The sequence below is a fragment of the Streptomyces sp. NPDC001816 genome (genome assembly GCF_042892235.1).
In the GTDB taxonomy this organism is placed as follows: Bacteria; Actinomycetota; Actinomycetes; order Streptomycetales; family Streptomycetaceae; genus Streptomyces.
Genome location: NZ_JBIATY010000007.1, coordinates 114998 through 215958, shown reverse-complemented (window position 1 = coordinate 215958; position 100961 = coordinate 114998). Strand labels below are relative to the sequence as shown.

General features: G+C 68.5%; 88 protein-coding genes and 22 pseudogenes (1 of these 110 cut by a window edge). 60 read left to right on the top strand and 50 right to left on the bottom strand.

Going from position 1 to position 100961, the window contains the following annotated elements; all coding sequences use genetic code 11:
* Positions 1 to 343: 343 nt before the first annotated feature.
* Both ACFYZZ_RS25800 and ACFYZZ_RS25795 read right to left on the bottom strand, forming a co-directional pair.
* The gene (locus ACFYZZ_RS25800; protein ID WP_389180296.1) at positions 344 to 667 is read right to left on the bottom strand and encodes a DUF6262 family protein; all 324 of its coding nucleotides are present in this window, start codon (positions 665 to 667) and stop codon (positions 344 to 346) included.
* On the bottom strand, positions 664 to 1926 hold the full coding sequence (locus ACFYZZ_RS25795) for a tyrosine-type recombinase/integrase (RefSeq protein ID WP_389180960.1): 1263 nt from the start codon (positions 1924 to 1926) through the stop codon (positions 664 to 666). The genes ACFYZZ_RS25800 and ACFYZZ_RS25795 overlap by 4 nt, the downstream gene beginning before the upstream one ends.
* A 224-nt stretch (positions 1927 to 2150) precedes the next feature.
* On the opposite strand from ACFYZZ_RS25795, the pseudogene ACFYZZ_RS25790 reads away from it, so the two are divergent.
* Positions 2151 to 2294 (top strand): annotated as a pseudogene (locus ACFYZZ_RS25790) (IS5/IS1182 family transposase); the annotation flags it as partial.
* Here ACFYZZ_RS25790 and ACFYZZ_RS25785 read toward each other — a convergent pair.
* Positions 2243 to 2722: a hypothetical protein gene (locus ACFYZZ_RS25785; RefSeq protein WP_389180293.1), complete on the bottom strand. Its 480-nt coding sequence runs from the start codon at positions 2720 to 2722 to the stop codon at positions 2243 to 2245. The pseudogene ACFYZZ_RS25790 and the gene ACFYZZ_RS25785 sit on opposite strands and share 52 nt — an antisense overlap.
* Before the next feature lie 192 nt (positions 2723 to 2914).
* Positions 2915 to 4366, bottom strand: coding sequence for an MFS transporter (locus ACFYZZ_RS25780; RefSeq protein WP_389180291.1), 1452 nt, complete (start codon positions 4364 to 4366; stop codon positions 2915 to 2917).
* Between the two features lie 69 nt (positions 4367 to 4435).
* Here ACFYZZ_RS25780 and ACFYZZ_RS25775 point away from each other — a divergent pair, with 69 nt between their 5' ends.
* The 3 genes from ACFYZZ_RS25775 (at position 4436) to ACFYZZ_RS25765 (ending at position 6595) form a co-directional block, all read left to right on the top strand.
* A complete protein-coding gene (locus tag ACFYZZ_RS25775; RefSeq protein WP_389180288.1) occupies positions 4436 to 4915 on the top strand; it encodes a winged helix-turn-helix transcriptional regulator in 480 nt (159 codons plus the stop codon).
* Between the two features lie 52 nt (positions 4916 to 4967).
* Positions 4968 to 5576 (top strand): AraC family transcriptional regulator, encoded by a 609-nt coding sequence (locus ACFYZZ_RS25770; RefSeq protein ID WP_389180285.1) that lies wholly within the window; start codon positions 4968 to 4970, stop codon positions 5574 to 5576.
* Positions 5577 to 5875: 299 nt separating this feature from the next.
* Positions 5876 to 6595, top strand: a complete 720-nt coding sequence (locus tag ACFYZZ_RS25765; RefSeq protein ID WP_389180282.1) for a hypothetical protein — start codon at positions 5876 to 5878, stop codon at positions 6593 to 6595.
* 363 nt (positions 6596 to 6958) lie between these two features.
* Here the strand turns inward: ACFYZZ_RS25765 and ACFYZZ_RS25760 are convergent, their stop codons facing one another.
* A complete protein-coding gene (locus ACFYZZ_RS25760) occupies positions 6959 to 8029 on the bottom strand; it encodes a zinc-dependent alcohol dehydrogenase family protein (RefSeq protein ID WP_389180280.1) in 1071 nt (356 codons plus the stop codon).
* Between the two features lie 417 nt (positions 8030 to 8446).
* Between ACFYZZ_RS25760 and ACFYZZ_RS25755 the strand changes: the two genes are divergently transcribed.
* Positions 8447 to 10537 carry a SpoIIE family protein phosphatase gene (locus ACFYZZ_RS25755; protein WP_389180277.1) on the top strand — a complete coding sequence of 697 codons (2091 nt, stop codon included), beginning with the start codon at positions 8447 to 8449 and terminating at the stop codon, positions 10535 to 10537.
* A gap of 122 nt (positions 10538 to 10659) precedes the next feature.
* Here the strand turns inward: ACFYZZ_RS25755 and ACFYZZ_RS25750 are convergent, their stop codons facing one another.
* Positions 10660 to 11154 (bottom strand): PaaI family thioesterase, encoded by a 495-nt coding sequence (locus ACFYZZ_RS25750; RefSeq protein ID WP_389180957.1) that lies wholly within the window; start codon positions 11152 to 11154, stop codon positions 10660 to 10662.
* A 173-nt stretch (positions 11155 to 11327) separates the two neighbouring features.
* A complete protein-coding gene (locus tag ACFYZZ_RS25745; protein ID WP_389180274.1) occupies positions 11328 to 11819 on the bottom strand; it encodes a winged helix-turn-helix transcriptional regulator in 492 nt (163 codons plus the stop codon).
* 107 nt (positions 11820 to 11926) lie between these two features.
* Here ACFYZZ_RS25745 and ACFYZZ_RS25740 point away from each other — a divergent pair.
* The 5 genes and pseudogenes from ACFYZZ_RS25740 to ACFYZZ_RS25720 all read left to right on the top strand — a co-directional run bounded on the left by ACFYZZ_RS25740 (position 11927) and on the right by ACFYZZ_RS25720 (position 17371).
* A pseudogene (locus ACFYZZ_RS25740) lies at positions 11927 to 12623 on the top strand (SDR family oxidoreductase).
* A gap of 12 nt (positions 12624 to 12635) precedes the next feature.
* On the top strand, positions 12636 to 14135 hold the full coding sequence (locus tag ACFYZZ_RS25735; RefSeq protein ID WP_389180271.1) for an MFS transporter: 1500 nt from the start codon (positions 12636 to 12638) through the stop codon (positions 14133 to 14135).
* Entirely contained in the window at positions 14132 to 14947 is an 816-nt protein-coding gene (locus tag ACFYZZ_RS25730) for a DUF427 domain-containing protein (protein WP_389180268.1), read from the top strand. The genes ACFYZZ_RS25735 and ACFYZZ_RS25730 overlap by 4 nt, the downstream gene beginning before the upstream one ends.
* An 81-nt stretch (positions 14948 to 15028) precedes the next feature.
* Positions 15029 to 15238 carry a hypothetical protein gene (locus tag ACFYZZ_RS25725; protein ID WP_389180265.1) on the top strand — a complete coding sequence of 70 codons (210 nt, stop codon included), beginning with the start codon at positions 15029 to 15031 and terminating at the stop codon, positions 15236 to 15238.
* Positions 15239 to 16210: 972 nt separating this feature from the next.
* Positions 16211 to 17371 (top strand): hypothetical protein, encoded by a 1161-nt coding sequence (locus ACFYZZ_RS25720; RefSeq protein ID WP_389180262.1) that lies wholly within the window; start codon positions 16211 to 16213, stop codon positions 17369 to 17371.
* Positions 17372 to 17386: 15 nt separating this feature from the next.
* Here ACFYZZ_RS25720 and ACFYZZ_RS25715 read toward each other — a convergent pair whose 3' ends face one another.
* The gene (locus ACFYZZ_RS25715) at positions 17387 to 17602 is read right to left on the bottom strand and encodes a hypothetical protein (protein ID WP_389180259.1); all 216 of its coding nucleotides are present in this window, start codon (positions 17600 to 17602) and stop codon (positions 17387 to 17389) included.
* A 126-nt stretch (positions 17603 to 17728) separates the two neighbouring features.
* Between ACFYZZ_RS25715 and ACFYZZ_RS25710 the strand changes: the two are divergent.
* Positions 17729 to 17882: pseudogene (locus ACFYZZ_RS25710) on the top strand (IS481 family transposase); the annotation flags it as partial.
* A 90-nt stretch (positions 17883 to 17972) separates the two neighbouring features.
* Positions 17973 to 18779, top strand: coding sequence for an IS630 family transposase (locus tag ACFYZZ_RS25705; protein ID WP_389180256.1), 807 nt, complete (start codon positions 17973 to 17975; stop codon positions 18777 to 18779).
* 86 nt (positions 18780 to 18865) lie between these two features.
* On the opposite strand, the gene ACFYZZ_RS25700 is transcribed toward ACFYZZ_RS25705, so the two are convergent.
* Positions 18866 to 18961, bottom strand: coding sequence for a DUF6233 domain-containing protein (locus ACFYZZ_RS25700; RefSeq protein WP_389180253.1), 96 nt, complete (start codon positions 18959 to 18961; stop codon positions 18866 to 18868).
* Between the two features lie 85 nt (positions 18962 to 19046).
* Here ACFYZZ_RS25700 and ACFYZZ_RS25695 point away from each other — a divergent pair, with 85 nt between their 5' ends.
* On the top strand, positions 19047 to 20330 hold the full coding sequence (locus ACFYZZ_RS25695) for a PP2C family protein-serine/threonine phosphatase (protein WP_389180250.1): 1284 nt from the start codon (positions 19047 to 19049) through the stop codon (positions 20328 to 20330).
* 129 nt (positions 20331 to 20459) lie between these two features.
* Here the strand turns inward: ACFYZZ_RS25695 and phoU are convergent, their stop codons facing one another.
* From phoU to ACFYZZ_RS25680, 3 genes and pseudogenes are all read right to left on the bottom strand, one after another.
* Positions 20460 to 21134 carry a phosphate signaling complex protein PhoU gene (gene phoU, locus ACFYZZ_RS25690; RefSeq protein WP_389180247.1) on the bottom strand — a complete coding sequence of 225 codons (675 nt, stop codon included), beginning with the start codon at positions 21132 to 21134 and terminating at the stop codon, positions 20460 to 20462.
* Between the two features lie 246 nt (positions 21135 to 21380).
* On the bottom strand, positions 21381 to 23177 hold the full coding sequence (locus tag ACFYZZ_RS25685) for an acyl-CoA dehydrogenase (RefSeq protein WP_389180244.1): 1797 nt from the start codon (positions 23175 to 23177) through the stop codon (positions 21381 to 21383).
* A 55-nt stretch (positions 23178 to 23232) separates the two neighbouring features.
* Positions 23233 to 24002: pseudogene (locus ACFYZZ_RS25680) on the bottom strand (SDR family oxidoreductase).
* Between the two features lie 784 nt (positions 24003 to 24786).
* Here ACFYZZ_RS25680 and ACFYZZ_RS25675 point away from each other — a divergent pair.
* Positions 24787 to 24945, top strand: a complete 159-nt coding sequence (locus tag ACFYZZ_RS25675) for a hypothetical protein (RefSeq protein WP_389180241.1) — start codon at positions 24787 to 24789, stop codon at positions 24943 to 24945.
* Here the strand turns inward: ACFYZZ_RS25675 and ACFYZZ_RS25670 are convergent.
* Positions 24945 to 25286, bottom strand: a pseudogene (locus tag ACFYZZ_RS25670) (GNAT family N-acetyltransferase); the annotation flags it as partial. The gene ACFYZZ_RS25675 and the pseudogene ACFYZZ_RS25670 overlap by 1 nt on opposite strands.
* Positions 25287 to 25303: 17 nt before the next feature.
* Between ACFYZZ_RS25670 and ACFYZZ_RS25665 the strand changes: the two are divergent.
* Entirely contained in the window at positions 25304 to 25783 is a 480-nt protein-coding gene (locus ACFYZZ_RS25665) for a transposase (protein ID WP_389180238.1), read from the top strand.
* Positions 25784 to 25994: 211 nt separating this feature from the next.
* Positions 25995 to 26999 (top strand): hypothetical protein, encoded by a 1005-nt coding sequence (locus ACFYZZ_RS25660; protein WP_389180235.1) that lies wholly within the window; start codon positions 25995 to 25997, stop codon positions 26997 to 26999.
* 452 nt (positions 27000 to 27451) lie between these two features.
* Here the strand turns inward: ACFYZZ_RS25660 and ACFYZZ_RS25655 are convergent, their stop codons facing one another.
* Complete coding sequence (locus ACFYZZ_RS25655) at positions 27452 to 28000, bottom strand: TetR/AcrR family transcriptional regulator (protein WP_389180232.1); 549 nt, start codon at positions 27998 to 28000, stop codon at positions 27452 to 27454.
* A gap of 94 nt (positions 28001 to 28094) precedes the next feature.
* Here ACFYZZ_RS25655 and ACFYZZ_RS25650 point away from each other — a divergent pair, with 94 nt between their 5' ends.
* Positions 28095 to 28616, top strand: a complete 522-nt coding sequence (locus ACFYZZ_RS25650) for a carboxymuconolactone decarboxylase family protein (protein WP_389180229.1) — start codon at positions 28095 to 28097, stop codon at positions 28614 to 28616.
* Complete coding sequence (locus ACFYZZ_RS25645; protein ID WP_389180226.1) at positions 28613 to 28813, top strand: hypothetical protein; 201 nt, start codon at positions 28613 to 28615, stop codon at positions 28811 to 28813. Before ACFYZZ_RS25650 ends, ACFYZZ_RS25645 begins: the two co-directional genes overlap by 4 nt.
* 153 nt (positions 28814 to 28966) lie before the next feature.
* Here ACFYZZ_RS25645 and ACFYZZ_RS25640 read toward each other — a convergent pair.
* A pseudogene (locus tag ACFYZZ_RS25640) lies at positions 28967 to 29209 on the bottom strand (transposase); the annotation flags it as partial.
* Here ACFYZZ_RS25640 and ACFYZZ_RS25635 point away from each other — a divergent pair.
* Positions 29177 to 29461: pseudogene (locus tag ACFYZZ_RS25635) on the top strand (ISAzo13 family transposase); the annotation flags it as partial. The pseudogenes ACFYZZ_RS25640 and ACFYZZ_RS25635 sit on opposite strands and share 33 nt — an antisense overlap.
* Positions 29454 to 30228, top strand: a pseudogene (locus tag ACFYZZ_RS25630) (integrase core domain-containing protein); the annotation flags it as partial. The pseudogenes ACFYZZ_RS25635 and ACFYZZ_RS25630, both read left to right, overlap by 8 nt.
* Here ACFYZZ_RS25630 and ACFYZZ_RS25625 read toward each other — a convergent pair.
* From ACFYZZ_RS25625 to ACFYZZ_RS25610, 4 genes are all read right to left on the bottom strand, one after another.
* Positions 30225 to 32273: a spermidine synthase gene (locus ACFYZZ_RS25625; protein WP_389180223.1), complete on the bottom strand. Its 2049-nt coding sequence runs from the start codon at positions 32271 to 32273 to the stop codon at positions 30225 to 30227. The pseudogene ACFYZZ_RS25630 and the gene ACFYZZ_RS25625 sit on opposite strands and share 4 nt — an antisense overlap.
* Positions 32274 to 32388: 115 nt before the next feature.
* Positions 32389 to 32574: a hypothetical protein gene (locus ACFYZZ_RS25620; protein ID WP_389180220.1), complete on the bottom strand. Its 186-nt coding sequence runs from the start codon at positions 32572 to 32574 to the stop codon at positions 32389 to 32391.
* 208 nt (positions 32575 to 32782) lie between these two features.
* A complete protein-coding gene (locus tag ACFYZZ_RS25615) occupies positions 32783 to 33214 on the bottom strand; it encodes a chromate resistance protein ChrB domain-containing protein (RefSeq protein WP_389180217.1) in 432 nt (143 codons plus the stop codon).
* A complete protein-coding gene (locus ACFYZZ_RS25610) occupies positions 33211 to 33738 on the bottom strand; it encodes a Chromate resistance protein ChrB (RefSeq protein WP_389180214.1) in 528 nt (175 codons plus the stop codon). The genes ACFYZZ_RS25615 and ACFYZZ_RS25610 overlap by 4 nt, the downstream gene beginning before the upstream one ends.
* Positions 33739 to 33882: 144 nt before the next feature.
* On the opposite strand from ACFYZZ_RS25610, the gene ACFYZZ_RS25605 reads away from it, so the two are divergent.
* The 6 genes from ACFYZZ_RS25605 to ACFYZZ_RS25580 all read left to right on the top strand — a co-directional run bounded on the left by ACFYZZ_RS25605 (position 33883) and on the right by ACFYZZ_RS25580 (position 38108).
* Positions 33883 to 34056 (top strand): hypothetical protein, encoded by a 174-nt coding sequence (locus ACFYZZ_RS25605; RefSeq protein WP_389180211.1) that lies wholly within the window; start codon positions 33883 to 33885, stop codon positions 34054 to 34056.
* A gap of 87 nt (positions 34057 to 34143) precedes the next feature.
* Positions 34144 to 35187 carry a YncE family protein gene (locus ACFYZZ_RS25600; RefSeq protein ID WP_389180208.1) on the top strand — a complete coding sequence of 348 codons (1044 nt, stop codon included), beginning with the start codon at positions 34144 to 34146 and terminating at the stop codon, positions 35185 to 35187.
* 63 nt (positions 35188 to 35250) lie between these two features.
* Positions 35251 to 35928 carry an ATP-binding cassette domain-containing protein gene (locus ACFYZZ_RS25595; RefSeq protein WP_389180205.1) on the top strand — a complete coding sequence of 226 codons (678 nt, stop codon included), beginning with the start codon at positions 35251 to 35253 and terminating at the stop codon, positions 35926 to 35928.
* Positions 35925 to 36731, top strand: coding sequence for an ABC transporter permease (locus ACFYZZ_RS25590; RefSeq protein ID WP_389180202.1), 807 nt, complete (start codon positions 35925 to 35927; stop codon positions 36729 to 36731). Before ACFYZZ_RS25595 ends, ACFYZZ_RS25590 begins: the two co-directional genes overlap by 4 nt.
* Positions 36732 to 37065: 334 nt before the next feature.
* A complete protein-coding gene (locus ACFYZZ_RS25585) occupies positions 37066 to 37710 on the top strand; it encodes a hypothetical protein (RefSeq protein WP_389180198.1) in 645 nt (214 codons plus the stop codon).
* 176 nt (positions 37711 to 37886) lie between these two features.
* A complete protein-coding gene (locus tag ACFYZZ_RS25580) occupies positions 37887 to 38108 on the top strand; it encodes a hypothetical protein (RefSeq protein ID WP_389180195.1) in 222 nt (73 codons plus the stop codon).
* A 25-nt stretch (positions 38109 to 38133) separates the two neighbouring features.
* Here ACFYZZ_RS25580 and ACFYZZ_RS25575 read toward each other — a convergent pair.
* From ACFYZZ_RS25575 to ACFYZZ_RS25565, 3 genes and pseudogenes are all read right to left on the bottom strand, one after another.
* Positions 38134 to 38446, bottom strand: a pseudogene (locus ACFYZZ_RS25575) (transposase); the annotation flags it as partial.
* Between the two features lie 66 nt (positions 38447 to 38512).
* Positions 38513 to 38821, bottom strand: coding sequence for a hypothetical protein (locus tag ACFYZZ_RS25570; protein WP_389180192.1), 309 nt, complete (start codon positions 38819 to 38821; stop codon positions 38513 to 38515).
* A 451-nt stretch (positions 38822 to 39272) separates the two neighbouring features.
* Positions 39273 to 40025 carry a hypothetical protein gene (locus ACFYZZ_RS25565; RefSeq protein WP_389180189.1) on the bottom strand — a complete coding sequence of 251 codons (753 nt, stop codon included), beginning with the start codon at positions 40023 to 40025 and terminating at the stop codon, positions 39273 to 39275.
* A gap of 427 nt (positions 40026 to 40452) precedes the next feature.
* Between ACFYZZ_RS25565 and ACFYZZ_RS25560 the strand changes: the two genes are divergently transcribed.
* The 3 genes from ACFYZZ_RS25560 (at position 40453) to ACFYZZ_RS25550 (ending at position 46479) form a co-directional block, all read left to right on the top strand.
* Positions 40453 to 42123 (top strand): ABC transporter ATP-binding protein, encoded by a 1671-nt coding sequence (locus ACFYZZ_RS25560; RefSeq protein ID WP_389180186.1) that lies wholly within the window; start codon positions 40453 to 40455, stop codon positions 42121 to 42123.
* Entirely contained in the window at positions 42123 to 43238 is a 1116-nt protein-coding gene (locus ACFYZZ_RS25555; protein ID WP_389180183.1) for a hypothetical protein, read from the top strand. The genes ACFYZZ_RS25560 and ACFYZZ_RS25555 overlap by 1 nt, the downstream gene beginning before the upstream one ends.
* A gap of 376 nt (positions 43239 to 43614) precedes the next feature.
* Positions 43615 to 46479, top strand: coding sequence for an AAA family ATPase (locus ACFYZZ_RS25550; protein WP_389180954.1), 2865 nt, complete (start codon positions 43615 to 43617; stop codon positions 46477 to 46479).
* Positions 46480 to 46538: 59 nt separating this feature from the next.
* Here ACFYZZ_RS25550 and pknB read toward each other — a convergent pair whose 3' ends face one another.
* Entirely contained in the window at positions 46539 to 48485 is a 1947-nt protein-coding gene (gene pknB / locus ACFYZZ_RS25545) for a Stk1 family PASTA domain-containing Ser/Thr kinase (protein WP_389180180.1), read from the bottom strand.
* An 857-nt stretch (positions 48486 to 49342) separates the two neighbouring features.
* On the opposite strand from pknB, the gene ACFYZZ_RS25540 reads away from it, so the two are divergent.
* On the top strand, positions 49343 to 49528 hold the full coding sequence (locus ACFYZZ_RS25540) for a hypothetical protein (protein WP_389180177.1): 186 nt from the start codon (positions 49343 to 49345) through the stop codon (positions 49526 to 49528).
* 287 nt (positions 49529 to 49815) lie between these two features.
* Entirely contained in the window at positions 49816 to 50886 is a 1071-nt protein-coding gene (locus ACFYZZ_RS25535) for an IS110 family transposase (protein ID WP_389180951.1), read from the top strand.
* A gap of 830 nt (positions 50887 to 51716) precedes the next feature.
* Here ACFYZZ_RS25535 and ACFYZZ_RS25530 read toward each other — a convergent pair.
* Together ACFYZZ_RS25530 and ACFYZZ_RS25525 are read right to left on the bottom strand one after the other, a co-directional pair.
* Complete coding sequence (locus ACFYZZ_RS25530) at positions 51717 to 52766, bottom strand: S8 family peptidase (RefSeq protein ID WP_389180174.1); 1050 nt, start codon at positions 52764 to 52766, stop codon at positions 51717 to 51719.
* Between the two features lie 94 nt (positions 52767 to 52860).
* Positions 52861 to 53319, bottom strand: a complete 459-nt coding sequence (locus ACFYZZ_RS25525; protein WP_389180948.1) for an ATP-binding cassette domain-containing protein — start codon at positions 53317 to 53319, stop codon at positions 52861 to 52863.
* Positions 53320 to 53409: 90 nt separating this feature from the next.
* Between ACFYZZ_RS25525 and ACFYZZ_RS25520 the strand changes: the two are divergent.
* Positions 53410 to 54147: pseudogene (locus ACFYZZ_RS25520) on the top strand (IS701 family transposase); the annotation flags it as partial.
* A gap of 378 nt (positions 54148 to 54525) precedes the next feature.
* On the opposite strand, the gene ACFYZZ_RS25515 reads toward ACFYZZ_RS25520, so the two are convergent.
* Complete coding sequence (locus tag ACFYZZ_RS25515) at positions 54526 to 55002, bottom strand: hypothetical protein (protein WP_389180171.1); 477 nt, start codon at positions 55000 to 55002, stop codon at positions 54526 to 54528.
* Positions 55003 to 55343: 341 nt separating this feature from the next.
* Here ACFYZZ_RS25515 and ACFYZZ_RS25510 point away from each other — a divergent pair, with 341 nt between their 5' ends.
* On the top strand, positions 55344 to 56216 hold the full coding sequence (locus ACFYZZ_RS25510) for a PhzF family phenazine biosynthesis protein (RefSeq protein WP_389180168.1): 873 nt from the start codon (positions 55344 to 55346) through the stop codon (positions 56214 to 56216).
* Between the two features lie 129 nt (positions 56217 to 56345).
* Here ACFYZZ_RS25510 and ACFYZZ_RS25505 read toward each other — a convergent pair whose 3' ends face one another.
* A complete protein-coding gene (locus ACFYZZ_RS25505) occupies positions 56346 to 56963 on the bottom strand; it encodes a sensor domain-containing protein (protein WP_389180165.1) in 618 nt (205 codons plus the stop codon).
* A 671-nt stretch (positions 56964 to 57634) separates the two neighbouring features.
* Here ACFYZZ_RS25505 and ACFYZZ_RS25500 point away from each other — a divergent pair.
* Positions 57635 to 58336 carry a methyltransferase domain-containing protein gene (locus ACFYZZ_RS25500; RefSeq protein WP_389180161.1) on the top strand — a complete coding sequence of 234 codons (702 nt, stop codon included), beginning with the start codon at positions 57635 to 57637 and terminating at the stop codon, positions 58334 to 58336.
* A gap of 270 nt (positions 58337 to 58606) precedes the next feature.
* Here ACFYZZ_RS25500 and ACFYZZ_RS25495 read toward each other — a convergent pair whose 3' ends face one another.
* The 4 genes and pseudogenes from ACFYZZ_RS25495 to ACFYZZ_RS25480 form a co-directional block, all read right to left on the bottom strand.
* Entirely contained in the window at positions 58607 to 59524 is a 918-nt protein-coding gene (locus tag ACFYZZ_RS25495) for an NADP-dependent oxidoreductase (RefSeq protein ID WP_359556751.1), read from the bottom strand.
* Between the two features lie 547 nt (positions 59525 to 60071).
* The gene (locus tag ACFYZZ_RS25490) at positions 60072 to 60203 is read right to left on the bottom strand and encodes a hypothetical protein (protein WP_389180158.1); all 132 of its coding nucleotides are present in this window, start codon (positions 60201 to 60203) and stop codon (positions 60072 to 60074) included.
* Positions 60204 to 60498: 295 nt separating this feature from the next.
* Positions 60499 to 60834: pseudogene (locus ACFYZZ_RS25485) on the bottom strand (transposase family protein); the annotation flags it as partial.
* Positions 60835 to 61021: 187 nt separating this feature from the next.
* The gene (locus ACFYZZ_RS25480; RefSeq protein WP_389180155.1) at positions 61022 to 61759 is read right to left on the bottom strand and encodes a hypothetical protein; all 738 of its coding nucleotides are present in this window, start codon (positions 61757 to 61759) and stop codon (positions 61022 to 61024) included.
* Between the two features lie 696 nt (positions 61760 to 62455).
* On the opposite strand from ACFYZZ_RS25480, the pseudogene ACFYZZ_RS25475 reads away from it, so the two are divergent.
* Positions 62456 to 62659 (top strand): annotated as a pseudogene (locus tag ACFYZZ_RS25475) (hypothetical protein); the annotation flags it as partial.
* A gap of 79 nt (positions 62660 to 62738) precedes the next feature.
* On the opposite strand, the gene ACFYZZ_RS25470 reads toward ACFYZZ_RS25475, so the two are convergent.
* From ACFYZZ_RS25470 to ACFYZZ_RS25460, 3 genes and pseudogenes are all read right to left on the bottom strand, one after another.
* The gene (locus ACFYZZ_RS25470) at positions 62739 to 63785 is read right to left on the bottom strand and encodes an SDR family oxidoreductase (RefSeq protein ID WP_389180152.1); all 1047 of its coding nucleotides are present in this window, start codon (positions 63783 to 63785) and stop codon (positions 62739 to 62741) included.
* Between the two features lie 15 nt (positions 63786 to 63800).
* Positions 63801 to 64732: pseudogene (gene ligD, locus ACFYZZ_RS25465) on the bottom strand (non-homologous end-joining DNA ligase).
* Complete coding sequence (locus ACFYZZ_RS25460) at positions 64729 to 65040, bottom strand: hypothetical protein (RefSeq protein ID WP_389180149.1); 312 nt, start codon at positions 65038 to 65040, stop codon at positions 64729 to 64731. The pseudogene ligD and the gene ACFYZZ_RS25460 overlap by 4 nt, the downstream one beginning before the upstream one ends.
* 368 nt (positions 65041 to 65408) lie before the next feature.
* Between ACFYZZ_RS25460 and ACFYZZ_RS25455 the strand changes: the two genes are divergently transcribed.
* On the top strand, positions 65409 to 66086 hold the full coding sequence (locus ACFYZZ_RS25455; protein WP_389180146.1) for an endonuclease: 678 nt from the start codon (positions 65409 to 65411) through the stop codon (positions 66084 to 66086).
* 596 nt (positions 66087 to 66682) lie between these two features.
* Here ACFYZZ_RS25455 and ACFYZZ_RS25450 read toward each other — a convergent pair.
* Positions 66683 to 66994: a hypothetical protein gene (locus ACFYZZ_RS25450; RefSeq protein WP_389180143.1), complete on the bottom strand. Its 312-nt coding sequence runs from the start codon at positions 66992 to 66994 to the stop codon at positions 66683 to 66685.
* A 555-nt stretch (positions 66995 to 67549) separates the two neighbouring features.
* Between ACFYZZ_RS25450 and ACFYZZ_RS25445 the strand changes: the two genes are divergently transcribed.
* Positions 67550 to 71122, top strand: a complete 3573-nt coding sequence (locus ACFYZZ_RS25445) for an HAD-IC family P-type ATPase (protein WP_389180946.1) — start codon at positions 67550 to 67552, stop codon at positions 71120 to 71122.
* Here ACFYZZ_RS25445 and ACFYZZ_RS25440 read toward each other — a convergent pair.
* Positions 71115 to 71990, bottom strand: a pseudogene (locus ACFYZZ_RS25440) (aminotransferase class I/II-fold pyridoxal phosphate-dependent enzyme); the annotation flags it as partial. The gene ACFYZZ_RS25445 and the pseudogene ACFYZZ_RS25440 sit on opposite strands and share 8 nt — an antisense overlap.
* A 312-nt stretch (positions 71991 to 72302) precedes the next feature.
* Here ACFYZZ_RS25440 and ACFYZZ_RS25435 point away from each other — a divergent pair.
* From ACFYZZ_RS25435 to ACFYZZ_RS25425, 3 genes are all read left to right on the top strand, one after another.
* Positions 72303 to 72659 (top strand): PRC-barrel domain-containing protein, encoded by a 357-nt coding sequence (locus ACFYZZ_RS25435; protein WP_389180141.1) that lies wholly within the window; start codon positions 72303 to 72305, stop codon positions 72657 to 72659.
* Between the two features lie 28 nt (positions 72660 to 72687).
* Positions 72688 to 72858, top strand: coding sequence for a hypothetical protein (locus tag ACFYZZ_RS25430; RefSeq protein ID WP_389180139.1), 171 nt, complete (start codon positions 72688 to 72690; stop codon positions 72856 to 72858).
* An 84-nt stretch (positions 72859 to 72942) separates the two neighbouring features.
* Positions 72943 to 73275 carry a plasmid stabilization protein gene (locus ACFYZZ_RS25425; protein ID WP_389180136.1) on the top strand — a complete coding sequence of 111 codons (333 nt, stop codon included), beginning with the start codon at positions 72943 to 72945 and terminating at the stop codon, positions 73273 to 73275.
* 148 nt (positions 73276 to 73423) lie between these two features.
* On the opposite strand, the pseudogene ACFYZZ_RS25420 reads toward ACFYZZ_RS25425, so the two are convergent.
* Positions 73424 to 74481 (bottom strand): annotated as a pseudogene (locus ACFYZZ_RS25420) (DNA topoisomerase IB).
* A gap of 300 nt (positions 74482 to 74781) precedes the next feature.
* Here ACFYZZ_RS25420 and ACFYZZ_RS25415 point away from each other — a divergent pair.
* The 3 genes from ACFYZZ_RS25415 to ACFYZZ_RS25405 all read left to right on the top strand — a co-directional run bounded on the left by ACFYZZ_RS25415 (position 74782) and on the right by ACFYZZ_RS25405 (position 76704).
* Positions 74782 to 75258 carry an SRPBCC family protein gene (locus ACFYZZ_RS25415; RefSeq protein WP_389180133.1) on the top strand — a complete coding sequence of 159 codons (477 nt, stop codon included), beginning with the start codon at positions 74782 to 74784 and terminating at the stop codon, positions 75256 to 75258.
* Positions 75259 to 75408: 150 nt separating this feature from the next.
* Positions 75409 to 75969: a hemerythrin domain-containing protein gene (locus tag ACFYZZ_RS25410; RefSeq protein WP_389180130.1), complete on the top strand. Its 561-nt coding sequence runs from the start codon at positions 75409 to 75411 to the stop codon at positions 75967 to 75969.
* Positions 75970 to 76191: 222 nt separating this feature from the next.
* A complete protein-coding gene (locus ACFYZZ_RS25405) occupies positions 76192 to 76704 on the top strand; it encodes a hypothetical protein (RefSeq protein ID WP_389180127.1) in 513 nt (170 codons plus the stop codon).
* Positions 76705 to 76925: 221 nt separating this feature from the next.
* On the opposite strand, the pseudogene ACFYZZ_RS25400 reads toward ACFYZZ_RS25405, so the two are convergent.
* From ACFYZZ_RS25400 to ACFYZZ_RS25390, 3 genes and pseudogenes are all read right to left on the bottom strand, one after another.
* Positions 76926 to 77100: pseudogene (locus ACFYZZ_RS25400) on the bottom strand (CsbD family protein).
* A 209-nt stretch (positions 77101 to 77309) separates the two neighbouring features.
* Entirely contained in the window at positions 77310 to 77552 is a 243-nt protein-coding gene (locus tag ACFYZZ_RS25395) for a hypothetical protein (RefSeq protein ID WP_389180124.1), read from the bottom strand.
* A 1172-nt stretch (positions 77553 to 78724) separates the two neighbouring features.
* The gene (locus tag ACFYZZ_RS25390; RefSeq protein ID WP_389180121.1) at positions 78725 to 79261 is read right to left on the bottom strand and encodes a hypothetical protein; all 537 of its coding nucleotides are present in this window, start codon (positions 79259 to 79261) and stop codon (positions 78725 to 78727) included.
* 384 nt (positions 79262 to 79645) lie between these two features.
* Here ACFYZZ_RS25390 and ACFYZZ_RS25385 point away from each other — a divergent pair.
* Positions 79646 to 80181: pseudogene (locus tag ACFYZZ_RS25385) on the top strand (L-threonylcarbamoyladenylate synthase); the annotation flags it as partial.
* A gap of 115 nt (positions 80182 to 80296) precedes the next feature.
* Here ACFYZZ_RS25385 and ACFYZZ_RS25380 read toward each other — a convergent pair.
* A pseudogene (locus ACFYZZ_RS25380) lies at positions 80297 to 80885 on the bottom strand (carbonic anhydrase).
* A 341-nt stretch (positions 80886 to 81226) separates the two neighbouring features.
* Positions 81227 to 81349: a DUF6192 family protein gene (locus tag ACFYZZ_RS25375; RefSeq protein WP_389180118.1), complete on the bottom strand. Its 123-nt coding sequence runs from the start codon at positions 81347 to 81349 to the stop codon at positions 81227 to 81229.
* Between the two features lie 381 nt (positions 81350 to 81730).
* Between ACFYZZ_RS25375 and ACFYZZ_RS25370 the strand changes: the two genes are divergently transcribed.
* Both ACFYZZ_RS25370 and ACFYZZ_RS25365 read left to right on the top strand, forming a co-directional pair.
* Positions 81731 to 82687, top strand: a complete 957-nt coding sequence (locus ACFYZZ_RS25370; protein ID WP_389180115.1) for an LLM class F420-dependent oxidoreductase — start codon at positions 81731 to 81733, stop codon at positions 82685 to 82687.
* A 50-nt stretch (positions 82688 to 82737) separates the two neighbouring features.
* Positions 82738 to 83280, top strand: coding sequence for a cysteine hydrolase family protein (locus ACFYZZ_RS25365; RefSeq protein WP_389180112.1), 543 nt, complete (start codon positions 82738 to 82740; stop codon positions 83278 to 83280).
* 108 nt (positions 83281 to 83388) lie between these two features.
* Here ACFYZZ_RS25365 and ACFYZZ_RS25360 read toward each other — a convergent pair whose 3' ends face one another.
* The 3 genes from ACFYZZ_RS25360 to ACFYZZ_RS25350 form a co-directional block, all read right to left on the bottom strand.
* Positions 83389 to 83640: an iron-containing redox enzyme family protein gene (locus ACFYZZ_RS25360; protein WP_389180109.1), complete on the bottom strand. Its 252-nt coding sequence runs from the start codon at positions 83638 to 83640 to the stop codon at positions 83389 to 83391.
* A 93-nt stretch (positions 83641 to 83733) separates the two neighbouring features.
* A complete protein-coding gene (locus ACFYZZ_RS25355) occupies positions 83734 to 83874 on the bottom strand; it encodes a hypothetical protein (protein WP_389181004.1) in 141 nt (46 codons plus the stop codon).
* Positions 83875 to 84029: 155 nt separating this feature from the next.
* Positions 84030 to 84209: a hypothetical protein gene (locus ACFYZZ_RS25350; RefSeq protein WP_389180106.1), complete on the bottom strand. Its 180-nt coding sequence runs from the start codon at positions 84207 to 84209 to the stop codon at positions 84030 to 84032.
* A 159-nt stretch (positions 84210 to 84368) separates the two neighbouring features.
* On the opposite strand from ACFYZZ_RS25350, the gene ACFYZZ_RS25345 reads away from it, so the two are divergent.
* Both ACFYZZ_RS25345 and ACFYZZ_RS25340 read left to right on the top strand, forming a co-directional pair.
* Complete coding sequence (locus tag ACFYZZ_RS25345) at positions 84369 to 84776, top strand: hypothetical protein (RefSeq protein ID WP_389180103.1); 408 nt, start codon at positions 84369 to 84371, stop codon at positions 84774 to 84776.
* An 87-nt stretch (positions 84777 to 84863) separates the two neighbouring features.
* Complete coding sequence (locus ACFYZZ_RS25340) at positions 84864 to 85547, top strand: DUF6766 family protein (protein WP_389180100.1); 684 nt, start codon at positions 84864 to 84866, stop codon at positions 85545 to 85547.
* 988 nt (positions 85548 to 86535) lie between these two features.
* Here the strand turns inward: ACFYZZ_RS25340 and ACFYZZ_RS25335 are convergent.
* Positions 86536 to 87327: pseudogene (locus ACFYZZ_RS25335) on the bottom strand (ornithine decarboxylase); the annotation flags it as partial.
* Positions 87328 to 87501: 174 nt separating this feature from the next.
* Here ACFYZZ_RS25335 and ACFYZZ_RS25330 point away from each other — a divergent pair.
* The 7 genes and pseudogenes from ACFYZZ_RS25330 to ACFYZZ_RS25300 all read left to right on the top strand — a co-directional run bounded on the left by ACFYZZ_RS25330 (position 87502) and on the right by ACFYZZ_RS25300 (position 92139).
* Positions 87502 to 87768, top strand: a complete 267-nt coding sequence (locus tag ACFYZZ_RS25330; protein WP_389180097.1) for an STAS domain-containing protein — start codon at positions 87502 to 87504, stop codon at positions 87766 to 87768.
* 223 nt (positions 87769 to 87991) lie between these two features.
* The gene (locus tag ACFYZZ_RS25325) at positions 87992 to 88180 is read left to right on the top strand and encodes a hypothetical protein (RefSeq protein WP_389180094.1); all 189 of its coding nucleotides are present in this window, start codon (positions 87992 to 87994) and stop codon (positions 88178 to 88180) included.
* Positions 88181 to 88235: 55 nt separating this feature from the next.
* A pseudogene (locus ACFYZZ_RS25320) lies at positions 88236 to 88561 on the top strand (plasmid stabilization protein).
* Positions 88562 to 88781: 220 nt separating this feature from the next.
* A complete protein-coding gene (locus ACFYZZ_RS25315) occupies positions 88782 to 89339 on the top strand; it encodes a hemerythrin domain-containing protein (protein WP_389180091.1) in 558 nt (185 codons plus the stop codon).
* A 301-nt stretch (positions 89340 to 89640) separates the two neighbouring features.
* Positions 89641 to 90042, top strand: a pseudogene (locus ACFYZZ_RS25310) (transposase); the annotation flags it as partial.
* A 65-nt stretch (positions 90043 to 90107) separates the two neighbouring features.
* Positions 90108 to 91292, top strand: a complete 1185-nt coding sequence (locus tag ACFYZZ_RS25305) for an IS701 family transposase (protein ID WP_389180088.1) — start codon at positions 90108 to 90110, stop codon at positions 91290 to 91292.
* Positions 91293 to 91494: 202 nt separating this feature from the next.
* Positions 91495 to 92139 carry a hypothetical protein gene (locus ACFYZZ_RS25300; protein ID WP_389180085.1) on the top strand — a complete coding sequence of 215 codons (645 nt, stop codon included), beginning with the start codon at positions 91495 to 91497 and terminating at the stop codon, positions 92137 to 92139.
* 284 nt (positions 92140 to 92423) lie between these two features.
* Here the strand turns inward: ACFYZZ_RS25300 and ACFYZZ_RS25295 are convergent, their stop codons facing one another.
* Complete coding sequence (locus ACFYZZ_RS25295) at positions 92424 to 93182, bottom strand: TetR/AcrR family transcriptional regulator (protein ID WP_389180083.1); 759 nt, start codon at positions 93180 to 93182, stop codon at positions 92424 to 92426.
* A 105-nt stretch (positions 93183 to 93287) separates the two neighbouring features.
* Between ACFYZZ_RS25295 and ACFYZZ_RS25290 the strand changes: the two genes are divergently transcribed.
* The 3 genes from ACFYZZ_RS25290 to ACFYZZ_RS25280 all read left to right on the top strand — a co-directional run bounded on the left by ACFYZZ_RS25290 (position 93288) and on the right by ACFYZZ_RS25280 (position 97139).
* Positions 93288 to 94187: an NmrA/HSCARG family protein gene (locus ACFYZZ_RS25290; RefSeq protein ID WP_389180080.1), complete on the top strand. Its 900-nt coding sequence runs from the start codon at positions 93288 to 93290 to the stop codon at positions 94185 to 94187.
* Between the two features lie 184 nt (positions 94188 to 94371).
* On the top strand, positions 94372 to 94638 hold the full coding sequence (locus tag ACFYZZ_RS25285) for a DUF6959 family protein (protein ID WP_389180077.1): 267 nt from the start codon (positions 94372 to 94374) through the stop codon (positions 94636 to 94638).
* 740 nt (positions 94639 to 95378) lie between these two features.
* The gene (locus tag ACFYZZ_RS25280) at positions 95379 to 97139 is read left to right on the top strand and encodes a S8 family serine peptidase (protein WP_389180943.1); all 1761 of its coding nucleotides are present in this window, start codon (positions 95379 to 95381) and stop codon (positions 97137 to 97139) included.
* A 589-nt stretch (positions 97140 to 97728) separates the two neighbouring features.
* On the opposite strand, the gene ACFYZZ_RS25275 is transcribed toward ACFYZZ_RS25280, so the two are convergent.
* Entirely contained in the window at positions 97729 to 98070 is a 342-nt protein-coding gene (locus ACFYZZ_RS25275) for a hypothetical protein (RefSeq protein WP_389180074.1), read from the bottom strand.
* Between the two features lie 414 nt (positions 98071 to 98484).
* On the opposite strand from ACFYZZ_RS25275, the gene ACFYZZ_RS25270 reads away from it, so the two are divergent.
* Both ACFYZZ_RS25270 and ACFYZZ_RS25265 read left to right on the top strand, forming a co-directional pair.
* A complete protein-coding gene (locus ACFYZZ_RS25270) occupies positions 98485 to 99087 on the top strand; it encodes a DUF4328 domain-containing protein (protein ID WP_389180071.1) in 603 nt (200 codons plus the stop codon).
* Positions 99088 to 99450: 363 nt separating this feature from the next.
* Positions 99451 to 99831 (top strand): annotated as a pseudogene (locus ACFYZZ_RS25265) (GNAT family N-acetyltransferase); the annotation flags it as partial.
* A gap of 186 nt (positions 99832 to 100017) precedes the next feature.
* On the opposite strand, the gene ACFYZZ_RS25260 reads toward ACFYZZ_RS25265, so the two are convergent.
* Both ACFYZZ_RS25260 and ACFYZZ_RS25255 read right to left on the bottom strand, forming a co-directional pair.
* Complete coding sequence (locus ACFYZZ_RS25260; protein WP_389180068.1) at positions 100018 to 100341, bottom strand: peptidoglycan-binding protein; 324 nt, start codon at positions 100339 to 100341, stop codon at positions 100018 to 100020.
* 524 nt (positions 100342 to 100865) lie between these two features.
* On the bottom strand, positions 100866 to 100961 hold the 3' portion of the coding sequence (locus ACFYZZ_RS25255; protein ID WP_389180066.1) for a hypothetical protein. It continues 618 nt past the right edge of the window; only the last 96 of its 714 coding nucleotides appear in the window; its start codon lies beyond the right edge, outside the window; its stop codon occupies positions 100866 to 100868.

Below are 100961 nucleotides of genomic sequence, written 5' to 3'. Positions count from 1 at the left end.
CGTCGGGCTGCGGGGCGCGGCCCGCGCCCCCCCCCCCCCCGGCCCGCCCCCCCCCCGCCCCGCCCGCCCCCGCCGCGCCCCCCCCCCCCCCCCCCCCCCGGGGGGGGGGGCCCCCCGCCCCCCCCGGGCCCCCCCACCCCGGTGGCCATCGGTGCGCGGCGCGACGGCCCTGCCCTGCCAGCAGCAGGGTGGCTCAGCCCATTGGATGATCACTTTCAAGGGCAGGCCACCGCTGGTGCTGCATCGACGTGCCCACTAGATTCCTCGCGCATCCAGCTTGCGTCTCAGGACCAGCAGCTCACCGTGGGCAGCCTCGAGAGCGGCCCGCAACTGAGTAACCTCCTCACGGTGTTTTCGACGGTCGGTTGCCAGTTGCTGGGTGAGCCGACGGACCAGGACGCTGGCAGCAGCTTGGGAGTCTAGGATCGTGAGCTGCATCAGTGGGAGTGGCGTTGCGGCGCGATCGACGAAGGTCTTCAACTTGGGGACGCAGGGTGGGGTGTCGGTAGATGAAGTCGGTGGATACACCTGCCGCCCGGGCGATGGAGGCGACGCTCACGGGTTGCTGCGACGCGCGGGCCTGTCGCAGCGCTTTCTCGACGGCACTCTCGGCTTGCTTCCGACGCTGCTCGGTGGCCTTCGCAAGAGCCTCAAGGCTGCGGCTCATGGCGCCTCCAGGGTGTCGTGGTCAGGGTCCTGTGGGAGCAGTCGTTGCGGAGCGCCGGCACCGCGCACGGCTGTGGTCGTGCCATCGCAGTGGCGTATGCAGTCGAGGGCGAGCAGGATGCCGTCCAGGGCCGCGATCTCCTCGGAGCGGCCACGGAGCCAGATGTTGTCGTGGGCCATTGGGTGGCCGAAGCGCTGTGTGTGGGCCTGCTGGCGACGGTCGATGAGGCTGGCGGTCTCCTCACGTTGCTGTTGGAGTACGCCGGCGAAGGTGGCGTCAGTGACGAACTTCGTGCAGGACAGGCAGGCGTTGCCCTTGTCGCAGGACTGGCGGGGCGGCAGTGTGCAGTAGCCGTTGGGGAGGATCCGGTCGGTGCGCTGGTACAGGGCGAGCGCTTCGAACATCTCTCGCAGGTCGCGATCGTATGTCCTGCCGCCGGCAGTGACCTTCTGGTAGCGCAGGAATTCCCGCTCCGCGGTCGTGGACAGAGTCCGGGCGTAGTGCAGGAACATCGCCGGAGTCTTGTGGCCCATGTAGCGCATGGCCACGTGAAGGGGGATCCCGGCGTTGAGTAGGCTCGTGGCCTTGGTGTGGCGGAAGGTATGGGTCTTGGAGATCTTGATCAGGTGACCCTGGTCATCGCGCAGGTCGATGGCGGCGGCGAAGGCCGTCAGCCGTGAGCGGGCTGTAGCCGGGGGATAGGAGTGGTCCCCGTTGCGGTTGTTCCGCTTGCCCAGGAACAGGTACTTCGGGGCGATGCCGGCCCGGTTCTGATCGACCATGAAGGACCGCGCGTCCCGCTGCTGCTCACGAACCAGGTCCAGGGTTTCCTGGTCGATCAGGATGGTGCTGTCATCGGTGATGATCTTCGTCTGCTGGTAGCGCAGCCGCGCGACGTGGCCGTCCGGGTCTGGGAAGGGAATGGCCACGATCGGATCGAAGTCAAGCAGGGTGATCTCGCTGATCCTCCTGCCGGTCTTGATCAGCAGGCCGACAATGCGGACCAGCTGTTCGTCGGCGAATCCGCCCTCGTCCTTGGGCTGAGCGAGAAGGCCGCTGTGCTCGGCGATCCGGCTGATCACAGCATCGCTGAGGACGCCATCGGGCGGCGGTGCTTTCGGGCCGGTGGGCCTGTCGCCGTAGCGGAACAGCACGGCGTGCTGCGGGCCCAGCCAGAGCCAGCGCGGTTCGCCGAGGGCGTCGGCCGCTTCCTGGCGTTCTTCGAACAGGAATCGGTAGAGCTGCTCCAGCCCTGTCATCGCCGCGCGGCGCTGGATCTGCCCGAGCTGAGCGCCTTTGTTCGCTCCGCCCGTGCAGCGCTGCTGGTTCAGCCACTGCCGGAAGCCCTGGACCCACCGCCCGAGCTGGCGCTGGTCGTCGACCAGGTGCGGGCCGTCGCAGCCCACTGCATCGAGGTAGCGCTGGAACCACGAGAGGTTCACCTGGCGAGTGAAGGCGCTGCTCCAGGTGTAGACACCACGCTCCGCCCTGCCGGGGCACCGACGACTGCAAGGCATGGGAAGAATCCGGTGCCAAGGCCGCCGTCGGCAACGCCACGACGATCGCCGACGGCGGCTATCCAGGCACGGGCCGTTCCCTGGTTCGAGCACGACAAGGACGACAGAGCTGCGGCGTCCCGGCAGCGATCTCGAACCCGGAGGACTCGTCCCAAGGAACCGCCCCCCACAGGCTCACCACGGCGGCCCAAATGCGGTGCAGCAGAGCCCAGTCGGGGTTGTCCCCACTGAGGGTGACGGTGGCTAGCAGGTCGCATCCCCAGATGCCCCGCTCGTCATTAGGCGATGCAGCGATCACAGACTCTGCGATCTCTGCTACGCCCACATGTACTTCCAGTGTCAGCAAGTCCGCGACTGGCCTGTCGCTGTCGCTGGAACCAGTACCGAGCCTGAACGCGGCCACCGAATCCTCGAACGGCCCCAACCACTCGCCCAGCAGACGGTCGCCGCCCTCCAGCAGGTGGTCCAGCAGGCGATCAAGCGCCTCGTCGCCTCTGTCTTCCCCAGAGCGGCAGAAGAAGCTGAGTTGGTAGGCCACGATTCCCCCGTCGTCCGCGCTTGACCAGAAGTGTTTGCACTGCGTCATCATGCACGCCGCACTTGTGATCGCGGTCGGCGGAGTCTTTACGACTGGGTCAAGCTGCCCGCGGCGGTGCGCGTCCTTGCTGGTGGGCTTTAGGGGTTTTCCCTGGGCGGGGCCGTGACCTGCGGAAACAGGGAAAGGGGTCGGTCAGGACGCGTCCGCCAGAGCCTGCGCATTCGCCTCGGGCTCCTTCGGCGCGGCGGAGGTTGTCTGCTTCGGGCTGCCGCCACGGCTGAGGTGCACACCGATCGCTGACGTTGCCAGGCTCAGTACGGCGGCTGCGCCCCAGGCGATCCGGAAGTCGTGACGTGAGGTGGCACCAACGTGGGAGCCACCGAGCACCGTAACCAGGACCGCGACGCCGACCGTGGCCGAGATCTGGCGGACAGAGTTGACCAGCGCCGACCCGGTCGCCACACGGTGCCCCGGCAGGGCGTGCACACCGGCCGCCACCAGAGTGCCCAGGGCCAGACCGATGCCCGTGCCGGTCAACAGCTGGCTGGGCAGCAGGTCACGCACATAGTCCGGCGTGACGGACGCGAAGCAGGCGCGCCAGACCATGCCGCCGGTGAACAGCAACCCGCCCACGGCGACCAGTGGACCGTGCCCGAAGCGCTGCGCGGCGCGGACGGTCAGAAGGGTGACGACCGGCACGAGGGCGGGACCCGGGACCAGGGCGACACCGGTGCGCAGAGCGCTCCAGTGCCAGACTTCCTGGCACCACAGCACGTTCGACAGCAGCATGATCGCGAAGGCGACGCCGAACACGAGGCTGCCCGCGTTCGCCGCTCCGAAGCGCGGCAGCCGCAGCAGGTCCAGCTCGAACAGCGGGCGGGGGTGCCGCAGGGACCTGGCGACGAACGCGGTGCCGCTGATCACGGCAACGGCCAGGAGCAGCACGGTCCTGCCGCTCGTCCAGCCCCAGTCGGGCGCCTGCACCAGCGCCCCGGAGAGTGCCGCGACCGACGAGATGAGCAGCGGGGCGCCGAGGAGGTCGGGCAGCGGCCCGGCCTCCCGGGCGGCCGGCTTCGGCAGCACCGCTCGGCCGGCGAGGATCGCCGCGATGCCGATGGGCACATTGACGGCGAAGACCCACCTCCAGTCGACCTCGACCAGGAGGCCGCCGGCGACGGGCCCGGCGGCCGCGGCAAGTCCGCCGACCGCAGCCCAGCTCCGGGTGGCGTGGGTACGGCGCTCGGCCGGCACCGTCGCCAGCAGCAGGGCCAGGGACGTCGGGATCTGGGCGGCCGCCCCGGCGGCCTGCGCCACCCGGGCCGCGACGAGGGTCCCCAGGTTCGGGGCCAGGGCACAGCCCAGCGACGCGAGGGCGAAGACGGCGATTCCGGTGAGGAACACCGGCCGCTGACCCATGCGGTCAGCCGCACGCCCGGCCACCACCAGCAGCGCGGCGAAGGTGATCGCGTAGGCGTTGAGGACCCAGGACAGCGAACCGAGCGTCGCGCCCCTGCCGTCCCCGGAGAAGCTCGCTCCCATGGCCGGAAGTGCGACGTTGACGATCCACAGATCCAGGTTGGTCATGAAGACGGCCACCAGGACGACAGCCGTGACCGTCCGGGGCTGCTTTGACAATCCAAGCATTGTGGGCATGGCGGCAGTCAAACACGGGGTGATTTGAAAATCAAACCTTGTTGGGGTGATAGTGGACCCGTGACCACGCGCATCGATCCCCAGGACATGGCCGGGCGCCCCTGCTCGCTGGCCGCCGCCCTGCAGGTCGTCGGCGACCGATGGGCCCTGCCGGCGATTCGCGAGGTGATGCTCGGCAACCACCGGTTCCGGCAGATCGCCAGGAACACCGGTGCCCCCACGGACCGCCTGGCGGCGCGCCTGAAGGCGCTGGTGGAGAGCGGTGTTCTCGAACGGCGCCCGCTGCCGGACGACACACGCCACAGCGGCTACTACCTGACCGAGGCGGGGCGCGACCTGGCGGGCATCACCCGCGAGCTCATCGGCTGGGGCGACCGTTGGGCCGTCACCACGCCGCCTGTTCGGCTCCTTCATCGGGACCACGAACTCGTGACCCGCGCGGTCTGTGAGATCTGCGGCGAGCAGGTCCACGCTGCAGACGTCCACCGGGAGGAGATGATCCCCGGCTGGGACCGCTCCGGTCCGGTGCAAGCCCCGTAGACCGTGCCGTGGTCGTCGATCCAGATCTGATGCCGTGTTTGAAGGAGATGTGATGCAGGTAGCCGTGGTCACCTTCGACGGGTTCAACGAACTCGACAGCTTCATCGCATCCGCGCTGATCAACCGATGCCGTAAGGACGGCTTGGAAGCCTTCATCACGACGCCGACACCGGTGGTCACGTCGATGAACGGTGTGGAGGTGACGGGGCAGCGCCCGATGGAGTTCGTGACCGAAGCCGAGGTCGTGCTGATCGGTAGTGGCGTGAAGACACGAGACGTGGTCGCCGACGACCGGCTGATCTCCCGGCTGCCGCTCGATCCTTCGCGACAGCTCGTCGGTGCGCAATGCTCCGGCGCGCTGGTGCTCGCCCGGCTGGGGTTGCTGGACGGCATGCCGGCTTGCACCGACATGAAGAGTCGGCCCTTTGTCGAAGCCTGCGACGTGACCGTGCTGGACGCGCCGTTCCACGCCGAGGGGAACATCGCCACGGCAGGGGGCTGCCTGGCGTCCCAGTACCTCGCCACCTGGGTGATCACCCGCATGCTCGGGGAGCACGCCGCGCGCGACGTCCTCGGCTACGTGGCTCCGGTCGGCGAAAACCAGGAGACCGTCGAGCGCGCCATGCGCGCCGTCCACACGGGCGAGGTCGCCCTGCGCTGACGCCCGGCGATGATCAGTCTCGGCACAATGAAGATCCACCATCTTTAAGCCGTCTGGGCACGGCCTGATGTGAGGTGGCGGTCGGTGCTGGTCACGGCGGTTGTCGGAGCTCAAGCTCTCGTCTGCCGCTTCGGTGATCACGGGTTCACGGATTCCCCTGGCATGAGGCGCCTGTCCGTAGATTTGGGCGGGAGAGCGTTTCGCCTCCGGGCCCATCGACGAACCGTCTGTGTCGACCGCATCATCCTCAGCCTTGAGTCCGCGGGCGTTGCGCGGGTGCCGCACCTCAGGAGACCTACATGAACGAACTACTCACCGAGGCGATCGAAGCCCACGGCGGGAACACACGCTGGCGCCAGCTGACTCAGGCGCGAGCCACCCTTGTCAGCGGCGGTCATCTGTTCGCCGTGAAAGGCTTGCCGCAGGATCCCGTGCCGCGCGAGATGACCGTTCTCCTCCACGAGGAGCACGCCTCGGTCAGACCCTTCGGCGCCCCTGACCAGAAGACCGACTTCACGCCCGGACGTGTGAGCATCGACAAGCTCGACGGGCGAGTGGTGGCCGAACGTGAGGACCCACGGTCATCCTTCAGCGGCCACACTTTGGAGACCCCCTGGGACCCGCTGGACCGCGCCTACTTCAACGGCTACGCCCTGTGGACCTACCTCACCACACCGTTCCTGCTGGCCATGCCCGGCTTCACGGTCACGGAGATCGAGCCGTGGCGGGAAGGGGACGAACTGTGGCGAGGACTGCGCGCCACCTTCCCACCCGAGATCGGCAGCCACAGCACCCACCAGGACTTCTACTTCGGCCCCGACCGGCTGCTGCGCCGACACGACTATCACGTCGACGTGGCAGGCGGATTCGCCGCCGCGCAGTACGTCTACGACTGCGTGGAAGCGGACGGCATCGTGCTGCCCACCAAGCGCCGGGCCTACCGCCGCGACGCCGATGGCTACCCCACCCTCGATCAGGTCATGGTCTCGATCGACCTCAGCGACATCCACTTCAGCTGACAGCAAGGAGAACGTCTGGCCGATGCGCTCGATGGCGGTGAAGATTTCGGCAACGATGCCTTCGGCCTCATTGCGTTCGGCAGGCAGAGCGAACGCCCGAGCTGGTTCGGTGAGGATGTCGGCGCCTATTGGACGAGGCCGAGGTCTCGCGTGTGCTGGCTGTGATGGCGCTCTTGGAAAGCGTGGCGCCGCCGGTGGCGGTACAGCAGCGAACAGCAACCACAGCAATCGACCATGACCGACAGCCCCCTGTACGACCGCACAGCGACCTCTATGACGGCCGCTGACCGATCTCTGTAGAGCCACGGATCAGATGCTCCTCTGCACCCCCGCTGCAGGCTGCCGCTATCCAAATACCGCGTCCTACCCGTCGTCTTTGGCCCGCTCATCTTCGAAGACGAGGAGCGGTTTGGCACCATGAGCGGGTGTTTCGGCGAGCGAGATGGCTTCGGTGAAGCGTTCGAGCGGGAACGGCTGGCCTTGGGGGATGCTCAGCACTTCATCGGCGACGAGGCTGCGAACCTCGGACAGTGCGCGCAGCGCATCCTCGGGTGAGGCAGCACCGAACCAGCGGTTCAGCCAGAAGCCACGGACCACCTTGGTCTCGTAGATGATCGAGCGTGCCTGCAGCGGGATCGTCAGTGCCGCAGGGTCGGTCTGCCGATGAGTGGAGAGTGCGCCGTAGACCACGACCTCTCCTGCTGGAGCCAATGCCTGGGACACCTGGGCACCTACGTGTCCCGCGACACAGTCGATGGCCTTGCGCACGCCGGCCGGTCCTGCAATCTCAGCCACACGCTGCGCCAGGTCCTCGTCCTCGGTGCAAATGACCTCGTCGCCACCGAGCGCTTTGATCTCCTCGACGGCAGCGCGCCGCCGCACGACATTGATCGTGCGCATACCCAGATGCCTGGCCAGCTGAATGACGAGCCGGCCGACGGTGGAGCCCGCGGCCGTCTGCAACAGCCATTCGCCCGGCTGTACGTCGAGTTCGCGCGTCACGAGGAGCAGCGCGGTCAACGGGTTGACGGCGAGTTGACAGGCGCTGGAGTCGCTCAGACGGTCGGGGACCGGCAGAAGCCTATGCGTATCGGCAACAAGGTATTCCTGCCAGGTGCCGGCCACTCGCGGCCCTGGTACCGCCGGGACAGCAGCGACCACCACGCGCTCGCCGATCTTCAGTCCCTCGGTATCCGGTCCCAGGGCCTCAATACGGCCCACGCATTCCATGTGGCCCCCGACAGTGGGAAACTCGGGGGAGAAACCGTAGCGGCCACGCAGCACGTGCAGATCGCTGGCGTGAATTGGAGTCGCCTTCACACGGATCAACGCCTGGCCGGCTTCTGGCGTGGGAACAGGCCGGGATTCCAGCCGCAGGACATCGTTCGGCTCGCCGACCTCTCGGGCTACGAGCGCGCGCATGGATTGCGGCATGAGTGACCTTTCGTCTCTCAGCACCCGACGAACTCGGCGGACGTTCTGGGCTGGAACGACGCAACCTCCGGCGGGCCGCGACGCCATATGTTCAGCTCGCCTCGCCTGATCGATCGCCAGGTGTCACCCCTCCACTCCTCCCAGCCTGCGCTCCTTCGCGAGCGCTGTCATGTCGTAAGCAGCCTTGCCCCCTGACGCGAGGCTCGCGACGTCATAAGAGCTGCACCAACGCGCCGGGCCTTCATGAAGGGGGCAGCTACTCCGATCACCCGTTGATGACGCCGAGTACGTGGACAACGCGGACAGCACCTGCGGAAACAGCTGAGGCCGCAACGGCGGCAGGTCCAACACGTCTTGGCATGCGAGGGAGCGACGCGTAGGAGCCAGGAGCAAGCTGGATACGGGAGGTGGGTTGCCGTGGCGCACAACCAAGCCATTTCGCCCGTCGAGGGTGCGGCAGTACTGGAAGCTCTGTTCCACCAGTCCCCGACTGGCCTGATGGTCCTGGACACGGAGTTGCGAATCCTGCGGATCAACGTCCATACGCCGTTCCTGTACGAAGCGCCCCCTGAGCAGATCACGGGCCGACGCGTCACCGACGTGTTTGACTTTTCCGCGCCCGGTGAGGTCGAGGCGATGCTGCACGGCGTGCTGGAGAGAGGCGCGCCCGCACAGGGGCGACTGGTGGGAGTGCGTCCGAAGGGCGCGCCGGGGCCGGAGTATCTGTTCTCCGTCTCGGCGTCCCGTCTTGAGGAGGCGCAGGGGAGGATCTTGGGGGTGCTGACGGAGATACTCGATGTCACCGAACGCGAAAAGGTACGTGCCCGTCTGCGCGTCCTCGGCGCGGTGCGCGAGCGTGTGGGACAGACCCTCGACGTGGTGGCCACCTGCGAGGAACTGGTGCAGGCGGTGGTGCCGGATCTTGCCGACATCGCCGTGGTGGAAGTGGTGGACGCAGTGGTACGTGGCGAGGAACCTCCGCCAAGTCCTTTTGGACGGGAGGTGCCGCTGCGCCGTGCCGCCTTCGGCCGCAGTGGCGGCGAGGAGCAGGTTCAGGCGCATCCGGTGGGTGACGTGCGCGCTCTGCCGTTTCCGACGCCTTACGCGCAGACGCTGACCGACCTCAAGCCCCGCCTGGTCGCCCTGGGCCCCGAAACGCCCTGGTTGGCGGCCGTCCCGCAGCGCGCCGAGGCGATCCGCGCCTCCGGTGCCCACAGCCTTATCACCGCACCCCTGACTCTGCGGGGAACCGTGCTGGGACTGATGAGCTTGTATCGCACCGACCAGGGCGACGTCTACGACCAGGGCGATGTCATCCTCGCCGTCGCAGTGGCTGCTCACGCCGCGCTGTGCATCGACAACGCCCGCCGTTACACCCGCGAGCACACCATCGCCTTGACAATTCAGCGCCACCTGCTGCTTCGCGAGGCTATGACGCAAACGACTGTTGAAACCGCGCACGTACTGGTGCCCTCTGAGGTGGGCGGAGGCGGTGGGTTCGACACCTTCGCCCTGTCCGGCGCCCGTACCGCACTGGTCGTCGGTGAAGTGGCCGGCCAAGGCATCCACGCGGCCACAACCTTGGGACAGATAGGGACCGCCACGCACTCCCTGGCCGCGCTCGACCTGGAGCCCGACGAGCTCCTTGCTCGCCTCAACGACACCGCAATACGCCTGGCCCAGGAACGCGCAGCTCTGCCGCCCGGCGATCCCATGCCGCTCAGGGGAAGCTGCGTGTACGCGGTCTACGACCCGCTCGCCCGTACGTGCACCATCGCCCTGGCCGGCCACCCCCCACCCGTGATCGCCCATCCCGACGGGAGTACCGAGATCCCTCACCTGCCGAGCGGACCTCCCCTGGGCAGTACCGAAGGGCCCCCCTTCGCTGCCACCACGGTCTCTGTCACCGACGGCAGCGTCCTCGCCTTCTACACCCCATCCCTCCTGCACACCCCGCAATCCCCGGAGACCGTCCAACGGGTGCTGGCCCACACTGACCGGCCACTGCAGGATCTGTGCGACGACGTGCTCTACCGGCTGCGGAACGACACCCGCCGCGGCGACGTCATCCTCCTCCTCGCCCGCACCCACACATTTCCCGCGGACCAGGTCGCCGCATGGCATCTCGACCACCACCCCAGAGCCGTTGCCGCGGCGCGCACCCACACCCAACGCCAGCTCACCCATTGGGGAGTGGATGAGGAAACCGCCTACACCACCGAAATGGTCGTCAGCGAACTGGTCACCAACGCCATCCGCTACGGCACACCGCCTGTGCGGTTGCGGCTCATCAAGGACCGCACGCTCACCTGCGAAGTCCGCGACGGCAATTCCCTCGCGCCGCGGCTGCGCCACGCGAAGACGGTCGACGAAGGCGGGCGCGGATTGTTCATCGTCGCCCAACTCGCAGGAAACTGGGGTGTCCGTTACTCCCTCGACGGCAAGATCGTCTGGGCCGAGCAGACTCTCCCGCCCGCAACCTCACCCCGCCCCCAACAGCGGTCATAGCGACACCGAGGGCGCGCGGATCGTCGTCGGCCAGCTGTATGCGTCCCTAGAACACCTGGCCGATGCAGCCCGGACGGGTCAGCCAGTTCCGTGGGTCCCCTCCATCGCGCCGCGCATGGTGGTCAGCGGGCCACGACCGGGAAGAGCATGCAGCTGCTGGTGGCGTGGGCCAGGAGCCGGTCGTCGGAGTCGCGGAGCTCTGCCTGGGCGAGGGCGGTGCGGCGGCCGCTGTTGAGGACGGTGCCTATGGCGCGGACCTTGCCGGTGTCGACGGTGATCGGGCGCAGGAACTTCAAGGTCAGGTCGATCGAGGTGTATCCCATGCCCTGAGGCAGCACGGACTGCACCGCGCAGCCGGCCGCCGAGTCGAGCAGCGTGGCGTAGACGCCGCCGTGGACGCTGCCGATCGGGTTGTAGTGCTCCTCGCCCGGCACCAGGACGAAGACCGCCCGGCCGTGCTCGGCCTCCTCCAGAGTGAAGCCCAGAGTGGCGGCGATCGGCGGGGCGGGCAGGCGCCCGGCCAGGATCTCGCGGAGGAAGTCGAGGCCGCTGTGGTGAGGGACGGCGTCGGCGGAAATGGCAGGGTCTTCCCAGCCGAACACGCGTGATCTGTGTATTGCCGCTCCTGCCCGGTCGGTCGCGTCGGCACTCAGGGACTTCTTCGATGCTTCGGACATGCGGGAGCTCCTCAGGGGCGTGTGTTGTCGGTGTGGCGTGCCGGTCGGCGATGGCGGGGGCGGGCCACTTCTGCGGTGGAATCGTCCTGTCCGGTGTTCAGCCGCCGCTGGGTTCAGGGGCTGTCCGGGCTGACGCGGATGAGACCCGGGCCGGCGTCGACGAACGAGTCCCCGATCGGCACGTCGTGGCCGTCGTCGCAGCGGAGCACCGCGTGCACCGGGGCGTCGCAATTCTCGTGGCGTACGACCACGGGGGGCCCTTGTTCGTCGGTGGCCCAGGTGTCGCCCCACTGCCGCAGCGCCACGATGACGGTCCGGAAGTCCCGCCCCTTCTGGGTCAGTTGATAGGCGTACCGGGTCCGCTGGCCGGGCTCCTGGTAGGGGACGCGTTCCAGGAGACCGGCGGCGGTCAGTTCTTTCAGGCGCGCCGCGGCGGCGGGTTCGCCGATGCCCACACGCTTGGCGAAGTCGTCGAACCGGCGTGTGCCGAAGAACGCCTCGCGCATGATCAGCAGCGCTGTCCTGTTGCCGACGATCTCCAGAGTCCTGGCGATGGAGCAGTTGGCCATGGACCAGGCGTCCCGTTCCTCCAGCAGATCCTTCATCTCTCCGCCCTTCAGCTGGCTTGCCTCAAGCAAAGTCAGCTTAGGTCGTCGTAGCTAACTTATGCAATCGTAAGTCAGCTGGGTGTGCGCATTACGAGGGAGGAATCATGGACATCAGCACAGCAACCGTCCTGGTCACCGGGGCCAACCGCGGGCTCGGCAGGGCGCTCGCCCAGGAGCTGCTCGCGCGTGGCGCCACCGTGTACGGGGCGGCCCGCCGACCGGACCAGATCGATCTGCCCGGCGTGAAAGCGATACGGCTCGACGTCACCGACCCCGCCTCCGTTGCCGCGGCCGCCGAGGAGGCCCGTGACATCTCCGTCCTGATCAACAACGCGGGCAGTTCCACGGGCGCCGATCTGCTGACCGGCAGCTGGGACGCCGTCCGCCTGGAGATGGAGACCCACTATCTGGGCACCCTCGGCATGATCCGGGCTTTCGCTCCCGTGATCGAGTCCCAGGGCGGAGGCGCCGTCCTCAACATCCTGTCCGCTGTCGTGGATCAGCTTTCCCGCCGTCGGTGCCTACGCCGCCGCCAAGTCCGCGGAGTGGAGCCTGACCAACGCGGTTCGCCAGCAGCTCGCGCCCCGGGGCATCACCGTGTCCGGACTCCACGTCGGCTACATGGACACCGACATGGCCCGCCATGTCAACGGGCCCAAGACCGACCCGGCGGGCGTCGCCCGCGCGGCCGTCGACGGCATTGCCTCCGGGGCTGCCGAGATCGTCGTCGACGACCGCAGCCGCCAGGTACAGGCCGACCTCTCCGGCGGCGTCGCCGCCCTTTACCCGCACCTCGGCTGAGACGAGGACACCGTGACTTCCACTCCTTCCCCCGCCTCGGGCCGGCTCAAGCCGACCGACCGGCACACCGGTGTCCGGCCCTCCCCGAACCACCCCTCCCGGCTCGCCGCCGGCGTCACACTCATCGCGATGTGCCTGGGCGCCATGACGACCTTTCTGCTGGTCACCGCATCGGTATCGGCACTGTCGGCCATCCAGGACGACCTGCACGTCTCTCCGACCGGCCTCGTCTGGATCCCCTCCGCGTACACCCTGGTGGTGGCCAGTCTGGTGATGTCCGCGGGCACCATCGGCAACCTCCACGGCCGCAAGCGCGCCTTCGTCACCGGCGCCGCGATCATGATCATCGGATCGCTCATCGTCTACGCGGCGGGTTCGGCGGGAGGCGTCATCGCCGGCCAGCTCGTCTCCAGCCTCGGCGGCGCACTCATCCTGCCCAACAGCCTGGCCATCCTGGGGGCCACGTTCCCCGACCCCCACCGGCGCACCGAAGTCGTCACCATCTGGGCGGCCTCCTCGGGCATCGGACTCGCCGCAGGCCCCCTGATCGCGGGCACACTGCTGGACCACTTCCACTGGAACACGGTCTTCCTGTCGACCGCCGTCCTCGCCGTGGTCACCCTGGTCGCAGCAGCCTTCGTAGCGGAATCGCGCGGCCCCGCCGGCAAGCTCGACATCCCCGGCCAGGTCCTGGCCGTCCTGGGCATCGCCGCCCTCGTCTACGCCCTCATCGAAGGCGGACACGACGGCTACACCAGCCCCCGCATCCTCATCGCCTGGATCACCGCGGCCGCGGCCCTGACCGGTTTCGTCCTCGTCGAGCGCGCCGACCGCACACCCATACTGGACACTACCCTGTTCCGGTCGGCATCCTTCAGCGCCGTCATGTTCGTCGCGGCCGTCTCCCTGTTCGGCTTCACCGGCCTGGCCATCCTGTCGGTGCTCTTCTGCGAGCGTGTCCAGCACCTGTCCGCCCTGGACGTGGGATGGCGGCTGCTGGCCTTCTTCGGCGTCTACGTCATCGTCAGCTACACGACCGGACGCGTGATCCGCCGCACCGGCTTCAAGCTCCCACTGACCCTGGGCTTCCTCATCGGAGCCGCCGCCACAGCCGGACTAACCACGCTGGAGCCGAGTCAACCACCGCAACGGTTAGCGCCCGCGCGAGTGGGACACGAGGGCCGGCACCGGGACCGAGGCCCGCCGCTACATGGGACTCGACCTGCTGGCCAAGGCCTGCCTCCGCCCGATCGAGTCAGAAACCCACGACACCGTCCTGCCCACCGAACTCATCGCATAGCCTCAAAAGCGAGATCACCGAGTGGCCGTCGATACACCACTCCAGCGGACGTGACCGAATCGCCACACGAGCGAGACGCCGTGGGACCCAGGTCAGCGAGATCCGTCGGTAGCCCTGTTCGGCGGTCCCGAGCAGCTGGCGGCCTGGCGGGAGCACCGCCCCTACGTCGCCGACTTCACCGCGTGAGCAAGCCGAAGGAGAGCCGCTCATGATCACACTCCCCACCCTGCAAGCCGTGCGGACCACCCGCGAGGGCCTCCTGTGGGAGCCCAGCGAACGCTGGGTGCGCGGCCGCAAGGGCGACGTCACGGTTGTCGACAGCCGCCATCCGGTCCTGGTCTGGGAGCCGGGTGTCTCTGCTCCCCTGTACGTGTTGCCCCGCACGGAGGTGCGCGAGGACCTGCTGCGCCCCGCGAAGAACCCGCCGACCGGCACTCACACCGGCTCGCAGATCTTCTACGACCTCGACATCGACGGCGAGCTGCTGGAGAACGCAGCCTGGACCTTCCCGGCCACAGACCTGGCCGACCACATCGCCTTCGAGTGGTTCCGGCGAGTGGGCAGAGGGCTGGACCACTGGTTCGAGGAGGAGGAAGAGATCTTCATCCACCCCCGCGACCCGCACAAGCGGGTGGATGCCATCCCGAGCAGCCGCCACGTTCAGGTCTCGGTCGGTGGCACGCTCGTCGCCGACACCCGCCGCCCGGTCCTGCTGTTCGAGACCGGCCTGCCCACGCGCTACTACGTTCCGCGCGAGGACGTCCGCCTCGACCTGTTCGAACCCACCGACCATCGCACCGGCTGCCCCTACAAGGGCACCGCCGAGTACTGGTCGTGGCGCGGCGAGGCCGACGTGCCGCCGAACCTGGTCTGGAGCTACCCGGACCCGCTGCCCGCGGTAGGACCGATCAAGGGGCTGCTCGCCTTCTACAACGAGGCGGTCGACATCACCGTGGACGGCGAGCGCGTGGAGCGCCCCGTCACCCACTTCACCAAGACGCTCTCGGTGCAATCACACACATGACGAGAAACGACCGCCGCATCGGCCGCAACGGACCGGTCCACGGTCGGGCCGCAGACCTGGACGGAACCGTCGGTGGTGACGGTGCACGACACACCGTGCTACGGCAAAGCCGAGGCCCGCGCGCGGGGCAGGCTCCACCCCGAACTTCAGCAGCGTGCCGCGTGGATCGACCACGACGGCGAACTCCCCATCATCGAGGGAACGTTGACCGGGCTGGAGGTGGACCACCTGCCCCGTGACCGCGAGGCACCACCGTTCGGCCCGCAGACTTGGGGTGTGCTGACCCACTAGATCGTCTCGCGCTACTGGTGTGGAGCGCAGTTCAGGTTCAGGCTTGCCGCTCGGCCACGTCTCGGCGCGGGCCGCCAAGGACGAAGCCGGTGTCCCGGCGGCTGATAGACGGGCCGGGGCCATACCGCGCTCGGGCTCATGGCCGGGGATGACGGTGACCGAGCGGCTGGCCGAACTGCTCCTGGGAGAAGGGCCGGCACCCGGACGCCGACCGGATCGAACGCGGGCTCCTGGAATCGTCGGGTGTGGGCGTTGGGCGATGACGATATCCGGCGGGTGCTGGAGCTCTGCCAGGTCATCGCCCGGTAGAACTCCCTCGCCTGGGTGAAGGAGCCGGTCGAAATGGCACATCCGGTGGGGGAGCGGCGACCGCCACCGTGCCTCAGTGAAGGACAGGCTGATCGTCGCCATGTTCTGTGCTCGCGCGACCGATGACCTGTACCGGGGCCGACGCTGTCACCGTCACTCGTTTGGCCGCCATCTGTCGCTGGGTCTGCTGGTGCATGCGAACCGGCCAAGGGCCAAGAATGACCGCCCGCGCCGCTGCGGCGACCGGCCGCCGAAGACGGCCCCACCTGTTTCTGTTCGGATTGACAGTGGGCTACCGGGCCCTCGTACTGAACACGAGGGACCCTTGATCAAAAGTTTCCCTGTGGTGGATTCCACCATCCGCAATCTCCCCCCACTCAGCGAGGCGCCATGACGGTGCAGCAACAGCACGCCACGATTCCGACGGTTCTGGTGTACGAAGACGACCCCGGATTCCCTCCGCAGGTCAACATGCCAGTACCGCATCCCGTTCCGCATCTCGACACACAACCCTTCCCGACGGCCATCGCGGAAGCCGCGCCGCAGCCGGATGGTGCCGGGCCTGGCACTGAGGCCTTCCGCTACTGGGTGGCGGCCGATGCGCTCAGCAGGGCCAGCCAGACCTGGGGTCCGCTGGTTCCAACCGGAACGCACTGGCACCCGATGGCCGGCCGGGCCCTCACCGCGCACCTCGATGCAGGCAACGACCTCAACGCCTTCTACGACCGTAAAGGCCTGTGGTTCTTCCGCAGTACGGTGGCAGGTGTCACTGTCGCCGCGTGCGAGAGCCCCGAGGTCGTCGCGCACGAGACGGGCCACGCGATCCTCGACGCCCTGCGCCCTCGGCTGTTCAACGCCGCGAGCGCAGAGACGGCCGCCCTGCACGAAGCCTTCGGGGACATCAGCGCGCTGCTGACCTCGATCCAGCTGGAACCTCTGCGGATCGCGGTACTGGCCGAGACACAGAGCGACCTCGAACTGTCCTCGCGGGTGTCGAGGATGGCCGAGCAACTGGGCGCTGCGATCCGGCAGGGTCACCCGAACGCGGTAGACCCGGACTGCCTGCGCAACCTGTCGAACAGCTTCTTCTACCGCGACCCGGTCGAGCTGCCGCCGAACGGACCGGCGAACATGCTCTCCAGCGAGCCGCACTCGTTCTCCCGGGTATTCAGCGGTGCGTTCCTGAAGGTGGTCGCCGGGATCTTCCGGCAGCAGGACCTGCAGGACCAGGCCGGTCTGGCCTTCGCGGCCGAGACCGCAGGACAGCTGCTGGTCGATGCCGTCGTGGCCGCGCCCGTGGTGTCCGCCTACTACGCACAGGTCGCGGGTCACATGATCGCCGCGGACCAGCGCCGCAACGGCGGCAAGTACGGCCCCTCCCTGCGCTCGGCGTTCATTCGCCACGGCATCCTCTCCCTGGAGGCCGCCGCGTCCATCACCGAGCCGGAGGTGGCACGCAAAGCCGCCGGAATCGCCGAGGCCACGCCGGGCGGTGCTGACGACGAAGGACTCACGGCCGTAACGATCCACGGGGCGGCGTATGGACTCACCCAGCCCTTCACCCTCTCCGCCCCCGCACAGGAACGGCGGTTCGGTATCGCGGGCTCCGACCCCGCCGGCGGCTCGGTGCGACCCGCCGACCCCGAGCGGGTCGCCACGTCGTACCTCGAGGACCTGTTCCGCCGCGGTCGCGTCGCCGTACCCGAGGAGTACCGCTCCGCTACTGCGTTCGTCGACGACAGCCCCTCCCGGCTCAAGACGCACGAGATCACGCGAAGCACAACCGGCGAGGGCCTCGCTCTGGTGAGGAGGTGTTTCGACTGAGCAGTCGCGGCGCAATCAGTGGAAAAAGCGCAGACGACGGATGGTGAGCCGTCCGTCGTCCCCGCGCTTGACGACGTGAGTCGTACGCGGCGTAGGCTCCTCTCCCTCGAACACCGCCTCGCCCCGCGCCAGCAGGTCGCTGATGAACTTCTCGGTTGCCCGGCGCTCGGCGTCATCGTTCTGCCCGCCTTCGCCGGCGCCCTTCCGGTCCTCATCACCATTTGCACTCACGTAACGCACTCTATGTCGCGGATATCCGGATGCCTGCCGAGAGCAGATCACGCGGCCGTCGGGTCCGGCGTAGGCCCAGCCGCTAGGTGTATGGATCACGATCGTTGTTCACCATGATCAAGCCCCGCGGCCGAGATGGGCATCTCACGCGTCACGGCCCACAAATGGATCCGCCGCTGGCGAGCAGGGGCTTCACGACCGTTCCAGCCGCTCTTTGACGACACCACACCGCACGGCGACATCGGTCGAGGCCCGGGTGCGCCGGCTGCGCCAGGGCCGCTAGTGGCTCGTCTCGCAGCGTTGGCCGGGTAATCGACGTGTTGTCCGGCGGTCGGCAGACTGTCTCCAGGTCCTGGTCTTGGAGGTGGGCGTGGGGCGTCGGCCGAGTGTGTTCGTCCGGGCGGTCAGCATGGAGGAGGGCCGCAGGCTGCAGCGGATCAGCCGGTCGTCGAAGGATCCGGTACGGCTGCGGCGGGCGATCGTGGCGCTGGTGTCCGCCCAGGGCCAGACGATCAAGGACATCACTTCGCTGATGCAGGTCGGCGAGGACTACGTCCGCGACGTGATCCACGCCTTCAACGAGCGCGGGTTCGATGCTCTGGACCCAAAATGGAGTGGGGGACGCCGACCGGCGATCAGTGAGCGGGTGCGTGAGCACATCCGCCTGATCGCCCGGACGTCCCCCGCCGACTGGGGCATCACCGGCTTCGCCACCTGGAGCCTGACCAAGCTCGCCGACCACCTCGTCGGCCGGCACATCGTGCCGAGGATCAGCCGGGAGACCCTGCGGCGCATCCTGCGCGAGGGCAAGGTCTCCTGGCAGACCACGACCACCTGGAAGGCCTCCACCGACCCGGACTTCATCACCAAGATGCACCGGATCCTGGCGTCATACGACACCCCGCCGGCCGACGGGCGGGTGATCTGCGTCGACGAGTTCGGCCCACTCAACCTGATGCCACGCAAGGGCAAGGCCTGGCGTCCGGCCGGCAGACCCCGTCGGCTGCGGGCCACCTACAACCGCTACGGCGGCGTGATGCACATGCTCGCCGCCCTCGACCTGGCCACCGGCAAGATCTCGTGCCAGCGGGGTGGGCACGGCTATGAGCCGTGGCCGCGGCGCGCGGCTTCGAAGAAACGCCGGAACCGGCACGGCCTGCGCGGGTCGTCGACTTGATGGCGGCGTTGCGGGAGTCCGTCGACAAGGCGAAGGACTCCTGCGGACAGACCTGAGCGGGCGCACCGGCCCGCCGAGGACCGAGGTCATCCGTCCAGGAAGCCGATGTCCCTGTCTGGCCGGCAGTGTGAACAGGCCTCCACGCCGTCCGCGAGTGCGCGCCGGGCTGTATCGCTGTGCATACCTCGGGAGCGCTTGCCGGCCATGAGGCAGCCGCCGACGTGCGCCCAGGTGCCGAGGGCGCCGACGCACGGTAGAACGTTAGGGGTGAGGGACGGGAACATCCCTGATGAGGATGCGCGGCCGCAGCGCGTGGCGAGGTCGGGGATCGACTACCAGGCGTTATTCGCGGTCACCCCCAGCCCCTATATGGTGCTCAGCCCGGACCTGGTGATCGCCGACGTCAACGAGGCAGCTTGCCGGGTGACCGGCCGAACTCGGGAGGATCTGCTCCGGCGGTACCTCTTCGACGCCTTCCCTGAAAATCCGGCGGACCCGGATGCTGAAGGGGTGCGGAATCTGCACGCCTCCCTGCAGCGGGTCCTGCGTTCGAAGGAACCGGACACGATGGCGCCGCAGAAGTACGACATTCCCGTGGCCGACCAGCCCGGCGTGTTCGAGGAGCGATGGTGGTCCGCGATCAATACCCCGGTGCTCGGGCCAGACGGGCAGGTGGCGTGGATCATCCACCGAGGGGAGGATGTGACCGCGTTCATCCTGTCCCACCGCCGCCCGCGAGAAGGCACGGCGCCCAGCGACGCAGAGGCGATGGAGGTCGAACTGTATGCGCGTGCGCGCGAGCTCCGGCAACTGAACGAGGAACTGCGCCAAGCTCACGCCCGGGAGCGCCAGGTCGCCGTCACTCTGCAGGAGGCCATGCTCCACTCGCCCCATTTGGCCCGGCACCGGGACACCGCGGTGCGCTACCTGCCCGCCGCCGGGTCACTGAACGTGTGCGGCGACTGGTACGAGGTGGTCGACCTGCCCGAGAACAGAGTCGCCGTTGCGGTCGGCGACGTCGTCGGCCACGGTCTGGAGGCCGCCGCCGTCATGGGCATGCTCCGTAGCGCGCTGTCCGCCTCTGTCCGGGCCGTCGAAGGGCCCGCGCGTGCCCTGGACGTCCTGGGCCTGTATGCACGCTATGTGGAGGGTGCGCTGGCCACCACCGTCGTCCAAGCGGTCGTCGACACCCAGGCTCGCCGCATCACGTACAGCAGCGCCGGCCACCTGCCCCCCGTTCTGCTCCACGAAGACGGCACCTGCGACTTGCTTGACCAGGCCACCGACCCTCCGCTGGGGGCCCGCCCCAAACACGTCCCCCGCCCCCAGGCCGTCCTGCCCTACACCCCCGGCGACACCCTCGTGCTCTACACCGACGGCCTCATCGAACGCCGTGGCGAGGACATCGACGTCGGCCTGCAACGTCTCACCGACGCGCTCGGCCGCCGTGCCCGCCACAGCCCCGAACACCTTGCCGACGCCCTGCTCGCGCACCTCGGCGTCAGCAGTGGCGCCCGCGACGACATTGCCCTGATCGTCCTCCGCCTATGACCCGCGCGCCACAGGTGGCGAACCCCGCCAACTGAAGACTGCGGGTTCGAGGGCGGTCGGCCCCGCACGGACATCCACCGCGGAACCGTCCTGGAGCACGCCGTCCGGTGGTCAGGCATCGAGGCGGGCTCAGGTGGTCGCGGGCGGGTCGGTGAGCAGGTCGTCCGCATGCTCTCCGGTGACGAGATAGACCACGCGTTGGGCCACCGCCACGGCATGGTCGGCGAAGCGTTCGTAGTAGCGGCCGACGAGCGTGGCATCCACGGCCGTCTCGACTCCGTGGTGCCACCGGTCGTCCATGAGGTGCTGGAAGATCGTGCGGTGCAGTTCGTCCATGCGGTCGTCGTCCTTCTCCAGTTGCAGTGCCGCGTCGATGTTGTGGGTGATGAGCACCTCGGCGGCCTGGGCCATCAGGCGCTGCGCGAGCTGGCCCATTTCCAGGATCGTGCGGCGCAGGTCGCGCGGAATCGCGCGTTCGGGATAGCGCAGCCGAGCCAGCTTGGCCACGTGTTGAGCGAGATCTCCCGACCGCTCCAGGTCGGCGCTCATCCGCAGTGAGGTGACCACGATCCGCAGGTCCCTGGCGACCGGCTGCTGCCGTGCCAGCAGCGTGATCGCCCGATCCTCCAGGTCACGCTGCAGATCGTCGACTTTCTCATCGCCTGAGATCACGTTCTCGGCAAGGTGTAGATCGGCATCGAGGAGTGCCGTAGTGGCTCGGCCGATGGCCGAGCCGACCAAGTTCGCCATCTCCACGAGGCCGTCAGTGATCGATTCCAGTTCTTCGTGGTAGTGCTCTCGCATCGCGTGCCTCACCGCGCAGTCGCCCGTTCCCCAGCCTCCGCCGACTGCCAGATTTGCGCACCTCCTGAACGGGCCAGCGCACACTCGCCATCCGCAAGTACCGAGCGGGGCGAGGCTGAGCGCCAAGGCGGCCAAGTTGTTTGAGCCGTGCAACGGCGACAAGCTCGCCGCTGTACTCGCACCCTCCTGGGTCTGCCGATCTTGCGAATGACCGGCTCAGACCCACGCTTGGAAGGTAGGACAAGCTCAGAAGCAGTCCACGGGCATGTCGATGGTGGTGCGGTCGAGGCTTTCCAGCAGTGCGAACTGCGCCTCGGTCCTGGGCAGTTCGTACCGGAAGAAGTACTGACCCGCCCGCCGCTTGCCGTCGTAGAAGGCCCCGCCGCGTCCGGCGGCGGCCAGCATCTGTTCCAGCCACATCCAGGCGACCACGACGTGTCCCACGGCCTCCAGATAGACCGAGGCGTTGGCGAGGGCGGTCTCGGTGTCCCCGGCCTCCCACAGGCGCCGCGTCACGGCGGCGACGCGGGCGACGGAGGCGTCCAGCTGCCGGGCGAAGCCGGCGACCTGGTCGTCCGCGGCCGCCGCGCGGGCGGTCGTCATGGCGACGGTCTCGATGAGCAGGCGGAGCCCCGCGCCGCCGTCCATGACGACCTTCCGGCCCAGCAGGTCGAGGCCGTGGACGCCGTGCGTCCCCTCGTGGATGGGGTTGAGGCGGTTGTCCCGGTAGAACTGTTCGACGTTGTACTCGCGGGTGTAGCCGTAGCCGCCGTGGACCTGGATGGCAAGGTTGTTGGCCTCCAGGCACCACTGGGAGGGCCAGCTCTTGGCGATCGGGGTGAGCATGTCCAGCAGAAGCCCGGCCCTGGCCCGCTCGTCGGCCGTCGGGGCGGTGCGCTCGTCGTCCAGCAGCCGCCCGCAGTACAGGATGAGAGCCAGCGCGCCTTCGACGTACGACTTCTGGGCGAGGAGCATGCGCCGGACATCGGGATGCCCGACGATCGGGATCTGGGGGCTGGTGGCGTCCCTGGCCATGAGCGGGCGCCCCTGGGGCCGGGTGCGCGCGTAGTCCAGGGCGTGCAGATAGCCGGTGTAACCGAGCGCTGTGGCACCGAGTCCGACACCGATGCGGGCCTCGTTCATCATGTGGAACATGTAGGACAGTCCGCGGTGGGGCTCCCCGACCAGGAAGCCGACGGCACCGGGGGCCCCGCCGGGCCGGAAGGCACCCTCACCGAAGTTCAGCAGCGTGTTGGTCGTCCCTCGATACCCCATCTTGTGATTGAGGCCGGCCAGGGCGACGTCGTTGCGCTCGCCGAGCGTCCCGTCGGCCCCCACCAGGACCTTGGGGACGATGAAGAGCGAGAGTCCCTTCACCCCGGGCGGGCCGCCGGGGATCCTGGCCAGGACCAGGTGGACGATGTTCTGCGTCAGTTCGTGGTCGCCACCCGAGATCCACATCTTGTTGCCGAACAGGCGGTAGGTGCCGTCGTCGGCCTGTTCCGCGCGGGTGCGCACGTCAGCCAGCGAGGAGCCCGCCTGTGGTTCCGACAGGCACATGGTCCCGGAGAAGCGGCCCTCGACCATCGGGCGGACATAGGTGTCGATCTGCCCGGGGGTGCCGTGGGCCAGCAGCAGGTTTGCGTTGCCGATGGTGAGGAAGGGGTAGGCGGCCGTTCCCACGTTGGCTGCCTGGAACCAGGCGAAGCAGGCGTTGGCCACCACGCTGGGCAACTGCATGCCGCCCACCTCGTGGTCCATGCCCCCGCCGATCAGGCCCGCGCCGGCGAAGACCTTCAGGGCCTCTTCGACTTCGGGGATGATGTGCACGCGCTCGCCGTCGAAGCGGGGCTCCTGGGTGTCGTTCTTCTTGTTGTGCGGGGCGAAGTGCCGGGCGGCGATCGTTTCGCTGAGGTCCAGTACCGCGTCGAAGGTTTCGCGCGAGTGGTCGGCGAAGCGGGGGCGCGAGGTCAGAGATTCGACGTCGAGCCACTCGTGGAGCAGGAAGTCGAGGTCGCGGCGGGAGAGCAGGAGGGGGGCCATGGTGTTCTTCTTCTCGGGTTCGGGTGTGCGAGGGAGGGGAACTGTCGCCGGCCGGTCAGACCGTGGTGCCGAGGCCGCCGTCGACGGGGATGACTGCGCCGGTGACGTAGGCGCCCGCACGGCTGGCCAGATAGACGGCGACGCCCGCCATGTCGTCCGGCCGCCCGATCCGGCGCAGCGGAGCCGCCTTGGCGATCGCCTCGCCCATGGCGTCCAGGGTCGCGGCCATCATCTTCGACTCGAAGGGGCCGGGCGCGATGGCGTTCACCGTGATGCCCTGCGGCCCGAGCTCCTTGGCCAGCACGCGGGTCAGGTGGTGCAGGCCCGCCTTGCTGGCCGCGTAGGAGTAGGCCGAGGCCGGGCTGACATGCAGGCCGTCGATGGATCCGACGTTGATGATCCGCGCAGGGTCCTCCATCGACCCGCCGGCGCGCAGCTTCGGCAGGAGGGCTTGGGTGAGCAGGAAGGGGCTGCGCAGGTTGAGGTCCATCACCTTGTCCCAGCCGCTGACCGGGAACTCGTCCAGGGGCGCGCCCCAGGTGGCGCCGGCGTTGTTCACCAGGATGTGTAGGCGTTCCTCCCGCTCGCCGATGTCTGCGGCGAGGCGGTGGCACTCCTCCTCGCGCGACAGGTCGGCGGGCAGCGCGACCGCCTGGCCGGGACCGGAAAGACGCGCACGGCCTCCTCGCAGGCCTCCGCCTTGCGGGAGCTGACGTAGACCTTGGCACCCGCTTCGACAAGGCCCCGGGCGATCATCAGGCCGATGCCGCGGGAACCCCCGGTCACGAGGGCGGTTTTGCCGGAGAGGGAGAACAGTGAGATCACGGTGGACTCCTGAGGGGGAGGGGCGGCACGGGCAGGCTGTTCCCGCCAGGCTAGATACTAAGCAGTCGCTTAGCTGCTGGCCAAGCCTTGCGCCCACGGAACCCCCGTCCGTACCTCGACGGCGGCGGAGTGGACCGGCAGCAGATCCCTAAGGAGTGGCTCTGTCCACAGGAACGGGGCTCTGGCCCACTTCTTGTAGTCGCGCACGCAGCGTGACTGTTGATCTCTGGGTGCTGCGGGTTGAGGCCGCCCGAAAATCGCCCGGCCGGAATCCGGTGGGGGCAACGGTGCTACGCCGTGAACGAGGTGCGGCCGCAGCTGGATGAGCCGCTGTTCTCCTCAGTGGAGGGCGTGTTCGTGTAGTCCGTCGAGGTGTCCGACAGGGCCGTCCGGGTCGAGGCCCGGATGACCGCATCCCGGGCGGCATGCCCGGGATGCGGGTGTTGGGCGCACCGAATACACGGCTCCTGCCTGCGGTTCCCTCGTTACCTGCCAGCAGTCGGCAAGTTCGTCGTGGTGTCGTTGGGGGCGCGCCGATGCGTCTGTGCGGGGGAGTCCTGCCTGCGCCGGACTTTTGCCGAGCAGGTGCCGGGGTTCACGCGTCGGTTCGGTCGACGGACCGGACGGTTGCGATCAACGTTGCTCTAGGTCGGTCTTGCCCTCGTAGGCCGGGCTGGCTCCCGCATGACGGACGTCTTCGCGGGCACCGATCAGCCGGAACACTCTGCTGCGGCTGGCCGTGTCGCTGCCCGATCCTCCGGCTGCGGCGCCTCGCGTGGTCGGCGTGGACGGATACACCCAGCGCAAAGGCCGGATCTACGGAACCGTGCTCGTCACCGTCGAGACACGTCGCCCGGTCGATCTCCTGCCGGACCGGGAGGCGGACGCGCCCGCGGCCTGGCTCGCCGAGCGGCCCGGCTTCGAACGCACCCGCGCCAATTAGACCTCGCCCACGGTGCGGTCGTGACGGCGGATGGAGCAGAGGGCCACGCCGAGCATGTCGTGCCCGTTCCAGGAAGCCCTCCAGCATGCCGGGTCGGTGGTGTCGACGAAGTCCTGGAAGGGCCATTTCCGAGTGAAACCGGTGTTCGCCTACGAATCGACGACCGTCCTCCAGGCTGCACGGTAGTGGCTGGTCCCGATCGGTTCCGTCCGTATCCCGACCGGCAGTTCGCTGCCCGGCTCGGGCAACTGCTGCAGATCGCCCAGCTCCAGCTCGACCAGGCTGAAGACACGTCCGTAGCCAGCTGCGAGCAGAAGCGCCGTGGCATCCTGCTCGGAGGCGGGGCCACACGCCGGTGATGCCGGTCACCGCCGCAGGCACCAAACGTGTTTCGATGGCGGCGCTGATCTACACCAAAGCCGGCCACCGGCCCCGGTTGATCTACCGCATCCACCTCGACCGTGGTCCCGCCAAGGGCCGTCGCAAGGGCTTCACTGAGACTGACTACGCCCGCTTGCTGGATGCCGCGCACCAGCAGCTCGGCGCCCCATCGTTCTGGTGTGGGACAACTCGAACACACACGTCGGTCAGTCGCACCATGCGCGAGCTGATCGCCGCCCGATTATGGCTGACTGTCCACCAGTTGCCGCCCTACGCTCCCGAGCTCAACCCCGTCGAGGACGTGTGGTCGCACCTGAAGAGGTCGCTGGCCAACGTCACCAAACACAGCCTCGACCAGCTCACCGCGCTGGTGTCGCGGCTGAAACGGATGCAGTACCGCCCCCGCCTCATCGAGGGCCTCATCGCCAAGACCAGACTCAACCTCCAATCGCAGTAACCTCAGCCGTTAAAGTAGACGCGAGACCGTGTCCGGGCCGCCGCCGAGTCGCTAGACGAACAGGGCAACCCTGCGGGCGGGTTGTGAGTCTTCTGATCGATCACGTTGTGATCGGAGCCACGAGGAGACCATCATCAACGCCATACGCAAGACCCTGACCGCCACCGCCGTTGTCGGTGCCGTCCTCGCGGGCTCCGCCGCCTGCGGAACGGTGGAGCAGCTGTCCGCCGGCAAGAAGCTCGACCGGGCCTTCGAGAAGCTCGGCAAGAAGAACGCGCTCTCCTTCGAGCTCGACCTGGACACCGACGTCGCGTCCCTGAAGGCGTTGGACGCCGCATCCGACCCCGCACCCGGTGAGGAGATCCCGGACGAGGCCGCCGAGCTGCTCAGCGGCGCGAAGATCACTGTGACCGTGCAGTCGAAGAAGCCACTCGAGGAGTCCGGCGAGAAGGACCTCGTCGGCACGGCCATGAAGGTCAGCACCCCGGACGGCGACCTTGCCGAGTACCGGGTGATCGGCGACTACACCTACATCCGTGCCGACATGGACGCCATGGGCAAGACGATGGGCAGCCCCCTGCCGGACGCTGACGATCTACCCCCGGAGGCCGGGGCGATGAAGGACATCATCGAAGGCAAGTGGGTGAAGTTCAACACCAAGGAGATGGACAAGGCCGCCGCCGAGGACCAGGAGGCCGAGGGCGGTCCTGCGCCGTCCCTCGATGCCAAGACGCAGAAGAAGCTCGTGAAGGCCCTCCGCGAGGTCATCGCCCGTGAGGTGGAGTTCAAGACAGCCGGCGGCGGGGACGGCAGCGAGCACGTCACCGCCAGGGCCCCCTTCCGCACGCTGATCACCGAGCTGTTCGGCGAGATCCGGCCACTGGTGAAGGACCTGCCGCCGGGCATGGAGCTGCCGACAGACAAGGACCTGAAGGACGCTCCCAATACCAAGGTGACGGCGGACTTCACGCTCAAGAACGGTGAGCTGGCCCAGGTGGACATGGACCTCGCCAAGCTGGCCGAGAACACCAAGGTGAAGAAGCTCGGCCTGACACTGCGGATGCGCGAGGGCACCAGGCCCACCGCTCCGGCCGGTGCCACGACGATCGACCTGGACGACCTCATGAACGGCTTCCTCGGCGGGCCGGCGATGGGCGATGCCGAGTTCGACATGAGCGGTCTCGCTGACGAGGACGTCCCACAGGACCAGTTCTGATCGCACCGAGCGCGGGTTCCCACTGCTCCCCGAGGGGGGAGACGGACAGGACCCGCACGGGAAGGGCCTTCGGCAGGCGTCGGCCTGGCAGGGGTCCTTGCCGATTCGGCGGGTGTCACCATCCGCGAGCAGTCGCCGCCCGTTTATGGCTGACTGTCCACCAGCTGCCGCCGTACGCTCCCGACTTCAACCCCGTCGAGGGCGTGTGGTCAAGAGGTTGCTGGCCAACCTCACCAAACACAGCCTCGACCAGCTCGCCGCGTTGGTGAAAACGCGGCTGAAACGGATGCAGTACCGCCCCCGCCCCATTGAGGACTCGTCGCCAAGACCGGACTCGACCTCCAATCGCAGTAGCCTCAGCCGTTACTGACTTCGGCTCGTCAGGGTGACATTCGTCTGCACGCCATGGGCCTGGCTCGCGGCACCGTGGGAGTGTCACCTCCTAGGCAAGGTCACGCTGCGTTGCAGAGCATGGCTGCCGCGACCGCGCGTGCCTCGGCTGCGGGAGCCGACGTGCGTTCCCGCAGCGCAGTGACGATCGCGCCGTCCATCAGCAGAACGAACCGTCGCGCGAGTGCCTCGGCATCCTCGTACCCACTCGAGGCAAGCAGGCCCGCAACGTACGCGGTGACGCGCTCCTTGTGCTCGGCAGCAACCCGGTACGCCGCGCTGCCGGTGTCGGCGGTCTCGGCCATGGTGTTGATGAAGGCGCAGCCGCGGAAATCGGCGTTGGCGAAACGCTCGGCCAGCGCATGGAAGACGTCCAGGGGCTCTCCGCCGAAGGCGTCCACGCGTTCGGCCAGCCAGGCGCGCCAGGCCTGGTCGCGTCGTTGCAGGACGGCCACAACCAGGTCGTCCTTGCTGGCGAAATGTCTGTAGAAGGAGGCCCGGCCGACTCCCGACGCAGCCAGGATGCGTTCGACGCCGACGGCGCGGATGCCCTCGGCATAGAAGAGATCCTCGGCGGCGTCGAGGAGGCGTTCGCGTGCATGGGTGGCCATGTGACCAGGCTATCCCGATCTTGACGATGACGGAACCGATCAGTACCGTCTTGCCGCAAGAAGACGGAACCGATCGGTACCATCTGGAGGACTCATGCCACGGATGCCGCAGCTCACCGACGACCCCTCGGGGCTTCTCGACCAGACCCGCCGCCAGCTCGGCCGACTGCCCAACCTGTATGCGGCGCTGGCCAACGGCCCGGCGGCACTCGCCGGCTACCTGGCCTTGCGCGATCACCTCGGCCGCGGCGTTCTGCCCACCCGGCTACGCGAGCAGCTTGCGCTCCTGACCGCACAGGAGAACCACTGCACGTACTGCGTCAGTGCCCACACGCTGCGGGGCCGGAAGCTGGGCCTGAGTGACGAGGAACTGGTCCGCACCCGCGAGGCTGCCGACGACACCGACCCGCACGCTGACGCGGTGCTGCGGATCACCCGCGAGGTTATGCGTACCGGGGGCCGCGTCGAGGACACGGCGCTGGCCGACGCCCGCCGAGCCGGGGTGACCGATGCCGAGCTGGCCGAGATCGTCGCCCACATCGCACTCAACACGCTGTCCAACTACTTCAACCACCTTGCCCAGCCGGACCTCGACTTCCCGGAGGTGTCTGCGTGATCCGCGAGTGGCGCAAGGGCTCGATCGAACTCGTGTCCGGCTACACCATCACCGACGCCGACGGCCGTTCCGTCGGCCGCGCCGAGGGCGTCGACTTCGCGCTCGAGGGCGGCTTCGTCAACGTCCGACTCCCTGGCGCCCCCCACACCCAGTTGGTCTCAGCTCCGGCCGTCCGTCTGATCACCTGCGAATCCTGACCCGACCTTGAGGCTCTGATGCGGGCTATTGCCTGGCCAGCAGGCCGTCGGTATCAGCCATGCGCTCAAGGGCGTCGTAGCCTCACCCCGGCATGCGCGGGCCCGGCCCGGATCGCATGATCCTGGGCCGGGTCGATCACAGATTTCGGCTGGTTAAGGTGATGTTGGTGTATCGAGGTCCAGGCCGGTTCCGGCTATGAAGCCGTTGAGGGTGTCAGGCCGGTACTGAAGCCGCTTGAGGCGGTTGCGCACGAGGACTTCGAGTCGGTCGAGGGCGACAACGGCAAGGTTGGCCAGGCTGCGCTTGACATGGGCCCATGCACCTTCGACAGGGTTCAGGTCGGGTGCGTAGGCCGGCAGCACATACACGGTCAGCCACTCGCGCTCCGCGACGAGGGGGCACCTGGTATCCGGGCGGTCGCGCGGACAGCCCAGGTCGGCGAGACGACGGTCCGCAAGGACGTGGACCAGTTGAAGGCCGGTGAGGAGCCTCTGGGCCGGGCACGCAGGCGCGGTGGCGGTCGGAAGAGGGTCGTGGACGTTGATCCGGATCTGCGGCCCGCGCTGCTGGCGCTGGTGGAACCTGACGAGCGGGGCGATCCGATGTCGCCGCTGAGCTGGACGGTGAAGTCGACCAAGCATCTCGCGCGTCACGGCTCACAAGTGGACCGCCGCTGGCGGGCAGAGGGCGAGCAGCCGGGCCTCCACCGCTGCCGCAAGCTGGGACCGGCCCGTCTCGGGCCGATCCTGGGCCTGCCCGCCTCCACGGTGCACCGGATCCTGGTCCGCCACAGCCTGAACCGCCTGGCCTTCCTTGACCAGCCCACCGGGCAGGTCACTACGAACGCGACCGGCCCGGCGAACTCCTCCACGTGGACGTGAAGAAACTCGGCCGGATCCCCGACGCGGCGGCCACAAGGTCCTGGGCCGACAGGCAGGCCGGGCCACCCGCAGCAGCGTGGGCTTCGACTACGTTCGCTCCGCCGTCGACGACCACTCCCGTCTCGCCTACAGCGAGATCCACCCGGACGAGAAGGCCGACACCTGCGCCGCCTTCCTGGCACGGGCCGCAGCCTTCTTCGCCACCTGCGGCATCCGCCGCATCGAACGCGTCCTGACCGACAACGCCTGGCCCTACCCACAAGAGCTTCGCCTGGCGCCAGGCCCTGGCCGACCTCGGCGCCACCGGCAAACTCGCCCGCCTCTACCGGACACAGACCAACGGCAAGGTCGAACGCTTCAACCGCACCCTGCTCGACGAATGGGCCTACCTACGGCCCTGCACCAGCAACACCGAACGCACCGCCGCCCTGGCAGACTTCCTCCACACCTACAACCACCACCGCTGCCACACCGCACTCGGCGGCCAGCCAGCCATGACCCGCGTGAACAACGCTTCAGGTCAATACATCTAGCGGCTGTTGAGGGCCACCGTCTCGTCCGGCACTAGCGGTGACTGCGCGCCCGGCCCGCGCCCGCCAACCCGCATGGCGACGCACGCCGCCAGGTACAGCAGGGCGACGACCAGCAGCAGCACCTGATAGCCCGTCACCAGCGCCAGATACTCCAGCGCGCCCCCGGTCAGCGCACCCAGCAGATTCGCGCCGAACGCGGATGTCGGGTCCGCGGCGAGCGCGAGGCGGTCCGAGAAGATGAGGTTGGCGCAGAAGATGGGGGCGAAGGCCAGGGCGATGGCGGCGGCGAGCCGTCCGGTGAAGGGCAGCGAGAGCACCTCGTGCACCGGGACGAGCCAGGCTGCCGCGAGGGTGCCGAAGAGCAGGAGCTGCAGCGGCAGCTGGTTGACCCGCCGTAGCCGGCGCCGGACCTCGACCGCAGCGAGGACGGCAAGCAGGACGCCGATGAAGACCAGGGCGTTGACCAGCCAGGTCGTTCCGAAGTAGAGCGCGAAGCCGATCACGTTCTTCGTTTCGAGCAACATGAAGGCCGCACCCATCAGGAACATGTCGGTGTAACGGACCGTGCTTCGGATCCGGACCCCGGTCAGGCGCACCGCCAGGAGCGTCACCAGCAGGATCGCGCCCAGCGCGCCCAGGTACAGCGTGGGAATGTCCCGGTGGAGCAGGTATGGGAACGGGTGGTCATCGCTCGCGGCCTCCGGGACCGCGCCGCTGGACTGCCAGATCCGCTCGCACGACTGGTCGGCGGTCGTCATTCCGGCCACCAGCACGGCCGCGTTCTTGCCGAACGTCGTCATACAGGGGGCATGGCCATAGACGCCATCGAGGGAGCCGGCGAAGCGGTCGACCAGCCAGCTCGTCCGGTAGTAGTTGTACATGGCGAACGCGCCGTTCGGCACCAGGTGATCGCGTGCGGCCTTGAACGCCTGCTGGGTGAACAGGTAACTCTCCAGGCGCAGATTGCTCGCCCCGGCCACCAGCGTCAGCGAGTCCGGCAGCGCCAGGACGACGAGGTCGTACTTGGCGTTCGTCCGCTCAAGGAAAGCCCGTCCATCATTGATGTAGACGTGCACCCGGGGGTCGTCGTACGGCTTCGCGGGGTGCAACTGGGCGCCAATCTGCTGCAGCCGGGGATCGATCTCGACCGCGTCCACGCGCTGCGCTCCGTGCGCCAGCGCGACCGCGACGTCATTGCCGTTGCCGGCCCCGATGACCAGCACGCGTTTGTGCGGGTTGCCGGGCGTCCGGTCGTACGGCTGCCGATAGGGCGAGTTTTTTTGCATCAGCACCGGGAGCGGCGCGATGCTCTGGTGCGGGACACCGTTGGCGGAGATGCGGTACTCCCGCGTGGTGGACGTCATGGGCGTGAGCTGGATCTTGTAGTAGGGCGACCAGGAGATACCGGCCGTCGTCGTCTCCACGAACAGCGCAGCGACCATCGCCGTGAGGGGGACGCCGTACCGCAGGGTGTTGCGCCGTCCGCCTAGGATCAGCAGGGCCGCGGCGGCGAGTACGCCCCACACGACCGACGGAGCGCGGAGCCAGGACAGCAGGGCGAAGGACACCGAGCCGGTGATGCTGCCGAGCAGGTCGTAGCGGTAGGCGTCGAGCGAGGGAAGTCGGCGGAAGAGATCGGCGGTGATCTTGCCGATCGCGACCATGATCACCGCGGTGAGCAGGAAGATGGCCGGCAGCGTCACCCACTCGGGGAGGCCGGTGGTCTTCACGGCGGTGAAGTAGATGACCTGGCCGCTGCTCTGACGCACCTGCACCGGAAACTCGCGTACCAGAATGACGAGAAGCGCGAGCGGGACCGGTGCCCAGCGTGTGAGCCACTGCCCGCGCGCGGCGGGGATCAGGAACCCGATGCCGATACCCAGGAACGACCCCAGCAGGACGAAGTTCGAAAAGTAGCTGAGGTGGACGACGTTGGCGCCCGCCCATCTGATCAGCGCCAGCTCGACGAAGAGCATGGTGGCGCTGGCCAGCAGCAGCCTCCAGCGCACGGAGCGGTCGGCCTGTCTGGTTCTGGTCGGTTTCACACGTATTTACGGTGCCATCTTCGGTGCGGTGGGGCGAGATGACTTGCCGATTTTGCGACGATATCGCCCTCGGTCTTCGGCCGTCCGGACGTGACCGCCTCAGCCGCTCGTCGTGTCAGGTGGTGATGACGTTGAGCGCCGGTGAAGCGAGGGTGGCCAGGGCCCAGGTCTGGGCGTAGCGGCGTGGTTCTGCCAGGTTGCGGGCGTCGGCGTAGAGGCTGACGAAGATGTATGTGAGGACGGATGCGGCCCAGTCGTTGGCGGAGAATCCCGGCAGGCCGTCCCGGTTCAGCTGCGTCATGTTCGCGGAGGGCCGCCACAAGTACACGGAGGCCGCGGACGGCACTGCGACGGGGGCCATGTCGGGCCATGCGGATCGGGGAAGCCGCCAGAACGCCTGTGATGGCGGCGGTCAGCGCGATGTGGGCGGCGCTGAAGGTTTCGGGCGACGAGGCGATGACGAGGGCCGTGGCGTGTTCCTGGATGACTCGTCGGATGGTCGAACGACGTCAGGAGGGAGCACGGCCTATCAGCATGGCCCGGTGGTGGTACTCGTACAGGCCGTCGAAGAGCGGGCCGGTCAGCTCCAGGATCCGTTCGTCGTCGCAGATCATGGACAGGCCGCGCAGGATGACATCTACGCCGGGGGCTTCGGGGGCGTCGTAGCGTTCGTCGTCCAGGTCAGCTTCGTGGACGATCTCCGCCAGTTTCCACAGCACGGGATCGGTCAGGTCGTGGTGGCGCAGGGTCGTCTCGAAGGAGCAGTCGCCGCCGTGGTGGCCGAGCTGCACGCCGCGCATGTCGAACGGGGTTGCGTCGTCCGGGACTTCGGCGGGGTCGGTGACGAAGACGAACTCCGCCTCCTTGTCGATGTGTCGGCGGATGAGCCAGGGGCAGGCGGCCCGGTCGATGTGGACCCCGGCGCGGGTGGCCCACTTCATGCGTTCTTCTCCGGGTGGTTTGCGGCCTTCGGTGCTGCGCCGGCTTTGCCGCCTGGTTCGTCGGCGAGGGCACGTACGGCGGCGTGTGCGCGGTCGCGTTCCAGGGGCGGGAAGAAGTCGCGGCGGCCGATGCGTCGCAGTTCGGCGCGCAGCCTGCGGACGACGGAGGTGGCGTTGGCCGCGCCGGTGGCCCGGGTTGCCTGGTCGATGTCGGCTTGGTACTCGGCGGCGCGGGTGTCGGCCATGGCGGTGGCCAGCTCTCGCTCCTGGGCGTGGGTCGCGGGCCGAGCCAGCCAGATCGAGGCGGCGCCGCCGGCCTCGATCGCCTCGTCGGCGATCCACTCCAGCTGCTCGCGGGTGCGGGCATCGGCGGGCAGCGCAACCAGACCGTCGGAGAGCTGGGCGACTCCCAGGCGCTTGAGCTTGCGCCAGACCGTGATGCGGGGCGTGGAGGGTTCTCGGGGCACTCGGTAGGAGAGCAGGACCCACTCGCCCGGGTCGCGGGTCGGCCGGTCAGCGGCCATGGCGTCTACCGGTCCGTGCAGCTGTCGTTGTCCGGTCTATCAGCGTTCCCCACAGCGGGTGCGCTTGCTGCGGCCGTCGGGCCCCTGGCCTGGAACGCGATCCTTCGTGCCGCTCACGGAGAGCAGTTCTTCACCGACGCACCCGTGATCGTCTTCCCCGTCAGCTGGCAGGACACCGGCTCCGGCGTCTTCGCTCTGGCCGCCGCGTCCCTCGGCTACGGGCTCGGCCCACTGGCCGCGCAGCCGAGCCGCACCAACATCCGCTACGCACTCCTGGCCGCCGTCGCAGCCCTTCTTGTCGACATCTACCTGTACTGAACGGCCTGGTCGTCCCGTCGCTCTCCGTGGATAGCCAGCTGCGGGACGACCTGGCCGCTTCACCGTCGACCCCGGGAAAGCCCGCACATGATCCGTCGTCTCAGTCCCCGCACCCTGCTCGCCCTGACCGCCGGTCTTGTCCTCACCGTCGCCGCCGCCGCGGCCGGCGTAATGCTCACCCGGGGCGGCGGCCAGGCACCCAAAGTGGCGCTGCCGCTCCGCCCGGTGAAGGAGATCGCCCTGCCGGGTGACAGCTCGCGCTTCGACTACGCAAGCCTCGACCCCGACCGCGGGCTGCTGTTCATCGCCCACATCGGCGCGAGCCAGATCATCGAGGTGGACGTTCACAGGGACCGCGTCGTACGCACCATCGACGAACTGCCCGGCGTCCATGGCGTGCTGGTCGTCCCGTCCCGCCACACGGTGTACGCCACCGCCACCGACGCCAACCAAGTGGCCGCCATTGACGAGACCACCGGAACCGTCCTGCACCGCAGCCCCACCGATGACTACCCCGACGGGCTGGCCTACGACCCCGTGCACGGCACGGTGTGGACCACCAACGAGTCCGGTGGCTCGGAGACGATCACCGATGCCGCCACCGGAGCGTCCCGCGGCACCGTCACCCTTGGCGGCGACGTCGCCTACGACCCCACCACCCGGCAGATGCTCGTAGACGTCCAGACCCGCAACGAACTCTCCGTCATCGACCCGACCGCCCTCCGCATCACCCGCCGCGTTCCCCTGCCCGGCTGCGACCACGACCACGGCCTCACCCTCGCCCGCACCGACCACCTGGCCTTCGTCGCCTGCGACGGCAATGCCCGCCTGCTGACCGTCGACCTGACCACCTGGCACGTCACCGGCACCTACCAGGTGGGCGATGATCCCGACGTCCTCGCCTACGACCCCGCCGCCCGCCACCTGTACGTGGCCGCCGAGTCCGGCTGGGTCACCACCGCCGACAACCGCAACGGGCACCTGACCGTCACCGGCCGCGCCCACCTAGCCGACGGCGCCCACGTCGTCGCCGTCGACCCCACCACCCACCGCAGCTACTACCCCGTCCCGCACGGCTCCGACGGACACCCAGCCCCGCTTGTCTATCGGCCCGGACCGTGGACCCTCTGACGGGAGAGATTGAATTGGTGTAACCATGGTTGCATGAGTGCGGTAAAAGGTGGGGATGGGCCCGTGGAGACGAGCGCGTTCGCCCTGGATCAGGTCACGGTCCGGCGCGGCGACGCGGCCCTGCTGGAGGAGATCACCTGCGGCATCCCCATCTCGGCCTGCACCGCCCTGGTCGGACCGAGCGGCGCGGGCAAAACCACCCTCCTGCGCCTCCTCAACCGGCTCGAAGAACCCACGACCGGGACCGTCACCTTCCATGACCACCCCCTTACGGCCTGGAACGTCCTCACCCTGCGCCGCCACGTCACCCTCGTCGGCCAACAACCCGTCCTGCTCACGGACACCGTCCTGAATGACCTGCGCGTCGGCCGCCCCGACCTCGACCGGCACGAAGCAGCGGCCCTGCTCGACCGCGCCCACCTGCCCGCCGCCTACCTCGACCGCGCCACCACGAACCTCTCCGGCGGCGAAGCCCAACGCGTCTGCCTGGCCAGGGCCCTCGCCGTCATTCCCCAGGCACTACTCCTGGACGAACCCACCTCCGCCCTCGACGCGGGCGGCACCGCCGCCGTCGAGGGCGTCGTACGCGAACTGGTCGCCGACGGCCTGACCGTGGTCCTGGTCAGCCACAACACCGCACAGGCACGCCGCGTCTCCGACCACGCCCTCGTCCTCGACCACGGCCGCCTCGTCGAACAGGGCAAGGCCCACCACGTCGACTACCTCAAGGAGCCCGCGTGAACCCCGCCGTCCCCACCTGGGCGGGAGTCGCCGCCTCCGCCTCGCTCATCGCTCTCACCATCGCCGTGGCCTGGCACGGACGCCTTCACCTGGCCCGCGACATCGCCGTCGCCGCCGTCCGGGCTGCACTTCAACTCGCCGCGGTCGGGGCTCTCCTGCTGCTGGTCTTCCGCCACACCGGACTCGCCGGAGCCATGGGCTGGCTCGCCCTCATGGTCCTCATCGCTGGTCAGGTAGCCGCCCGCCGTACCCCGGCCCTGCCCAAGGCCCTCTCCACCGCGACTGTGGCGATCACCGCCGGCACGGCGTCGACCATGGGCACCCTGCTCGCCCTCGGCGTCATCGCCACCCGAGCCCGCGTCGTCATACCCGTCGGTGGCATGGTCGTCTCCGGCGCCATGCAAGCCACCGCCCTCGCCCTCACCCGCCTCCATGACGAAGTCCGCGCCGCGCGCCCCGCCATCGAGGCCCGCCTCAGCCTCGGCCTCGCCGCCACCGACGCCTTCGCCCCGCACCAGCGCACCATCGTCCGTACAGCCCTGATCCCCGCCCTCGACTCCACCAAGACCGTCGGCGTCATCAGCCTCCCCGGCGCCATGACCGGCCTCATCCTCGCCGGAGTCGACCCCTTCACAGCGATCCGCTACCAGATCGTCGTGATGTACATGCTGCTCGCCGCCGCAGCACTCGCCGCGCTCATCGCAGTACGCCTCGCTGAGCGCGCCCTGTTCGACGATGCCCACCGCCTGCGCCCCCTTGAAGGGACTGAAGGAGCCAGGGCAACTTCCGGCTCCCGGGACTGAAAAATTCTGACCTTTTCTCAGGATGCCTCGTTGGTCTGAACGAACTACCTTCGTTGGTGCACCAGTTGTGGGTGAAACGCCGGGACATATGAGGGGATAAGGTCCTCTTTCGGATCTTGCCGGTTAAGCCTGCGTCGTCCGGTGCCATGGGGTCTCCCCAGGCCCGCGGGGCCGAGGGGAAGCATCGGCGTGTTGGCGGGGCGCCTGCGTACTGGACGTACTTGGTGCTCCGCCGACGCGGCGAGGTGCGGTGCGGGGCGGCGCGGGTCAGGCAAGATCCGGAAGAGACGGCCTGGGGCCTGCGTTGTCGGTGGTCCGTGGCACAGTGCACCGCATGAACGAGGACATGCACGGCGCCGCGCTGATCGACCGGGTGATCGAACGGGTCCGGGAGCAGGGCTGGCCCACCTGCGACGCTCCGGACCTCGATGAACCGGTGCCGCTGGCGCCCGAGGTGCTCGACCGGCTGAGGCTGGCCGGCGATCGGCCGCTGCCGCCCAGCCTGCGCCGCTGGCTGGCCTTCGACGGCTCCTGGCTCGCCGACGTCGGCTGGTACGAGGATCCGGCCGAGCCCGTCCTCGGCGACCGGGGGCTTGGGGCGACGGCGCAGTGGATGTACGGCTCCTGCGGCGGCATGGCCGCGATGTTCGGCGACTTCGAGAAACTGCTGCCCGCCGTGTGTCTGCCGCTTGTCGGCGGCAGCGACTCGCGCCGCTTGCTCTACCTGGGCTCGCCGGACTCCACGGGCGAGTACCCGGTGCTGGTGACCGATATCGACGACCTGCCGTACGTGGCCGTGATGTACCCCGGTCTCGACGTGTACCTCGCGGACCTCGCCGATGTCCTGGACCTGGACTTCGACACCTACACCTCGCTCGCCGCGGATCCCGAGTACGCCGCGCGGATGGCCGAGCACGCGGAGAACACCGGACTCGGCCCGGACGGACTGGAGTTCCACGAACTCGACCTCTTCGACTAGGTACTCTTTCGGATCTCGGCGGTTCGCCGGATGGCACTCCCAGCTCCTGGGGCTGGGAGTGCCCCGACGTTGTGCGCCTGCCGATTCCTGAGGGCGAAGTCTTGGGCGTGTCCGCCGGGCGGGCGAGGGCGTAATCCGGTGGCTACTCTCTCGGCAACGTCCCTAGGGTCGCTGGGATGACACACAACACTGTTGACCCGGCGACGATCACACCGGAGATGGCTGATCAGATCCGCACGTGGCGATGCGATGAGGACTGCTCCTGGCGCGCCGTGGCCCAGGCCGCGTGCGACCTGTGGGGCTCCGAATGGGGCAGCAACCAGCTCTTCGGCGAAGACCTCTGTGTAGCCGCAGCGAAGCTTCTGGGCGAAAGCCCCTACCGGGAACCTTGGAACTGACGCTCCTCAGATGGCTCCTCTCGGATCAGCGAGCGGACCAGATGAAGATGCCGGCGATATGAAGTCCGGATCGGAAGACGGTGGCGATCTTCTCATAGCGGGTTGCCGAGCCGCGCCAGTTCTTCAGGCGGTTGATGCACCGTTCGGCGGTGTTGTCGTTTGTAGGCCTCGCGGTCGAACGTAGGTGGACGGCCTCCTCGGCGGCCTTTGCGCCTGCGGTTGGCGACTTGACCGGCCGGCTGGGGAATCACCGCCCGGATTCCTCGTCTGCGTAGGTGCTCGCGGATGGCCCGGGACGAGTAGGCCCGGTCCGCCAGGACCACCAGGGGCCGCGTGCGTGCCACCAGCGCAGCGAGCCAGGCCAAGCGGGAGATCATTGCGAGGCGTGGATCAACAGCTGGCGCTCAGGGCCGTGGGGAACCCGGGTTGGTGCGGAGGCGCCTGACTTCAGCAATGAGGCGGGTTATGTCTTGCCGGGCGTGTGCGATGAAGTCGAGATCCTCACTGCTTGCAGGGGGAACGCCATCGTCAGTGGACCGGAAGACGTACATGTCCGGCTCATCACCGCGGGCGATTCGGATGAAGTCGTCACCGCTGGAGTGGTCGCGGCCCTCAACGAATGCCTCCCACGGTGGTGGACTGGCGGCCTCGCAGCGTCGTTCGATCTCGTCGAGTTCGTCGTCGCTTATGTTGCCGGAGCTGTTCACGGTCAATGGCACTCCTTGTCAGAGATGCTTGCTGCTCGGCGCCAAGTGTGCAGGGTACGGAGCGGCAGGCGGAGACGTAATAGGTTTTGGAGGGGTCAGGGTCAACACGTGCGTTGATGCCTGATCAGGGGCTGGGCTGATGGCAGGCAGGACGTCCCCGGGCCTGACGTGGAGATCGTTCGCTCCCGCACCGGTGAGGACGAGCGAGTCCCGTGGGGCGCGGCAACTTCGTCGGCCGCCAGCCAGGGGTGGCGGCGGGCCACTGTCAGCACCGGGCCTGGAGTTCGCCCGCTCGGACGCAGCAAGATCGCGGCCCAGCCGAGATCGCTGACCATCACACGGCGATGGCCGGGAGAGCGAAGCCACCTGCGCGAACACGGACTGCTCGACCGTTGAGCTGCCGCCTGCGAGCATGGTGTGCGGGCGCTCCCGGGGAGCCGTGCCCGCACACTGCACGTCATGGGGCGTCGGGCCTGCCGGGGGAGAACGTGAACTGCTGTCCCGGGCGGTAGGCGCGGACCTCCACACCGTTCTGTCCCGTCCGTACCAGATGCACACGGCCCAGCCCGGACACCTGCGCCCGCTCGTCGTCGCAGACCAGCACGGTGTTCTCGTCGATCGCCACTCCTGCTCCGTGCGAGCTGCGCCCGAGGGCTACGGCTTCGATCAGACGTGGCAGTGTGCCCCACTGCGCGGTGTGCACATCAACCGTCCACGGCACCAGGCCCAGGCCGGGCCTGACCTCGATCTCGTCCAGGTCCTCACTGGCGTCCTCGGGGCACACGGGCACGTTGTCGGACAGCCATCCGCCGAGCAGTGCCGATCCGGCGGCCATCGCCGCGCCGGCGGAGAACCCGGCGTAGGGCATGCCCCGTTCAGCCAGCAGTCCGGTCACGTCACCGAATACGGGGGCCAATGCGTCCTGGTAGGCCGGCGTCAGTCCCCCGCCCACCAGCAGGGCGTCCGCACCGTCGAGCCGCGCGGGGTCCAGGGTCCCGCCCAGCGGAACCAGTACCGACACTGGAGTGCAGCTGCCGGCCTTGCGCAGCGCTGTGTCGTACCGCGCGAAGTCCTGTGCTCCATCGCCCTCGTCGAGCAGCAGCACTGCCACCGTGGGTTCCCGATGCCGGGAGGCGTCGGCCAGGAAGGGCCTGTAGACCGCCTCGGTGGCCTCCGTGTCCCAACCGCCGCCGATGAGATGCGTTCTCACTGTCAAATCTCCTTGTCCGTAGCCGCCACCGGCTTCGGTCCGCAGCGGACCGGCCGTTGGGCCTGGTGGCTGGATGACAGTAGCCTGCAGTGTTCTGTCCTTTCATCACTTGGCGTGTTCTCGTGCGTGGTTACGGGGGTGGGGGCGGGGTCTGCCTGATGTTGCTGGGCTCGGCGGTGTCTAGCGTCGGTGTCCTTCCGGCGGCGGAGGCGCTGCGCCGGGGAGCGCAGCGGGTCGTGTTACGCGCTGGTGCAGCGCATGGGCAAGCGCACCTGGTAGTTCGCAACGCTGCAGCCTGGAACGCATAGCGGACGTCGTGGTCGGGCGCTGGGTCACCCGTCCGACTGTCCGATGGCAGCGCCGTGCCGGCGGTCGGCGGTGTTCCCATGCCGGTCAGTTGTGTGCGGCTACTCGAATGGAAGCACGGATGAGAGCTCTGCCCATGTCGGGTCCGCGCTGGTTGTCAATGGGGGTGCGCGCCGGGGCGGCTCTGGCGACGCCTGCGCTCGTAGCGCAGGTCATTGACTGCGTGCTGGAACACCGGCCGTTGGGCGGCGCGATGAATGCTGCTGCGGCACTGATCGGCGTGACCGTGCTGACCGGCGCCGCAGGGGAGTTCACCGAGTGGGCCGGTGGGGCCGCTGCCACCGGGTGGCAGCGGCGGGTGCTCTTCAGGCGGGCGCTGGATGCGGGCCTGGCGGGACAGCGCCGATACGGCGCGGCGGAGGTCACGAGCCGGATCGCCGCGAGTTGCCCTGAGGCGGTGCACGCCGGGCTCAGTGTGCTCGAAGCCGGAGTGTCGGCGGCGACGTCGGTCGTCGGTGTCGTCTGTCTGTGGCGCATCGACTGGCGCCCTGCGATGGCGTTCCTGCTCGGTCTGCCTGCAGTGTATGCCGTGGTCCGGGTGTTCTTGGCGCGAAGCACCTCGGTCTTTGCCGGTTACCAGGAACTGCAGGCCGACATCGTGGCCCGGCTGATGGAGGCACTCGGCGGCATCCGGACGATACGGGCCAGTGGCACGGTGGAGCAAGAGACGGCGCGGGTCCTGGCTCCGCTGCCCCAGCTGGGCAGCACGGGACACCTGATGTGGCGTCTGCAACGATCAACCGCCTGGCAGATGGGTCTGTTGCTGTCGGCGATCGAGGTGGTCGTCCTTGTGGTGAGCGGCAACGAAGTCACGGCTGGGCGGATCTCTGCGGGTGAAATGATCGCCGTCAGCGGGTACGTGGCGATCGCTGCCGGCCTGCTCGGGCAGGTGGACGCGGTGGTCGGCCCGGCCAGGGCGGCAGCGTCCGGTCGCCGGATCGCGGAGGTCCTGAACCAGCCGGCGGCGAGTGCGGGGCAACGTGTACTCGGCGATTCCACGAGCGGCTGCGCGGTGGCGTTCCGGGGCGTTTCGGTGCGCGCCGAGGGCAAGACGGTGCTCGATGGCATCGATCTCGAAATTCCGGCCGGCACGGCTGTTGCCCTGGTGGGTTCCCCCGGAGCCGGGAAGAGCAGCCTCGCCGCACTGATAGGCCGGCTTCATGACCCGGACGCGGGAATGGTGCTGCTGGACGGCGTGCCGGTCAGGGAACTGACGCTCATGTCGCTGGCACATTGCGTCGCCTATGCGTTCGAGCGTCCGGCGCTGCTTGGCGAAACGGTGCACGGCACCATCGGCCTGGCCCGGCCCGACGTGGGTAGAGCCGTGATCGAAGAGGCCGCCCGGGCCGCGTGTGCCGACGGCTTCGTGCGTCGATTGCCGGGCGGGTACGCCACGAGCCTGACGCAGGCTCCCCTCTCGGGTGCAGAGAGCCAGCGTCTGGGCTTGGCACGGGCGTTCTGCCAGGGCGGCCGCGTGGTGGTGCTGGATGACGCCATGTCCAGCCTGGATACCGCCACTGAGGCGCAGGTCGCCCAGACCCTTAGGACTGCCTTCATCGGCTGCACCATGGTCATGGTTGCGCGCCGTGCCTCCACCGCGTCCGCAGCCGATGTGGTGGCTTGGCTGGCGGACGGGCGGATCCGCGCGGTTGCTCCCCACGCCCAGCTGTGGCACGACCCGCAATACAGGGCGCTGTTCGGTGCCGAGGCCAAGGCTGTGAGGGACGTCTGATGCCGGAGGTTGCCGTGATGAAGCCCGGCTGGCGGATGTTCGGGAGGTTCTTCAGAGCTCGGCGTGCTGCCGTTGTCGGGGTCCTTGCTCTGTCCGCGGTGGAGTCGCTGCCGGCCCTGATGTCCGGGCTTGTGCTGGCCCAGGCCCTCGACCGAGGATTCCTCGTGGGGCGACAGCTGGTCGGTCTGGGCTGGCTGGGTGTGCTTGCGGCGCTCCTGATTGTGCGGGCAGGGGTGACCCGGGCTCTCCTTCCCCGGCTGGGCGCGCTCGTCGAGCCGCTTCGGGACGCTCTGGTCAGTGCCGTGGTTACGCAGACTCTCCGCCGTGCCGCGGCAGGCACCGTGCCCCTGGACGGGGCGAGCGTGGCCCGGCTCACCGGACAAGTGGAAACGGTGCGCTCTTTGGTGTCGGCGCTGCTGCGATCGATTCGGCAGCTCAGCGTGTCGCTGGTGATGGCCCTCATCGGACTGGCGGCACTCGCCCCGCCCGTTGTGCTCATCGCCGGATTGCCGATCACGATCGCGCTGGCGGCCTGTGCCTCAGTGCTCCATCCCTTGAGCATCGCTCAGCGGCAGATGCTGATCGCGGAAGAGCGTATCGCCCGGGAAGCCGGCGGCGCCCTGACAGGTCTGCGCGACCTGGTCGCCTGTGGGGCCCGGCCGTGGGCGGGCGCGCGCATGGATGCGCTGATTGCCCAGTGGGAGGTGGCGGTCCGGCGCGTCGCGTGGATCAGCGCCGCGAACAAGTTGATCGTCTTGGCCGGAGGGAAACTCCCGGTGTTGGGCACACTGGCCGCGGCACCCGTGCTGCTCACTGACTACGGTCTGACAGCGGGTGCCCTGGTCGGCGCCGTGGGGTGTCTGCTCACCTCGGTGGATCCCGCAATGCGATCGATGGCACAGACCCTGGGTTCCTGGGGCGGGGTGTGGAACTCGGAGCCGTCCTGCACCGACTGGGAGAGGAGCCCGGCGATGGCGGCGCGACATCCGGCGTGCCCTCCCGCCCGGCGCGAGCCGGCCTCACCGCTGTCGCCAGCTCCGCGCACGTGGGCCGATGTGCCGCGAACCCACCGCGTGACCTGCCCGCTGACCACAGTCTGTCCATGGAGCGTGTGACCTTCGCATACGGGCCTTGCGCCGCCCCGGTCATTCGCGACCTCAGCCTACGCCGAACTCGTCGGGCACTGGCACGACCACCGCACTTACCAACGCTAATGATACGTAAAAATCTTTAGCTATACATGCGGTGATCCCTTGCCTAGCGTCAGGGCATGTCCAGCGCTCTGACCGCCGCAGCCGCCCTCATGTCGCCATCGGCGCGCAGAACGCAAGGGAATCGAAAGGAACCACAGCAATGACACTCGGCCATGTCGGTGATGAACTACGGGGAAACGGCATCGTGTCCGAGCCGGGGCGCCCTCACCCGGGGACCACGGGAGGCGGCTCACCAACGGGGCGAACAGCGGGCACGCAGTGCAGCGCGGACGTGACGATGGTCGGCAGGGCGGCGGAGTGGTCTGTCTGCCGAACCGTCCTTGACAAGGTGGCCGACGGGACGACCACGATCCTCACGGTCGCCGGGGATCCCGGTACCGGGAAGACCCGGCTGCTCTCCGAGATCGCTGGTGCGGCACGCGACCGTGGCTTGCACGTCAGGAGCGCCGCGGGGGACCAGGCGGCGCGCATCGTCCCGTTCGGGCTGATGGCCGATGCGCTGGACAGCCCGGCCCTGAGCTCCGCGTGCGGCATGCTCCCGGCCACGGACCGTGCCAGGCTCAGAACCGTGTTCCCGAGCCTCGGCAAGGCGCAGGAGACAGCGGGCGATCGCGACGACCATCTGCAAAACCGTCGGCTTCTCCATCGCTCCGTCGAGCTGATGCTGGAGCGTCTGGTCATGCCGCCGGGCCTGGTGTTGCTTCTTGACGATGTCCATGCGGCGGACGATGCCTCGCTCGCGATGCTCACCCATCTCGTACGGCAGCCTCCGGCAGTACCCTTCGTGCTGGTCGTGGCGTATCGGCCGCGCCAGATCTGCCGCCGGCTTGCGGTCGCCATCGGCTCCGCCCCCACCACCGGCACTGACTCATCCATCATCCGCCTGCAGCTTGATGCGCTCAGCGACGACGAGACCGCGGTGTTGATCGGAGACGCGGCAGACCCAGCCAGGCGTGAACTGCTGGCACAGGCTGGTGCCAACAACCCGTTCTACATCACCGCGCTGTCCGCCATGTCGGATGCGGACCTGGCGGGGATCCAGCAGAGCCCCGTGCGTATCGGCCCGGAGTCAATCCCTCACAGTGCCCGCGCAGTGCTGCTGACCGAAGTGGACGCACTGCCGCCCAGAGACCGAAGCGTCGCATCAGCCCTGGCAGTCACGGGGCTCTGTACCGGAACCGAACTCATCGGGGCGATAACTGGCCTGGCGGGCCGGGAAGTGGAGGAGTCGCTCGATGCTCTGGTCGCCGCAGACCTGATGCGGCCCGTCGGCGCCGGCCTGCGCTTTCGGCATCCGCTGCTGGAGGCGACCCTCTACCACGCGACCAAGCACGCCTGGCGGCGAACCGCACACCGTCTTGCTGCCGAATATCTGGAGGGTACCGACGCTCCCATCGAGATTCGTGCGCACCACGTCGAGCGCTTCGCCCAGCCGGGCGACCGGGCCGCGAGCGCAGTGCTTGTGGAAGCGGCTCGCACCAGCGGGCCGGTTGCCGCTGTCCACTTTCTGCGCCTGGCGCTGGGTCTGCTCCCTGAAGATGACGCGAACCGCCAAGCGCTGCGCTTCATGCTGGCTCGCGCTCTCGGCATGAGCGGTCAGGCCGTGGAGAGCAGAATCCTGCTCCATGAACTGCTGGCTGAGGACGGCACCGCCTCCCGGACGCACCGAACCGACCTGGTCGCGTTCAGCGCCGCGGTGGACCGGCTGCTGGGACGTTTCCAGGAGGCAGCGGCGCTGGTTGAGGCCGAGTTGCTGGGATCTGAAGACGCCGACGTCCTGACCACCGCTCCGCTGCACACAGAACTCGCCAGCGCCAAGCTCATGCTCGGTCAGTTCTGCGGCAGCGCCGCGCGGCTTGCCGAAATCCGCCAGATCGCTGCGGATGACGGGGATCGTTCCACGGAGCTCGGGGCATCAGCGGCGCTCGGTCTTGCCACGGTGTTTTCAGGGGACACAGACAACGCGGTCCAGCTGGTGGATCGCTGCTGCTGGCTCCTCGACAGCCTGCCCGACGGGCAGCTTGCGGACGCACTTGACTCCGTCACGCAGCTCGCCTGGACGTTGGTCATGCTTGACCGGTACGGCGACGCCCTTCGGCATGCCCATCGCGGCATTGACGTCGCCCGGCGCACCGGTCGACGTCACCTGCAGTCCTCCCTGCACCTTGTTGCATGTCAGGCGTACGCCCGCCTCGGCAACCTGGACTCTGCGCTTGCTCATGGCGCACAGGCCGAGGGCCTGGCTGTCCTGCTCGGCGACAGCATCAACGAGCGGATGTCGCTTACCCTGCGCACGCTGCCCACGCTGCTGCAGGAGGGGCCGCTTGCGGCGACACAGCTGGTCGAGCGTGCACTAATGGTCGATGGCTCGACGGATCTGTGGTGGAGGGGGGTGGCTGTGGGGATCCGCGCGGTGGTTCGTCTCGCCCAGCAGGACGCTGAGGGGTGCCTGGCCCTGCTCGTCGACGACCAGGACGAAATCCTGATACCAGGAACCGTCAATCTCTCCCGGTGGTACTTGCTCGCAGCACAGGCAGAGGTCGCCCGGGGCGACGTGGCCCGCGCAACTGTGTGGTCTGAGCGATGTTGCGCGATCGCAGCCAGGCTCAATCTTCCCGGCAGCAGCGCCCAGGCACACTCCGCCCGTGCGACAGTGCTCCTGGCGACCGGGGAACCGGAGGCTGCGTTGGCCGAGGCGACCCGAGCGGTACGCATCTGTGATGCGGCAGCCATGCGGATGGACGAGGCCCAGGCCCGCCGCCTGGCGGCCGCGATCCTCGCAGGGAGCGGGCAGGTGCAGCAAGCCCAGGAGCAGCTGGGAATCGCCAAACAGTTGCTGCAGGACCGCGGAGCCGCGTGGGCGGCTGCCGGCGTCACCCAAGAGCAGCGCCGTCTGGGTGCCAGGCAGCCGCGGCCGGCAGGCCGCGCTCATGAGGTGATTGCGCTTGATCGGCTGTCGGAACGTGAGCGACAGATAGCTCACATGGTGAGTGAAGGGCTGACCAATCGGCAGATCGGTGAACGGCTCTTCCTGAGTCCGCGTACCGTCGAGACTCACTTGACCAAGATCTTCGCCAAGGTTGAGGTGGCCACACGCGTCGGGCTGGTGCGCCTGATGCAGGACACCGTGAACCAGACGTGACGGGTGGCGGGTAGAGCGGTGCCGACGTGGTCAACCCGCCATCATCGACAACAGGGATCCTACGGGCTGCCCGTGGAGATCCAGATCCTGACAGTGCCGCCGGGTTCTATGTGTGTGCTGCTGTCGGGTTCCTGCTTCACGACGTTGCCGGCCGCAGTGAACTGATCAGGGATGGTGTGTTCTTCGAGTTTGACGTGGGCGATCTTCGCACAGAGCCGTGCTTCGGCGGTCGTCTTGTAGGTCAAGTCCGGTGCGTAGGGCTGCTCGCTCGAGACGTACGCGTCGCAGTTGGACAGCGTCCCCGTGGCCCTGGGGTCGCCACCGCTGGATATCCATATCTTGACGGTGCTGCCCGCTCGGATGCTTTCCCAGCTGACGGGTTCCTGCTTCGCCACCTGTCCGGGGGCGGTGTTCTTGTCCTGGACAGTCCCGGCTTCCTGCAGCTTCACTCGGGCTATGTCCGCGCAGAGGCGTGCCTTGGCCTTGGTCCTGCCTGTGAACGTCGGCGTCGAAATCTTGCCGTGGATCTCCTCCACCTCGCAGTCGGCGAGGTCGCCCGCAGCCCGGGGGTCGCCTCCGGTGGACACATAGATCGTGACGGTGCTGCCCTCCTCGACCTTCTGGGACGACCCCGGCTCCTGCTTGACCACGGTGTCCTTGTCGGACTTCGTTCCAAGGGTGGTCTTCTGCTCGACTTTCAGCCCCGCGATCTCGGCGCAGGTCTTCGCTTCTGCGGGTGACATGCCCGTGAACGAGGGAGGCATGGCTGTGTCTCCCCAGGAGTAGTCGACGCTGCAGCCGCTGAACGCTCCGGTCGCCCGGGGATCGGGAGAGGAGGAGCCTGAGAACAGGGACTGTACGAAGTAGACGGCGATGGCCACCGAGCCGAGTGCCATTGCCGTGGCAATACCGATGCCGACCTTGATCGACCGCCGGACCCACGCTGTGCCGGCATCGTTCAGGCCCGCGCGACGGAAATCGACGGTGATGGTGTGTGGAGCACCGTTGCCTGTGTGAGGGTCGTTTGTGCTGGTGTTGATGAACACGGGGCCGGGGTTCGCGTCGGCAGGGGCGGTGATGGTGGGGACGTCGTGGGGGAGCACCTGCATGGTGGGAGTGCGGCCGGATGCGGCCCGGCGGACGTCGTCGGCCATGGCTTCGGCGCTGGGGTACCGGTTTGCGGGATCTTTGCTCAGCGCACGGGCGACGATCATGTCGACGGCACTCGGAAGCGACCCGTTGACCGAAGACGGGACCGGTGCCGGCTGCTGGACATGCTGGTAGAGCACGGCCAGTGTGGACTCACCGTCGAACGGCCGCGTCCCGGTGGCCAGCTCGAAGAGCATGCAGCCGACCGAGTAGATGTCCGAGCGGGCGTCGGCGGGCTTGCCCTGGGCCTGCTCCGGGGAGAGGTAGTGCGGGGTGCCGAGCACGGTCCCGGTCCGGGTCATTGCCGTCGCGTCCGACTGCAGGGCGCGGGCGATGCCGAAATCCATCACCTTCACCGTGCCCTCGTCGGTCACCATCACATTGGCGGGCTTGATGTCGCGGTGCACCAGCCCACGCCGATGGCTGTACTCCAGAGCGTCCAGAACCGACGCCGTCATGGCCAGCGCCCGGTCCAACGGCAGTGTCCCGCCGGTGGCCGCGCTGTCCCGGATCAGCTCCCACAGCGACCGGCCCCGCACGTATTCCATGACGATGTACTGCACCACGCCGCCGTCACCAGCGTCCTCGCCACTGTCATGAACCGCCACGATGTTGGCATGGCTGAGCGCGGCCACCGCCTGCGCCTCACGCCGAAACCGTGCCCTGAACGACGGATCACGCGCCAGCTCCGCATGCAGAGTCTTCACCGCGACGGTACGGCCCAGCACCGCGTCATACGCACGGAACACGGACGCCATGCCACCCTCGCCCAACGGCTCCTGCAGCGCATACCGGCCCTGCCCAACCGCACTGACCGGTTCCCCTGCGGACCCCGGCTCCCTTCCTACGGCATCCATCGCCTGCGCCCTTCCCCCTCGGCCGCGCCCTACCTGCATAGCCGGCCGACCCCGTCAAGAATGGTCATGTTTCACGCGGTGTCCACGACGTCACCTGCTTCAGCGACCCGCCACTTAGAGCTGCGCCGCGACACAGGAGGGGTTATCTCCGCGTGTGCCGGGTTGGTCGCCAGATGCGCCACTGTGACGGACGGTCACATCAAAGCCGCGCATGCAACGTGGCCCGGGTGCGGTGAGCATACTGCACACGGTCCGCGAGGCCGGGTCACTTCAGCCGTCGTGTGCCGGGACCAACGGTCACTGGAGGGCGTCTGAAAAGCCTGTCAGCGGGGCATATGGGCACGCGACGGAGTGGTGGCGCACCGCCGGCCGGCATCCAATAGCCGTTGCCGCAGCTGTCTTGCCTGGTCGACCGGGAAGGTGTCGTCTGCCTCACCGTGGACGATGAGACCTGCAGCATCGCTTCGAGCATGCCCTCGTTGTCGCGCCGGGTCGTACCGGTGAAGACACCGTATCGGTAGTGGACGAGACTGCCGGCGCGCAACGGCCGGTCGGACAGGATTGCCGGGCCAGGCAGGTCCTTCGTCGCGTCACGGAGTGCTTCCGCGAGCCGAAGGAACTGCTCGTCGTCCGGGTAGAGATCGGGAAGCACAAAGGCGTCCTCACCGATCGGTAGTCGCAACTGGCCCTTGTGCCTTGGTGCCGAAACGTCGTCCGCGACCGGGACAGTGCTGATGTTGTCGGACTGGTGCCCGTGTGTCCCATGGGCATCTCGGGATCTGAAGGCGTCAAGCAGCAACTGCCAATGAGGGGTGCGCAGGTGCATTGAAGCGGGTGCTGCGCAAGCACGGCTGGCCATGTGGGCGCACGCGGTGCGGCTCAGCCTCGACGACGAACCGGTGCGGACGCAGGCCGCGTTGGTGCAGGACATCGGTGCGGACAAGACGCGGATCATCGGTGTCCTCGACGACCTGAAAGAACGTGGGCTGATCCGGCGGCAGCCTGATCCGGTGGACTGGTGGGCGCGTGTACTCTCACTGTGAGGATGGTGGCTGTGTCGTTCTGGCCATGGCTTGACTCGTACTCTCACTGGCCGCTTGTGCCTTGTGTTTGATCTGTCAGCCCGGCCGGAGCGACATGTACCGGCACTGGGCCGGCGGAGCGTGTCCCGATAGGGGCCTTGGCCTCGAAGGCACCGTCACAGTCCTGACCGCTCCACCGACCGGCGCTGGCCATCGGTACGTCGTCGAACAGGAGCACCGTGACCACCCTCGGCAAGCCTGCTGCCTTTCCTGCTGTTCATGCTGTCGAGGCCGCGACCGAGCCGCGCGTGGTGGTGCTCGGCGTCGACACCCACAAGGACGTGCACGTCGCCGCCGTCCTTGACCGCCTTGGCGGGCTGCTGAGCAGCGGGGAGTTCCCGGCCACCGCGGCCGGCTACCGCCACCTTCTCGACTGGGCACGCCAATGTGGGACGGTGCTGCGGGCCGGGGTGGAGTGCACCGGCTCCTACGGTGCGGGCCTGGCCCGCTACCTCGCGGCCCAGCAGGTTCCGGTGGTGGAGGTTAACCAGCCTGACCGATCCACCCGGCGCCGCCGCGGCAAGACCGACGCCATCGACGCCGAGTCTGCCGCCCGGGCCGCGCTGTCCGGCATCGCACGGGCGCTACCGAAGAGCGGCGACGGGCAAGTGGAAGCGTTGCGCATGCTCCGGTTGGCGAAGAACTCCGCGGTCAAAGCCCGCACCCAAGCGCTCAACCAGCTCAAGGCTGTGCTGGTCAACGCTCCGTCCGCCCTACGCGAGGAACTGGAGCCGCTCTCGACTTCGCTACTGGTCCGCCGGTGCGCAGAACTGGCCGACACCCGCGGGGGCAACCCGGCAGCCGACACGGCAGTCTTCACGCTGCGGCTGCTGGCACAGCGCGTCGTGCAGCTTCGGCAAGAAGCCACCGAGCTCGGAAGGCGGATGACCATAGCGGTCCGGGCTACCGCGCCCAGCCTGCTGGAGCAGCTCGGGATCGGACCGGACAGCGCGGCGGCCCTGCTGATCACCGCAGGCGACAACCCGGAACGGCTGAGCAGCGAGGCATCCTTCGCCGCCCTGTGCGGTGTCAGTCCTGTCGAGAAGTCCTCAGGGAAGAGCCAGCGCCGTCGGCTCAACCGCGGCGGAGACCGGCAGGCCAACGCCGCGCTGCACCGCATCGTGGTCACCCGCATGCGACAAGACGAGCGCACCCGCCTCTACCTGGACCGACGCACCGCCGAAAGAAAGGGAAAACGCGAGGTCATGCGCTGCCTGAAACGCCACGCAGCCCGCGAGGTGTACTGCCTGATCCGCGCCGACATGATTACGCGCCACCAGCAGCCTGATGCTTCAACGACCCTGCTGACCGCAGCTTGACGAACATAGGGGCATCACATACTGACGGGGCGCCGAGTGCGCGATGCGGTCCAGTCGGCGATCCAGCAGCGTGAGGAGCGGCTGCTGGCGCGTCTGTCGGCTGAGGACCGGCGCGGCTTTATGAACGCGCTACAGGCGCTCGCCGTGCTATCTCCTTCCGAGAACAGCGGGGACCAAGCGCATGGGCCAAGTCCCCGGTGAGTAGCTGCAGATGACCCAACACGCACCGAACCGGTTCCTCGCCAAGGCGGTCGCAGCTGGGCCATACACCAGCTGCGCACCCAGCTTCACGCCAGATCCGGCCTTGGGATCGACGGCAGTGTGCCACGTCCGGGCTGTCACCACCGCGTATCGCGCACACGGTGACCTGGAGTGCCGGTTCAGGAGCAGACACATCGTCGGCCGCCTGCCGGTGACCCTGGAGGAGGTCATCGAAGCCCATGCGCGCGGAACGTGCGGAGAAGTAGCTCACCGATTTGAAGAGCACGGGTCGAGCAGATCGTAGTCCTGTCCCGCGAGCGCGCCCAGTCGCCGATTGCAAAGAAGTCCACCACCCAACGACGAGCGCGCTGTGGCGGTTGCAAGGCTGCCGGTGACTGATTGGTGGTCAGGCCCTGTCGACAAGGCCTGAACGGGATCCAGGCTCCTTGGCCGTTGCAGGGTCGGGTGATGGCGTCGAGCAGGTTGTTGCCTTGTTTGGCTGCGGTGGACAGGTAGCCGCGCACGGCACAAGAAGCGTTTCGGCGCCGAGCATCGTGTGGACGCGGTGGCTCCGCGACTTGCGCTCGCCGTTCAGTTGAGGCCCATCAGCCGCCCGCGGCTGGGGCTTGTTAGAGACCGCCGGTGTTGAGCAGCCGGTTCGGGGTGTCCGAGCGGACACCGCGCACGACACCGCGGGTGGCCGTGTGGTCGAGCCAGACCTGGACCTCGTTGACCGTGGCGTGGGGGTGCGCCGACAGGTAGAGCGCGATCACGCCGGTTGCGTGCGGCGCGGCCCAGGAGGTGGCGCCGTACTTCTCCGTGGTCGTACCGCCGCCGGCGAGGGCAGCGGTCACCTTCTGGCCGGGGGCGTACAGGTCCACGCAGCGACCGTATCCCGATCCGTAGGAGTCCATGTCGCTCCACACGCGGTCGTTCGAGGTGGAGGCCGCCACGACGATCGTGCCGGGGACGCCGGCCGGGGAGTGCTTGCAGGCGTCGTCATGGAAGTTGCCGGCCGACACCACCGTCGGGATCCCCGTGTCAACCATCTTCTTCACGGCGGCATCCACGGCCGCTGACCGGTGGTCGAAGTTGAGCGACATGTTCACCACCGCAGGCTTCTGCGCGTGCGCGGTGACCCATTTGACCGACTTCACCACGGCCGCCTCGGCCGCCGCCGGGGAGCCACCGCCCTCGCTCTCGCACAGGAGGCCCTGGACCCGTACGAGCTCCGCCTTGGGCGCCACCCCGTACTTCGCCCCGCCGATGATGCCAGCGACGAAGGTGCCATGACCCGTCCCGCCCTCGTCGGCGCAGTCACTGGAGTCCTTCCGGCCAACGAAGTCGGCGCCGAGGTGGGCGCGTCCGCCGAACTCCTTGTGGGCGATGTCCATTCCGGTGTCGATCACGTAGACGTGAACGCCCTTGCCCGTGGCGGTGGTGGTGAGCTTTCCATTCAGCGGCCGCAACCGCTGGTCCAGAATGTCCAGGTTCCACGGCACGCGCCGGGTGATCGGCGACGCCTGGGTCTGCCCGATTCCGGACGACTGCTCCACGGTGGCGGAGGACGTTAGTGCCGAAGCGGAAGACGCTCCGTCACGGGAGGAGCCGCAGGCCGAGGCCCCGAGCGCGGTCGCCATGGCCATCGACACGAGACTGGCCTTCGTCACGTTCCGCATCACAACGTCCCCCACATTCCCGCTTCGAACACAGCCAGCACACAAGACGATCACAGGAGGCGGGCGGTTCCAGCGGGGCGTGTGGTGGATCAGCTCACGCCCTCGGCGGCGAAGTGATCGCTTCAACGGCGTCGTCTCGCGGTTCTCGACGTTTGCGTACCGCGAGCGGAACGGTCAGTTTCTCCGCGAGGTGGTCGACTCCCGTTCGGGCAGGACTCCGTGGCGGATGTCGAGAGCCTCCGTGAAGTCGCAGGGAAGTTGGAATCTGCCAGCGCGGTCGACATGTCGTGGGTGACCACGACGACCGTGGTGTCGAAATCTTCGTTGGCAGTGCCCAAGGCTGCGAAGACCTCCTCGGAGGTTGCGGCGTCGAGCTGGCCGATGGGTCGTCGGCCAGCACCAGCTCGTGGTGGTTCGCGAGGGCCACGGCGATGCCGGTGCGCTGCTGCTCCCCGCTGGACATCTGCTGCGGGCTCCAGGCATGGCTGTGGGCCCTGTCCGCCATGCGCAGGAGTTCGGCGATGCGGTTGGCGTGCTGCGTGCGGCGGCGGATGGTGCCGCCGAGCTGCGTGGCCAGGGCGAAGCTCTAGTACTGCAACGGTCTTTGTCGTGACTGCTGGCTAGGTCCGTCGTTGATGTGGTTATGGGTGGGGACCTTGCTGATGTCGGTGTGTGGGCGGGTGAGTTGGAGCGGTTGCACGGGCGGTTCGTGCACCGGTTTGCGAGGGCAGAGCCGCGGGAGTCGGCGCTTGCGTATATGCGCGGGCTGATTGCTCCGCTGGAGCGCAAGAACGGCTGGACACTGGCCGAGCAGGCAGGCCATGCCGCACCGGACCGCCTCCATCGGTTGCTGAACCGCATCGACTGGGACGCCGACGAGGTCCAGGACGACGTGCGCGACTACGTCGTCGAACACCTGGGTGACCGGGATGCCGTGCTGATCGTGGACGACACGGGCTTCCTGAAGAAGGGCACGAGGTCGGCAGGCGTGCAACGGCAGTACTCAGGCACCGCAGGAAGGACGGAGAACTCTCAGATCGGTGCCTTCCTCGCCTATGCGGCACCGCGTGGCCGCACGCTGATCGACCGCCGTCTGTAACTGCCCACGTCGTGGACGGATGACCGCGAGCGGTGCAGGCGGGCCGGCATCAACGACGAGGTCGGCTTCGAGACGAAGGTGGCCATGGCCAAGGCGATGGTCCGCCGGGCGATTGCGCAGAAGATTCCGTTCGGGTGGGTGACGGCGGACGCCGCCTACGGCTTCAGCAAGGGCTGGCGGTTCGAGCTGGAGCAGGCCGGCGTCTTCCACGTCATGGCCACCACCCGGCACGACACTGTCGTCACTCGCTGGGCCCTCGACCACCCCGTCCATGACCTGTTTCAGTTGGGCGCCAAGAGGGGTGAGGACCTCTGCGAGATCCTCGTACCCGGCCGAGCCGTCGTAGGCCGCCCAGGCCGCGGTCTTGGAACCCAACCGCAGGATCTCGGCGATCCGGGCGGCGCCCAGCGGCCCGTCAGGGATCAAAGCCGCTCCCTCAAGATGGGCCTGCGCCCACGCGGGATGCCCGCGGTCCGGGTCCCGGGGAGTGAGAAATCCGTAGGGGGAGAACCAGTAGTCCGGCGCGTCCCAGCCCTGCTCGGGCTCCCGCACCTCCCCTTCGAGCGCCTCGCCATCACTGTCGTCGTCCGGCACTTCGGCCTGGGCCTCGGGGATGGAGTACTTGGCTCCCTCCACGACGAACTGCCACGCCTCCTCCCATTACGGCGGCCGGTACGGATCGTCCCGCCCGCCCTGCGGCACGGGAACCCCCAAGGAGGCGAGCTCCGCGTCCGTGGCCGCGCACACCCGTGAAGCCAGGGTCAACATCTGCTCCAGCGCCCACTGCTCCGCGGCACAGCGCGGCACCGGTGCCCTGCCGCAGGCGAGATCGTCGGCCAGGTCATAAAAGGCACGTGCCACGCCTGCACGGAACGCCGCGTCGCGCATGTCGCAGGACTCCGGCAGCCGGAACAGCACCGTCTCCCGTACGCCCGGTGCCGCACGGTCCACAGGACCGTCCCCGAACGTGCGGGCGTCCCGGTAGCCCAGGACGGCAAGCATCCCGCCGGCCGCGCCCAGCAGCCCCCGGGCGAACGCGGGCAGGATCGAATCCAGATCATCACACGGGAGGTCGTAGTACGCGGCCTCCTCCGTGTAGGCCCCGAATGCGTCAACCGCGCTGCCTGTGTTGCTCATTGCCGCCCCTCACCCAGCCCCGCCCGACCTGCCCGAGCGGCCATCCGGGCAAGCAGTTTTCCACGCCTGGGGTCCCGGACTTCCACAATGGGCGAGCACGGACCACATACGAGGGACAGCGAGCGCCGTGAGTGTCAAAAGCTGTGGCGCGGCCGCAGACCGCCGTACGACCGACCGGGTCCTGACGCCCCGCGTTACTCCGGGGCGCCGGATCCCGGTTCGCAGATGAGTCGACCCCGGTGCCGTATCAGGCCATGACCTTCCTCGGACGAGGCGGCGCTGCCCCTGCGATTCAGCCGCTGTTGCGGAATAGACGTGGACTGGGCCCCGTTGTCACGATCATGACGACGAACGTGCCGCAGCCCGAGGTGTTGCGATACACCGCCTTCTCCAGCGACCCCGACGGCGGAAACCCTGCCGGAGTCGTGCTGGACGCCACCGGACTGGACGACAGCGACATGCTGGCCATCGCCGCCGACCTCGGATACTCGGAATCCGCGTTCCTGACCCTGCCCCCGGAGGACCTCGAGAGCGTGGGGCGGGCATTCACCATCCGCTACTTCAGCCCCAAGGCCGAAGTGCCGTTCTGCGGGCACGCCACCGTGGCGACCGCCATAGCGCTCGCCGAGCGGACGGGACCGGGAGAGATGGTGTTCGCGACCCGAGCCGGCACCGTGCGGGTGGACGTGAGCGAGGTGTGCGGAACACTCAGGGCCACCCTCACCAGCGTCGAGCCGCACATCGAGGAGATCGCCGCCGCCGACCTCGCGGAGGCGCTCGCCGCCCTCGGCTGGCCGGCCGCAGACCTCGACCCGGCCTTCCCGCCCAGGATCGCGTTCGCGGGCGCCCGCCATCTCGTGCTCGCGGCAGCGACGCGCGAGCGCCTCGCGGACCTCGCCTACGACTTCGCGCGCCTCGAAGCGCTGATGCTCCGCCTGGACCTGACTACCGTTCAGCTGGTGTGGCGGAAGTCGGCCACGGTCTTCCACGTCCGCGACCCCTTCCCCGTCGGCGGCGTCATCGAGGACCCAGCCACCGGCGCCGCGGCCGCAGCGTTCGGCGCGTACGTCCGTGAGCTCGGCCTCGTCCGTGGGGACGCCGTCCTCACCCTGCACCAGGGCGAGGACCTGGGCCGCCCCGGCGAGCTCACGGTGACACTGCGCGCGGGTGACCCACGTGTCCGTGTCGGCGGTGCGGGAACGCGCATGGCCTGAGGGCCTGCACGCTGAGGAGCGCCGCCCCGCCTGGCCGCTCGCCTCGACTGCATCGGAGCCGACACGGGGCACCCGTCAGGTGGACCGGATCAGCTTCAGTCTTCCGGTGAGTGGGTAGAAGGCCATGCGTCAACGGGTTTGCCGAGCGGGAGCATCTGCGGCGCGTACCTCTTCCTGGCGGAGCTCGGCCGCCGCCCGCTTCCCCGTCTGCCGGAGCAACTCGATCGGGTCGGGACTACTCACCGCGTTTACGCTCACTACGACGGTGCCCACGCGAATCAGTTCCGTAGCCCATGGCTCGGCCTTGCCGCCATTCAGTCTCCAAGACTCCTGGAACGCTGTGGAGTCGTCGCCTGTGAGCGGGATCGGCAGACTGGTTATCTCCTCGAAGGAGAAGGAGTAGTTGTGGAGCCGGTAGCGAAGGTTGGAGCAGTGTCTGACGGAGGTCCGGGCGTCGTTGATGACTTGCTCAGCCTCCCTGGCACTGGAGTAACTGACTGCCGCGCTCTCCAACTGGACCGTACGGCCAGTGGTGGTGAGGGTGTATCCCTTGTCGACCTCGTGTAGCCCGTGATAGTAGGAACCGCTCGTGAACTGGGCGTTGAGGAAGGTCGTGCACTCGGGGCCGCCCGCATCAGCCTTGTACTTGGTGCTCAGCACGCCCGTGTGGTCGTTCCTCGGCGCGCGTTTGAGCAGCGGGAAGTCTGTGTCAGAGAAGGCGACCACGTTGAGCTGCTTCTCGCTCATGACCACGGCTTGCGCCCTGGGGTCGAGCCTCGCAGCCTTGCCCTTCGGCTGTCCGGCGGAATGCGACGCCGCGGAGTGAACCTTCGCCCCAGACCCGGCACACGCAGCCGTGACGCCCAATGCCATGGTCACTGCCACGGCACACACCGTGCGTCGGACTGCGTTCATGTGTACCCCCCTGCGATCCCACCCTGCCGGCAGCGGAATATAGCAGCGCTCAGGCCCTCACTTGGTATGTCCGGCGAGGCATGTGTGGAGCCATAAGGCTGCATGAAATGCTGCCTGGTCTCGGGGCGTTCGACGAGGAGGCGGTTCGAGGTGGGCATTGGCGTGGAGCAAGGCACCGAGGTGGGGCGCCCTTCTCGTTCCCCCAGGATCAACCCAGCGGCATGCCGATTGAGGAGCGCTCGTCGCGATGGTCCCCGCGTTTTGCACCCAGCCCGTGTAGGGCGGAGTTGACTAGTCCGTCAGGTCCGTCTGTTGTCTTAGGAAAAGACGCGCAGCCGCTGCCGGCGCAGCCTCAGCGCCGGCCGCCGCCGGGCGCGAGCGGGCTGGTGACCTCAGCGATCTCCTCGCGGGACGGTTTGAAGCAGCGGCGGACGTTCCCCGGCTTCTGCGCGCCGGGGGGACTTTCACCGAGTCGGCCCGTCGCCGGGCGGCAGGCGACCAGGATGGGGCGCGTGACGACCAGCACCGCAGACCTCTGGCACCACTACGGCCGCGTCAGGGCCGGCAGTGACCCTGCTGTTCCCGGGACCTTCTACTGGAACTGGGGCCAGGACGCCGGGCCTGGCCCGGAGGTCCTGGGTGACCTGACCGGCCGGTGCGTGGGAGACCTCGGCGCCGGTGCGGCCCGGCACGCAGCACACCTGGCAGCACATCACCAGCCCGCCCGGGTTGACGCGGTCGACGCCTCACCGGCCCAGCACGCCATGGCGACCGACCTGTACGGCCACCTCGCGCCACGCCTGCGCATCATTGCGTCCGACGCGGTGTCCCACCTGCACGCGATGACCGGCACGTACGACGCCCTGTACAGCGTCTTCGGCGCCCTGGACTTCACCGACCCGCGCGCGCTGCTGCCGGCCGCGGCGGCGGCGCTGCGGCCGGGCGGGCGGCTGGTGTACTCCACGCTCGCCCACTACCTGAACGGGACACCGGCCCGACCTGACGCGGTGGCCGCCGACATCCCGGCGAGAACGCCGGACGGTGAGGCGACCACCATGCGCCGCTGGGTGCTCCAGGAGCCCGTGTGGACCAAGCTGCTCGACGAGGCCGGGTTCACCAGGATCACCGCCGACGTGCTCCCCGCCAGCACCGACGGGTCCCGCACTGCGGACACCCTGCTGGTGAGCGCGTACCGCCCGTCCTAGACCGGTTCTCGATCGCTAATCAGTACGTAACGGCTCCGGTCCGGGACGTTGCTACGGCAGTCGTAGATGCCCGGTGCGGGGCCCATGAGCTGTTCATTAGGCTGATGTTCGCCGCGTCCGACATGTCGATCTTTTGCGACCTGGGCTTTCTTGGTTGTCTCACGGCCGTGTCACCATGATCAGTCTCAAGTCCGTGGCATTTCCTCGTCCGACACCGGGCAGGTCAGCGGTCGTCCAGCCCACCACCGCTGTTGGCCCATTCCAGGGCGCTCAGGGGCGCACGCGAATGACGGTCTTGCCCTTGCGCCGCTCGGTCGGGTTGAGCGCAGGGACGGCGTCGTCGAGGGTCGCGACGGTTCCGATGTGCGTGCGAAGGCGCCCGTCCCGCACCCGGTCGACGATCTCCACCAGCTGACTCGGAACGGACTCGACGACGAAGTCGACCGCCAAGCCGTCGACAGGGCGAGCCTCAACAGGCCCGACCACCGACACCAGCGTCCCGCCAGGCCGGATGATTCTCGCCGAGCGCCTTTGGATGTCAGCGCCGATGACATCGAAGACCACGTCGACCCCGCCGATGTCGTCGAGATCCTCGGTGGCGAGGTCGAGGAACTCGTTCGCGCCGAAGTCGAGCGCCGCCTGGCGGTCCGCCGCCCGCCCGGTACCGATGACGTAGGCGCCGAACTCCCTGGCGAGCTGCGTAACCACGGACCCGACTGCGCCGGCGGCGCCGTGCGCGAGGACGCTCTGCCCCGCCTGAAGACGACCGTGCTGGAACAGACCTTGCCACGCGGTCAGGCCGGAGATCGGCAGGCTCGCACCCACCGTGAAGTCGACGTTCCCCGGCAGCGGCGCCAGGTTGCGTGCCTCCACGGCCGCGTACTCGGCCAGGGTTCCATCGCGGTGCCAGTCCGTGATCCCGAACACCCGCTGTCCCAGCGAGAGCCCCGTCGTGCCGTAGCCGAGGGAGGTGACCACTCCGGCGAACTCGTGGCCGATGATCGCCTGGGCTCGATCGCGACCGGCGCGATCGACCCACGTCGAGGGCCACTCCCACTCCGCGGGGACGAAGCCCGACGCATGGACTTCAACGACGACGTCGTTGATCGCCGGCGTCGGCTCAGGCCGCTCCGCGAGTGTGATCCCGGCTGCTTCCGCGGCCGGATCCGTCGCGACGATTGCCTTCACTGGTACCTCCGTATATCTCGTGCTCGCCGGCTCTGTGTGCCGCCCAAGCCATGGAGTGGGCTGATTAGCCCACAGAGGAACGGCAACAAGATCCGTCACCACAGACGGATGGACCACTGAAACGCGTCGAGTCCAACCGGAGCTCGACGAGCACCACACACCCAGGGCAGCAACACCCACCCACGCGCTAGTCTCACGGCGATGTCGTATACGACATCGGTACGACACGGCTCGTGCGATTACGACATCAGCCGTAAGACCCAACAGGTTCGGTGTAGAGACTCAGGATCCGTGTCTTGTCACGCTGCCGTGACCTGCGCCTTCTAGCGGTGTCTTATACCGTGGCCAGCCATCCAGTCTCACGAAAATGACCGTGCCCCCTGGCCGCTCTCTGCCGAGAGCGCCGAGGGCTGCGTACCGGTGGCTAGGGGCCTGTTCGGCGGATCGCGTCACAGGAAAGCAGCGGTGACTCATCGGCGCAGATGTGCGGCCCAAGCCCCGCGTCTGTGGCACGACCCGCTGGACAGGGCCCCAGGGCACTGGGCACTCACGACTTCTTCTTGTGCATCGTCCGTAGGTGCAAGTTGACCTTGACCTCCAGGTGCTTACCGTCCAGCCAGCTGCGCATCTGGGGAATGAACTCGTCGGCGCCCTGTTGGAGCCGCTGGCTGTCGTCCATCCACTTGCGGAGCGCAGGCGCGCCGTGGAGACTCTGAGCAGACCACCCACCGGAGCACTGCGTATCAGCACGGCCGTCACAGTCGCCGCCCTCGACTCAACTCCGATGCGCAGTCCGCGATCCGGGACACGTTGGCCCCGCTGACGACGCAACTGAGGGTCTACCACCGGCGGGTACTGACGTGGCTCTGTTCACGAGTGTGGTTCTGGTTCAACTTCTGTGACGCTGTCAGCGTCATCGTCGCTGCTCCAGTGCTCGGAGGGCCAGCCGTTCTTGGCGGCATTGGGGAGCGTCGGTATGGTCTATCCAGCAGCAGTGTGCCGCACAGGATCACGAACGCCTTGCGGGCGGCAGTCCGGACGGCGGTGGTGAGGTCGGGGGCGAGTGCCGCTAGGACCTCGACTACCTCGCCGATGTACCGGTAGACGGTGGCGATCCCGCCGCCGAACCCGGCTGCGAGCTGGGCGTAGGTGTGGCCGCACCGCATGTGGACCAGGACCAGCAGGGCCTGCCGGTCAGTGCCGAGCCGGAGCCACCGCGTCCCGCGCTCCCGGCGCCGGGCGGCCAGCAGGCCGGACAGGTATCGCAGGGTTGCGCTGGCCAGATCGATCCCAGATGAGTAGACAAGCACGTGAAGCTCCGGGCGGACAGGTTGATCTTGGTCAACAACCCATCTTCCAGGAGCTTCAATTCCTCCTCAACGTCACTCCCACACCAGCCGACCTGCTGCACAGCCAGGTTTGAAAACGCTCAAAGTCTCATACCGCCCTCTGACGCCAGGCGGCAGATTCCCGCGGAGACACCGAAGCCGAGGGGCCCTACCGAGGCTTGCGGTACGAGAACTCGGCCTTGCCAAGCCGCTTTCCCTGCCCGTCTGTCCGCACCATTTTCAGTTCGCTCACGGAACCCCTCAGCTTGGCGTGATACTGGTAGGACGTGTCGGTCGGCGCGAGCATGTGGCAGACCAGCTGATTACCGGAGACGGTATACAGACCGCGCACGTTGTCGGCTCGTGAGTTGTCGAAGCCGCGCAGCGCGGCCTGCGTGGCCTCGTGGAATTTCCGCGCGGAGCCGAAGCCATGACGGTAACTCACAGTGAATTCGAACACCTCGCCAGCATCAGTGAAGGACAGGCACCTGTCCACGTCGGCGGTAGGCATGGCGATGATGAACTCGCCACGCGAAGCGGGACGGCTGTACACCCCGTCCAGCCGCGGCATCACCTTGGCGCCGGCCCGCCATTCGTCGGATGTGTGCCGCGGGTAGCCGCGCGCCACGACGTTGCCGGAATCACGGGGCACACCGATGTATCCGAAGCTCCGGCACCGGGCCGCGATGTCGTAGACCCCGCAGGAAAGGCAGCTGAGCTCGTCGCACGCAAAGCGCACCAGCGGGACGCCGTGCATCACGTAGACATCATGCATTTTCCAGTACGACCGGAAGGCGTCGATCGGGTGACCGTGGTCGCACTCGACGAAGCGCAGCGGTGAGTCCTGCAGAGTTTCCCGGAACCGGTTCATCTCCGCCTCGGTAACCCGATACGGCAATGCAGCCATGATCCCCTCCCCAGGGCGCCGACCCCGCGACCCGAAAACGACTCTACCGATCGCGGAACCTGCTCGGGCGGAAGTCAGGCTGTTTGCCTGCCCGAAGCCCGGGTGAGCCCTCTTCGAACTTGCCGGCGGGCGACCACGCGGCCAGCGCCCGGCGGGACCCGGTCGATGTCGAGCCGGTGCTGCCGGCGCCGGGTAATAGGAGCCGGCGCGCGCGGACTACGGTGGCGAGTCTCCCTGGCCCTCATGCTCGCGTAGGAGTGCGTCAACGGCCACCAGGCGGTCCAGGCCGGAGACGGCTCGCGTCATGCACGGGTTCGAGGCGAACTCGGTGCGGTCGCGGTGGAACAGCGCCCAGTAGCCGCGGGTGTAGGGGCACGCCTGGTCGCTGCTGCAGTCGCCGCCGGTAGGCGCAGAGCCCGCGCATGTCGCTCATGGTGCTGATGAACGAGCCATCGGAGGTGTACAGCCTGTTCGTCATACGCTCGTCGTCGGCGTACTGCGACATGCCCACGATGTTGGGCAGCATGACCCGAGGCAGGTCGGAAAAGGCTCCCTACGTTGTTCTGCGGGACGTGGTGGGCCCGCGTATGGTTCATCCGCCCAGGGGCGTCGGGTGTGGTTCAAAAGGCTCTGCCGCAGGTGGCTTGCACTGATTGGCCGCCCGATGCCCCACGACGACCCGGCTGCCAATTAGGAATTGCGAATGATCGCTCTGCAGGGAGTCGCCAGCGAGGTCGTCCGTGGGAGGAACCAGGAGCACACCGCACGGAGGCACCACATGGCTGCGGCCGGCGGCTGCTGTCACGACGCGTCGCCAACGACGAACCCGAACTGCTCGAACTCCTCACCGACGTACTCATCCTGGGCAACGACGTGACCTGGGGCATCGACCTGGCCGACCTGATCGCCGCCCGCTGCACCCTCACCGGCGAACACCTCGCGGCGTACGTCGGCGCCTGACCGACGCGTGCGCCGCCAATCACCCACCGCGGCCCAGGAGGCGTCGCCGCGCGGCCCGGCCGGCCACGGCGCCGGCGGCAACTGCGAGCCCGGCCAGGGCAACCACGTCGTGATGGCGCGAGGCCCAAGCCTGCACCGTATGTGCTTTCGCGCGCTCATCGAACCGGCCGTGGGTGCCGAAGTCCCTGCCCTGTGAGCCGTCCAGCGGCTGCCACAGGTTGTGGCGACTGCCGGGCGGCTTCGGCTCGTCCGTCAGCTGCGAGGCGTAGCCGGTGCGGGCCAGGTAGCGGTCGAGCAGGCCGGGAGCCACCGCGTTGGCGATCAGCGTGCCCACCGTGCTCCCGCCGACCCAGTACTCCCGGCGGCGCGGATGATCGGCCGCGAACACGACGGCACGGGCGGCCACCTCCGGCTGGTAGATCGGTGGCACGGGCTGCGGCTGCCACCGCATCCGGGTCAGCGACCAGTCGAACTGAGGCGTGTTGACAGCGGGCAGTTGGACCATCGTGACCGACACCTTGCTGCCGCGGTGCAGCAGTTCACAGCGCAGCGCCTCGTTCCAGCCCTGAATGGCGTGCTTGGCGCCGCAGTACGCGGACTGCAGCGGGATGCCGCGGTAGGCGAGCGCCGATCCGACCTGCACGACGGCGCCGTGGTCGCGTGGCAGCATCCGGCGCAGCGCGGCCCGTGTGCCGTAGACGTAACCGAGATAGCAGACCTCGGTGACGCGGCGGAATTCCTCGGGCTCGATGTCGGTGAACTCCGCGAACACCGTGGTGAAGGCGTCGTTGACCCATATGTCGATCGAGCCCAGCTCACGCTCGGCCTCTGCCGCCGCGGCCTCCACCGCACGGGAGTCGGCCACGTCCACCACCAGGGGCAGCGCCGTACCACCGGCCGCGCGTACCTCTTCGGTCACCGCGTCCAGCCCGGTCCGGCCGCGTGCCAACAGCGCCACACGGTCTCCGCGTGCCGCGAACGCCCGCGCGCAGGCACGGCCGACGCCCCCGCTCGCGCCGGTGACCACGACGACGTGCGAGCGGTGCGGTGGGAAGGAATGTCTCATGCTCCGTTCCTTGGCTCACAGGAGGTCGTCGAGGCGGCGTTCCGCCTTCGTGAGGGGGCGTCGGCAGCGGCTCAGCCCCTTCCACGGGTCGCCGTACTTCTCGAGGCGCTCGGGGAGGGTGCGCAGCGTCCACTGCCGCGGGCCCAGCTCCGGCTCGTCGAGCTCGTCCCAGTCCAAGGGGGTGGCGACCGGGGCGTGCGGGCGGGTGCGTACGGCGTAGGGGCGACCGAGGTCTGGGCGTAGGCGTTGCGCTGGGTGTCCAGGTAGAGACGGCCCCGGCGCTTGTTCTTGCGTGGCTCGGTGGTCAGCCGGTCGCTGTGGCGTTCGGCGAGCACGTCGGCGACGCGCCGGGCGAAGTGCCGTGCGGTGTCGAAGTCGGTGCGCCGGTCGAGCAGGACCAGCAGGTGCAGGCCGCGGGATCCGGTCGTCATCAGCGCGGGGCGCAGCCCGAGTTCGCTGAGCAGGTCACCCAGCTGACGGGCGGTCCACCGTACGGTCTCGAAACCGTCGCCGTCGCCCTCGGGAGGGTCGAGGTCGAAGACCAGCCGGTCCGGACAGTCCAGGCAGTTCGCGGGGCTCAGCCACGGGTGCGGGGTGATGCAGGCCTGGTTGGCCAGGTAGACGAGGATGGCCGTGTCGTCGCAGACCGCCATGGTGAGGCTGCCGCCCTCCTTGGGCACGCGCACGGTGTGGACCCAGTCGGGGAAGTAGTCGGGAACGTCCTTGTGGAAGAAGGACTTTCCCCGGTATCCGTCGGGATAGCGCTCCATCACCAGCGGACGGTTCCTGAGGTGGGTCAGCATCGGGCGCGCGACGGTCCGGTAGTAGTCGACCAGTTCGGCCTTGGTGATCCCGTCGTCCGGGAACAGCTCCTTGTCGGGGTTGGACAACGGCACGCTCCGGCCGCCGACCCGGATCTCGTCCTTCGTCCTCGCTCGGGCACTCATGAGCTCTTCCTCGCTTCATCACCGGGCCGCTCCCGCACCACCTTCTTCGCGGGTTTGTCGGTCCGCAGCCCGATGAACCGCGGGTGGCGCAGCTTCCCGTCGTCCGTCCACTCCGTGAACCCGATCTCGGCGACGAGCTGCGGCTTCGTCCAGTGGGCGCCGCGCTCACGGGGGCTGTCCGCGAACGGGGAGCGGCCGCGCTCCAGGCGGTCCAGTCGTGTGCGCAGCCGCGTCGCTCGCCGTATCGCGGCGCGCTCGCCGGCGGGCACTCCGCCGAGCAGGTCCGTCACGGACGCGGAGACAGGCATTCGGATCCACCCCTTCCAGCGGGAGGGCGGCCACGTCTCGCGTCGGCGGCCCGCCCCGCTGTTCCGTACGCGGCCACGGGCGCGCTCCGATCCGCGCACCTGCGCGCGCCCGTAGCCTGCCCCGTGGCGGCGCGTGTCGCCGCCGACACGGTCGGGTGTGCGCGGCACGCAATGACCGCGTACTGCCGACCACGACGGCCGGGTACCCACGCCCGCACGGATGTACCGCCACGGATACCTGCCGCCCGCACCCCAGCGACACACCATGAAGCGGCAGTTCAACGGGCCGCATCGTTCGGACCCGGACGGGTAGTCGGGACACGACGTACCTCGACGGACCGGAGAGACATCGAATCGGTGACTGGGCGATGACTACGAAGACCGACAGGAAATCCGGCGGGAAGACGACCGACGCGGAGGACCGAGCTGTGGTACGCGCACTTCTCGACCGGCAGCGGCGCACCTATCCGGCCCAGGTCGGCATCCGCCTGCGCAACACCCCGGCGCCGCTGTACCAGACGCTCGTGCTCGCGATACTCCTCAGCGCCCGTATCCGGGCCGACATCGCGGTGGCGGCGGCCAGGGCGCTGTTCGACGCCGGGCTGCGCGACCCGCGGTCGATGGCGGACGCGTCCTGGCAGGAACGCGTCGACGCGCTCGGCAAGGGCGGCTATCGCCGTTACGACGAGCGCACCGCCACCCTGCTCGGCAAGGGAGCCGAGCTGCTGCTCGAACGCTACGACGGCGATCTACGCCGCCTGCGCGAGGAACCGGACCCGAAGAAGGCCCTGTTGGACGTACCGGGGATCGGGCCCACGGGGGCCGACATCTTCCTGCGCGACGTCCAGGGAGTGTGGCCGGAGTTCGCACCGTACAGCGACCGCAAGGCCCTGGACGGCGCCCGACGGCTCGGACTGCCGGCCTCGCCCGAGAAGCTGAGCGGCCTCGTCGCGGGCCGCGAGATGCCCCGCCTGGCGGACGGCCTCGTCCACGCGGCCCTCGACAAGCCGCTGGCCGACGAGGTGCTCGCCGCCGGGGCAGCGTGACAGACGACCGACGGGATCACTCCAATGCCAGGTCACTCGCACCGTCAGCCGAACGAGACGCAGGGAAGGGAACCGGAGTCTCCCGGTCCCGTCCCGCGTGACCCACCGCCCACGGAGGACATGCCGGAAGAGGTGAAGGAACCTTCCCCCGGCCCGGCGGAGCAGGGCAGAGAGGGCGCGGCGAAGGACGACGAAGTCCAGGAACCGCCGGACTGAGTCGACCCAGGTGACGGAACAGGCTCTTCCGCTGGGGCGCCGTCACCGCATGTTCACCTGGGCGCCATCGAACGTACACCTCAGGAGCACCCACGGCGCAGAAAAAGGCTGCATCGTCTGGTTTCGGACACCCGTACCCGAGTACAGAAAGTCAGCCGACATGGCCGAGATACTGGCAGCCGTGGCAACGAAGATCGCCGTTGCGCTCCTCGAAGCGATCGTCCTGCGCCTCGTATGGCAGCTGTGGTCCACTTACGCGCGCTCTCTGCGCACGGCCTTCGCACCGGCCGCCGCGTAACCCACCGGCGCCCGGCAGCGCTCACGCCACCGCGCGCCGACCCCCTACACCCGGACGCCTATGCCTGGGCGTCCGCGGCCTGCTACTTCTTCTCCTCCTCCCTCCGCCGTCCGCTGCGAATCAGCCAGGTGGCTCCGCCGACGGCCAGGGCCACCGGCCATTCCAGGGCCCCCGCCACGGCCAGCGCTCCGAGGCCTCCGTAGAACGCGAGGTCCTTGGCGGCGGGCGTACTGGGCAGTCGTGCCGTCGCCGCACGGGCCGTACTCGCCATCTCTTCCTTGGTGAGGTACGGAACCGGCACCGAAGGATGCAGCGTGCGCAGGTGCAGGTGCAGGCCCGCGCCGTCGCCCGCATGGGTTTCCTGTCGCGTCTTCTCCGCTGTCTTGGCGGCCATCCCCCTCCTCCCTTCATTGGAGTGGGTGTGGCGTGACTCTTCAATTCTCTCGCGCTTCCGGTGGCGTGCGCGCAGGGAAAGCGTTGCGATGGAAACGCGGGGTTCCGGTCCGATTCGCGCACGCGGAGCGAGCGCCGGACCGCAGGGAGCTGGTGATGCGCTGTGGCACTGCCGGGGCGCGGACTGCTGAGAACCGTGGTGTCGTCCGCGGCCGGTGTGCTGCAGGACGAGGCCCGGGTACGCGCACGGTTCTTCGGACGGCGCGCGCACGTCGCCGTACGGGGTCTGCGCCCCGGTGATCTGCCGGAGTCCGCGGCGAAGAAGCTGGCCGAGGACGTCGAGCGGCGTCTCGCAGCACTGCCCTCGGTGGACTGGGCCGTGGTGAACACCGTGCTTGGTCACGCCGTCGTCGGCGCCGCGGGCTCCTTCGAGGCCGAAACGATCGGGGACGCCCTGATCGAGGTGGTCGAGGAGGTGGAGGAAGCCCACGGCGTCGCGCACCCGCTGCCGGAGCACCCCCTGTCGGGTGGGACGGTACGCCGGTCCGCCTCGGCCATGGCCCTGCACGTGGCGGCCGCGCCCTTGGCAGCGCTGGCCGGTCTGACCGGTCGTACCCCCGTTCCCGCGGCCATGGCGGCGCTCGCCCCGCTCGTCGACGCCCACCCCCGGCTGCGCCGTCTCGTGGAGCAGGCCGTCGGCACCGACAACGCCGGAGTGCTCCTGGCCTCGCTCACCGCGATGGGCCAGGCGGGCTCCGGCGGGCTCGCCGGGGTCGCCGTGGACACCCTCCGGCACGCCCTGCGCGCGATGGAAGCCGACGCGGAGGCCGCCGCCTGGGCCGAGGCTGAGCCACGCCTGGCAGGCAGCGCCGAAGCGGGGGCCCATCGCGAGGCGCCCGCACCGCCGCCCCGCGAGGCGCCGCTGAAGCCGGGGCCGGTCGAGCGCTACGCCGACCACGCACTCGCCGTGGCGGCGGCGTCGTTCGCCGGAACGTTGCTGGTCACCAGGCGCCCCGGGCGGGCCCTCGGTGCGGCACTGGCGGCGATCCCGAAGGCGCCGCTGCTCGCCCGCGAGGGCTTCGCCTGCGCCTTCGGCCGGGGTCTGGCCCGCCGGGGCATCGTGGTGGCCGACCCCGAGGCGCTGCGCAGGCTGGACCGGATCGGCACCGTGCTGCTGGACACGGACGCGCTGGCCACCGGGTCCCATCGGCCCGCCGATCTGGTCGCCCTCGACGAGGACGCGCCCACGGGTGAGTTCGCCGCGACGGCCCACCGGCTCTTCGACGGCCCCGCCCCGGAACGCGTGCAGCGGGACGGGGAGTGGGTGCTGGGGCCCGTCGAGCGTCTGACGTTGCAGGGGCGTACGGGCAAGCGGGTCCGGGAGCGGCTGCGGCGAGAGGGTGCGCGGCTCGTGCTGGGCCTGGCCCACGGACAGCACCTCCTCGCGGTGATCAGCGTGCTGCCCGAGATGCACGCCGCCGCGAGCGCCTTCGTCCCGGCCGCCCACGCCGCCGGGCTCAAGGTCGTGACCGCGGGCGCGCACACCGCCGACGCGTCCGTGCGGGAGGCCGACGCGGTCGGTGCGGGAGGCGACCGGCTGCTCGAGTCCGTACGGGCCCTGCAGCGCGACGGCGACGGCGTACTGCTGCTCTCCCACGACCGGCGCGCGCTCCTGGCCGCCGATGTCGGCGTCGGCATCGCCGACCCGCAGGGGACACCGCCCTGGGGCGCGGACCTGTACCTGGACGGCGATCCCGCGGCGGCCGTGCTGATCGTGGAGGCCTGCCGCACCGCACGGGAGAGCGCGCGCCGGGGCGTGCGGCTCGCCCAGGCCGCGGCCGCGGTCGGCGCGACGGCGGTGCTGGCCGGACCCGTACGACGGCCGGCCGCCAGCGGCGTGACGGCGTTCAACGCGGCGGCCGCACTGGGCACCGCGGCCGGTGTCTGGGCTGCGCTGCGACTGCTGCGCCGGCCCCCGCCGCTGACCACGTCGCGGCAGCCGTGGCATGCCATGGACCCGGCCACCGTGCTTGCCAGGGCCGGTGGCAGCGACGACGGCCTCACGGCCGAAGAGGCACGGGCGCGGGCCACGACCACCGGTGAAGCGGCACCGACGACCTCGCTCGGCCGGGCCTACCTGTCCGAGATGGCGAATCCGCTGACGCCCGTCCTCGGCGCCGGGGCGGCCATGTCGGCGTCGGTGGGTGCCGTCCTCGACGCCGTCGTCATCATCGCGGTCACCGCTCTGTCCGGCTTCTTCGGCGGCTTCCAGCGGTACCGGACCGACCGCGCGGTCGCCCGGCTGCGGCGGGAGTCGGCCGTCATGGCCAACGTGCTGCGGGACGGGGAGGAGACCATCGCCCCCGCCGAGGAACTGGCAGTGGGCGACGTGGTGAACCTGAACCCGGGTGACGTGGTGCCGGCCGACGGACGCCTGCTGGAGGCGCACCACCTGGAAGTCGACGAATCCGCGCTGACCGGCGAGTCGCTGCCGGTGACGAAGAGCGTGGCGCCCGTTCTGGCCTCGGACCTCGGGGACCGTACGTCCATGGTCTACGAGGGCACCACCGTGGCGGCCGGCCGCGGCCGCGCGGTCGTCGTCGCGACCGGTACGGCCACCGAGGCGGGCCGCGCCGCGGCGGGCGGACGGGGCGCGGCGCCCACCGCCGGGGTCGAACGCCGACTGGCCCGGATCACCCGTACCACCCTCCCCGTGGCCCTCGGTTCGGCCGCCGCCGTGGTGGCGGCGGGCATGCTGCGCGGGCGCCCCGCCCGGGACACGGTCGGGGCCGGTGTCGGGCTGGCCGTGGCCAGCGTGCCCGAAGGACTGCCGTTCCTGGTCTCCGCCGCCCAACTCGCCTCCGCCAGACGGCTTTCCACACGCGGAGCCCTGCTCAGACACCCCCGCACCATCGAGGCGGCCGGCCGTGCCGACGTCCTGTGCTTCGACAAGACGGGAACCCTCACCCAGGGGCGGATCTCCCTCGTCGCCGTCGCCGCCGACGGCCACAGCCGCCCCCTCGAACGGCTCGAGGACGAACAACGCGCCGTCCTCGCCGCGTCGCTGCGGGCGACACCACGCCCCCACAACGGCGGAGAACTGGAACACGCCACCGACGGCGCGGTCACCGAGGGCGCCCAGGAGGCGCGCGTGAGCCGCAGCACGGCCGCGTCGGGCTGGCGGCGCACCTCCAGCCTGCCCTTCGAACCCAGCCGTGGCTTCCACGCGACGCGAGGCCGAAGCGGCGGGCGCCGGATCCTGTCGGTGAAGGGGGCACCGGAAGAGGTCGTGGAGCGCTGCGCCACCCGCGGCGGCCGACGCCTGGACCGCAAGGGCAGGAAGGCGATCCTCGCGGCGGGCGAGAAACTGGCGGCCCAGGGCTACCGGATCCTCGCGGTCGCCGAACTCCGGAACGCGCCCGGCGGCAAGCTCACCGACGAGGCGGTGGGCGGCCTCGACTTCCTCGGCTTCCTCGCGTTCGCCGACCGGGTGCGCGGCACCGCCCGCGACGCGGTGCGCCGACTCGCGGACGCCGGGGTACACATCGTCATGATCACCGGAGACCACCCCGGTACCGCCGAGTCGATGGCCCGCGAACTGGGCGTCCTGGACGGCAGACGGGTGGTGACCGGAGCCGAACTCGACGACCTGGACAACCGATCCCTCGACAAACTGCTGCCCGACGTCGGCGTCGTCGCCCGTGGCACCCCCGTGCACAAGGTCCGCGTGGTGCAGGCGTTCCAGCGCCTGGGCCGCACGGTCGCGATGACCGGCGACGGCGCCAACGACGCGCCCGCCATTCGGCTCGCCGACATCGGGATCGCGTTCGGTACCCGGGCCACCCCGGCCGCGCGTGCGGCGGCCGACCTCGTCGTCACGGACGACAGGCTGGAGACGGTGCTCGCCGCGCTCGTGGAGGGCCGCGCGATGTGGGCCTCCGTACGGCAGGCGCTGGCGATCCTCGTCGGCGGCAACCTCGGCGAGATCGCCTTCACCCTCCTCGGTGCGGCCGCCACCGGGACCTCGCCCCTGACGGCCCGCCAGCTCCTGCTGGTCAACCTCTTCACCGACCTCGCCCCGGCCATGGCCGTCGCCCTGCGCCCACCGCAGACGGAGACGCGTCGTTGACGTGGAAGCCAACGATCCCCTCGATGGCCGTGCGAGTGCGTGCGGCCAGTTCCAGGGCCCGGCCGATGAGTTCGTTGCCGTGCTGGACCATCTGACGGCGCCAGGCGTCGATGCCGGCGTAGAGCAGGACGTTCGGGCTGGTCGTTCCAAGGAGATCGGCCCGTGAGGCCAGTTCGGCGGGATCGATGAGGTCTCCCTGGAGATGGAAGACCGAGCCCTGTTCCAGGCCGCTGCCCATCTTGTGGATGCTGGTCACGCAGATGTCGGCGCCCGCGTCCATGGCCCACGTCGGCAGATCTTCGTGGAAGGGGAGGTGCGCCCCCCACGCCTCATCCACGATGAGCGGTTTGCCACGGCGGTGACAGACGTCGGCGATGCCCCTGAGGTCGGCGGCGGCTCCGTACGGAGTCGGGCTGGTGACCAGGGCGCCGTCGGCAATGTGCCGGGAGGCGTCCCATTGGGGCTCCACCCACACCGGCTCGACGCCGGACAGGATGAGGCCGGCGACCACCGACTTGTGCGCGTCGCGCCCGACAAGGAGCCGGTTGCCCGGGCAGGTCACTGCCAGCATGGCGGCCTTCACCGACAGTGAACTGCCGCACGTCGAGAAGAACGTGTGGTCGGCGTGCACCGCGTCGGCCATGAGGTTCTCGGCCCGTTCCAGTACCTGGGCACGCGTGAGACGGTCGTCCAGACCACCGTTGGCAAGGACGTCGCTATAGAACACGGCATCTCCCAGCACCGCCCGTGCGCGGGGGTCCGCGCCGCGTGCCTGCTTGTGGCCGGGCGGCGTGAATCCCAGCTCGTCGACGTCGTGATACCGGGCAAGGGCGTCGAGGACTGGTGCCTCATCGTGGTTCAGACGCATGCGTGAGCCGTTCCCGAAACCGTGGCATGCATACCAATCGGGCCGTCCGGAAGGGTGCTTGCTGCCGCATGCGTTGGATGGCTTCCGTGGGGAACTCGAGCCACGAACGAAGGCCGATGCGAGCGGGGGCGTCTGCAGGTGTCCGTTCCGCAGCAACCCGAGCAGCGACGCAGCCGCAAGGGCGGCGCCACATCACAGCGCCGAGCTCAAGACGCGGCAGACTCAGGCCACGGGTGGCCATGCCCACGGCACCGACAATGGCAGTAAGGGCGGAGGAGAAGGCACCGGCGTGCCGCCGGACCAGCAGCAGTCATGATCCGTTCAGCCGACATCCGCGAGTGGCGCAATCATGACATGGTCGATCTACAAGGCCACAAGATCGGCGTCCTCGAAGCAATCTATGTGGACACCCGCACTGACGAACCGGCCGTGGCGACCGTCCGCACGGGACTTCCCACCCGGCAGCGCCTGGTCTTTGTCCCCGTCGATGAGGCGGTTGTAGGACCGGGCTACGTCAAGGTCGCGTACCACAAGGGGCTGGTGAAGAAGGCCCCGTCCATGGGTATGGACGATGTCCTGCCCGCCGAGCGGGAAGAAGCGATCTTCCAGTGCTACGACATGCCCTACACCCCGAGTGCCAGCGGTGCACGACTACTCGCGCGCCGCTGATTACCAGGCCGGAGGAGGCGTTCCCGGTATGGCGTTGTTCCTGTTCCTGCTTCTCATGGCCGTCGTCCTCGGACTCATTGGCACGGTGGCGCACAGTTTGTTCTATCTGCTGATCATCGGCATCGTGCTCGTCGTGGCCGACGTGGCATACGCCTCCGTGCGCTGGTCCAGACGCTCGCAGCGGCGCGCTGTTCGCTGACGCGGACCCGTCGCCCTCCAGACAGTGCCATGCCTTCGCAGTACCAAGACGTGGGATCTCCATACTCAGGAAAGGAGAGACACCATGCCGGCAGGATCCAGTTCCAAGCGAGAGCGTCAGTACGAACACATCAAGAAGAGCGCAGAGGATCGAGGCGAGTCGACCAAGCGGGCCAAGGAGATCGCCGCGCGGACCGTGAACAAGGAACGCGCCCGCTCCGGCGAGTCCAAGACCGCGAGCCGCAGCTCGACCAAGGACAAGTCGTCCGGCCAGCGCGGTGGCCAGCGGTCCGGAAAGGGTTCCCAGGGCCCGACCTATGACCAGCTGTACAACGAGGCCAAGCAGCGTGGCGTCGAGGGTCGTTCGGACATGAACAAGGCGCAGCTGCAGCGCGCTCTGAACGCCAAGAAGAGCTGAGCCTTCGGGCTCAGCTCAGCGGCTGCCGGTGGCGGGTCAGGGCCTTTCGTGGCACAAGGCCTTACCCGACGACTGGTCGTTCCTGCTCGGCGAGCCGTGTGCTGCGCGTGGCGGCCGAGCTCCCGCCACGGTGTCGTGACACGCGGCACTACGCCAGGAGTTGTAGCACCGCCTCCTCGACGGGCCCCTGCGTGGCGGGCTCGCCGAAGCAGGCCCCGGCGCCCAGGCGATCGAGGGTCGGCGCGATGGTCCGGCCCTCTTCGAAGAGTTCGATGACCTTGGGGTTGATGTATGAGGCCCTGCATACCGTCGGCGTGTTTCCCAGGTAGACGGCCACCTCGCGGACGGCGCGGGTCACGGCGCGCCTGCGGGCGGTGCCGGATTCAGCGGCCACAGACGTGGAGACGGCCAGTGCCACGGCCGCGAGCACGGTGGCGTGCCAAGTGCGGAAGTCCTTGGCCGTGAGGTCGGTGTCCGTGTGCTCGTGCAGGTAGGTGTTGAGATCGTCCGCTTGGACTTCGTGCCAGGCGCCGGTCCGCCAGTATGCGAAGAGGCGTTCTCCCCCGCCCCCGCGGCGCAGCAGAGCACGCAGGACCTGGCAGACCGAGTCCTCGCCGAGAGTCCGCGACACGTCCTTGGCGTTCTTCGACCGGTAGGTGAACCGGATCTCGCCGCGGCGGCACGAGGCGTGCTCGCGCAACAAGGTGGTGAGTCCGTATGTCTCGTTGTCACGGCGGTAGGACTCACTGCCGATCCGGAAAAATCCCAAGTCAAGCAGGCGCGCCGCACAGGCCAGCACGCGCTCTCGGCACAGTCCCCGGGCGAGAAGGTCCTTGGTCAGGTGCTCCCGCAGCAGGGGCAATGCCGGGACCACTTCCAAAACATGCCCGTGCTTGGCCGCCTCCTGCTGCTCGCGGAACCGCGGGTGATACTGGTACTGGCGACGTCCCGCGGCATCCGTGCCGGTCGCCTGGATGTGACCGTTGGCCGTGGGGCAGATCCAAACCCCCTCCCACGCAGGCGGCACGGCCAGTCGGTGAAGGCGCTGCTTCTCCTCGTCGTCGGTGACGGGGCGTCCGTCCGGGCGACGTAGCGGAACCCTCGGCCGCAGCGAATCCTGGTGATGCCCGGCCCGTGGATGTCGCTGGTTCGCAGACGCGCCTTCTGCCGTGGGCCGTCGGCCGGCTGCGCGCGGCTCACAGCCATGACCCCTCCTTCGTCCCGAGGCAGCACGCCGGAGCACTCCGCGCGACCCCGGCCGAGCTCCCGGAACTCGGTCATCACCCGGCGAGTTCCCCGCGCGCGCCGGTCGAAGCTCCACGGCGGCCCATCTGGGAAGCCAGAGCGAACGCGACTGACGCGGTCAGTCGATTTCAAGAATGTCCGCCGCGTCTGATTGATGAGGTGTGGAGAGGTCTTCATGCCGCGCTGTCGGGTACTCGGTCTCGAGCAGACGCCCAGGGGTTCTGGCAGCCCCGGCGTTCGACCGTTGACCAGGAGGAAATGATGAGCACGGTCAAGGAAGCAGTGGACGTCGAGGTTCCCGTCCACACGGCGTACAACCAATGGACCCAGTTCGAGGAGTTCCCGCAATTCATGGAGGGCGTCGAGGAAGTCAGGCAACTCGACGACCGGCACAATCACTGGACCACCAATATCGGCGGGGTGCGGCGCGAGTTCGACACAGAGATTGTCGACCAGCTCCCGGACGACCGGATCACCTGGCGGGCCATCGGCGGTGACACCCGGCAACGGGGATCGGTCCGGTTCCAGCCCCTGGACGACACACACACCCGGGTGGAGCTCACGATGGACGTCGAGCCCACCGGTGTCGCCGAGAGGAGCGCCGACATGCTGGGTGTAATCGATCGGCGCGTCAAGGGAGACCTGCGCCGATTCAAGGATTACGTGGAGCACCGCGGTGGCGAGACCGGTGCCTGGCGCGGACGTATACGGCCCGAAGACCCCGGCTCACCTCTCTGACACCTGGAGAGGGACGTTCACGCGCAGGAGGCCCGCCTGATCGGGTGAAGCCCACATGCGCAGTCACACATGGTCCATGCAGAGAGGAATCAATGTCTGTTGGGCGGGGCAGCCCCGGCCCTGACACGACTAGTGAGAGGCGGATGCGCGATGGGACATGGCGGCAATGTGCTCGAGGAGTTGATGTCCGACCATCGGGAGGTCGAGGAGATCTTCGGCAGGATCGAAGCGACGACCGGCGGAGGGCAGGCGCTGCGTGATCTCGTGGACGAGGTGACCATCGAGCTGGTGCGTCACTCGGTCGCCGAGGAGCAGCACCTCTACCCGGCCGTGCGCGAGCACGTCGAGGGCGGTGGCCGGCTCGCGGACAAGGAGATCGCGGATCACGGCCGGGTCGAGAAGCTTCTCAAGCAGTTGGAGAAGATGGACGCCGACGACGCCCAGATGCGCCCGCTGCTGCAGCAGCTCATGGACGAGGTGTCCGCCCACGTACGGGACGAGGAGAACAACCTCTTCCCGATGCTGCGCGAGGCTTGCTCCTCCGAGATGCTGGACGATCTCGGGGACAAGGTCCGCCGGGCCAAGGCCATGGCCCCGACCCGTCCGCACCCCTCTGCCCCCACGACCCCGCCCGCGAACAAGCTCCTCGCCCCGGGCGCGGGGCTGGTGGACCGGGCTCGCGACTTCGTCACGGGCCGCGGCAGGTCCTGACACCGGCAGGGCCGTCGGCGGCCACGACGGTCTGGCTCCGGGGTCGGACCGCCCCCCTTCTGTCCGACCCCGGTGAACCCACACGCTGTGACGCGGTTCATTCCAGCTTTCCTACCAGCTGCTTACGCTGTTGCCATACGAGCGGGGCAGCGTGGCTCCGCGCAACAGCTCGCGGAACCGATCAACCGGACACAGGCGAGCAGGTACCGAGGGACAACCGTCGTGTCCGAGGATCTGACACCCGTCATAGCCGCCTCCACCCGCTGGCTCCTGGCCGCGTACCCCGCCCCCGCGGGCGCGCTCAGCCGGGCGCTGGCCGAGGCTCAGGCGCGGCAGGCCGCCACGCTCGCGGCTTGCCTGCGCTATCCCACGAGCATGGATGTGCAGCTGCTTCATTTGCTCGCACCGAGCGGGTCCCAACGGTTGGACTGGCTCACTGGATGCGACCCACACCCTGACGACTCCGCCTGGCGGACATGGGTCGACGAAACAGTCGTCAGCTGGGCGGCCTGCCTCCTGGCCGACCCCGCCCTGGCCGCACGTGCCCAGCAGGCCCTCACCGCAACCGGGCACCATGCCGAAGCCGGCAGACTGCAGCGGCTGACCGACCCCAGCGGCCGAGACACTGAAGCCGCAGCCCTTCTCCGTCATCCTGACCTACTCGAAGGCGTCGCCGAACTGCACCGGCCTCAGCTCGTGGAACTGCTCAGTGTCGACAGCGCCGAGCTGCCGTGATCCCCCCAACGTGGCGGCGGAGCCGAGGCTGAGGCGCACAGCGAGGGAATAGAGGCTCGGGCGGCCTCGTCCCAGATCCTTGCAGCGCGCACCTGCGGGAGGACGTCGAGTGGGTGCAGGCCGCGCCCAGAGGGAAAACGCGATCTTGAGTCGGGCACCTGGGGGTAAGGAGCAATAAGGCCCCATCCAGCGAACGGGAACCCCACCAGGTGTCTCACTGGTCAGCTCTTGAAGGCGTCGTTTGTCTTCTCCTTCGCCTGGCGGACATCACCTTTGGCCCTCTCGGCCTTGCCCTGGCCTGTCATCCCCTGGTTGCCGACTGCCTGGCACGGCCGTCTCCTTGGCCTTGCCTCTGGCCTGATCCATCTTCGCCTTGGCCTTGTGGCCTCCAGCCACCGTTGCTCACTCCTTGTCGCACTCGACCAGGGCGTCCCTGCACCGTGTGGTTCTTGGCTGCGCACGTAAACATGAGCGGCGTTTAGGGCTCTCGACCGTACCCAAGGGAAGGTCGCCGGAACGAAGGGGAGCTCCCAGATCTTCGCCGTGGTTGGCAAGAGGCAAGCACGGCAATCCCGGCGCTCGGGCCGTCCTCATCGACGACGCCGCTACTCGACTGCCGGATCCTCCTGCGCGTGGCGCGCGGCCCTTTTCACTGCCTGCTCCACCTCGTACCGGCCCTCGCCGGACTCATCTGCGTGCTTGATGATCGCCGCCTGCACCAACTCGGACGCCTGGTGCCACGTGCGCCACTGCTCGTCGTACTCGTCGCCCGTGAGGACAGCCGGCTTGGCCCGCTTGACTTGGGCAGATTGTTCTAGGTTGGTCAGATTTTTCGATATGTCGGCCATGCCGTGATCTTAAAGTCGCTTCCACGACCTCGGCGGGCGCTCGCTGCGGCTGAAGTCGCCCTTGATCGGATCTGTGCGGAGAACCGGATCGGGTCCGCCTTCGCCTACTGCCGACAGATGGTTGGCCACTTCGGAGCGGCGCCGCCCCCTTGCTACCAGATCCACATCCCGCCGAGGGCAGAAGCCCGGCCGCTCTAGTCGACGCCGAGGGCGGCCTCGGGGCCCCGCTTGAATCGGAGTCCAGCGGGATGACGAAGCGGTGCTCCCCGAAGTGCAGGGCGAGGATCCGGTCCGGATCCAGTTCATAGCCGTCGACGGTCTTCCCGATGTAGCAGCGCATGAGCTCCAGCGACTCCGTGCGGGAAAGTGCCACTCGCGGCCCCCCGTACACCCCCAAAGGGGCCCGCAATACCGGCCCGTCGAAGTGCAGTTCGACGTAGTCGCGCACGAAAGACACGACACTGACCTCCAAGCCCATGGGTAGCTGGAGCGGGTCGTCCGAGTCGTTCGCGATGTTCGCAGGCCCATGATGCCAGAAGACCTCCGCCCGCCTGATCACGCATCCGCCCACTGGCCGACTCGGAATCGGAAGGGCCAACTGCCGGTCGACGGCATAGGCGCGATGGGATCGCTCGCCCCAAAAATCGAACACCTGATTGAATCTGGCCGTGAGTCTGATTCCCGACGACCTCACCACGCACAAGAGGAGTGGCACGCCACCTACCGGCAGCTCGCCGCATGCCCGGGCACTGCGCTGCGACGGCGGCTCATCCACCTGTCGGCGGAGGCGGTGTTCTACCCGGGGCAGGGCAGCCGATCGGGACCGTGGGCGGCGCTCCAGGCTGCGGGAAGCGGAGGAAGGAGCTGACGGTGAGCTGCCTCATCCCGACCGGGGATGGTGTGCGCGATGTCCCTGCTGCCTCCTGACCCTTGCCGGATCGGTACCCACCGTCACAGGAGTCATCTGCGAGGACGCCTCACCGTCGCCGACTTCGACCATGGAGCATCGAGGACACCGACCCACCCGGCGGCTTCAACGCGTCGGAGATCGCGCAGCTGGTAACGAGGCCACCGCCCTGATCACCGACTGCAGCGGGGAAGCAGCGTGATCTGGGTCGCGCCGCCCACTGACGTCGGCGAATCCGGGCCCGATGGCGCCAGCCTCTCGTACCTCAGTCGCTCCGCAACGCCGTCCTGGCCTGTCGGGTACGCCATTCTTCCAAGACGCCCTGCTGCCGGTGGGCCCGTTCCAGGAGCGTGTCGAGTTGCTTGGCGTCCAGGCGCTTCTCGGCCGGGGTGAGGCCACGCAGTGTCTCCCATCCTGCCGCCTTGCCCTCCACGGCTGTCCGCATTGCCTCCAGCTCCAAGAAGGTGCTGAGCGGCGAACGCCGCACCAAGCGGCCGTTGCCCTTCAGCCGGGCCATCTTCTCTGCTGCCCAGCCGGCGCAGATCTTGTACCGGCGCACTGGGAGACCGAGGTTGCGCATGATGCCGAGCAGAGCCTCGCGGTCCTGGGCGATCTCGGCGCTGACAGGGCCGAGAGCGTCGGCGAGTGCCGGGTCGCGGGCCGAGCGCACCAGATGGCGGGCCCGTTCGGTGCCGGCGGTGGCGCCGGCCAGGTGGTCGTTGAGGTAGATGCCCAACAGGGCCAGGTCAGCGCCGCGGGTGTCTTCCAACTGCGGCGTTCCGGAGCGTGGTCGATCGTTCATCACGTGTTGCCTTCCACCGCTCGCCGGGAGACGGGGCCGGAGCCCCGCCGCTTTCTGTAGCGGGTACCCCCAGCCAAGCCGCACGCACCGTGATCGTGGCACGCGCACGCAACGGCCGTTCGCGCCACCCTCTGTCATGGGCGAGAGCTGGTCGGACCGCTGTTCGCCCACGACCGGAAGGTGTCAATGGCCGACTGCGCAACGTGTGACATCTCGCTGACCGCGTCACGAGGCAAGACGCGCGTTCCCGCCAGCACCGGGACCGGTGGGTGCCGCCGTCCCGGTCGTTCTCACGCCGTCAGCCCGTACCCGGGAGGATGTCCCTCTCGGCCTGACCGTCAGCACGGCACACCTACAGCGCGGCTCGCGATCGACAACACCGACCTCGCACTGCTGTCGGCTTTCGGCGGCGCGTCACGGCCGCGCCCGCCAACCGCTTCGGCCTAGCCCCCACTACGGCGAACGAAGTCCGTGCGGAGTTCGGCGGTGCCGACGTCGTGCTGGATGGCGGTCCCTGCGAGGTCGGTGTCGAGTCGACCATCGCCGACGCCACGGAGGAGATCCCGAACATCCTGCGGCCCGGCGGGGTCACGCGCGAGGACCTCGAAACGGTGCTGGGGTACCCGCTCGCGGTCCACTCCAGGTCTGTCCGGGTGCCGGGCCAGCATCCGTCGCACTACGCGCCGCGTGCGCGGGTCGTCGTCGAGCCGGAGAACGTCGTTGTCCGAAGCGGAGCCTCGCGCAGGGGGGCTGGGGCACCGCGTGGGCGTCGTCCTTCCCCTCCTTCGCCGAGGTCCCGGTGACGGCGCAAGACATGGTGGCGGTCGCCGGTTCGATGGCTGCCTACGCGCGCGGGCTGTACGAGTCCCTACGCGAAACTCGACCAGCGGGGGTGCGACCTCATCGTCGCGTCCTTGCCAGTTCCATAGAAGATCAAGCGGTGAACCCGATGGATTCCTCATGCACGTATCACGGCAGCCATGGCCGTCAGGACGCGGCGGGGACCGCCGCATCGAGGCCACGGGCCGCATCGAGCTACACACTGCCGTCGGCCAAGCGGTAGTACAGACCCACCACGGCGGCCGGCCCAGCAGCGACCTTCTCGGCGAGCACCCGGGAGCGGTCCAGCAGCAGGTCAACGGTGTGCCGTATGTGCTCGGCGAGGATCTCCTCCGGCTCAACCCGTCCGGCCGCCCGCGCCGCCAGCACGCTGGGTGTCACCCGCTCGACGAACGTCCCGGACGTACTCCATGCCGTCCTCCAGAGCAGCGCACGCCGCGCCGACCGCGTCGCACGAGTCGTGACCGAGCACCACGACCAGCGGGCAGCCGAGCACGTTTATCCCGTACTCGATGCTGCCCATCACTTCCGCACCCATGACCTGGCCGGCGGTGCGGACCACGAACAGGTCGCCCAGGCCGCGGTCGAAGATGATCTCGGTGGCTGGCCAGCCGGGACTCGGAACACCCGAATAGCACGGCGAAGGGCTGCTGGGACGCCGCGATCTCGGCGCGGCAGGCGGCGTCCTGGTTCGGGTGCTCGGTGCGCCTGTGACGAAGCGCTGGTTACCGGCCAGCAGCAGCTCGAAGGCGTCGCGGGGCGTCGGGCTCTCGATCTCGATCATGGCCGCAGCCTACGAGCCGGCACCAGCCGTCGCACCAACGTTCCCGCCGGAGCTCGCCGGGTCGGGCCACGCTACGGACGGCTTGGGCACTACCCCCAGGCGCCGGGCCAGGGCGGCCTCGATGCCGAACCCTCAGCGCGCGGCGCAGCCGCCCTGCCCCGTACGGTCAGTGGTCCAGAACCCTCTGTTCGTCCTCCACATCCGCACAACGAGCAAGGCCCCCCATGGCCGTCGGGACGACAGCGTGCGGCGCTTCAGGTCCGTGGCTACTCGCTGAGCGACCATGTCGTCCCTGGTCAGCTCCGCGAGGACCCACCTTTCGACCGGGATGACATGTTCGGTCACCAGTCGACCCGCTGGCCGACGACCCGCTTCGCGCCGTCCGGCATCCACAGCTTCGCCCCAGTGCGCTGGTTGTACGGCGCATCCTCGATCGCCGCCCAACAGTGAACGGTGAACGACATACTCTCCTTGCGCCGCTCTTTAGGCGTAACACCAGTCCTCCACCGTCCGGCGCTCTCACGGCGATGTCGTTTGCGAACACCTGCGCTGCAGTGGCTCCGTCACGGTGAAAAGGTCATCCGTGCCGTTCGGCAGAGGCCGCCCACCGCACGCATCGGCTCGATCACCAGCGCCTGTCGACGGGTCGGGCCCTTCAGAGCTTCAAGATCAACTCGCTGCCCTCCGACGCATGTTTGGGCTACACCCCTCCTTCCGCGGCAGCCCGACCACCGTCGACATTACGGCCCCCTTCCACTCTCGGGCAGGGCGCCGACAACCTCGTCGCCACCGGGTACTCGGCAACCGGGTCCCAATGCCGGAGGCACGCTCCACGGGAGGAACACATGGCCCGCTTCGGATACTTTCTGTCGTGCGAGGAGCACGGACCGATAGAACTCGTCGAACAGGCGCGGATGGCCGAGCAGGCCGGCTTCGACTGCCTGTGGATCTCCGACCACTACCACCCGTGGAACGATCAGCAGGGCCAGAGCCCGTTCGTGTGGTCGGTGATCGGTGCCTTGTCCCGGGTCGTCTCGCTGCCCGTCGAGCCGGCGGTGACCTGCCCGCTGGTGCGCACGCACCCCGCCGTCATCGCCCAGGCGGCCGCCACCAGCGCGGTGCAGCTGGGCGGCCGGTTCCGGCTGGGCGTCGGTTCGGGTGAGGCGCTCAACGAGCACATCCTCGGCACGGTGTGGCCAGAGGCCTCGGTACGCCTGGACATGCTGGAGGAGGCGGTCCAGCTCATCCGGCGCCTGCTCACCGGCGACCAGATCAGCCATCGCGGCAGGCACTACGTCGTCGAGAACGCCCGCGTGTACACGGTCCCCGAAGAAGCCGTCCCCATCGACGTCTCCGCCTTCGGTCCGCAGGCCGCCGAGACCGCCGCGCGTATCGGCGACGGGCTGATCACCATGGCCCCCGACGCCGGCCTGGTCGAGCGCTTCCGGCGCGCCGGCGGCGAAAGCAAGCCGGTCGCAGGGGGGCTCAAGGTGTGCTGGAGCGCCGACCGGCGCGAGGCCGTCCGTACCGCCCACCGGCTGTGGGCCAACGAGCAGTTGCCCGGTGAGCTCGCGCAGATCCTGCCCAGCCCACGCCACTTCGAGCAGGCGTCGCAACTCATCACTGAGGAACAGGTGGCGGCATCCGTACCGTGCGGAGACAATCCCGACGAGCACGCCAAGGCTCTCTCCGCCTTCGTGGACGCTGGCTTCGACGCGGTCTACGTCAGCCAGATCGGCAAGGAGCAGCAGGGCTTCTTCGACTTCTACCACACCAACGTCCTGCCGCGGTTGCGCGGCTGACGGGCAAGACAGTGAGCGACACAGTGCCCGGTTCCGGGCGGGAGCGGGGCATGGCGCTCGTCGTGATCGACATGATCAACATGTACGACCACGAGGACGCCGAGGATCTCGTCGTCTCCGCCAGGCGTGTCGTGCCCGTCGTGTCGGAACTGATCGCACGCGCACGCGCCGCGGACGTGCCTGTGGTCTACGCGAACGACAACCTCGGGCTGTGGCGCTCCCACCACGGTGAAATCGTCGAGACCGCGCTGACCGGACCCCACGCCGACCTGGTCGAACCCATCAAGCCCGACGACGACTCGCTGTTCGTGGTGAAGGCACGCCACTCCATCTTCTACGAGACACCCATGTCCTATCTGCTGTGGCAACTGGCCATCCGGGACATGGTGCTGTGCGGTCAAGTGACCGAGCAGTGCGTCCTGTACTCGGCCCTGGACGCGCACATCCGCCACTTCGATGTCATCGTGCCGAGGGATGCCGTCGCCTCCATCCACCCTCACCTCGAGCGGGCCGCGCTGGAGATGATGGAGCGCAACATGGGCGCCCGGATCGTCAGGGCGGAACAGGTCGACTTCACCTCGTCCCCCCGCTGACATGGCCGGTGTGCGGGCGCGGCTGCGCGGTCAGCCGCAGCTGAGGGCCGTGCGCCATAGCTCGCTTGTCCGGACCTCCTGACGCCGTCGGTTCCCGCACCGTGATGATTACCCGGTCGAGGCCTGAGCAGACGCTGGAACCGCGAATTCGAGGGGCGAGCGCAGGGCGGCCAGACCCGCCTCCCAGGTCCGCGTGACATGCTCCGCAAGCCGGTCCTCCAGGACCACGGTCGCCTCCACCCCGAACGCCACGTCACCGGCCAGGCCGGGCTCGTCCGCGAGCAGTCCGCCGACGACCTCCCGGCGCACCACTTGCTCGTGCACCGCGTCCGTCTCCACATGCTCGTCGTAGAAGCGCATCGCCTACCGCCCTGCGCCGATGCGGCGCCAGCGCCGCCGCGATCCGGCGGGATGTGGACGAAGAGGCGACCTCCAGCGCCGCGAAGTGCCCGATCAGGCCCCGCGCACACGGTGCAGGCCGACGAGCGACATCAGGTTGATGATGGGAAAGGCCTCGGAACCGACCGAGGGAAGGCAGTGGCCGTACTCCGGATCGAGACCGAGGTCCCACATGTGGTCGGCGAAGAGCCCCACGTGACGCGTTCCGCGCGACCGCAGCCGAACTCGTCAAACTGCACCGTCATCATCGCCGCCTTGGCCCGGCCTGCCAGCCGCCGTATCACCCACAGGTGCGTGTCGGACTCGCGGAACTGATGGACCGAGCTCAGCGCCGCAAGTTCGCGCAGCTGCTACAGAGCACCTTGGCAGACCAGGAAGTGGGAGTTGCCCGTTCCGTGCACCGGTTCGGCGAGAATCGTATCGAAGGCGTCGTCGACGCTCTGGAATCTCCCACAGTGGTCGCGCAACGTGCCCTTGAACCTCCGCTCCAGCGGGGCGCGCAGGCGCAGCAGCGACGGATCCCATTCCATGTCGTCCGGTACGCCGCGTGCTCCTGGCCGAGCGAGCCCGTGACCGCGATTCCATAGCCCGAATGCTTTCCGTCCGCCTGGCGCACGGCGCGGCTGCGGTTCTACGAGGTCACCAGCCCATCAGCATGGTCAGACAGCCCTGACGAAGTGGAGGCCCCATTGTCGCGCTGGAAGGGCACGGGCCTGATGGCGGTCGCCTGCGCTGTCTGCCTGACCGGCTGCAGCACGCTCGGCGAACGGGAAGCAGCCGTGTCCCGCGCAGCCCTGCACTTCGAGGAGAGCGTCCAGCGCGCCGACGGGACACGAGCCTGCGCGGCGTTGGCCCCCCAAACAAGGCAGGAGCTCCAGGAGTCCGCGAAGATGCCCTGCGCCAAAGCAGTCTTCGAAGAGCAGCTGTCCCACTCGGCGGCGGTACGTGAGGTCCAGGTCTACGGGCAGCAGGCCCGGGTGGTCCTCGCCGCCGACACCCTGTTCCTCTCAGCCTTCCCGTCCGGCTGGAAGATCACCGCGGCAGGCTGTGTGCCGCGCCCTCACCAGCCGTATCAGTGCCAGATCAAAGGGGGGTGACCGGAGGATGCGCACGCTGTTCACCCTGTTGCTGCTCACGGTCGGCGCCGGTCTCAGTTACTTCACCGCCGTGGGGCTGACGCACCGATGAGCCGCCTGACACAGTTCGTGAAACACAACAGCCTGACGCTGGCCTTCGGCATCGGCTTTCTGCTCACCCTCGCCGGTCAGGCCGTCTCCGGCCACGCCGACTTCAACAACCAGCTCGTCACCGACGGTCTGCAGCCGATCGGCTTCCTCCCCTACCTCGCGACCTCCGACTTCGCCGTGGACGTCACCGAGAACTGGCAGTCGGAATACCTCCAGTTCTTCCTGTACATCTTCGGCACCGTCTGGCTGCTTCAACGCGGCTCGCCCGAGTCCAAGAAACTGGACAAGGCGGGCGTGGAAAGCGACCGGGAACAGAAGGTCGGCGACCACTCCGGCCCATCCTCACCCCGCTGGGCAGCCGACAGGGGATGGCGACAAAAGCTGTACTCACGCTCCCTGGGCATCGTCATGTGCGCGATCTTCCTGTGGTCGTGGCTGGCCCAGTCCATCACCGGTGCGGCCGCCTACAACGAGCAACACCTGCGCCAGCTCCAGGCACCCATTTCCTGGCCGCAGTACCTCGGCTCGGCCGACTTCTGGAACCGCACCCTGCAGAACTGGCAGTCCGAACTCCTGGCCGTCGCCTCGATGGCCATCCTCTCGGTCTACCTGCGGCAACGCGGATCCCCCGAATCAAAGCCCGTCGGCGCAGCCCATACCTCCACAGGAGTCGAGGGCTGAGGTCCACGGGCCTGATCTCACCCCCTCCACATCCAGGCCCTCCCCGCTGCCGGCATCTGGAGCCTGGGACCTCTGTTTTGGGCATGGGCTGGAGAGAGGCCCGTCACCTACGACGACGAAGCGGACCGCAGGGAAAGCCTCCGGGAAATTGCGCACCGCTGTGCCGTGGCGACAGCCGCCTTGCGGGTTGGGGCCGTTGTGCCACCACCGGGCGATGCAGGGGACGTCTGCAGGAGTGCACGGCGTGGTCCCTTCCGCTCGCGGACGTGGAGGATTCAGCTGCGGCGGTCGACGGCTGCGCGGGCAAGTGTGCGCAGGGCAGTCGTTGACCATGGCTGGGAGAGCGGTCTGTTCGAGAGCCTGAGGGCCCGCTGACAGCGGGTGTGGAGCATGTTCTCCACGGCCGCGGAAGCGAGGAGTGCCTGCGACCTCGTACCGAAGCCGCTGTCGCGTGGCTCTATGCCCCATCGCTGCCGCCGGAGCCCTCACACGCCTGCGATTCGTCAGCGGGGACATCACTCAGCCGCACCTAGCTAGTCGAGGTACGCCATTGCGCACGCGTACCGTCACGGGGTGCGGAATCCCCGAAAGGTAACGTGCCTCCGGGTCTCGTAGGCGCCGCTTGTCAAGCGCGATCGGGTCGATGTTGGCCTCGGTCACGTGCGGGGAAGGCCCGCTCGTTGCCATCGGGCGCCTGCGGCCGACAATCGCACACTACGGGACTGGATGGTGTCAATGCTTCCGGAAGCGCTGCATGAGGCGTTGGTCGAGATGGGGGCGCTGATCGGCCCACGGGGCTTGGCCACGTCGGTGACCCAGCGGCGGAGTTGCTCCCACTGAACAGGTTCGCTGATGCCGTGCTCAGCCAGGGTGTGGCTTGGCCCTGATCCAACAGAAAGCTCCGCAGCCAGGCGGGCATGGTGAAGACAAACCTGCGGTAGTCGTTGACGTACGTGATGCTGCCGTCGACGCTGCGGGCACCGGTGGCGACGCTGGGGCTCGTGGTGCCGAGAAGGTCGGCGCGGGAGGAAAGTTCGGCCGGGTCGATGAGGTCGCCCCGGAGGTGGAAGACGGACCCCTGCTCCAGGCCGCTGCCCATCTTGTGGATGCGGGTGACGCAGACGTTGGCGCCCGCGTCCATAGCCCAGGACGGCAACTCGTCGTGGAAGGGCAGGTGGGCTCCCCATGCCTCGTCGACGATCAGGGGTTTGCCCCGGTGATGGCAGACATCGGAATGCCACTCAGGTCGGCTGCCGTGCCGTACGGGGTGGGGCTGGTGACGAGGGCGCCATCCGCGTGGGGTGCCCGGTGAACGCCCTGTCGTACGCGGCCGCCGACGGGGGGTGTGCCAGGTGGCGCTCCTCGTCCCACTGCGGTGCGACCCAGATCGGCTCGACGCCGGACAGGATGAACCCGGCGACCACCGACTTGTGGGCATCCCGGCCGACGAGCAGGCTGTTGCCGGGGCACGTCACGGTCAGCATGGCTGCCTTGACGGCCAGCGAACTACCGCAGGTCGAGAAGAACGTGTGCTCCCCGTGCACAGCGTCGGCCATCAGCTCCTCGGCTCGCTCCAGCACCTGCCCGCGGCCATCCGGTCGTCCAGTCCGCCGTTGGCCAGTACGTCACCGAGGTACACCGCGTCACCGAGGACCGCCCGAGCCCGCGGGTCCGCGCCGCGGGCCTGCTTGTGCCCCGGCGGGGAGAACCCCAGTTCACCGGCTTGGTGGTAGCGGGCAAGGGCGTCCAGAACGGGGGCATCGTCATGGTTGAGGGCCAGGATGCGGAGTACCCCCGGCGGCTGTCCGCATGCTCGTTGGGTGGTCGGCCGGTGTCTTGAGGCATGAGCCATGCGGCCGGGAGTGACGGTTGCGATCATTCTGCCCAGGTCGGCCATTCGCATCCGGGGCCGTCCGAGGTGGTGTAGTACGAATTGCACGGGACCTGGGTCTTCGTGGCTCACGGCGCCTACGGCCTGGATTCGATCAGGCCGCTGGCAGACGTGCTGCAGTCGGCTGCCGAGAAGTACCCCAGGGTGGCGGTGGACACCGCCGCCGTCAGCTTCGCTGATGCGACGTTCTTGAATCTGCTGATCAGCGTCCACCATGCAACCGACCTTCGTGTAGTCGCGCCATCGGCGCAGCTGCGGCGCCTGCTGGAGCTCACTGGGGCCGACAGGGTCCTCAAAGTGCGGACGACCCTGGAAGACGTCACATCGTGACCGGGTCCTCCACGCCCTGGCAGTACGGAGCCCATCGAGGGGCACCATGGAGCGCTTGATCAACAGGCTCAACGCCTAGCGAGGCGCCCCAGCGTGACCGGTTCCCGGAACCGTCACGCGCGTACCGATCCGGCCTTCGGGGAGGGTGGCGCGCTGCCTGCGGCAGATGGCTTTCATGGGGAACTCGATGCTCTGTGCAGAGGCCGACACGAGCGGGCTACGGATGTCCAATCCTCAGCACCCCCAGCAGCGACGCAGCAGCAAGGGCGGTGCCACACCGCAGGACAGCGCCGACGTCAGGGCGCGGCAGACCGAGGAGACGGAGAGGAAGGGCGGGCACGCCCACGGCACCGACAAGGGCCACGAGGGCGGGGGAGAGGGCGGTGGCGTGCCGCCGGATCAGTCCGATTGAGCAGTTCTCAGCACCGAGACCTCGGATCGCCATGTGCAGGAAAGGCAGAGAAGCCATGCCGGCCGGACCGAGTTCCAAGCGGGAGCGACAGTACGAACACATCAAGGAGACCGCTCAGGACCGTGGCGAGTCGACCAAGCGGGCCAAGGAGATCGCCGCGCGGACGGTGAACAAGGAGCGGGCGCGGTCGGGCGAGTCGAAGTCCGCCAGCAAGTCCTCGACCCGTGATCCGAAGTCGGCGTCCCAGCGCGGTGGGCAGAGTTCGCACAGCGGCTCGGAAGGGCCACGAAGGACCAGCTGTACGAGGAGGCGAAGAAGCGCAACATTCATGGCCGCTCGCAGATGACCAAGCGGCAGCTGGAGAACGCGCTCGGCCGCTGATAAGGGTGGCTCGGGCTCTGGTGGCCGAGCGAGGCATGTGGCGTTTTCCCGCAGCAGGCCATCGCCGAGGACCTGCGGGAGAGCGTCGCGCTGAGTGATGGCTCGTCGTCCGACTGGGTGGGCCACGCGCAAAGCCGCGCACCGTCAGTCGTGGATGGGAATCACTGTCTGCTGGGCCGAAGACCCGGTCCTGACACGACCAGCGAGAGGCGGATGGACGATGGGGCATGGTGGAAATGTGATCGAGGAGCTGATGGGCGACCATCGGGAGGTCGAGGAGATGTTCGGCCGGATGGAAGCGATGACCAGGGGGCAGGATCTGCGTGATCTCGTGGATGAGGTCACCATCGAGCTGGTGCGGCACTCGGTTGCCGAGGAGGAGTACCTGTATCCGGCGGTGCGGGAGCACGTCGAGGGCGGTGACCGGCTCGCGGACAAGGAGATTGCGGATCACGGCCGGGTCGAGAAGCTCCTCAAGCAGCTGGAAAAGGCAGACGCCGACGACCCCCAGATGATGATGCTGGTGCAGCAGCTCATGGACGAGGTGACCACCCACGTCCAGGACGAGGAGAACAACCTCTTCCCGATGCTGCGCCAGGCATGCTCCGCCGAGACGCTCGACGAGCTCGGGGACAAGATCCGCCGGGCCAAGGCGATGGCCCCCACCCGTCCGCACCCCTCCGCGCCCGACACCCCGCCCGCGAACAAGCTCCTGGCCCCGGGCGCGGGCCTGGTGGACCGGGCCCGCGACTTCGTCACCGGCCGCGGCAGGTCCTGAATCCCAGCGGACAACGCGCGGGAGAAACGAACCAGCTCCGGAGCTGGACCGCACATACTCGGTCCGGCTCCGGCGCCTGCCCGCACGCACCCTGTGACGCAGACCATTCCACCTTCGCGATCGGCTGCCTACGCTGTGGCGCCACGAGCGGGGCAGCGCGGCTCCACGAAACAGCTCACGGAGCCGATCAGCCGGACACAGGCGAGCACGCTCCCAGGGGACCGACCGCCGTGCCCGACGATCTGACATCTGTCGTAGCGGCCTCCGCTCGCTGGCTCCTGGTTGCCTACCCCGCGCCCGTGGGTGCGTTCAGCCGGGCGCTGGCCGAGGCCCAGGCCCGGCAGGCTGCCGTACTCGCCGCTGCCCTGCGTTACCCCACCACCCCCATTTCCACATGGGACACGAAGCCCATGCAGCCGATTCCAAGCCCGTGCGTCTTCACGCCGACAAGGCCTACGACATTCCTCACCTTCGGCGATGGCTCTGGGGCAAGCGCATTGGCGTCCGCATCGCCCGCAGGGGCATCGACTCGAGTGAACGACTCGGCCGCCGCCGATGGGTCATCGAACGCACCATGTCCTGGCTGACCGGCTACCGCCGCCTCAACCACCGCTACGAGCGCTAACCCGGCAACTACCTGGCCTTTCTCGGACTGGCAGCCGCACTCTGCTGCTACAAGCGACTTCTCAAGCTGACCATGTAGGACACGGTCTAATACTGCAACGGTGCTTGTCGTGACTGATGGCCAGGTCGGTCGTTGGTGTGGTTGTGGGTGGGGACCTTGCTGATGTCAGGTTGTGGGCGCGTGAACTGGACGCAGTGCATGAGCGGTTCGTGCACCGTTTCAGCAGGTCGGAGCCGCGGGAGTCGGCACTTGCCTATATGCGGGGCCTGATCGCTCCGCTGCAGCGGAAGAACGGCTGGACGCTGGCGGAGGAAGCTGGCCATGCGGGCCCGGACCGCATCCACCGGATGCTCAACCGGATCGTGTGGGATGCCGATGAGGTGCTCGACGACGTGCGCCAGTACGTGGTCGACAACCTCGGCGACCCCAAAGCCGTCCTGGTCGTGGACGACACCGGCTTCTTGAAGAAGGGGACGCGGTCGGCCGGGGTGCAGAGGCAGTACTCCGGCACCGCCGGACGGACGGAGAACTGCCAGGTCGGCGTCTTCCTCGCCTATGCAACCGACCGTGGGCGGACACTGATCGACCGGCGTCTCTATCTACCCACCTCCTGGACCGATGACCGCGAAAGGTGCCGTCGGGCCGGCATCGACGACGAGGTCGGCTTCGAGACCAAGGTGGCCATGGCCAAGGCTATGGTCCGCCGTGCCATCACGGACAAGATCCCGTTTCGCTGGGTGACCGCGGATGCCGCCTACGGCTTCTCCAAAGGCTGGCGGTCCGAGCTGGAACGGGCTGACGTCTTTCACGTCATGGCCACCACCCGGCACGACACCGTGGTCACCCGCTGGGCGATCGACCATCCCGTCCACGACCTGTTCCACGGTCTTGCCCGGCAGAAATGGAAGCGCCGTTCCTGCGGCAACGGGGCCCACGGCCTGCGGATCTACGACTGGGCCCGCGTCGAGGTGCGGCCCTGGCACCGACCCGACCGCCGCCACTGGGTGATCGCCCGCCGCAGCGTCGCCCGCCCGCAAGAGATCTCCTACTACATCGCCTACTGCCCCGCCGAGACCACGCTTGACGACCTGCTCCGCATCGCGGGCAGCCGATGGGCCATCGAGGAATGCTTCCAGAGCGCGAAGCAGGAATGCGGCCTGGACGACTACCAGGTCCGCCGTTACCCCGGCTGGCACCGACACATGACCCTGGCCATGGCCGTCCACGCCTGCCGGACCGTCCTGCGAGCCCGAGAACTTGACGCCGGGAAAGCAGAAACGGATCCTCTCAACTCATCCACCTCAGCCTCGCCGAGATCAGACGCCTGATCACCCGCATCACCGACCGCCGGCCCATGGCCGTCGACCACATCCTCAACTGGTCCATCTGGCGCCGACGGCGGCAACACCAAGCCCGCACCAGCCACTACAAGCGGCGCGGGCACAGCCCCTGACCTGGCCATCAGTCACGACAAGCACCGTTGCAGTACTAGGGCCTGCGTTGTCGGTGGCCCGTGGCACAGTGCACCGCATGAACGAGGACATGCACGGCGCCGCGCTGATCGACCGGGTGATCGAACGGGTCCGGGAGCAGGGTTGGCCCACCTGCGACGCCCCGGACCTCGATGAACCGGTGCCGCTGGCGCCCGAGGTGCTCGACCGGCTGAGGCTGCCCGGCGGCCGGCCGCTGCCGCCCAGCCTGCGCCGCTGGCTGGCCTTCGACGGCTCCTGGCTCGCCGACGTCGGCTGGTACGAGGATCCGGCCGAGCCCGTCCTCGGCGACCGGGGGCTTGGGGCGACGGCGCAGTGGCTGTACGGCTCCTGGGGCGGCATGGCCGCGATGTTCGGCGACTTCGAGGAACTGCTGCCCGCCGTGTGTCTGCCGCTTGTCGGCGGCAGCGACTCGCGCCGCCTGCTCTACCTGGGCTCGCCGGACTCCACGGGCGAGTACCCGGTGCTGGTGACCGATATCGACGACCTGCCGTACGTGGCCGTGATGTACCCCGGTCTCGACGTGTACCTCGCGGACCTCGCCGACGTCCTGGACCTGGACTTCGACACCTACACCTCGCTCGCCGCGGATCCCGAGTACGCCGCGCGGATGGCCGAGCACGCGGAGAACACCGGACTCGGCCCGGACGGACTGGAGTTCCACGAACTCGACCTCTTCGACTAGGTCCTCTCTTTCGGATCTTGGCGGTTCATCGGATGGCACTCCCAGCTCCTGGGGCTAGGAGTGCCCCGACGTTGTGCGCCTGCCGACTCTGAGGGCGAAGTCCTGGGCATGTCCGCCGGGCGGGCGAGGGCGTAATCCGGTGGCTACTCTCTCGGCAACGTCCCTAGTACTCCAGCTGTAGATCGTGATCTTCATACCCGAAATGCAGCATTTTTGCGGTAATCAGCAACGTCGACCGTGGGCACCGGCCATTGCAGTGCGTTGCGCCTTCCGATTCCAGCGACTCATCCTCCGCTAGGAAATCTTGCCGGTCCGAGACGGCGGCGACGTGCTCGCTGTCGGCAAGTTGCTCCGCAGTAGCGGGCCGGGCGGCCAGTGGGCCGGGCGTCGAGCCAGGCCCCGCACTGCTCGCACCGTGGCGCCGCGTGAGGCGTGCCGGGCACGTCACGAAACACCCGCCCTTCCGTGACAGATCCGGGACTCCGCAGGCTCTCCAGCGTCAGCCGCACCATGTGGGTGCCGCCGTTCCGGTCGCGGTGGGCGCCCCGTATCGTCGCGCACCCGACGGTGAGCGCGGCGACGTCGTCCGCGCTGACATCAATGCGGACCCCGCCGACCTGCTGGGCTGCGCGGAGCAGTTCGTCGAGTGCCTGGCGGAACCGTCGCGCCGACGCGGCCAGGCTCGGGCGCGGCCAGCTCGTTTCCGTGGTCAAGGCGTCGCACGCGTGCTTGCGCCCGTGGGACGTGTCGACGACCTCCAGGAGAAAGCCGAAGAACGCCGCGACAGGGTCAGTGCGGGCTGCCCACCGTCGAGCGGCGTCCACCAGGTCGTCGATCTGCTGGACGAGTACGGCCTCCAGCAGGATCTCCTTGCTCGGGAAGTGCCGGTACACGGTGCCGGCGCCGACCCCCGCCTGCCGTGCGATCGCGCCGAGCGAGATGTCCAGGCCGTGCTCGTCGAACGCCCGGGAAGCGGCGGCGAGAACCTTCATGCGATTGCGGCGGGCATCGGCCCGGCCGACATCGTGGGGGGCTGCGGTCATGTCACGTAATCCCTTGTCCGTCGGACTCAACCGGGTGGAGCATTCCACATCGACCCCGGGCCCAACCCGACCGTGCCCACCGACAATCCCGGGGCGGAGGACGACATGACCACTGACCGCTTGGTCGTCGTGACCGGTGCGACCGGTCGGCAGGGCGGCGCCACCGCGCGTCGGCTTCTGGCGGCCGGCAGGCCGGTGCGCGCGCTCGTGCGGGACACGACCGCTCCCGCCGCCAAGGCACTCGAAACCGCCGGAGCCGAGCTCGTGCGCGGCGACTTCGACGACCCGTCGAGTCTGCCTGCGGCGCTGGAGGGAGCAGCGGCACTGTTCGCCGTACCGCCCGTGGCATTTGGGCCGGCCGGCTCCGACGTAGAGCGGGAGTTCGCCCGGAGCCGGGCACTGATCGATGCCGCGGCCGCCGTGGGGGTCGAGCACGTCGTGTTCACGGGCGTGGCGTCCACGCCGGGTCGTCCGGGTGGCTCCGAGGGGAAGAAACGCATCGAGGACCACCTGCGTGAGCGGATCCGGTCGGTGACCGTGCTGCGTCCGGTGCGCTTCATGTCGAACTATCTCGGTTCGACGCCCATGGGTCTCGACGGCATCGTCCACGGCGTGCACCGGCACATCTTCCCGCCGGACGAACCTGTCCAGATCATCGCGGTGGAGGACATCGCCGAATTCGCCGCGCTGGCCTTCGACCAGCCGGACCGGTTCGCGGGGCGGAGTCTGGAGCTGGCCGGGGACGCCCCCACCCCGGCCGAGGCGGTCGCTGCGATCGGCGAGGCCGCAGGTTGCACGGTGCGCTACGAGCAGATCACCCATGCCGAGGCCGCTGCACTCAACCCCGACATCGCCCAGGTCCGGGAGCGTTGGGCAGCCGGATCGCGCTGGCATGCCGACATCGAGGTGCTGCGCATCATCCACCCCGGACTGCGTACGCTCGCGGACTGGCTCGCCGAATCCGGCGCCGCCCTGCTGCGGAAGCGACTCCTCGAAACCGCCTAGTACCCCAGCTGTTGATCGTGATCTTGATAATCGGGGCCGGTGCGGACATGGGCGCGGCCACCGTTGATCATCGTGAGTTGTGTGGACTGACGAAGAGACGGTGGCTGCAGGTGCGTGACCGCTCAAGGCCGCCGGTGTGCGCAGCCGTTGATGTCATCTTGTGATGTCGGGTTGGATGGCGTAGATGGAGCGCGTTGAGGCAGAGCTGTTCACTGATGGTGGCAACGACGCTGTGGTTCGCCTGCCCGGTCGGAGGTTCCCGGGGGTGTTGATGCAGGGCGACTCCCTTCACATCCTTCATGGCGATCTGGGCGAGGTGGTGGAGGCGTGTGAGCGTGGCGATCTGGCCGAAGTCCAGGACTCTGCTGGCCTTCTCCTGGCGAGGCTCGACGCTGTGCTGACGCGCTACGCCAATGCCTTGCAGGAGGACGAGATTCCTCGGCCGTACTGAGTGGCGGGGTCTATGACCTCTTCGTCCCGAACTCTCGGCTGAGGGATCATTGAGGTCTGGTGGGCTGGTCAGCCGGCCATTGTCGGCTTCTGACGGTCGGCTGTGGTTGCGGTGGTTGCTGTACTCCGTTGCCGTACAGCAGATGCACGGACCACGGGAGCGCGAACACGGGCCTACATGTGGCGACGCTGCAACTGCCGTCGGCTGAGTCTTGCCAGTGCCAGGGCAGCGCTGGTGGCTAGCCAGGGAGCGCTGCCACTGCGCGGGAGGGCTTGAACGAAAGTCCGTTTCAGCAGCTCAGAGGGTACGGCGAGATGGCTCCCGAAACGCTGTACCCCAGGTCCGGGAACGCCGGCCATTTGCTCGGCGCTTCGACCGGCACGAGAGGGTAGTACGTCGCCGACGGCCACCAGGGCGCGGGCGGTGTCGGTCGCCGCGCGGGTCCGGCGCTCTGGTGTGGGCAGCACGGCCGGTACCAGGCAGGCGACGTACGCCAGGGCGCGGTCGACTTCGCCGAGCTCTCGGTGGATCCCGACCCTCGATGCCCGGAGTACGTCTATTTTCAGCCGTGCCTCTATAACGTCCCTGCACGGAAAGGTACTTCCGTACAGGAGCATGTACCTGACATCTTGCATCCACCACTCGTTTCGTACGGCCCGGCCGGTGCCCTCAGCACGGCCGGGCCGTCTCCGGAGGACACATTGATACCCCACATATCCAGCCGCCCCAGACGCACGCTGGTGCTGGCGGCCACGCTCGGTGCCGCCCTCGCGTTCGGCGCCCCGGGAGCCCTCGCGGGCACGCTCCCCGTCGTCCCCTCCACCGCGCTGGCCGCCAAGGCCCACGCTCCTGCCGCCGTGCCGGCATCCCAGAGTGCGACCTGGGTGGCCGGGACGCGTGCCTACCTCGTGATCACCGCCCCCGGTGACAGTTCGGCGGTCCGCTCGGCGATCACGGCCAACGGCGGCACCGTCTTCTCGAACTTCGACGCCATCGGCGTGATCGTCGCCCACTCGGCGTCCAGCGGATTCGCCGCCACCATGCGCGACGTCGCCGGCGTGCAGCACGTCGGCGCCACGCGTACCTCGGACGTCCCGGCCGACGCCTACAACCCGGCACTCCCGGCCAATCCGGCCCAGGCCTCGACCCCGGCCGGAGAACCGGTCCGGGCCGACATGAGCCAGATCAAGGCCGACCAGGCCTGGGCCGTGAACCCAGGCTCCGCCTCCGTCACGGTCGGCATCCTGGACACCGGTGTGGACGACCAGCACCAGGACCTGGCGCCCAACTTCGACGCGGCCGACTCGGTCTCCTGCGCCTACGGCAAGACCGACACCCGTGCCGGCGCGTGGCGGGACGTCGACACGCACGGCACACACGTAGCGGGCACCATCGCCGCGGCCAAGAACGGCAAGGGCGTCGTCGGCGTGGCACCCGGGGTGAAGATCGCCGCGGTCCGGGTCGCCGAGCCGGGCAACTCCTTCTTCTTCGCCGAGAACACCATCTGCGGCTTCGTCTGGGCCGGTGACCACGGCTTCAAGGTCACCAATAACAGCTATTACACGGACCCGTGGCAGTTCAACTGCCCGGACAACATCGACCAGGCCGCCATCATCGAGGGCGTCAAGCGCGCCCAGGAGTACGCCGAGGGCAAGGGCTCCCTCCAGATCGCCGCCGCGGGCAACGAAAACTACGACCTCGCCCACAAGACGACCGACTCCGCGAGCCCGAACGACTCGACGCCGGTCACCCGCACCATCACCAACGCCTGCCTCGACATCCCGACCGAGCTGCCGGGCGTGGTCACGGTCGCGGCCAACGGCACTGGCGTCACCAAGGCCTCGTTCTCCAACTACGGTCAGGGCGTCATCGACGTCGCGGCGCCGGGCAGCAACGTGTACTCCACCGTCCCCGGCGGAGGCTACGGCAGCAAGAGCGGCACCTCGATGGCCACCCCGCACGTGGCTGGCGTGGCGGCACTCATCGCCAGCGCCAACCCGGGCATCACCCCAGCGCAGCTCCGCGCCAAGCTGGCCGAGCAGGCCAACGACATCGCCTGCCCCTCGGACAGCCGCTGCACGGGCACGACGGCCAACAACTCGTTCTTCGGCGAAGGACAGGTCGACGCCCTCAAGGCCGTCGGGACCACCCCGCCGACCGGCAAGTACTTCGAGAACCTCGCGGACTTCGCCATCAACGACAACGCGACCGTGGAGAGCCCGATCGCCGTAACCGGTGTGACCGGCAACGCCCCGGCCACCCTCAAGGTGGGTGTGGACATCAAGCACACCTACATCGGTGACCTGAAAGTCGACCTGGTGGCGCCGGACGGCACCGTCTACACGCTGCACAACCACGCCGGCGGCAGCGCCGACAACATCGCCCAGACCTACACCGTGAACGCCTCCTCGGAGGTCGCGAACGGCACCTGGAAGCTGCGCGTCAACGACAACGCCGCCTCCGACACAGGCAAGATCGACGCCTGGAACCTGACCTTCTAGCGCAGGGCCGGGCAACGCCCGCGTACAGCACGCACAGCGCCGCGACAGCTCCCCGCCCGCGGCCACGGACAAGGCGGGCTGCGGTCTGTTCGGCCAGGGCTGCGAACTGCTGGGCGGGCAGAGGGCATATGGGCCCCGGCGGCGGTGTACGCCGCGGTTGGGGCCACCATGCCGGAGGCGTCCAGGAAGGCCGCGGACGGCCTGGAGCCGGTGTCCTGCTCACCGTGCGCCTCCCTGACGAGCTGCAGGGCTGTGTCCGCGCTGACCGTACGGTCAGCGCGGACACAGCCCTGAGGAGTGCCGGCCGGCTCGAGCGGCGGGCCCGCCGCCCGACCACGCACGCGTGCCCCGCAGCCCCCCCGCCGGCCTCAGCCACGCTGCCATGCCGTCGACCAGCGCTAGCCGCGCCGGCGGAAGCGTGGCGGTGAGTCCTTGGGTGAGGACCTCTTCGTCCCGAAGCAACTTGTTTGGGCGCTCGGCCTTGGACTGGTGTGCCTCTCACGTGCAGCGATGGTCCACTGGTGTGCGTGGTTGTCCGCTGGTGTACGCACGCGTTGTCACGCAGTTAGACACTCACACGGCAGGAGCTTCAGTCGCCCGCGAACCACAAGTAACTGCCTGGGGTAGCCGCGCACTGCTCCAGCATTGATGCGAGGTCATCCAGCGCGGCGAGCTGGCGGTCCTCACTGCATCTTTGCCGTAGATCGTGGATCTCCCGGAGGGCGGCGGCGGACTCCTGCTCGTCCATCAACGTGTCCCCGTACGGATCGACGGCAGTGAGCCTCCCGGATACTCCGAGGAGCTGGAGCGAGCCGAGTGCATCGGCCAGCGCGTCGCCGTGCCCGTAGGAGCTCCGCAGGAGTGTTGCGCGGGACTTGCGCCAGTTGTTGCGGGCCGGCCGTGATGAGTGCAGCTCCAGATCAATCCCCATGCTTCATGATGCACACGCTGTGCTGCTGGACAGCCACAACTTACGTTCACGGATCGGCGCCTGCGCGGGTGCCCAATGCACCATCTCTGACCAGTGGGGCAGCCGTCGCCATCTGTCGGCGTCTGTCGTTGTTGGCTGCCGTCGGACGGCCCACAGACGGCCCAGACTCAGGGCGGAGCCGCTCAGCCGTTGTGTCAGCCGCCGCAGGCCGTCTTGACGAGCGCTGCTCCCTTCCCGCCGGATCGGCGTGCTGCCCGCAGTCGATCCCCGTGCACTGACGGCCATTTGCCGTCAGGACGTGCATCCGCGGCCCAAGACTCGAAAGTCGTACTCACGTGTGATGAGCAGACCCTATGATCACTCCGCCTCAGCGTCCGCTGCGGCCGCACACGCCTCCGAGACGGGCCAAAGACGATGACGAGTACCGTCCGCAAAGCTCCCTGGATCCTTGCCCGCTCCGCGCAGGCGGCGATAGCGGTCGCCGCCGTGGTGGACGCGTTCCGCGCGGCGGCAGTCCGGGATCACTACCTGGATCACACGGCTGCGTCCCTGGACAGGTCTGGCTTCATCTCTATGATCTTCGTCCATCTGATGAATCTCACGATCGTGGTCTTCCTCGTGTGGCTCGCCCGGTCCCGGCGCAACGCTCAGAACCTGTCCCCTCAGGCCTCGGTCCCGAGTCGGGGCTGGATGATTGGCGCGTGGTTCATACCGGTGGTCAACTTCTTTGTCCCTCGCCAGTTCGTCCTCGACATCGGTCGCGCGAGCTCCGCGTTGTGGGAGGAGAAGCGAGACACGACACTGGTGAATCTGTGGTGGGTCGCCTGGATCACGCACGGGCTAGTGCTCACGGTGGCGAGCTGGGTGGCCCCGGGGTCGATGGCCCTCCTCGTGCTGGCGGAGGCGCTCATGATCGTGGCGGCCGTGCTGCTGGGGCTCGTCATCGAGCGCATCACGGCGCTGCAGAGCTCCGCGCTCGGTGCCACCGTGCCCGTCGCACCTCTCGCCCAGGCATGAGGCAGTTCCCCGCGGAGCCATCTGCCGGGCGATGTCATCCAACAGGACCGGATCCCGCTCGAACCGGTACTTGTCGAAGTACTCCGTGGCAGAACATCCGGACCGGAGCGTGAACTGCCCGGTCAGATGGGAGGCGGCATGGATACGGCGAGCAAGATCGGAATGAGGAGGACGACGGCACACCGCCGCTGCTGCGGGAGGGCTGCACGGAGGCGGAGCGCAACACCGTACCCGCGTACGCCCGCCGGGAGAGCGGAGCCGACGAAATGCCAGCGCTCTGGTGACGAAATGGGTGGGGGTTGATCAGCGCGCCATTCGGGACGGATATCGAGTAGTTCTTTGAGGATGACGAGCTCCTGCATGGTCGACAGGCTGCTGGCCGGATACCGGGCCGGCGCGGTCTGGCCGGGCGTGGTGCTCGCCGACGACCAGGTGATCGGGCAGGTCACCGTCGGAGGCATCCTGCCGCAGCTGCACCTGCGCCGCGGCTCCGTCGGATACTGGATCGCCAGCGTCGCCCAGAATCAAGGGCACGCCGGGCACGCCGTCGGGCTTGTACTCCGGGTGATGACGGACGAACTCGGGTTGCACCGCGCCGAGGCGTCGACCAATCTGGAGAATCTGCCGTCGCAGCGGGTGCTGCGCCGCAACGGGTTCAGCCCGTACGGCGTCGCGCACTCCTCGATCTTTCTCGACGGGATCTGGCGGGACGCGCTGCTGTGGGAGCGGGTCCTCGGCGACTGACATCGCCGTTTCGGTTGAGATGAGACCGGAAGCGGGGAGGAAATACGAAAGTGCCTTCTGAGCTGGGATGATGAACCTTGTCGAGGGGTTTTATCGGTCCAAGTTGAAGGCAATCTTCTGCGTGCAGGGTATCGGTTCTCGTCCCAAGCTCCACGTCTCCACTAACGGTTGGGGCGAGGCGAGACATCAGGGGAAGTGGCCGACCCCCGCATTGTCCAGCCCGGCTGCCAGCGCGTCGATGGTCGACTGCGGGACGTCGTCGATGCTCTGCACCATGGCAGTAGGGGACAGCCCGTTGGGGACCTGAAACGCCTTCAGGGCGCTTTTGGTACCGGGACCGATGACGCCGTCGAGGCCGTTGGGGTTGTGGCCGAGGGTCTCCAAGGCCGTCTGCAGGCCGATCACCAGGTTGAGAGTGATGGGGAAGGTCCCGGAACGCATGTTGGCGTCGAGCTTCTGGCTGGGGTCGTAGACGAGCTGGCTGAATTCGCCGGGCGGGGGAGCGGCCATCCATCCTGCGAGGACTTCTCGAAGGAATGGGCCACCGGCCGCCGCGGACGCGGTCTTCAACGGACGCTTGCACCACAGCCTCCGACTTGGCGGGTCTGGGCAACTTCACCGATCTGAAGTCCAGCCGCACGGACACGCTGCGCGCCCTGAAGGCCCTCTACACCGTGGTCGAGCTGACCCCGACCCCGCCCGGCGGCGTGGCCGCACGCGCCCAGCGCCTCGCAGCCCAGTCCCGCGAGTGCCCAGACACCCCCGCTCTCGGCCGACCGCCCACACAGCGACGACCGCGCTGCCGAGCAGAGGCAAACACCGCACCAGCAAGCACCACGCACCGGGTCGTCCCTCCGCCCGACCTGAGCCGCAGCCGGGGCAGCACGCACCCCACGGTGCCGGGCCACCCGCTGCTGCGGGACGCCCCCGGCATGCAGCGGCGCCACACTCCTTGCCAGCAGCGCGCTGTCGCCGGGCTTCCTGCGGCGCACCCTCTGCCAGCGAGGCACAGAATGCAGACCATTGTCGCGGCGTCAGGCCTGCGCCAGTGCCTTCTCGCTCTCCTCGCCCGCCGAGGTACCAGCCATCTGGCCTGCCGGCGACGGGATGGTGTCCGCCTCTTGCCCGGC

What these genes read in the sequence shown, in the direction of transcription:
- ACFYZZ_RS25730 (WP_389180268.1), top strand. Translation starts at nt 14,132, where the DNA reads ATGATCACACTCCCCACCCTGCAAGCCGTGCGGACCACCCGCGAGGGC.
- ACFYZZ_RS25260 (WP_389180068.1), bottom strand. Translation starts at nt 100,341, where the DNA reads ATGGCCGCTCCCCCGCCCGGCGAATTCAGCCAGCTCGTCTACGACCCC.
- ACFYZZ_RS25540 (WP_389180177.1), top strand. Translation starts at nt 49,343, where the DNA reads ATGTGGGCGCACGCGGTGCGGCTCAGCCTCGACGACGAACCGGTGCGG.
- ACFYZZ_RS25770 (WP_389180285.1), top strand. Translation starts at nt 4,968, where the DNA reads ATGCAGGTAGCCGTGGTCACCTTCGACGGGTTCAACGAACTCGACAGC.
- ACFYZZ_RS25455 (WP_389180146.1), top strand. Translation starts at nt 65,409, where the DNA reads ATGACTACGAAGACCGACAGGAAATCCGGCGGGAAGACGACCGACGCG.
- pknB (WP_389180180.1), bottom strand. Translation starts at nt 48,485, where the DNA reads ATGGATGCCGTAGGAAGGGAGCCGGGGTCCGCAGGGGAACCGGTCAGT.
- ACFYZZ_RS25450 (WP_389180143.1), bottom strand. Translation starts at nt 66,994, where the DNA reads ATGGCCGCCAAGACAGCGGAGAAGACGCGACAGGAAACCCATGCGGGC.
- ACFYZZ_RS25560 (WP_389180186.1), top strand. Translation starts at nt 40,453, where the DNA reads ATGAGAGCTCTGCCCATGTCGGGTCCGCGCTGGTTGTCAATGGGGGTG.
- ACFYZZ_RS25270 (WP_389180071.1), top strand. Translation starts at nt 98,485, where the DNA reads ATGACGAGTACCGTCCGCAAAGCTCCCTGGATCCTTGCCCGCTCCGCG.
- ACFYZZ_RS25620 (WP_389180220.1), bottom strand. Translation starts at nt 32,574, where the DNA reads ATGACGCAGCTGAACCGGGACGGCCTGCCGGGATTCTCCGCCAACGAC.
- ACFYZZ_RS25375 (WP_389180118.1), bottom strand. Translation starts at nt 81,349, where the DNA reads ATGTCGTTCACCGTTCACTGTTGGGCGGCGATCGAGGATGCGCCGTAC.
- ACFYZZ_RS25585 (WP_389180198.1), top strand. Translation starts at nt 37,066, where the DNA reads ATGAACGAGGACATGCACGGCGCCGCGCTGATCGACCGGGTGATCGAA.
- ACFYZZ_RS25290 (WP_389180080.1), top strand. Translation starts at nt 93,288, where the DNA reads ATGACCACTGACCGCTTGGTCGTCGTGACCGGTGCGACCGGTCGGCAG.
- ACFYZZ_RS25360 (WP_389180109.1), bottom strand. Translation starts at nt 83,640, where the DNA reads ATGCGCTTCTACGACGAGCATGTGGAGACGGACGCGGTGCACGAGCAA.
- ACFYZZ_RS25760 (WP_389180280.1), bottom strand. Translation starts at nt 8,029, where the DNA reads ATGCCGCAATCCATGCGCGCGCTCGTAGCCCGAGAGGTCGGCGAGCCG.
- ACFYZZ_RS25650 (WP_389180229.1), top strand. Translation starts at nt 28,095, where the DNA reads ATGCCACGGATGCCGCAGCTCACCGACGACCCCTCGGGGCTTCTCGAC.
- ACFYZZ_RS25460 (WP_389180149.1), bottom strand. Translation starts at nt 65,040, where the DNA reads ATGCCTGTCTCCGCGTCCGTGACGGACCTGCTCGGCGGAGTGCCCGCC.
- ACFYZZ_RS25800 (WP_389180296.1), bottom strand. Translation starts at nt 667, where the DNA reads ATGAGCCGCAGCCTTGAGGCTCTTGCGAAGGCCACCGAGCAGCGTCGG.
- ACFYZZ_RS25470 (WP_389180152.1), bottom strand. Translation starts at nt 63,785, where the DNA reads ATGAGACATTCCTTCCCACCGCACCGCTCGCACGTCGTCGTGGTCACC.
- ACFYZZ_RS25410 (WP_389180130.1), top strand. Translation starts at nt 75,409, where the DNA reads ATGGGACATGGCGGCAATGTGCTCGAGGAGTTGATGTCCGACCATCGG.
- ACFYZZ_RS25315 (WP_389180091.1), top strand. Translation starts at nt 88,782, where the DNA reads ATGGGGCATGGTGGAAATGTGATCGAGGAGCTGATGGGCGACCATCGG.
- ACFYZZ_RS25415 (WP_389180133.1), top strand. Translation starts at nt 74,782, where the DNA reads ATGAGCACGGTCAAGGAAGCAGTGGACGTCGAGGTTCCCGTCCACACG.
- ACFYZZ_RS25500 (WP_389180161.1), top strand. Translation starts at nt 57,635, where the DNA reads ATGGGGCGCGTGACGACCAGCACCGCAGACCTCTGGCACCACTACGGC.
- phoU (WP_389180247.1), bottom strand. Translation starts at nt 21,134, where the DNA reads ATGCGAGAGCACTACCACGAAGAACTGGAATCGATCACTGACGGCCTC.
- ACFYZZ_RS25340 (WP_389180100.1), top strand. Translation starts at nt 84,864, where the DNA reads ATGAGCCGCCTGACACAGTTCGTGAAACACAACAGCCTGACGCTGGCC.
- ACFYZZ_RS25720 (WP_389180262.1), top strand. Translation starts at nt 16,211, where the DNA reads ATGGCCGGCCGGGCCCTCACCGCGCACCTCGATGCAGGCAACGACCTC.
- ACFYZZ_RS25700 (WP_389180253.1), bottom strand. Translation starts at nt 18,961, where the DNA reads ATGCACAGCGATACAGCCCGGCGCGCACTCGCGGACGGCGTGGAGGCC.
- ACFYZZ_RS25610 (WP_389180214.1), bottom strand. Translation starts at nt 33,738, where the DNA reads ATGGCCGCTGACCGGCCGACCCGCGACCCGGGCGAGTGGGTCCTGCTC.
- ACFYZZ_RS25550 (WP_389180954.1), top strand. Translation starts at nt 43,615, where the DNA reads ATGGTCGGCAGGGCGGCGGAGTGGTCTGTCTGCCGAACCGTCCTTGAC.
- ACFYZZ_RS25325 (WP_389180094.1), top strand. Translation starts at nt 87,992, where the DNA reads ATGTCCAATCCTCAGCACCCCCAGCAGCGACGCAGCAGCAAGGGCGGT.
- ACFYZZ_RS25765 (WP_389180282.1), top strand. Translation starts at nt 5,876, where the DNA reads ATGAACGAACTACTCACCGAGGCGATCGAAGCCCACGGCGGGAACACA.
- ACFYZZ_RS25580 (WP_389180195.1), top strand. Translation starts at nt 37,887, where the DNA reads ATGACACACAACACTGTTGACCCGGCGACGATCACACCGGAGATGGCT.
- ACFYZZ_RS25285 (WP_389180077.1), top strand. Translation starts at nt 94,372, where the DNA reads ATGGAGCGCGTTGAGGCAGAGCTGTTCACTGATGGTGGCAACGACGCT.
- ACFYZZ_RS25430 (WP_389180139.1), top strand. Translation starts at nt 72,688, where the DNA reads ATGGCGTTGTTCCTGTTCCTGCTTCTCATGGCCGTCGTCCTCGGACTC.
- ACFYZZ_RS25780 (WP_389180291.1), bottom strand. Translation starts at nt 4,366, where the DNA reads ATGCTTGGATTGTCAAAGCAGCCCCGGACGGTCACGGCTGTCGTCCTG.
- ACFYZZ_RS25510 (WP_389180168.1), top strand. Translation starts at nt 55,344, where the DNA reads ATGACGACGAACGTGCCGCAGCCCGAGGTGTTGCGATACACCGCCTTC.
- ACFYZZ_RS25505 (WP_389180165.1), bottom strand. Translation starts at nt 56,963, where the DNA reads ATGAGCGAGAAGCAGCTCAACGTGGTCGCCTTCTCTGACACAGACTTC.
- ACFYZZ_RS25555 (WP_389180183.1), top strand. Translation starts at nt 42,123, where the DNA reads ATGCCGGAGGTTGCCGTGATGAAGCCCGGCTGGCGGATGTTCGGGAGG.
- ACFYZZ_RS25615 (WP_389180217.1), bottom strand. Translation starts at nt 33,214, where the DNA reads ATGAAGTGGGCCACCCGCGCCGGGGTCCACATCGACCGGGCCGCCTGC.
- ACFYZZ_RS25490 (WP_389180158.1), bottom strand. Translation starts at nt 60,203, where the DNA reads ATGGACGACAGCCAGCGGCTCCAACAGGGCGCCGACGAGTTCATTCCC.
- ACFYZZ_RS25390 (WP_389180121.1), bottom strand. Translation starts at nt 79,261, where the DNA reads ATGAACGATCGACCACGCTCCGGAACGCCGCAGTTGGAAGACACCCGC.
- ACFYZZ_RS25795 (WP_389180960.1), bottom strand. Translation starts at nt 1,926, where the DNA reads ATGACAGGGCTGGAGCAGCTCTACCGATTCCTGTTCGAAGAACGCCAG.
- ACFYZZ_RS25425 (WP_389180136.1), top strand. Translation starts at nt 72,943, where the DNA reads ATGCCGGCAGGATCCAGTTCCAAGCGAGAGCGTCAGTACGAACACATC.
- ACFYZZ_RS25300 (WP_389180085.1), top strand. Translation starts at nt 91,495, where the DNA reads ATGAACGAGGACATGCACGGCGCCGCGCTGATCGACCGGGTGATCGAA.
- ACFYZZ_RS25480 (WP_389180155.1), bottom strand. Translation starts at nt 61,759, where the DNA reads ATGGCTGCATTGCCGTATCGGGTTACCGAGGCGGAGATGAACCGGTTC.
- ACFYZZ_RS25685 (WP_389180244.1), bottom strand. Translation starts at nt 23,177, where the DNA reads ATGGCCCCCCTCCTGCTCTCCCGCCGCGACCTCGACTTCCTGCTCCAC.
- ACFYZZ_RS25275 (WP_389180074.1), bottom strand. Translation starts at nt 98,070, where the DNA reads ATGGGGATTGATCTGGAGCTGCACTCATCACGGCCGGCCCGCAACAAC.
- ACFYZZ_RS25655 (WP_389180232.1), bottom strand. Translation starts at nt 28,000, where the DNA reads ATGGCCACCCATGCACGCGAACGCCTCCTCGACGCCGCCGAGGATCTC.
- ACFYZZ_RS25395 (WP_389180124.1), bottom strand. Translation starts at nt 77,552, where the DNA reads ATGGCCGACATATCGAAAAATCTGACCAACCTAGAACAATCTGCCCAA.
- ACFYZZ_RS25530 (WP_389180174.1), bottom strand. Translation starts at nt 52,766, where the DNA reads ATGCGGAACGTGACGAAGGCCAGTCTCGTGTCGATGGCCATGGCGACC.
- ACFYZZ_RS25370 (WP_389180115.1), top strand. Translation starts at nt 81,731, where the DNA reads ATGGCCCGCTTCGGATACTTTCTGTCGTGCGAGGAGCACGGACCGATA.
- ACFYZZ_RS25365 (WP_389180112.1), top strand. Translation starts at nt 82,738, where the DNA reads ATGGCGCTCGTCGTGATCGACATGATCAACATGTACGACCACGAGGAC.
- ACFYZZ_RS25600 (WP_389180208.1), top strand. Translation starts at nt 34,144, where the DNA reads ATGATCCGTCGTCTCAGTCCCCGCACCCTGCTCGCCCTGACCGCCGGT.
- ACFYZZ_RS25350 (WP_389180106.1), bottom strand. Translation starts at nt 84,209, where the DNA reads ATGGAATGGGATCCGTCGCTGCTGCGCCTGCGCGCCCCGCTGGAGCGG.
- ACFYZZ_RS25745 (WP_389180274.1), bottom strand. Translation starts at nt 11,819, where the DNA reads ATGAAGGATCTGCTGGAGGAACGGGACGCCTGGTCCATGGCCAACTGC.
- ACFYZZ_RS25435 (WP_389180141.1), top strand. Translation starts at nt 72,303, where the DNA reads ATGATCCGTTCAGCCGACATCCGCGAGTGGCGCAATCATGACATGGTC.
- ACFYZZ_RS25515 (WP_389180171.1), bottom strand. Translation starts at nt 55,002, where the DNA reads ATGAGCAACACAGGCAGCGCGGTTGACGCATTCGGGGCCTACACGGAG.
- ACFYZZ_RS25445 (WP_389180946.1), top strand. Translation starts at nt 67,550, where the DNA reads ATGGCCCTGCACGTGGCGGCCGCGCCCTTGGCAGCGCTGGCCGGTCTG.
- ACFYZZ_RS25665 (WP_389180238.1), top strand. Translation starts at nt 25,304, where the DNA reads ATGCCGGTCACCGCCGCAGGCACCAAACGTGTTTCGATGGCGGCGCTG.
- ACFYZZ_RS25295 (WP_389180083.1), bottom strand. Translation starts at nt 93,182, where the DNA reads ATGACCGCAGCCCCCCACGATGTCGGCCGGGCCGATGCCCGCCGCAAT.